Genomic DNA, 81,483 nt, shown 5'->3' with positions numbered 1-81,483 from the left:
CGCCCGCGCGCTGCGGCTCAGCGACGCCGAGCACGCCCACCTCACGCACCTGGCGAAGCCGAAACAGAAGAGGAAGCCGGCCGTCCGCACCCAGCGGGTGCGGGGCTCCCTGCGGACGCTGCTGGACACCATGGAAGGCGGCCCAGCGATCCTTGTGGGGCGGCGGGGCGACATCCTCGCCTGGAACCGGATGACCGCGGCGGTCTTCGGCGACTGGGCCGAGCTGCCCGAGCACGAGCGGAACTGGGCGCGGCTGGTGTTCCTGCGGCCCGAGTACAGCGACCTGTTCGTGGACTGGGAGCAGAAAGCGAACGACGTCGTCGCTCAGCTGCGCCTGGACGCCGGCTCCCATCCGGACGACCCCCGGCTGTCCGCGCTGGTGGGTGAACTCTCCGTGAAGAGCGAGGAGTTCCGGCGGCTGTGGGCCGCCCACGACGTCAAGGACAAGTGCCACGGCACCCTGCGCCTGCACCACCCGCTCGTAGGCGGACTCGATCTGCGCCTGGAATCGTTCCACCTGGCCGATGACCACGAACAGACGCTGGCGACGTACCACGCCGAACCCGGTTCCCCGTCCGTGGAGGCACTACGGCTGCTGGCCAGCTGGGGCACCGACGCGACAAGGGCGGGAGCCGGGATGCCGCCGGCACGTACGGCTTGATGAACAGTTGATCATCGGTGGTTGGCTGCGCGCCACGCCCAGCGTCCCGTCGCCCTTGCCGCCCCCGGAGCCGGCACGCGCCGTCTCGCCGGCCCCCGTCGAAGCGTCGGCATCCCGCGCCCCCTCGGAAGCGCCCGCTACCGCAGCACCCGCAGTTCCTCCGCCCGTCGCGCCGGCCTCGCGCGAACCACGGAAAACCGAAGTACGTGCGCAGATCCCGGTCTGACTGGCTGACTACGGCTTTGGCCAGCTGCCCAACGCGAGGTTCGCGACTTGCAGCAGCTCGGGGCGGGAACTACCACTCGCGGCCTGGACGGCGATCCCATTGGCGACTGTTCTCAGGTAGAGCGCGAGAAGATGCGGATCTGTGGAAGGCGGAAGGTCACCGGCGTCCACCGCCTGTTGGAACCGGCGCGTCAAGTGGGCTATCCCGTCCTCGCGCCATGCGATGAGTGCGTCTCGGACCGGGCGGCTCTCATCCCCGGTAGCCAAGGCACCCTGCACGCCAAGACAGCCCGTGGGCAGTCCCGGCATGGTTGCCGCCTCGACCGTCCCGTGGAGCACGGCAGTAGCCACGGCTTCACTGGTGGGCTCTGCCATGGCTCGGGCGAAGTAGGCGGTCAAGCCCTCGGTGTAGCGCTCCAGCGCCTTGTAGAAGAGGTCTTCTTTGCTGCCGAACGCCCTGTACAGGCTGGGGCGGCTGATACCCATCGCCTCGGTGAGGTCGTCAAGGCTGGCGCCCTCGAAACCCTTTGACCAGAACACCAGGACTGCACGATCGAGTGCCTCGTCGATGTCGAACGCGCGGGGTCTGCCGGGAGGGGCCGGTGTCGTCGAGGTCATTTCTTCATTCTACTCCTTCGGTACCGATCGGTACGGATGTGCTAGAGTACTTTCGTACCAATCGGTACGCTATGCAGAGGGGTGGCATCGTGTCACAGGCCGTACTCATCACTGGCGGAACCTCAGGCATCGGCTTGAGCCTCGCGCAATCCTTCATGGAGGCCGGGGCGTCCGTCGTCGTCTGCGGGCGTTCGCAGGCTGCGCTGGACCGATTCGCGCAGGCCCACCCGCAGGCGCTGGCCGTGCGGGCCGATGTGACGGACGCAGCCGATCGGGCCGCGCTGCTGCAGGCGGTCGCTGATCGCTTCGGGCGTCTAGACGTGCTGGTCAACAACGCCGGTACGTTCGAGGAGCGAGACTATGCGGCCGGCAAGAACCCCAATGCGACCCTCGATGCCGAGGTGGCGCTGAACCTCACCGCCCCCATCCACTTGACGGGCGAAGCGCTCGAGCGGTGGCCGGAGCCCGACGCGATCGTATTCATCACCTCGGGGTTCGCTCTGGTCTCGCCCACTCGCGCACCCACCCACGGCGCGGTGAAGGCCGGCCTGCACGGCTTTGCGGACGGCCTGCGCCGTCAACTCGCCCCGAAGGGCACCCATGTCCTGGAGGTCCTCCCGCCGTCCACGGACACGCCCATGAACGCCGCAGCCACCGGGAAGAAGCTGACTCCCGAGCAGGTGACGGCGGTCACGATGAAGGCTCTTCGGCGGCGGCGGAACATGGCATTCCCCGGTCAGACCAAAGTCATGCCCGCCATGCTGCGCATCGCGCCGGGCTTCCTGCGACGCACCGTCGCCGAGCTCTGAACCCCAGGGAAAACCCTTCCCCCGGCAACACCTCACCGAAGCGGACAAGGTCGAATTCCTGACCCGCCACCTTCTGAACAGCTGACCGGCCCGTTCCGGATTGAAAGGATTCTCCATGTCCACATTCCCCCTCCACCTGGTTCCTTCCCGCAGAGCGCTGACGACCGGGCGCTTCATCGTCGCGGCAACCCACTTGTTCACCCCGCGGCTGGCCGCGCGGTTTTTCCAGCTCACGGCTAGCGGTACCCCCGCGATCCCTTATTCGCGGATGTTCGCGATCCGCAACGCTGCTCTCGGGCTTGGGCTGCAACGGATGGACAGTTTCACCCGGCCCCAGCAGCAGCAGTTTCTTGCGGTGAACATCGTCATGGACTCGGTCGATGCCGCCGCTTTCCTGGCTGCGGGCCTGCGGCGCGACGTCAGCCGTACCTCGGCCATGCTGTCCGCCGCCGTGGCTCTTTCTGCGGTGGTAGCCGGTACCACGGCCCTCATCGAGGTCAAGCAAGCGGCCGCCCAAGAAACGGAGCCGGCAGCGACGGCGTCATCGGACAGCGACTGGAAGTGACCGCACCGGCGTGGCACCGCAGCTGATCCACTGCACCGCCTCCATTGGCTGGAGGCCGCCGAGGACGGGTTGGCGGTCTCTGTCGAGTTCAGCAGTCCCGCCGAGCGACCAAGGCAGTTCTCAGAGCATCCGGTTCGGGTGCGGTTGGGTCGGCAGCACTCGAACGGGGGAGGTGGGCTGTGACAGTGCACCGCGCAGTTGTCGGTTCTCCACGGTCAGTTGGTTAACAGCGCGGACCAGGTGATCGACGTCGGTCCGCAGCTGGGACAGCTCCTGTGCGTCCTTGGCTCGGAGCTCCTTGAGTTTGACGATCTGTTGGCGCAGGCGGATCTCGGAGTCCGGCGTCTGTCCGCGCGCCCTGACCTGCGCGTAGAAGTCGTTCTTGAGGTCCGGGTGACGCTGGGTGAGCGCGTTGCGCGGTAGGCCGGCTTCCTGGGCCAGGGCGACGATCGTCAGCGCGCCGTTGGAGTGCTGCGCGGTTCCTTGCAGGATGCGGTCCATGGCCGCGCGGATACGGTCGCGTTCGTCGGGTGCGGGGCTCATGCGGTGCCGTCCTGAAGGGTGGTGCGGGTGCGGTGGTGGGTGTCGGCGAGGTCGCGCAGCCGGGCAGCGTTGCTCTGTAGCCGTTCGCCCAGCGGGCCGGGAACGTGGCCTGCCTGCTGGTCAAGCGCGGTGGCGCGGAGGCGGAGGCCGGTGGCGTGCTGGTCGGTGCGGGCGATGTTCGCGCAGGTGGGGACGCACCGGTCGAGGCTGGGGGTGTCCTTGAGGCCGCGGTGGCACAGGGCCTTGTCGCGCTTGTAGACGCACATCAGCAGCGTGTGGGGATTGTCGTAGACGGCCAGGTGGGGGTTGGCGCGGATCTGTCGGGCCTGCCGTGCGGTGATGACGGTGCCGGTGTAGGGGTGCCGGTAAGAACACTGTCACCGATCCTGCTGGCTTATTCGGTCACGCGGTGAGGGAGAGGTCGAGGCGGGCAAGGTGGCTGACGCGGGTGCGGTCGAGCGGGTGGCCGTTCCACCAGGCATCGAGGCGAATGAGGTTGAGCGCAACAGCGGAGAAGACGTGCTCCAGGTGGGTCTTCTGGAGACCGAGGTAGCGGGCACGTCTCATCCCGGTGACCGCGACCGCCTGGTGGATGGTTCCCTCGATGCCCGCGCGGGTTCCGTACTTGGCTCGCCACTGCTCGTCGCCCTGCTGGAGGCGGGCTCGGTCGAGGACTTCTTGCAGCTCGCGGGGTTGCAGGGAGAGGGTCCGGCCGCCGGTCTTCGAGCGGGTGCACTGGTCGCGCACCGGGCAGGGGCGGCATGTCTCCTTGTCGAACTTGATGACGATGGCCTTGGTGCCGCGCAGGGTAGCGGGGCTCCACCAGGTGCTGGTGTCCCCACGTGGGCAGGTGACCTGCCGCTTGTCCCAGTCGATGGTGAACGCGATGCGGTCGAACCCGGCGCCGGCACGCGCCTGGGGTGAGCTGTTCATCAGGACCGGGGTGACCAGGGTGACCCCGAAGTTCTTCTTCATGTCCACGATCAACTCGGCGGAGGCGTAACCGGAATCGAGGAAGTGCTCGGCGGGCAGGAGGTCGCGGGCGGCAAGCATGTGATGGACCGGTTCGGTCATTTCCGCATCGGTCACCGTGGCGTCCGTGGTCGCAATGCTGGTGATCAAGCGCGGCGGCGGTCCGTCGGCTGTGGGGATCAGCGCCTGGCCGCCGACAGCCGGGTCCTGGGCATCGGTATCGTCGCAGGACTCACTGATGTGGATCTTGTAGCCGGTCCACCAGGAGCCCTGTTTGAGGCCATAGCGCGCGTCGGTGTCGTACGGAGAGGCCAGCCGAAGTCTGCCGGGCGGGAGGTCTTTGCTCTCCCGCCGTTTCACCTCCGCGTCGGCATCGGTCACAGTGCGGTGGTAGTTCTGCACCCACATCGTGCGCAGGATCTGCACTGCCGGGAGTTCGCGCAGCCAGGCCGGAGCGTCAGGGGCGTGCACCGCTTCCAGCAGCGCGAACCCGTCCCGGCCGTAGACCAGGGCCATCTCCTCGCGTTTGCTCGCAGAAGCTGGCGGATGCCAGGAGTGAATCCGCGGGCCGTAGCGTTCGGCCCATTCCCGAACGGGCACCGCCCCGGCCAGCCAGTCCGGGGCCGCGCAGGCCAGCGCCTCCAACGTGGCCCGCAGTGTCTCCCCGGCCAGCTCCAGCCTGTTCAGGTCACGTACTGCCGCCAGCACGCGGGTGGAGTCGGTGCGCTGCTTGCCTCCGGCCTTCACCAAGCCCCGGTCCTTGAGCGCGGTCAGCAGCAGGTCGAGCACCTTCTCCTCCATCCCGTGCTCGACCAACCGCGTGCGGAACTCGGACAGCACCGAGGCGTCGAACCCGGGATCATCCACTGACCGCCGCCGACAGCGACCGGCGGACGCTCGCGCGGCGGCTGGCCGATGTGCCCCGCCCCCTGGACCGGGTCGTGTCGCTGGTCGGCCTGGACGAGCGGCCGCACCCGGACCACTCCGTCGTGCCGGTCGGCACGGCCCTCACCCTCGCCCTCGTACAGGCCCTGGAGGATGCCGGCGTCGACGCCCCCCTGTGGTGCCTGACCGGCGGCGCGGTCTCCACCGGTGACGACGACCCGGTGACCGCCGTCGCCCAGAACCTGGTGTGGGGCCTGGGACGCGTCGCCGCACTGGAGTACCCGCGACGCTGGGGCGGACTCCTCGACCTGGCCGCGGGCTTCGACCCCGCCGCCCTGGCGACCGCGCTGGCCGGCGGCAGCGACGAGGACCAGCTCGCGCTGCGCCCCGGCGCCGCCTACGGGCGCAGGCTCGAACGCGCCCCGCTGCCCGACGGCCCCGCGCCCGAGCCCTGGCGGCCCCGCGGCACCGTCCTCATCACCGGCGGCACCGGCGCCGTCGGCGGACAGATCGCCGCCTGGCTGGCCCACAACGGGGCCGAGCACGTGGTGCTCCTCAGCCGGCAGGGCGGCGACGCCCCCGACGCCGCCCGACTGACCGCCGAACTCAAGTCCCTGGGCGCCCGCGTCACCGCCGCCGCCTGCGACGTGACCGACCGCGAGCAGCTGGCCGCCCTCGTCGCCGGCCTGGAGGCGCGGGGCGAGCGGATCCGGTCCGTCATGCACACCGCGGGCGCCGGCAGCCTCGTACCGCTGCCCGACACCGACCTCGCCGAGTTCGGCGACACCCTGCACGCCAAGGTGCTCGGCGCCGCCCACCTGGACGAGCTGATCGGCGAGGTGGACGCGTTCGTCCTGTTCTCGTCCATCTCCGCGGTCTGGGGCAGCGCCGACCACGGCGCCTACGCCGCCGCCAACGCCTACCTCGACGGCCTCGCCGAGAACCGGCGCGCCCGCGGACTCGGCGCCACCTCCGTGGTCTGGGGCATCTGGGCCCCGCAGGACGGCAAGGGCATGGCCGCCAACCTCGCCGAGCGGCAACTGCGCGGCCGCGGCATCCCCTTCATGCGTCCCGCGCTCGCCATCGAGGGCTTCCAGCAGGTCCTCGACCGGGACGAGACGGTCGTCGTGGTGGCCGCCGTCGACTGGGACCGCTTCGCCCCGGTGTTCACCTCGGCCCGGCCCAGCGCGCTCATCTCCGACCTGCCCGACGCCCGCGCCGCGCTCGCCGGCCGGGACGCGGACGCCGCGGACCAGGACGAGACGAGTTCGCCCCTGCTGGGCCGGCTGCGCGCCCTGCCCGCCGCCGAGCAGCGCGAGCTGCTGGCAGAGCTGGTGCGCGCCCAGGCGGCGGCCGTCCTCGGCCACGAGTCCGCCACCGAGATCGAGCCGGGACGCGCCTTCCGAGAGCTGGGCTTCGACTCGCTGACCGCCGTCGACCTGCGCGGCCGGCTGAACGCCGCGACGGGCCTCAGACTGCCGGTCACCGTCGTCTTCGACTACTCCTCGGCCACCGCGCTCGCGGATCATGTGCGCGACGAACTGCTCGGCACGGCGGCGGCACCGGCCGCCCCGGTCGCGGTCACCGTGCCCGCCGGGGACGACCCCGTCGTCATCGTCGCCGCCGGCTGCCGCTACCCGGGAGGCGTCCGCAGTCCCGAGGACCTGTGGCAGCTGCTCGCCGACGGGCGCGACGCGATATCCGAACTGCCCGGCGACCGCGGTTGGGACCTCGGCGAGGTCTACGACACCGACCCCGACCGGCCGGGCACCACCTACTCCCGGGCGGGCGGCTTCGTCTACGACGCCGGCCTGTTCGACCCGGAGTTCTTCGGCATCAGCCCGCGCGAGGCGCTCGCCATGGACCCGCAGCAGCGGCTCCTCCTGGAGACCTCCTGGGAGGCGCTGGAGCGGGCGGGCATCGACCCGACCACGCTACGCGGCACCCGGACCGGCGTCTTCGTCGGCGCCGGCTACCAGGGCTACGGCGGTGACGGCGCGCGGGTGCCCGAGGAGGCCGAGGGCCACCTCATCGCCGGCATCTCCAGCAGCGTGCTCTCCGGCCGCATCTCGTACTCGCTCGGCCTGGAAGGGCCTGCGCTGACCATCGACACCGCCTGCTCGTCCTCGCTCGTCGCCGTGCACCTCGCGGCGCAGGCCCTGCGGTCCGGCGAGTGCTCGCTGGCGCTGGCCGCCGGCGCCACCATCCTCGGCTCCACCCTGTCCTTCACCGGATTCAGCCGGCAGCGCGGTCTGGCGGCCGACGGCCGCTGCAAGCCCTTCGGCGCCGAGGCCGACGGGTTCGGCATCGCGGAAGGCGTCGGCACGCTCGTACTGGAGCGGCTCTCCGACGCCCGGCGCAACGGACACCCCGTGCTGGCCATCGTGCGCGGCAGCGCCGTCAACCAGGACGGTGCCTCCAACGGCCTGACCGCGCCGAACGGGCTCTCGCAGCAGCGCGTCATCCAGCAGGCGCTGGCCAACTCCGGTCTCGAACCCGCCGATGTGCGGGTGGTCGAGGCGCACGGCACCGGCACCAGGCTGGGTGACCCCATCGAGGCGCAGGCCCTGCTGGCCACCTACGGCCAGGACCGCACCGCACCGCTGCGGCTCGGGTCGCTGAAGTCCAACATCGGCCACACCCAGGCCGCCTCCGGCGTCGCCGGCATCATCAAGATGCTCCAGGCCATGGAGCACGGCGTGCTGCCCCGCACGCTGCACGCGGACGTGCCCTCGCCGTTCGTCGACTGGTCCGCGGGCAACATCGAGCTGCTGACCGAAGCGCGGCCGTGGGAGGGGCCGCGGCGGGCCGGCGTGTCGTCGTTCGGCATGAGCGGCACCAACGCGCACGTCATCATCGAGCAGGCCGACCCCGTCGAGGAGCCGGCCGCACGGGACGACGCCACCACGGCCGCGCCGGCCGTGGCCTGGACACTGTCGGGCCGTACCGAACAGGCCGTGCGCGAGCAGGCGCGCGCCCTGCTGGACCGACTCGACGCCGACCCCCTCGACGCCGGCCTCCTCGACATCGCCCACTCGCTGGCGGCCACCAGGACCGCCTTCGGGCGCCGGGCCGTCGTCGTCGGCGCGGCCCGGGAGCACCTGGCCGCCGGCCTACGGGCCGTGCGCGACGGCGAGGCGCCCGTGCACACCGCCGACGCCGGCCGCCGCACCGTGTTCGTCTTCCCCGGCCAGGGCACCCAGTGGACCGGTATGGCCCTGGAACTGCTGGACAGCGCCCCGGTGTTCGCCGAGCGCTTCGCCGAGTGCGAGCGTGCCCTGGCCCCGCACACCGACTGGTCGCTGACCGAGGTGCTGCGCAGCGGCGAGTACGAGCAGGTGGACCGCATCCAGCCGGTGCTGTTCTCCGTGATGGTCTCGCTGGCCGCGCTGTGGCGGTCCTGCGGCGTCGAGCCCGACGCGGTGGTCGGCCACAGCCAGGGCGAGATCGCCGCCGCCTGCGTGGCGGGCGCGCTCTCCCTGGAGGACGCGGCGATGGTCGTCGCGCTGCGCAGCAAGGCACTCGTCGTGCTCGCCGGACAGGGCGCCATGATGTTCGTCGCGATGGCCGCCGAGCCGCTGCGCGAGCGCGTCGCCGCCTGGGACGGCCGGATCGGCGTGGCCGCCGTCAACGGCCCCACCTCCGTCACGGTCTCCGGCGACCCCGAGGCGCTGGAGGAGCTGAGCGCCGCGCTGTCGGACGAGGGTGTCCTGCGCTGGCCGATCCCCGGCGCCGACTTCGCCGCCCACTCCGCCCAGGTGGAGCGCATCCACGACGAACTCATGCGCCTGCTGGCCGGCGTGACCCCGCGCGCGACGACCGCCGGGTTCTGGTCCACCACCGACAGCGCCTGGCTGGACGGCTCCGCCCTGGACGCCGGGTACTGGTACCGCAACCTGCGCCGGACCGTCGAGTTCGACCAGGCCGTCAACCAGCTGATCGCCGCGGGTTACGACGCCTTCGTCGAGGTCAGCCCCAACCCGGTGCTGGCGATCTGGGTGCAGCAGGCCCTGGAGGCCGCCGACGGCGGAGTCGTCGTCGGCACCCTGCACCGCGAGGCCGGCGGCCCGGACCGCTTCCTGACCTCGCTGGGCGAACTGCACGCGCGCGGTGGCGCGGTCGACTGGGCCGCCGTGCACCGCGGCGGCCGGCGGGTCGACCTTCCCACCTACGCGTTCCGGCGGGAGCACTACTGGCTCGTGCCGCTTCCCCTCGAATCGAAGGCCCTGCCCGCGGCCGAGGACGGCGACGCCTGGCAGTACCGCGTCGAGTGGCGCGTCCTGCACGACCTGCCGACCCGTCGGGCCACCGGGGAGTGGCTCGTCGTCACCCCCGACGGCGCCGACGTCGAGGGACACCTCGACGCCCTGCGCAGGCAGGGGCTCACCGCCCTCGTGGTGCCGTGGGAGGCGTCCGACGACCGCACCACCGGCGCGGCACGGCTGCGCGCGACGGCCGACGGACACTCGCCCGCCGGCGTGCTCTCCCTGCTCGGCCTCGACCACCGGCCCTGGGCGGACGGCACGGTGCTGCCCGCCGGGCTGCCCCCGACCGTGACCCTGATCGGGGCCCTGGGCGACGCGGGCATCGAGGCCCCGCTGTGGGCCGCGACCAGCGGTGCCGTCTCCGTCAGCCCCACCGACCCACTGGCCGGCCCCGCACAGGCCGCCCTGTGGGGCCTGGGCGGCGTGGCCGGAGTCGAGTACCCGGGACGCTGGGCCGGTCTGGTCGACCTGCCCGCCGCCTTCGACGACCGGGCCGCGCAGCGCCTGCTGGCGGTCCTCACCGGCGAATCCGGCGAGGACCAGGTGGCGATCCGCCCGTCCGGCGTCCACGGACGCCGCATCGTCCACGCCGGCCGCTCGGGCTCGGCCGGACGCTCGTGGCAGCCCAGTGGCACCGTCCTGGTCACGGGCGGCCTCGGCGCCCTCGGCGGGCACGTGGCCCGCTGGCTGGCCACGGCCGGCGCCGAACACCTGCTGCTGACCGGACGGCGCGGCGCGGCCACCCCCGGCGCGGACGAGCTCACCGCCGAACTCCGCGCGCTGGGCGCCCGCGTCACCGTCGCCGCCTGTGACGTGGCCGACCGGGACGCCGTCGCGGAGCTGCTGGCCGGCATCCCGGCCGGGACACCGCTGACCGCCGTCGTGCACGCGGCGGGCGTCCTCGACGACTGTGTGGTCGACTCCATCACCGCCGAGCGCGCGGCCGGAGTGGCCCGGCCCAAGGCTGACGCCGCACTGGTGCTGCACGAGCTGACCCGCGGGATGGACCTCTCCGCGTTCGTGCTGTTCTCCTCGGTGGCCTCCACCGTCGCCGGCACCGGACAGGGCAGCTACGCCGCGGCCAACGCCTACCTCGACGCGCTGGCCCTGCACCGCCGCGACCTCGGCCTGCCCGCCACCTCACTCTCGTGGGGGCTGTGGGCCGGCAAGAGCCTGACCGACGAGGCGGTGGCCGCCCGGCTGGTCCGCGACGGCATGCCCGCCATGGCCCCCGAGCGCGCTGTCGCCGCCTTGGGGCGCGCCGTCGGCTCGGGCGAACCGCACGTGATCGTCTCCGACTTCGCGTGGGACCGCTTCGTCGTGGCCTTCACCGCCCTGCGGCCCAGCCCGCTCATCGCCGACCTGCCGGAGGTGGCCGCGCTCACCGAGCGGACGGCCGCGCCCGAGCGGCCGGCCACCCAGGACCGGGCCGCACTCCTGGAGCTGGTGCGCACGGCCGCCGCCGAGGCCCTCGGCTACGAGGGTGCCGACGCGATCGGCCGCGACCGCGTCTTCAAGGACCTGGGCTGCGACTCGCTGACCGCGGTGGAACTGCGCAACAAGCTCTCCGCGGCGACCGGCCTGCGGCTCCCGGTCACCCTGGTCTTCGACTGCCCGACCCCGAACGCCGTCGTCGACCACCTGGCCGCGCAGCTGGGCGAGCCGGAGGTCCGCACCGGGACCACCGTGGTGCCGGCGGCCGGCGCCGTCACCGCAGTCACCGACGACGCCATCGCCATCGTGGCACTCGCCTGCCGTTTCCCCGGCGGGGTGCGCACCCCGGAGGACTTCTGGCGCCTCATCAGTGAGGGCGGCGACGCCATCACACCGTTCCCCACCGACCGTGGCTGGGACCTGGACGCCCTCTACGACCCGGACCCCGACCACCACGGCACCACGTACGCCCGCGAAGGCGGCTTCCTGCACGACCTGGCCGACTTCGACCCCGCCTTCTTCGGCATCTCCCCGCGCGAGGCGACCACCATCGACCCGCAGCAGCGGCTGCTCCTGGAGACCGGCTGGGAGGCGTTCGAGCGGGCCGGCCTGGACCCGCGATCGGTCAAGGGCAGCCGCGCCGGCGTGTTCGTAGGCTCCAGCTACCACGACTACGGCATGCGCGTGCGCAACGCCCCCGAGGAGATGGAGGGCTACCTCGGCATAGGCAGCGCGGGCAGCGTCGCCTCCGGTCGCATCTCCTACACCTTCGGCCTGGAGGGCCCGGCCGTCAGCGTGGACACCGCGTGCTCGTCCTCGCTGGTCGCCATCCACCTCGCCGCGCAGTCCCTGCGCTCGGGCGAGTGCACGATGGCCCTGGCCGGCGGTGCCGCCGCGATGGCCACCCCGACGTCGTTCGTCGAGTTCAGCCGGCAGCGCGGTCTCGCCGAGAACGGACGCTGCAAGCCCTTCGCGGCCGCCGCCGACGGCACCGCCTGGGCCGAGGGCGTGGGCCTGGTCCTGCTGGAGCGGCTCTCCGACGCCCGGCGCAACGGCCACCCCGTGCTCGCCCTCGTACGCGGCAGCGCAGTCAACCAGGACGGCGCCTCCAACGGTCTGACCGCCCCCAACGGCCCCTCCCAGCAGCGCGTCATCCGCGACGCCCTGGCCAGCGCCCGCCTGGCGCCCGCCGACCTCGACGTGGTCGAGGCGCACGGCACCGGCACCAGGCTGGGCGACCCCATCGAGGCGCAGGCGCTCCTCGCCACCTACGGCCAGGACCGCGCGCGGCCGCTGCTGCTCGGCTCGGTCAAGTCCAACATCGGCCACTCCCAGGCCGCCGCCGGCATCGCGGGCGTCATCAAGATGGTGCTCGCCATGCAGCACGGTACGGTGCCCGGCACTCTCCACGTGGACGAGCCGTCGCCGTTCATCGACTGGAGCGCCGGCCGCGTCGACCTGGTCACCGAGAACACCCCGTGGCCGGTCACCGGCCACCCGCGCCGGGCCGCCGTGTCCTCCTTCGGCGTCAGTGGCACCAACGCCCACACCATCCTGGAGCAGGCCCCCGACGACGAGCAGGCCCCCGACGACGAGCAGGCCCCCGCCGACGAGCCGGCCGCCGCCGGCGCGCGGGAGCCGCTGCCGGTGCCGCTGGTGCTCTCCGCCCGCAGCGCACAGGCGCTGCGCGAGCAGGCGGACCTGCTCGACCGGCACCTCGCCGAGAACCCGGACGTACGGACCGCCGACATCGGCTACACCCTGGCCACCGCGCGCGCCCACCTGGAGCACCGGCTCGTCGTGCCGGACGGCGACCGTGACGCGGTCCGTGCCGCCCTGCGGTCGGCGACCGGCACCGTGCCGCCCGCCGAGCCGCACGTGGCGTTCCTCTTCTCCGGCCAGGGCAGCCAGCGGCTGGGCATGGGGATGCGGCTGCACCGCGAGTTCCCGGTCTTCGCCGAGGCCTTCGACGCCGTCCGCGCCGCCCTCGACCCGCTGCTGGAACGGCCGCTGCACGAGGTGATCGTCGCCGCCGCCGGCTCCGCTGACGCCGAGCTGCTCGACCGTACGGCCTACACCCAGCCGGCCCTGTTCGCCGTCGAGGTCGCCCTGTTCCGGCTCGCCGAGCACTGGGGCCTGCGCCCCGGCCACCTCATCGGCCACTCGGTCGGCGAGCTGGCCGCCGCCCACGTCGCCGGGGTGCTGTCGCTGCCGGACGCCGCCCTGCTGGTGGCGGAGCGCGCCCGGCTGATGCAGGCCATGCGCGCCGACGGCGCCATGGTCTCCGTGATGGCGCCCGAGGAGACGGTGCTGCCCTACCTCGCCGCGTACGGGGACCGGGTGACCGTGGCCGCGGTCAACAGCACCGTGGCCACCGTTGTCGCCGGCGACGAGGACGCCGTGCTCGACGTCGCGGCCCGGCTCGCCGCCGACGGCCGCAGGACCAAGCGGCTGCGCGTCAGCCACGCCTTCCACTCCCCGCACATGGACGGGATGCTGGAGGAGTTCCGCCAGGTCGCGGCCCGGCTGGAATACCACCCCCCGCGCATCCCCGTCGTCTCCAACATCACCGGCGACCTCGCCGGCGCCGACGAGCTGTGCACCCCCGACTACTGGGTGCGCCACGTCCGTGGCGCGGTCCGGTTCCTCGACGGAGTACGCGCCCTGGAGCGGGCCGGCGTCACCGCGTTCGTCGAGATCGGCCCCGACAGCTCCCTCACCGCGCTCGCCCAGGACTGCCTGGAGGGCCGGGCCGAGCTGATCCCGCTGCTGCACCGCGACCGCGACGAGGCCGAATCGGTCACCGCCGCCCTGGGCCGCTTCCACGCCCAGGTCGCCGCCCCCGACTGGCAGCGGTTCTTCGCCGGCCGTGACGTGCGCCGCGTACCGCTGCCCACCTACGCGTTCCAGCGAGAGCGCTACTGGCTCGACGACACCGCGGGCGCCGGCGACGTGACGTCGGCGGGCCTGGTCGCCACCGGGCACCCGCTGATCGGCGCCGCCGTCGAACTGGCCGACGCCGACACGTACGTCTTCACCAGCAGGCTGTCGCTGCACAGCACGCCCTGGCTGGCCGACCACGGGGTCTTCGAGGAGGCCCTGTTCCCGGCGACCGCCTTCCTGGAACTGGCGGTCAGGGCGGCCGACGAGGTCGGCTGCGCCCGGGTGGACGAACTCTCCCTGGCGGCACCGCTGGCACTGCCCAAGGACGCCGCCGTCGTCCTGCAGATGCGCGTCGGCCCGCGGGGCGCGGACGGCACCCGTTCGCTGGAGGTGTTCTCCCGGCCGCAGGACGCGCCGGCCGACGAGGCCTGGACCCGGCACGCCGACGGTGTGCTGTCGCCCGGGGCCGCACCCGCCGCACCCGCCGCAGAAGCGCTCACCGAGTGGCCGCCGCCGGGCGCCGAGCCGATCGACGTGACCGGCCTGTACGACCGGTTCGCCGAGAGCGGCTTCGCCTACGGTCCCGCCTTCCAGGGGCTGACGGCGGTGTGGCGCCGCGGCGACGAGGTGTTCGCCGAGGCCGCCCTGCCCGCCGCCCAGCGGTCCGAGGCCGGCCGGTTCGGACTCCATCCGGCCCTCCTGGACAGCGTGCTGCACTCCCTCGCCTTCGGCGTGCTCAACGGCAGTGGCCAGGCCTGGCTGCCGTTCGCCTGGAGCGGTGTCACCCTGCACGCGGGCGGCGCGGCCGCCGTACGGCTGCGGATGGCCCCCACCGGGGACAGCTCGATGTCGGTCGCCCTCGCCGACGGCACCGGGGTGCCGGTCGCCACGGCCGAGTCGCTCGCCCTGCGGCCCGCGGCCCCCGCCCGGTCCGCGACGGGCGGCGGACGGACCCACCGCACCCTGTTCCGCCCCGAGTTCACCGAGGTGCCGCTGCCCACCGCCGGCACGGTTCCCGCGTTCGAGGTGCGAGGCTACGAACCGGGGCAGGACGCCGAGGCGGTGCGCCGTGCCACCCGGCGGGCACTGGCCGACATCCGCGACTGGCTCGGCGCGGACCGGGCGGGGGCGAAGCTCGTCTTCAGCACCCGTGGAGCGGTGCCGCTGACCGACGACGACGTGTCCGACCTCGCCGGCGCCGCCGTCTGGGGCCTGGTCCGCTCCGCGCAGACCGAGCACCCCGACCGGTTCGTCCTGGTCGACCACGACCACGACGACCAGGACGGGGCCACCGTCGCGGCCGCGCGCGCCGTCGCCAGCGGCGAACCGCAGCTCGCGGTACGCGACGGACGGGCGTACGTCCACCGCATCGCGCGCGTCCCGGTCGGCGCCGCGGACGCCACGCCGCAGTGGGAGCGTGGCGGCACCGTCCTGGTGACCGGCGGCACCGGCGCGATCGGCACCCACGTCTCCCGCCACCTGGTCACCGAGCACGGCGTCAAGCGGCTGCTGCTGACCAGCCGAAGCGGTATGGCGGGCCAGGGCGCCGCACGGCTGCACGAGGAGCTGACCGCGCTGGGTGCCGAGGTCGAGGTGGCATCCTGCGACATCGCCGACCGCGACGCGCTCGCCGCCCTGCTCGCCGCGGTTCCGTCCGAGCACCCGGTAACCGCCGTCGTCCACACCGCCGGTGTGGTCCAGGACGGCATCGTGGCGTCGATCACCGACGAGCAGCTGGACCTCGTCCTGCGGCCCAAGGTCGACGCGGTCCTCAACCTCCAGGAGTTCACCGCCGGTCTCGATCTGTCGGCCTTCGTGGTCTTCTCCTCCATCGCCGGCGTCTTCGGCGGCATGGGACAGGCCAACTACGCGGCGGCCAACGCCTTCCTGGACGCCCTGTCCCACCGCCGCCGGGCCCAGGGCCTGCCGGCCGCCTCGCTGGCCTGGGGCCTGTGGGCCAACGACGCCGGCATGAGCGGCCACCTCAACGAGAACGACTTCAAGCGCATCGCGCGCGGCGGCATCATCGCCTTCCCGCCCGCGGAGGGCCTGGAGCTGTTCGACACCGCGCTCGCCGAGGACCACGCGGTCCTGCTGCCGCTGCGCCTGGACACCAAGGCGGTCCAGGCACAGGGCGAGGTGCCCGCCGTGCTGCGGGGTCTGGTGCGCCCCACCGTACGGCGCGGCGCCACCGACAGCGCCGCAGGTGCCGCCGGGGCTGCGGGCCTGGCCCAGCGGCTGTCCGGAATGACGGACACCCAGCGCGACCGGGCCCTGCTCGACCTGGTCCGTGACCACACGGCCACCGTGCTGGGCTTCGCCGACGCGAGCTCCGTCGACGTCGACCGTGGCCTGCTGGAAGTGGGCTTCGACTCGCTGACCGCCGTCGAGCTGCGCAACCGGCTGGGCACGGCCGGCGGCCTCCGGCTGCCCGCCACCCTGCTCTTCGACTACCCGTCGTGCCGTGCCATCGCCGGCTATCTCGCCGCTGAGCTGGAGCCCGAACCGACGGCGGCGGGAGCGCCGCCGGGCCTCGCCGAACTGGAGCGGCTCACCACCCTCCTGGACGACGAGCGCTACCGCGAGGAGCTGACCGGCAGGCTGCACGACCTGCTTGCCAAGGCGCGCGCCGCCGGTGACGACTCCGTCGAGGAACGCCTCGACGCCGCCGACGACGACGAGATCTTCGACTTCATCGACAACGAACTGGGCATGTCGTGACCGCCCGGCAAGGCAGAGGGACAGGGACAGCAGTGAACGACGACAAGCTCCGTACCTACCTCAAGCGGGTCACGACCGATCTGCACCGCACACGTCAGCGGCTGACCAAGCTGGAGGCGAAGGACACCGAGCCCATCGCCATCGTGGGCATGGCCTGCCGCTACCCGGGCGGCGTGAACAGCCCCGAGGACCTGTGGCGCATGGTCGCCGCCGGCACGGACGCCGTCACCCCGTTTCCGGACGACCGTGGCTGGGACCTGGAGCGGCTGTACGACCCGCAGGGCGACCGGCCGGACAGCAGCTACGCCCGCGAGGGCGGCTTCCTCGACGAGATCTCCGGCTTCGAGCCGCAGTTCTTCGGAATCTCGCCGAACGAGGCGCTCGCGATGGACCCGCAGCAGCGGCTGTTCCTCGAGACCACCTGGGAGGCGTTCGAGCGGGCCGGGATCGACCCGCGGGCCCAGCGCGGCGCCCAGGTCGGCGTATTCGCCGGCGTGCAGTACCAGGACTACGGCTCCCGGCTGCGCCACGTGCCCGAGGAGGTCGAGGGCTTCCTCGCCGGGGGCAACTCCGACAGCGTCGCCTCCGGCCGCATCTCCTACACCTTCGGCTTCGAGGGCGCCGCGGTCAGCGTCGACACCGCCTGCTCGTCGTCGCTGGTCGCACTGCACCTGGCGGCCCAGGCCCTGCGCGCCGAGGAGTGCACGCTCGCCGTGGCCGGCGGCGCCATGGTGATGTCGACCCCCGTCGCGTTCACCGAGATGAGCCGGCAGCGCGGCCTGGCCGCGGACGGCCGCTGCAAGTCCTTCGCCGAGGGCGCCGACGGCACCGGCTGGGGCGAGGGCGTCGGCATGCTCCTGCTGGAGCGCCTCTCCGACGCCCGGCGCAACGGCCACCCCGTGCTCGCCCTGGTCCGGGGCACCGCCGTCAACCAGGACGGCGCCAGCTCCCGGCTCACCGCCCCCAACGGCCCCGCCCAGCAGCGGGTCATCCGCAAGGCGCTGACCAACGCCAAGCTGACCCCGGCCGACGTCGACGTCGTCGAGGCGCACGGCACCGGCACCCCGCTCGGCGACCCCATCGAAGCACAGGCGCTGCTTGCCACCTACGGCCGTGCGCACAGCCCCGAGCGGCCACTGCTCCTCGGCTCGCTGAAGTCGAACATCGGCCACACCCAGGCCGCCGCGGGCGTCGGCGGCATCATCAAGATGGTGCAGGCCATACGGCACGGCCAGGTGCCACCCACACTGCACGCGGACCGGCCCACGCCCCAGGTCGACTGGGCATCGGGCACGGTCCGGCTGGCCACAGAACTCCAGCCGTGGCCCGAGGTGGACCGGGTCCGCCGCGCCGCCGTCTCCTCCTTCGGAGTCAGCGGCACCAACAGCCACATCATCCTGGAGCAGGCACCGGCGCCCGAGGAGCCGGAGGAGGCCGCGCCCGCCCCCGAGGCCGGCACCGACGCCGACGCCGCGACCGCCGCGGTGACCGCCCCGGCCGTCGTGCCCTGGACGCTCTCCGCCCGCAGCCCGCAGGCGCTGCTCACCCGGGCGGCACAGCTGCGCGCCCTCACCGGTCCCGACCCGCTCGACGTCGGCCACTCCCTGGCCACCACCCGGGCCGCGCTGGAACACCGTGCCGTCGTGGTCACCGGCGGCGACGCCGACGCCGACGCCGCGCTGACCGCCCTGGCCAACGACGAGGAACACCCCTTCCTGGTGCGCGGCACCGTCCGCCCCACCCGCGACCTGGTCTTCGTCTTCCCCGGTCAGGGTTCGCAGTGGGCGGGTATGGCGGTGGAGTTGCTGGAGTCCTCGCCCGTCTTCGCCGCCCGGATCGACGAGTGCGCCGAGGTGCTTGCCCCGTACGTGGACTGGTCGTTGGAGGACGTGCTGCGCTCGGGTGACTTCGACCGGGTGGATGTGGTCCAGCCGGTGCTGTTCGCCGTGATGGTCTCCCTCGCGGCGCTGTGGCAGGCCGCCGGGGTCACACCGGACGCCGTCGTCGGCCACTCCCAGGGCGAGATCGCCGCCGCCGTGGTGGCCGGCGCGCTCTCGCTGGAGGACGGCGCGCGCGTCGTCGCCCTGCGCAGCAAGGCACTGAACGCCCTCGCCGGCCGCGGCGGCATGGCCTCCGTCGCCCTCCCGGCGGAGGAGGCCGTGCGCCGCATCGGACCCGGCCTGTCCGTCGCCGCCGTCAACGGCCCCTCGTCCGTCGTGGTGGCCGGCGACACCGCCGCCCTTGACGCCCTCGACACCTGGGACGACGTACGCGTCCGCCGCGTCCCCGTCGACTACGCCTCGCACTCGGCCCACGTGGAGGAGATCCGTGAGGAGCTGCTCACCACCCTCGCGGGCCTGGCCCCGCGCAGCGCCGGGATCCCCTTCTACTCCACGGTGACCGGCGGTCTGCTGGACACCGCGGCTCTGGACGCCGAGTACTGGTACCGCAACCTGCGGCAGACCGTGGAGCTGGAGACCACCGTCCGCGCGCTGGGCGCCGCGGGCCACGACGTGTTCGTCGAGGTCAGCCCGCACCCGGTGCTGACCTCGGCGATCGAGGAGACGGCCACCGGGACCGTGACCGGCACGCTGCGGCGGAACGACGGCGGCTGGGACCGGTTCCTGCTCTCCCTCGCCGAGCTCCACGTGGCCGGCGTCCCCGTCGACCTCACCGCGGTGCTCCCCGGCGGCGCCCGTATCGACCTGCCCACCTACCCCTTCCAGCGGGAGGCGTACTGGCTGGAGGACCACTCCGCCCAGCAGGGCGACATGACCGCGGCCGGCCTCGGCTCCGCCGACCACCCGCTGCTCGGCGCGGTCGTCGCGCTCGCGGACGCCGAGGGCGCCCTGCTCACCGGGCGCCTCTCCGTCCGCACCCACCCCTGGCTCGCCGACCACACGGTGCGCGGCGCGATCCTGCTGCCCGGGACGGCGTTCCTGGAACTGGCCGCCCGCGCCGGCGACCAGGTGGGCTGCGAACGGGTCGAGGAACTCCTGCTGGAAACCCCTCTCTTACTGCCGGAGCACGGCGCCGTCGCCATCCAGCTCGCGGTAGGCGCCCCCGACGGGGCAGGCCGCCGCACCGTCACCCTGCACGCCGCCCCCGACGGCACCGACGAGTGGACCCGCCACGCCGGCGGCATCCTGTCCACCACCCCCGCCGCCCCCGCCGCCGACCTCACCGTCTGGCCGCCGCGCGACACCACCCCGCTCGACGCCGCCGACATGTACGACCGCTACGCCGCGGCCGGCTTCGGTTACGGCCCCGCCTTCCAGGGCCTGCGCAGGGCCTGGCGCCGCGGCGACGAACTCTTCGCCGAGGTCGCCCTCCCCGACGACCAGCGGGACGCGGCCCGCCTCTTCGGCCTGCACCCCGCCCTGCTCGACGCGGCACTGCACGTCACCGGACTCGCCGACGCCGCCGAGGCCCGGCTGCCGTTCTCCTGGAACGGCATGTCCCTGCACGCCCGGGGCGCCACGGCGCTGCGCGTCCGGATCGCCCCCGTCGGGCAGGACGCCGTCTCCGTGCACGTCGCCGACCCCACCGGCCGGCCCGTCGCCTCGGTGGAGTCCCTCGCACTGCGCCCGCCCGCCGACGACGCCGTACGCGCCCCGGGAGCCGACGCCGTCTTCCGCCCTGCCTGGACGCCGGTGACCGCCGCGCCCGGCGCCGCGGGACCGGCCGGGACCGTACGCATCGAGCCCGGCGGCGACGTCCGGGCCGCGCTGCGCCACGCCCTCGCCGAGGTGCAGCGCTGGCTCGCCGACGACGAGCAGGGACAGCTCGCGTTCGTCACCACCGGAGCGGTCCCCGCCGCCCCGAAGGAGGACGTCACCGACCTGGCGGGCGCCGCCGTCTGGGGCCTGGTCAGGTCCGCCCAGTCCGAGCACCCCGGCCGCTTCGTGCTCGTGGACACCGACACCGAGGGCTCCGGGGCGCCGCTCGTCACCGGCGAGGACCAGCTCGCGGTGCGCGGCGCCCGCCTCCTCGCCCCCCGCCTGGAACGCGCCCGCTCCGACGGCCCCCCGGCCGCCCTCGACGGCACCGTACTGATCACCGGCGGCACCGGCATGCTCGGCTCCCACCTCGCCCGGCACCTCGTCACCCACTACGGCGTACGCCACCTCGTCCTGCTCAGCCGCACCGGGCACGCCCCGGAGCTGCACGCGGAACTGACCGGGCTCGGCGCCGAGCCCGACATCGTCGCCTGCGACGCCGCCGACCGCACCGCCCTGGCCGCCGTGATCGACGGGCTGCGCCGTCCGCTGCGCGCCGTCATCCACGCCGCCGGCGCGCTCGACGACGGCGTCGTCACCGCCCAGACCCCGCAACGTATCGACACCGTCCTGCGGTCCAAGGTGGACGCCGCGGTCAACCTGCACGAGCTGACGCGCGACCTCGACCTGGCCGCTTTCATCCTGTTCTCCTCCGCGTCCGGCGTCTTCGGCGGCCCCGGCCAGGCCAACTACGCCGCCGCCAACGCCTACCTCGACGCGCTGGCCCAGCACCGCCGCGGGGCAGGACTGCCCGCCCAGTCCCTCGCCTGGTCCCTGTGGGAGGAGGCCAGTGCGATGACCGGCCACCTCGACGAGGCCGACCTGCGCCGCATCGCCCGCTCGGGCATGCCGCCCCTCACCATCGACCAGGGGCTGGAACTGTTCGACCGGGCGCTGTGCGCCCCGGACCCGCTGCTCGTCCTGATGCGCCTGGACCTGCCGGTGCTGCGCGCCTCCGCCGACCCGGTCCCGCCGCTGCTGCGCGGCCTGGTCCGCACCCCGGCCCGCCGGGCCGTCGCCGTGCGGGACACCGCCGAGGACACCACCTCGCCGGCCGCGCGGCTCGCCGCCCTGCCCGCCGCCGACCGCCTCGGCGCCGTCGTCGACCTGGTCCGCACCCGAGTCGCCACGGTCCTCGGCCACGCCTCCGCCGACGTCATCGACGGCAGCAGGGCCTTCCGCGACCTCGGCTTCGACTCGCTCGCCTCGGTCCAACTGCGCAACCGCCTCGGCGCCGCCACCGGTCTGAAGCTCCCGGCGACGCTGGTCTTCGACTACCCGACTCCGATCGCGCTCGCCGAACACCTCCTCGCCGAGCTGGGCGAGGGACAGGACACAGCCACCACCGTCGTCCAGGCCGTCGCCGTGGACGAGCCGATCGCGATCGTCTCCATCGGCTGCCGCTTCCCCGGGGACGTCCGTACTCCCGAAGACCTGTGGAACCTGGTCGCCTCCGGCGGCGACGCCATCGCCGCCTTCCCCGGCGACCGCGGCTGGGACCTGGACGGCCTGTACGACCCCGAGGGCGCCCGCCGCGGCAGCTCGTACGCCCGCGAGGGCGGCTTCCTCGCCGAGGCCGCCGACTTCGACCCCGGCTTCTTCGGCATCAGCCCGCGCGAGGCGCTGGCCATGGACCCGCAGCAGCGGCTCCTACTGGAGACCAGCTGGGAGGCGTTCGAGCGCGCGGGCATCCGCCCGCAGGACCTCAAGGGCAGCGCCACCGGTGTCTTCGCCGGTGTGATGTACCAGGACTACGCGGCGCGCGTCACCGAGGTGCCCGAGGAGATCGAGGGCTTCCTCGGCACCGGTACCTCGCCCAGCGTGCTGTCCGGCCGTATCGCGTACACCTTCGGTCTCGAAGGGCCCGCGGTGAGTGTCGACACGGCGTGTTCGTCGTCGCTGGTGGCGATGCACCTGGCGAGCCAGGCGCTGCGCTCGGGCGAATGCTCGCTCGCCCTCGCCGGCGGTGTCACCATCATGTCCACGCCCGCCCTGTTCACCGAGTTCAGCCGGCAGCGCGGCCTGGCCGCCGACGGCCGCTGCAAGGCGTTCGCGGACGCCGCCGACGGCGCCGGCTTCGGCGAGGGCGTCGGCGTGGTCCTGCTGGAGCGGCTGTCGGACGCGCGGCGTAACGGTCATCCGGTGCTCGCGGTGATCCGCGGCAGCGCGATCAACCAGGACGGCGCGTCCAACGGTCTCTCCGCGCCCAACGGCCCCTCGCAGCAGCGGGTCATCCGGCAGGCACTGGCCAACTCGGGCCTGAAGCCGTCCGAGGTGGACGCGGTGGAGGCGCACGGTACGGGTACGACGCTGGGCGATCCGATCGAGGCGCAGGCCCTGCTGGCCACCTACGGCCAGGACCGCGAGGCGGACCGGCCGCTGTGGCTGGGCTCGCTGAAGTCCAACATCGGCCACACCCAGGCGGCGGCCGGTGTGGCCGGTGTGATCAAGATGGTCCAGGCGATGCGGCACGGTGTGCTGCCCAGGACGCTGCGCGTGGACGCGCCGTCGACCCACGTCGACTGGACCGCGGGCAAGGTCAGCCTGCTGACGGAGGAACGGCCCTGGGACGGTCCGCGTCGGGCTGGTGTGTCGTCGTTCGGTCTCAGCGGTACGAACGCCCACGTGATTCTGGAGGAGGCTCCGGTCGAGGTGTTGGTGGGTGGGGAGCCGGCTGGTGTGTTGGTGGCTTCTGGTGTGGTGCCGTGGGTGGTGTCGGGTCGTTCGGTGGTGGCGGTGCGTGCGTTGGCGGCGGGTTTGGTGCCGTTGGTGGGTGTGGGTGGTGTTGGGGTGGGTGCGGCGTTGGTGGGTCGTTCGGTGTTTGAGCATCGTGCGGTGGTGGTGGGTGGTTCTGCCGAGGAGTTTGCGGTGGGGCTGGGGGCGTTGGTGGATGGTGTGCCGTTGGCGGGTGTTGTTTCGGGTGTTGCCGCGGGTGTGGGCAGGACGGTGTTCGTCTTTCCGGGTCAGGGTTCGCAGTGGGTGGGTATGGCGGTGGAGTTGTTGGAGTCCTCGCCTGTCTTCGCCGCCCGGATCGCCGAGTGCGCCGAGGTGCTTGCCCCGTACGTGGACTGGTCGTTGGAGGACGTGCTGCGCTCGGGTGACTTCGACCGGGTGGATGTGGTCCAGCCGGTGCTGTTCGCCGTGATGGTCTCCCTCGCGGCCCTGTGGGAGTCCGTGGGCGTGCGTCCGGACGCCGTCGTTGGTCACTCGCAGGGTGAGATCGCCGCGGCCGTGGTGGCGGGTGCGCTCTCGCTGGAGGACGGTGCGCGGGTGGTGGTGTTGCGGAGCAGGGCGATTACGGCGTTGGCGGGTCGTGGTGGGATGGTGTCGGTGCCGTTGCCGGTGGACGAGGTGCGGTCGCTGCTGCCGGAGGGTGTGTCCGTTGCCGTGGTGAACGGTCCGTCCTCTGTGGTGGTTTCGGGTGATCCGGCTGGTCTGGAGACGGTTCTGGTCTCGGTGGAGCGGGCGAAGCGGGTGCCGGTGGATTACGCCTCGCACTCGGCCCATGTGGAGGGGATCCGTGAGGAGATTCTCCACGTGCTGGAGGGTGTGTCGCCGCGTGAGGTGGTGGTGCCGTTCTTCTCGACGGTGGATGTGGAGTGGGCGGACGGTACGGGGCTTGATGCCGGGTACTGGTATCGGAATCTGCGGCAGACGGTGGAGTTCGAGGCTGCCGTGCGTCAGTTGGCCGACGCGGGTTTCGGGGCCTTTGTTGAGGTGAGTGCTCACCCGGTTCTCACCGTGCCTATTGAGGAGACTGCTGGGGATGAGGTGGTGGTGGCGGGGACGTTGCGGCGGGGGGAGGGTGGTCTGCGTCGGTTCCTGCGGTCGGCGGGTGAGTTGTTTGTTCGGGGTGTCGTGGTGGATTTCGCACCGTTCTTCGGTGGTGCTCGTGCGTGCTGTGATGTGCCGACGTACCCCTTCCAGCGGCGGCGTTTCTGGTTGGAGGCGTCTGGGGCGAGTGGTGATGTGAGTGCTGCGGGTCTGCGTAGTGCGGGGCATCCGCTGTTGGGTGCGGCGTTGGCGTTGGCGGACGCGGAGGGGGATTTGTTCACGGGGCGGTTGTCGTTGCGGTCGCATCCGTGGCTTGCGGATCATGCGGTGAGTGGGTCGGTGTTGTTGCCGGGTACGGCGTTCCTGGAGTTGGCGCAGTATGCGGGGGAGCGGTTGGGTTGTGCCACGGTCGAGGAACTGACCCTGGAAACACCGATGGTCCTGCCCGACCGCGGCGGACTCGCGATCCAGCTGTCGGTGGGCGCACCCGACACGTCCGGGCGGCGCTCGCTCAACCTGTACACGCGGGAGGAGGACGCGCCCGCCGACCAGGAGTGGACCCGGCACGCCACAGGCGCGCTGGCCACCGGCGGTGCGACGGCGGACGCCCTGACCGGAACGTGGCCCCCGGCCGGGGCCGAACCCCTGGACACCACCGACCTGTACACCCGCTTCGCCGACCAGGGCTACCAGTACGGGCCCGGCTTCCAGGGGCTCCGGGCAGCCTGGCACCGCGGTGACGAGGTGTATGCCGAGGTCGCCCTGCCCGAATCGCAGCGTGACCATGCCCGGCGGTTCGGCCTGCACCCGGCGCTCCTGGACGCGGCGCTGCACGCGCTGTGGCTGGCGGCCGTCGAGGCCGGCCCGTCCGCGGGCAGGGCCGGCGGCGTCCGGCTGCCGTTCAGCTGGGGCGGGGCGCGCCTGTACGCGTCGGGCGCGACGACCCTGCGGGTGCGGCTGACGACGACGGGCACCGACGAGGTCGCGATCACCGTCGCCGACGCCACCGGAACCCCGGTCGCCGCGGTCGAGTCGCTGGTGATGCGCCCGCTCGCGGCGGGACAGCTGGAGTCCGCCCGGGTGCTGTCCCTCTACCGGGTCGACTGGCACCCGGCGACAGCCGACGGCACGGCCGTACCGCCGTACGAGGTGGCGGACTTCACTGGGTCCGACGACGACGTGCACGCCGTCGCGCACCGGGCGCTCGCCCGGGTCCAGGAGTGGCTGGCCGCGGAGCACGAGGACGACCGGCGGCTGGTGTTCGTCACCCGCGGCGCGGCCGGGCCCGACACCCGGGACGCGGTGCACGCGTCGGTGTGGGGCCTGGTCAGGGCGGCGCAGAGCGAGCACCCCGACCAGTTCGTCCTGGTGGACCTCGGCCCGGCCGACGACGTCACCCAGTGGCTGCCGGCCGCCGTCGCCAGCGGCGAACCCCAGGTCGCGGTCCGGGGCGGTGCGGTACTCGTCGCCCGTCTGGTGCGGGCCGCGCCGACCGGCGAGGAGCCGAAGTGGGACCCGAACGGCACGGTGCTCGTCACCGGCGCCGGCGGCGTCCTCGGCGGGTTGATCGCGCGGCACCTGGTGGACCGGCACGGAGTGCGTGACCTCGTCCTGGTCGGCCGCTCCGGTCCCGACCCGGAGCTGGTCGCGGAGTTGACGGCGGCGGGTGCCCGGGTGGTGGCCGCCCGCTGCGACGCCGCCGACCGGACCACGATGGCCGAGCTCATCGCCGGTGTCCCCGCCGACCGGCCGCTGACCGGGGTCGTGCACGCGGCCGGCGTGCTCGACGACGGCCCGGTCATGTCGCTGACGCCGGAACAGCTGGACCGCGTACTGCGGCCCAAGGCCGACGCGGCGCTGCTGCTCGACGAGCTGACGCGCGATCTGCGGCTCTCCGCTTTTGTGCTGTTCTCCTCGGCGTCGGCGACCTTCGGCGCGGCCGGCCAGGCCAACTACGCCGCGGCCAACGCCTTCCTCGACGCGCTGGCCGAGCGCCGGCGCGCGGACGGGCTGCCGGCCCAGTCGTTGGGATGGGGTTTCTGGGAGCAGCGCAGTGCCATGACCGGCGGGCTCGGCGACCGCGAGGTGGCCAAGCTGACCAGCGGCGGTGTACGGCCCATCGGCTCGGCCGACGGTCTCGCGCTGTTCGACGCCGCATCCGCCATGGACGACGCCGTACTGGTACCGATCCACCTGGACCTGTCGCCCCGCGGCGGGCAAGTCCCGCCGCTGCTGCGCCACCTGGTGCGGCCCGCCGTGCGGCGGACCCCGGCCGTGGCCGAGGCAACGGCGGACGCGACGACGTTCCGGCAGAGCCTGGAGGGGCTGCCGGAGGAGGGGCGGCGGGACAGCCTGCTGGGCCTGGTGCGGTCGACCGTGGCCGCGGTCGTCGCCTACGACGGGCCCGCCGCCGTGGACCCGGACGTGACGTTCGTGAGCCTCGGCTTCGACTCGCTGATGGCCGTCGAACTGCGCAACCGGCTCTCCGCCGCCGTCGGCACCCGGCTGACGCCGACCCTGGTGTTCGACTACCCGACCGCCTCGGGGCTGGCCGGCTACCTCTGCGACAAGCTGGGACTGGCTCCGGCGGCAGCGGCCGCCGCCGGTCCGGAGCCGGCCTGGGAGGCGGACGAGTCCGAGGTGCGCGAGGCCCTGGCGGCCGTCTCCGTGGAGCAACTGCGCGCGGCCGGAGTGCTCGACGTGATCCTGAGGCTGGCGGAGGAGGAGCGGCAGCGGACGACCGCCGACCGGATCGACCACATCCGGAGCATGGATGTAGATGATCTTGTGCGTTGGGCAAGTGCCCTCGGTAATGACGAATTCTGACCCGGATCGACGCGTGTGGAGCCCATGATGACTGCCCCTCAGGACCAGGTGATCGCCGCCCTGCGCAGCGCACTGGTGGACAACGAACGCCTCAGGCAGGCCAACCAGCGCCTGTCGCAGCGGACCGACGAGCCGATCGCCGTGGTGGCCATGGGCTGCCGCTACCCCGGCGGGGTCGCCTCGCCCGACGATCTGTGGACCCTGGTGAGCGAGGCGAGGGACGCCATCTCCCCGTTCCCCGAGGACCGCGGCTGGGACACCGGTGCTCTGTTCGGTGAGGGCGGCGGACCCGGCTCGCCGACGTCCCGCACCGGCGAGGGCGGCTTCCTCACCGGCGCCGGCGCCTTCGACCCGGGCTTCTTCGGGATCTCGCCGCGCGAGGCGCTCGCGATGGACCCGCAGCAGCGGCTGCTCCTGGAGACCACCTGGGAGACCCTCGAAGGGGCGGGCATCGACCCGGGCACCCTGCGCGGCAGCAGGACCGGTGTCTTCGTCGGCCTGATGGGCACCGGCTACGGCGGCCCCCTGCACCATGTCCCGGACGGTGTCGAGGCGTTCCTCGGCATGGGCACCCAGTCCAGTGTGGGCTCCGGCCGGATCTCGTACGCCTTCGGCCTGGAGGGGCCGTCCGTCACCGTCGACACCGCCTGCTCCTCCTCCCTGGTGGCGATTCACCTCGCCGCGCAGTCCCTGCGCGCGGGGGAGAGCACGCTGGCCCTGGCCGGCGGCGCGACCGTACTGGCGGGCCCCGGCCTGTTCGTGGGGCTGAGCCAGCAGGGCGGCGTCGCCGCCGACGGCCGCTGCAAGTCCTTCTCCGAGGGCGCCGACGGAGCCGGTTTCGGCGAGGGCGTCGGCACGGTGCTGCTGGAGCGGCTGTCGGACGCGCGGCGTAACGGTCATCCGGTGCTCGCGGTGATCCGCGGCAGTGCGGTGAACCAGGACGGCGCGTCCAACGGCCTGTCGGCGCCGAACGGCCCCTCGCAGCAGCGGGTGATCCGGCAGGCGCTGGCCGCCGCCGGGCTGAAGCCGTCCGAGGTGGACGTGGTGGAGGCGCACGGTACGGGTACGACGCTGGGCGATCCGATCGAGGCGCAGGCCCTGCTGGCCACCTACGGCCAGGACCGCGAGGCGGACCGGCCGCTGTGGCTGGGCTCGCTGAAGTCCAACATCGGCCACGCGCAGGCGGCGGCCGGTGTGGCCGGTGTGATCAAGATGGTGCTGGCGATGCGGCACGGCGTGCTGCCCGGCACCCTGCACATCACCCGGCCGTCGACGCACATCGACTGGTCGGAGGGTGACGTCCGGCTGCTCACCGAGGCCGTCGACTGGCCCGAGTACGGGCACCCCCGGCGCGCCGGCGTCTCCTCCTTCGGGGTGAGCGGTACCAACTCCCACCTTGTCCTCGAACAAGCCCCCGAGGCTGACGAAGAGCCCGCCCCGGCGGCGCCGGCGCCCGGCACGGCGGTTCCCTGGCTGCTGTCCGCGCGGACGGCCGACGCCCTGCGCGACCAGGCCGACCGGCTCCGGACCCACTTAGCGGCACGGCCCGGCCTCGCGCCGGCCGACATCGCGTTCTCGACCGCGACCGGCAGGGCCGCGCTGCCGCACCGAGCGGTCCTCGTCGGCGCCGACCACGACGCCCTCGGCCGCGAGCTGAAGCTGCTGTCCCGCGGCGAGTTCTCCGACCGCACCGTCTGCGGCACCACCGCCCCGGCCGGGAAGAAGGTCTTCGTCTTCCCCGGTCAGGGTTCGCAGTGGGCGGGTATGGCGGTGGAGTTGCTGGAGTCCTCGCCTGTCTTCGCCGCCCGGATCGACGAGTGCGCCGAGGTGCTTGCCCCGCACGTGGACTGGTCGTTGGAGGACGTGCTGCGCTCGGGTGACTTCGACCGGGTGGATGTGGTCCAGCCGGTGCTGTTCGCCGTGATGGTCTCCCTCGCGGCGCTGTGGCAGGCCGCCGGGGTCACACCGGACGCCGTTGTCGGCCACTCCCAGGGCGAGATCGCCGCCGCCGTGGTGGCGGGTGCGTTGTCGTTGGAGGACGGTGCGCGGGTGGTGGTGTTGCGGAGCAGGGCGATTACGGCGTTGGCGGGTCGTGGTGGGATGGTGTCGGTGCCGTTGCCGGTGGACGAGGTGCGGTCGCTGCTGCCGGAGGGTGTGTCCGTTGCCGCGGTGAACGGCCCTTCCTCCGTCGTGGTTTCGGGTGATCCGGCCGGTCTGGAGACCGTCCTGGCCTCCGTGGAGCGGGCCAAGCGGGTGCCGGTGGACTACGCCTCGCACTCGGCCCACGTGGAGGAGATCCGTGAGGAGCTGCTCACCACCCTCGCGGGCCTGGCCCCGCGCAGCGCCGGGATCCCCTTCTACTCCACGGTGACCGGCGGTCTGCTGGACACCGCGGCCCTGGACGCCGAGTACTGGTACCGCAACCTGCGGCAGACCGTGGAGCTGGAGACCACCGTCCGCGCGATGGGCGCCGCGGGCCACGACGTGTTCGTCGAGGTCAGCCCGCACCCGGTGCTGACCTCGGCGATCGAGGAGACGGCCACCGGGACCGTGACCGTGACCGGCACGCTGCGGCGGAACGACGGCGGCTGGGACCGGTTCCTGCTCTCCCTCGCCGGACTCCACGTGGCCGGCGTGCCCGTCGACTGGAGCGCGGCCCTGCCCACCGCCAGGCGGGTCGAACTGCCCACCTACGCCTTCCAGCACAAGCGGTACTGGCTGGACCCGGCCATCGAGCACCTCGGCGGTGCGGCCGACGGCCACCCGCTGATCGGCCGGCCGCAGCCCGTCGCCGACAGCGGCACCCTGCTGCACACCGGCCGCCTCTCGCTGCGCACCCACCCGTGGCTGGCCGACCACGCCGTCGGCGGCACCGTGGTGCTGCCCGGCGCGGCCCTGGTCGAGACCGTGCTGCACGCGGGCCGGGACCTCGGCTGCGGCCTGCTGGAAGAGCTGACGGTGCAGACCCCGCTCGTGCTCGACCCGGCCGCGCCGCTCACCGTCCAGCTGTCCGTGGAGGGTCCCGACATGGCGGGGCGGCGTCCGTTCGCCGTTCACTCCACGTCCGGCGAGGGAGCCTGGACCCGGCACACCACAGGATGGCTCGCGCCCGCCGGGGACGCGCCCGTAGAGCCGGACGGCACTCCATGGCCGCCGGCCGGCGCCGAACCGGTGGACATCGACGACCTCTACGGCACCTTCGCCGAGGGCGGCATCGAGTACGGCCCCGCATTCCGGGGGATGACCGCCGCCTGGCGCCTGGACGGCCGGATCTACGCCGAGGTGGCCCTGCCCGAGCAGCAGCGTTCCGGGCTACGGCGGTTCGGCGTCCATCCGGCGCTCCTCGACGCGGCGCTGCAGACGGTCGGCCTGACCCGCGACGGTGACGAGGGCGGGCCCGTCCTGCCCTTCTCCTTCGGCGGTGTCACCCTGCACGGCGAGCCCGGCGGCGACCTGCGGGTCGAGACCACGGTGCGCGGCGAGAACGAGGTGTCCGTGCGCGCGGCCGACCGCGACGGCCGGCCCGTGATCACGGTGGACTCCCTCGCCCTGCGCCGTCTCACCGGCCTGGCCCGCCACGACTCGCTGTACCAGGTGGCCTGGTCGACCCGCCCGCTGCCGCGGGCCGTGGAGCGCACCGACACCGTGGTCCGCGTCGATCCGGGAGAGCCGACCGCGGCCGCGGCCCACGAGACCACCCGTCGGATACTCACCCGGCTCCAGGAGTGGCTGGCCGCCGACCACCCCGACGGCGCCCGCCTGGTCGTCGTCACCCGTGGCGCCATCGCCACCGCGCCCGACGAGGACGTCACCGACCTGGCCGGCTCCCCGGTGTGGGGACTGCTCAGGTCAGCCCAGTCGGAGAACCCCGGTACCTTCGTCGTCGTCGACACCGACGAGGAGAGCGAGCACCTGCTGGACGCCGCGCTCTCCTGCGACGAACCCCAACTGGCGCTGCGCGGCGGCGAACTGCGTGTACCCCGGCTGCACCGGTCCGCCCGCGCAAGCACCGTGCGGGAACCCGACCGGGACGGCACCGTCCTGGTCACCGGCAGCGTTGACGGCCTGGCCGGCCTGGTGGTGCGCCACCTCGCCACCGAGCACGGCGTCCGCCGGATCGTCCTGGCAAGCCGGGGCGGCCCGCGACCCGAGGAGATCCAGCGGCTGGGCGCGGACCTCGGAGCCGAGATTGTCGGCGCCGCCTGCGACATGGCCGACCGGGACGCCCTGGCCGCGCTGCTGGCATCCGTACCGGAACACGCGCCGCTGACCGCGGTCGTGCACACCGCGGCCGTGCTCTCCGACGGCACCCTTGCCTCGCTCACCCCCGAGCAGATCGACACCGCACTACGGCCCAAGGTCGACGCGGCGCTCAACCTGCACGAGCTGACGCGCGGCCTCGGGCTCCGCGAGTTCGTCCTGTTCTCCTCGGTCGCCGGCGTCCTGGGCGCCCCCGGCCAGGGAAACTACGCGGCGGCCAACGCCTTCCTCGACGCCCTGGCGCACCACCGGCGCGCCCAGGGCTTGCCTGCCCAGTCCCTCGCCTGGGGCCTGTGGGAGCACAGCAGTGGCCTCACCCAGAACCTGGACGAGGCCGATGTGGCGCGGATCTGGCGCGGGGGAGTGGTGCCGTTCGACACCGGGCAAGGTCTGGCGATCATGGACCTCGCGCGGGGCACGGACGCGCCCGCGCTGGTCCCGGCGACCCTCGCGGCCGCCGTGCTCAAGGCCGCACCCGAGGACACCCCGCCCCTGCTCAGGGACCTCGTGCGGGCCCCGGTCCGGCGCTCCGGCGCGGCGCCCGAACGGCGGGGCGCCGACGAACTGCGCGGCAGCCTCGCCGGTCTGGACGAAGGTGCGGGCGAGGCCCTGCTCGGCGAGATCGTGCGCGGCCAACTCGCCACCGTCCTCGGCCATGCCTCGGCCGACGACATCGACGGGAGCGCCGCCTTCCTCGCCCTGGGCCTGGACTCGCTCACCGCCGTCGAGCTGCGCAACCGGCTGACCGCGAGCACCGGGCTGCGGCTGCGCCCCACCGTCGCCTTCGACTGCTCCACCCCCCGGGAGCTGGCGCGGTTCCTGCACGCCGAGCTGCTCGCCGCGCCCTCGGTGCCGCCGGTCTCCGCCCGCCGCGCCGGCCCGCTGGACGCCGCCGGTGAGCTGTTCCGGTACGCCGCGGAGCGGGGCCGGCTGAAGACCGGTGTGAAGATACTGCACCAGGCCGCCCAGCTGCGGCCCATGTTCACCGTGGAAGAGGGCCGCGAGGGCATCCCCGGTCCGCTGCGGCTGACCACCGGCGCCAAGCGGCCGAGGATCATCTGCCTCTCCGCCTTCGTTGCCCTGGGCGGCGCCCACCAGTTCGTCCGGTTCGCCTCGTTCTTCGGCGAGGAGTACGACGTAGCGGCGCTGGACGTGCCCGGCTTCCAGAACGACGAGCCGCTGGCCGCGGACGCGGAGGCGCTGGCCGATGTGTACGGTGAAATGATCAGCGAACTGATCGGCGACGACCCGTTCGTCCTGCTTGGCTCCTCCTCCGGAGGCGTGCTCGCACATGCGACCGGCGAGTGGATGAGCCGGCGCGGTGTCGCCCCGGCCGGTGTGGTGGTCATCGACGGCTACCCGATGACCAGCCCGCACATCAACCGGGTCCAGGACCAGCTCCTCAAGGGCATGTTCGAACGCGAGGAGCGCTTCGTCAGCCTGGACGGCACCCGCCTCACCGCCATGGGCTGGTACTGCGGGATGTACGAGTTCTGGGAGCCGCGGGCGGTGGACACGCCCACGCTGCTGCTGCGGGCCACCGTTCCCCTGGAGGGCATGACGGACGACCCGGCGAGCGAGGAGTGGCGCGCGGTGTGGCCCGCCACCAAGGTGCTGGACGTGCCCGGCGACCACTTCACCGTCATGGAGGACCACCTGGAGACGACCACGCGGGTCATCAAGGACTGGCTGGCCACCCTCTGACGTCGTGGGGCCCGCCGGGCCGGGCGGGCCCCACGCACCGTGATCCACCCTCGATGCCACCCCGGCGCCGCAGAGGCCCTGTTCCCCCTTTTGCTTTCGGACGGCATTGTTTGCGGACGGCCGGACGGCCGTGTCCGGCACATGACGTATGGAGGTTTCCATGGCGCTGGGTTACTTACTGGGCGGAGGCGTCGGCACCGAGCCGCACGGCATCGAGCTGCACCGCGCGTTCCCCGTGATGCGGCGGCTGTACGAGCGGATAGCCGACTGGACCGGCCTGAGCGTCGGCCAGATCCTGGAGGAGGACCTGCCGGAGGCCCAGGAGGAGCGGCAGAGCGTCGGCTCCATCCGGGAGACCGCGCTCGCCCTGTCCGTGCACGACATCCTCGCCGAGCAGGGTGTGCACCCCTCCGTGCTGGGCGGCCTGAGCCTGGGCGCCATGACCAGCAGCTGCCTGGCCGGCGCCCTCACCCGCCAGGAGCTGTTCGGGCTGCTCCGCAACACCCGCCTCTGCCCCGACCCGGACCCCTCGGACCCGGCGCACGTCCTCGCCATCGCGGCCGTCCCGGCAGGGCAGAGCGTCGAGACGCTCGTCGGAGGCTTCGAGGACGTGTACGTCGCCGGCGATATGGGCGACACCGCCGACGGCGCGCTGCGCGTCTACATGCTGGGCGGTCTGCAGGAGCCCATGGCCGCTCTGGCGGGCTCGCTGCCCGAGGGGCTGGTGACCCTGATGCCGGGCCGGGGCATCGCCCAGCACACCCCGCTGCGCGCCCCGTACCGGACGTTCATCGAGCCGCACATCGACGCCATCGGCTTCGGCACGCCCAAGCTGCCGGTGGTGTCCTGCCTGGACCGTAAGCAGCTGACCTCGGGCGACGACGTGCGGGACCTGTTCAAGCGCAATCCCACCACCCCGATCAGCCTGCCGTACGTCTACGAGGGCATGCACGAGCTGGACGTCCAGCTCGGTGTGGTGGTCGGCCCGGCGATCCCGGCCGGACTGCTGCGCATCTCCTTCCCCGTGGTCCACGTCGAGCAGCCGGAGCACATCGAGAAGGTCGTCTCCCACGTCTTCGAGCTCGGCATCGAGTACCCCGAGACGGGCCTCGCGGCGTGCTGAGCGCGGACCTGTCCCCTGCCGACTGCGACAAGCTCGTCGACGGCTGGCTGAGCACGGACCCGGATGCGTGGACCCGGCGCGTGATCCGCCGCCACTTCGACCCCGAGACAGGCAGCCCCTACTGGCTGGAGCGGGCGAAGACGCTGTCCTTCGACCCGCGCGACATCACGCGCCACGCGGAACTGACCGCGTTCGGGCCGTTCGACCTGGACCTGCTGCGCACGCGCGACCCGCGCGACTTCGTCCCGCTGGCCGTGGACCGCCCGCTCACCGGGCGGGTGTGGGACTCGGGCGGCACCACGGGCGCGCCGTGCCGCGTCTTCTGCACCCCGGAGATGATCGTTCAGCGCGGCGTGTGGCGCCGCTGGTCGTTCACGACCGAGGGCTTCGAGCCGTACCGCACCTGGCTCCAGGCGACGCCCACCGGGCCGCATCTGATCGGCAACGGCGTCTGGGAGGCCGGGGACCTGCACCAGGGGGTCGTGTACGCGATCGACATGGATCCCCGCTGGGTGAAGCGGCTGCTGCGCACCGCGCGCATGCCCGTCGCGCGGGACTACACCGAGCACCTGCTCGACCAGATCCTGGACGTGCTGGAGACCCGGGAAGTGGACTATGTCAACACCACCCCGGCGCTGATGGTGGCGCTGATCCGACGGGCCCCCGAGCGGGTCGCGGCGCTGCGCGGGGTCCGGCTGAGCGGTACCCACCTGATTCCCTCGGTCCACCGGCAGATCACCAAGGCGCTGGACGGCGGTATCTGCGGCCTGAGTTACGGCAACACCTTCGGCAACGCGGCCGGCCTGCCGGTGGAGCAGGACGGCGAGGTCATGCCGTACCTGCCCAACTTCCCGCAGGTGACGATGGCGGTCGTCGACAAGGCCGACCCGATGACCGTGGTGCCCTACGGCTCAACGGGACGGGTCCGGCTGACCGTGCTGCACAACGACCTGTTCCTGCCCAACGTGCTGGAGCGGGACGAGGCGGTGCGGTACGACACCGGCGACCGCTTCCCCACCGACGGTGTCGCCAACGTACGCCCGCTGGAGACGGCCGGCACCGCGGTCGAGGGGCTGTACTGAACTGCTGTCGCCCGCGTCTCCCGAAACGGGCGACAGCATTCGTCACACACCGTCTCGCAGGAAAGAGCCCTACCGCGCAGGAGGTGAGGGAACGGGCCCCTCGGAGCCGCCCTGCGGGCCCCTGTCTGTTTCGTCAGGCGTTCCGCATGTGCCGGGCCGAGGGTTCGGCGGCGCGTTTCTTCGCCGCGTAGTCACTCGGCGATGTCGACTCCGTAGCCGCGTGCGAGTGTGTCCAGGGCGTGGTCGTAGCCCTGGCCGACGGCGCGTAGGCGCCAGACCGGGCCTCTGCGGTAGATCTCGGCGAGCAGCATCGTGCGTTCGGTGGTGGCGGCGTCCAAGGTGGCCCGTGCGAGGGGCGGCCCGCTGTTGCTGGGGGCCGCGCTGATCTGTATCGCGCCGACTGTTTCGAACGTTCCGGTGCCGTCGATGGCTGCGGCTATGACGACTCTGCGGGTCGTCGGTGGCAGGGAGGCCAGGTCGACGGTGACCGTTTGCTCGGCTGGGCCACCGGTCAGCAGGCGTACGGATCCGGCGGGGCTCTCCGGAGCCCCGTAGAAGATGAAGTCCTCGTCGCAGGTGACTTGTTCGTCCTCGTCGAGGAGGAAGGCGACGACGTCGACCTCGAAGCCGGATTGCGGGGACCAGCCAGCGGTGAGGTGCCACACGGGGGAAGGGGTTCCGGGCGGCATGGGCAGGTCGATGACACCACCTCTGGGCAGCACCACGGGCTCTTGGGGACGAATGGTCGTTGGGGGCTGAGAGGTGGTTACCGAAGCGGTGAGCCAGTCAGGGCCGTGCGCGGGGAGCGCGAGGGCTCTGATGCGGGTCATACGCCGGTCGCGTTCTCCGCCAGGCAGGAGTACGACGTCGGTGACGCCCGCGGACAGGTTGATCGCGGCGGAACCGCCGAGAGCGACGACGCGGGTGCGGGCCGCCGCGGCGTCAGTATGGACGCCGCCCAGGACCAGGACTCTGTGTCCGGACAGCGGCCTGTCCGCCGGTGCGGCACCTGCGGCAGACTCCGCCCGACGTGTCTGGTGCACGGTTGTCTTCGAGGCAGCCGGGGTGCTCGAAGCCGCTGTCCGGCTGTTGGGTGCGGCGACCGCTGCGGGAGTGACCGGTTGCGTGGGGGTGGCTCGCCGAGTGTCGGACCCGGCGACCGTGACTGCCGCGGCGACCGGCGTCTCGAAGACTGTTCCCGGTTGTACGTCTGCGAGCAGCCGCAGAAAGGTGTGTTCGTCGATCACCGGTACGCCCTCGGTACGGGCGCGGTGTGCCTTGGCCGAGTCCGACGCGGGTTCGTTGGTGACCAGCACGCTGGTGTGCCGGCTGACGGAGGTCATCATGTTCAGTCCGGCGGCGACGGCTCGCCCGATCAGCTCCGCACGGGCGTGGGCGGTCTCGCCGGTGATCGCGATCTTCATGCCTTGCCGGAGCGGTCCGGCGGGAGTCATACGGCCGGGATTGCGGTAGACGCACGGAGTTTTGGGCGGCCTCGGCGTGAACTGTGATTCCGCCCGGGGCGGGCAGGTCACGAGGGGGAGAGGGAGATCGAGCCGGGCCGCCTCACGCAGGGAGGCCCGCAGGATCCCGGCCAGTACACGGGTGTCGTCCAGTGCGTCGTGAGCACGTTGTTGGGGGACGCCGTAATGGGCAGCGAGTGTCCCCAGCTTCAGGTCGCCGGTCGGCGGGTCGACCTGGCGGTTGAGGGCCAGGGTGCACAGCCGCTGCGAGACCGGAAGCCACATCCGCGCACGTGCGAACTCGTGGGCGAGGAAGTCGTAGTCGAACTGGGCATTGTGGGCCACCAGGACCCGGTCCTGAAGCATCGCCCCGATCTGCCCGGCGACCTGGGCGAAGGCCGGAGCGCCCCGCAGCCGCTCGGCGGTGAGCCCGTGCACCTCGACCGGCCCCGGGTCGCATCCCGGGTTGAGCAGTGTCGAGAACTCTCCGGTCTGTTCGCCTTCCGGGCTGATCGTCACCACCGCGACGGACAGCACTCGGTCCCGTCGGGGTATGAGTCCTGAGGTTTCTACATCGATCAGTGCCCAGTCGTAGGCGTAGTCACCGGCGGCGGGTATGTCCAAGCCGGCAGAGACGAGACTCATCGCGTGGGTTGCCCAATCAACTCGGTTACTTACGTACTCCGGTGTGTCCTACGGCGGCCCGGCTGCTGGTCATGGACAGGACTCGTCGAATTTGACCGCTTTGAGCGTGACCGGCTGTCCGTTGAGCGATGCGCCGGCGGCCGGCTCCTGCGTGCACACCTTCCCATTCGATTCGACCAGCACCCGGCGGTCGTTCGGCAGGGCGTCCGCCACCGTGAGGGAGACACCGGAGTCCAGGGCGGAACGCGCGGCCAGGCGAACTGCGGTTGTGCAGACGGCACTTGGCTGTACGACATGCGTCCCCCATGAATCAATTGGTGCCAGATGACCGTAAGGGGTGTGAAGTGCAGACGGCATGACTCTGAGAGGTGAGTGACGAAATCGTGATGAAATGGTGAAGGTCTTTTGAATCAGGCCGCGCATGTACCTCAACGCCGACTCGCGTGGCTCGGCCCGCTGGAAACGGTGCACGAGCCACTCGTACAGTCGCCTCTCACCAGGGCGGAGGAAGTTCACAAGGGTGTACCCGCGGCTGGGGCGGCTCTGGAGCACTACGGGCCCATGTGGACGTAACATGCCCAATTCAGGCGTGAGGCGTGGGTGGGGTCCTGGCGGAGTCGTTGGACGGCGTTGTGGAGAGCGCGGGCGCTGTAGCCCGTGCCCTGACCCGAGGTTTCCAGGGCGTGGTAGAACTCGCGCGTGATGTCGGGCGCCGGACCGTCGGCGAGTCTCCAGAGGGTGCCGACGACGTGCTGGAAGCCGGCGAGTTGGAAAGCGGCGGCGAGATGGATCGCCTCGTCGGCGAGGGCGCTGGTGCCACGGGCGGTGTGGCATGCGGAGAGGAAGGCGAGTTCCGCGCCGGAGAGGTCCTGTTCGGCGATGGCCGACACGGAGAGGGGGCCGTCGTGCAGGACCAGGTGACTATGGGCGGGGTCGTCCGGGTCGTGCATGCCGTGGCAGGCGAAGTGGACCCGTGGATGCGAGGGTAGAGCGGACAGAACGGCAGGCGTGACGGCCTGTTCCCCGGCCCGGAGGGTGAGCCTGTCGCCGAAGAGCTCACTGAGTATGGAGAGTTCGTTCCCGACGCCGGGCAGGCCGGCCATGTGCGCGGTGTCTTCGTCGTTCTCCGGTACGTCGGCCACCCCTACCGCAAGCAGTTGGGGCCGCCCGGGCGGGCGGTGCGATCTGGCTCTGATGAGTGAGCCCAGGGTGGGGGTGTAGGAGGAGATCACTCGGTCGATGACGCGCGGGCCGTTCCTGGGCCCGGCGGCGTGCAGGGGGAGGAGAGCCAGGGGTCCGGTGGGGCACCACCACAGGCGCGGAACCGCCGGACGCGGCTGATTGAGGCCCAGTGCGGCAAGGACGGGTTCGGCGATGTCCTCCCAGAGCCGGTGCAGCGTGTCGGTGACCCGGGTGCCCAGCGAGTGGGCTTCGACGGGGCCGAGAGCGAGCCCGGGCCTGTTCAGCCGGCCGATGGCGTCGAGGAAGTCGGCGGTGCTGAGCTCAATGTCCTTGGCGGTGACGCGGGGCAGTTTCACCAGTCTGATCGGGTCCTCGCCCGGGGTGGAGGTGAGCAGGAGGGCGTCACAGCGGTGGCTGCTGATGTTGATGATCGCGACCGGTCCTTCGTTGGCGGCACGGTGCAGCAGTTCGAAGGACGGCGGTTCGAGGAAGTCGGTGAATTCGGGTTGCCTGCGGATCCGAGCCAGGATGTCGTCGAACTGTTCGCTGAGTCCCCAGCGTCGCGAACCGTTCTCGGGTACCCCGGTGTGAGTGCTGTCCGGACCGGGCCAGTTGCCTTCCAGATCGGCGCAGATGGCGTCGAACTCCTCTGCCAGCAGGGGAAGCGCGGCATGCAGCGCGTTCCGGTCGGTGCGGGTCTGCAGTAGTTGGGACCAGATCACCGAGCGCCCCTGCTCCAGCAGCCGGACGGCACCGCGCAGGTCGCCGGCGGCGATCGAGGCCGCTGCGGCATCGCTGGCCAGTAAGGGCAGTTGCGCGATCTGGGCCAGCCGGGATGCCCGGGGGATGCCTCGGTCCGCCAGCCGGGGCAGCAGGTGTTCGATAGCCGTACGGTAGTCGGCGAGTGCGCCCCTGGTGTCGCCGGTCAGCATGCCCAGTTTGCCCGAGTAGAAGGCCGAGAACAGGCGGGTTCGCGTCGAGGCAGTAACGCTGGCTGTGGAGGCTCGGAAGGCCGTCAGGGCCTCGTACACATCGTCGCCCGTGCCGCCGCCCTTGAACCGCCGCCGCATGAGGGTCAATCCGAGCTCCGACTGCAGGTGAGCAAGGTTGGGGTCGCCGGGGCTGCGGGTGGCGAGCTCCCGGGCCGTCCGGCGGAGGATGACGGTGGAGGCGTCGAGGTCTTCCCGGTCGCCGCGGGCGCGAAGAGCCACCGCGAGTTTGAGCCGCATGACCGGGTAGTCGGCGTGGGTGGCCGGGGTGGCGGCGGTCGCCGTTCTGAGCGCGGTGATCGCACTGTCCAAGTCCTTCCGCTGCGCGAAGACGTCGTAGCGGGTGTGCAGGGCGGCGGCAAGGTGGGTCAGTACGCGACCGGTCTCTCCGCCGGGCGGCGCGGTGTCCACTGCCTTGTGGGCGGCCACGATGGCTCTGTCGATATCCGCTCGGTGGCGCAGAGTGACAAACCGGGCGAGCAGGAGGCCGCTGAGGATGGCCGGCGCCGTGTGCTCGGTGGCGCCTCGGCGGTCGGCAAGGCTGACAGCGGTCTCGGCCTTCTCGATCGCCGCGGTGAGGTCCTCCAGGTTACCCGCGGTCTCGAACCGGATACGCAGGACGGACGCGAGGGCGGCCAGACGGTCGACACGGGCGGGGTCGTCGTCGGGGGTGGCTGCGAGCGCGGCGGAGGCGGAGTCGAACGCTTCGGCCAGATCGGCCGGTTCGGCCATGAGGCGGAAGCGGTGGAACAGCGCGGCGGACTGTGCGGACAGGGCGGGGGCATGTCCGGGGATCGCGGCGAGCGCCTCCCGGGAAAGCCGCAGAGCTGCTTCCGCGTCCTCCGCGTCGCCGAGTCGGACGAACTGGCCGAGCAGACTCGTGGCGAGGGCGACAAGGACGTCCGGTTCCGGCGGCTCGTTGTCCAGCCCGGTGGACACAGGCTGGGGCCGGCCGCTCAGGGCCAGCGCGTAACGCTGCCGCAAGGCGTGCATGTTCTGGTGCAGCGCCGCCCGTTGCGGATCCTCCGGTGGCGCGAGCCGCTCGCCCTCGGCCGTGGCGGCCAGAGCGGCCTCCAGATGGTCCAGGTCGCCGGTGGTGGTGTAGCGGGCAAGCAGCATGTTCCCGAGGCTGCCCAGCACTCCGGGCAGGCTCGGGTGTGTGCCGGGCATGATCCTGGTCTCGCGAGCGGTCGCGTCGACTGCCTCGTTCAGGTATTTCCCGATGCGGGTGTGCTGGTACCGCTTCCACAGGAGGACTCCGAGCTGGAACCACCAACCGGGCTCGGGGAGAGTCTCGTTCACCAGCGCCCGACGGGCGCCGATCGCCTTGTCGAGGTCGGCGATGTCGTGGCTGTGGTCGAACAGCGCGTCCTGGACGTTCGCGAGGCTGTCCCGCATCCGCGGCCTTTCCGGATTGTCTCCGGCCGCGGCTGCCGCCTGCTCCATGTGGTGGGCGGCCACTTTGAGCCCGTCGGGTATGCCCAGAACCTCGGCCAGTTGCATCCAGGAACTGCCCAGGTTGAACCGGATTACGGGCTGCTCTTCCGCGGGAGCGGTCTGCAACGCGGCCTCGAACAAGGGGATGGCGGTGCCGGAGACCTCGGGCTCCTTGGTACGTCCGCATTCGTGGAGCAGGAGCATGCCCATCGCGCTCAGCAGGGTGTGCCGTTCCGGCACAGGGGGAGGTGCGTCGGCGAACGCTTCGGCGAGGCCCTCGGGAACGACCGCCGGAGCGATCGCGTGCAGAAGGCCGAAAACAGACAGCAGCGCATGATGGTCGAAGGAAGCCTGCTCCTCGTCGAGAGCCCGGAGACGAAGGGTGAGCAGGACACCGACCAGGTGTGTGAGTGCCACGTCGTCTTCGGTTACGGAATTCTCGTACAGCCGCTCGCTGATGTCATGGATCAGCGAGCCCGCGGCGCACAACGGCACGGCGGAGAGCGCGATATGGGGGTCGCTCGTGTCGAAGTATGCCTGGATGTAGTAGCGAAGCAGTCCGTCGGGCGCCACTGAATCCCCGTTCAGTGGACCCTCGCCGGGTTCTTCGTCTCTCTCCACCGGTGTCCCCATCTCGCGAGGCTGTGTCGTGCGGCTCAGGCTAGCCAGACGGCTGCGGGTGGAAGGCTTATTGTCGCAATTCCCTGCGACTGGAGACGGTTCGGTGGGAACCTGCTCCGGTGGGCGACGGGGAGGCTGGATTGTCAGGTAGGGACGCGGCGGCGCTGGCGTATGTGTGCGCCCATTTCGAGGAGTTGCGGGAGCTGCTCGGCGACGACGGCCTTGATCCGTCGACGCCACTCGCGCGGCTGCGTGCGGCTTGCGGTGCCGATACGACGCAGGCCGCACGGCTCCTGGGCGAGGTCGACGCGGCGCTCAGGGACGCGACCGACGACTTGGTGAGCATCCACGGCGCCGGTCAGGGCCGTGCCGGAGAGCTGAGCGGTCTGGAGCCGCTGGAGATCGTCTTCCGGTGTCCGCTGCGGCAGTGCACGGGGCGGCACGGCAGCGAGGTGGCTGTCGCCCGGCCGGTCTGCTCGATCGGCCGGCGGGAACTCATCCGGGAACGGCTGGTCTGAGGTGGGCGGGCTCTGGGGCGAGCTGGGCAAGAAGCTCGCCGATCGGTGGCTGTCACTGCTTGTCCTGCCCGGGGTGCTCTACCTTGCCGTTGCCGCTGCCGCGCACACCCTGGGGCAGCGGCACGCCCTGGATGCCGCAAGGCTGGTCCAGGAGGTGGCGACGGTCGCCGAGCAGCCGGCGGTCACCGGGGTCGGCGGGCAGATCGTGCTGGTGGGGACGGTTCTGGTCGCCTCGGCCGCGGCCGGGCTTGTCGCCGAGGCGGCTGGTGCGCTGGTCGAACGCCTGGTTCTGGCAGTCGGCTGGAAGGCGTGGCCGCTCGGACTGCCGGTTCTGGCCGACCGGTGGGTACGGCGCAAGCAGCGTCGCTGGGACGACGCCCACAGCGTCTACCTCCAGCAGCAGCGGCTCACCCTCGCGCCCGACCCCGCTGACCGGCCCGATCCCGCGGTGGGGCGCGCGGCTCTCGCAAGGCGCACCCGAATCGCCCAGGAACGGCCCGAGCGGCCGACCTGGAGCGGTGATCGCGTCCAGGCCGTCGCCCTGCGCCTGGACCGTGACCACAGCCTGGACCTCGCCACCCTGTGGCCCTACCTGGAACCCGTCCTTCCCGAGGCCCTGGGCACCCGGATCTCCGAGGCCCGAGCCGCGCTGGTCCGCGCCACGACCCTGGCCGGCTGGGCCGTGCTGTATGCGCCGCTCGCTTGTTGGTGGTGGCCGGCCGCCCCGGTGACCTTGGTCCTGGCGGCGGCGGCCAGACACCGCACCCGCAGTTGTGTGGACACCTACGCTCGTCTCCTCGACGTCGCGGCCCGCCTCCACATCCCTGCCCTGGCCGCTCAGCTCGGGTTCGACCACGCAGGCCCCCTCACTCCCGATCTCGGCGCCCGCCTCACCCACCACCTTCGGACCGGGCCTTTGCCCCCTCCTGTCTCGACCGACAGCTGACGAGAGCTGCCACGCCGGGACAGTCATGCGTTCGCCCTCGGCCCTTACCAGGAGCCAGGGCATGCGCCACCGGGTCTTCCCCGCACCGGTGCCGCTGTAGGTCTTCCAATGCATGTCGAGGGGCTGTGCTCCGAATGCCGTATTTCGTGCTGGTGTGCGATGGCTCATACCAGGGCGGGATGCTCTGTGGGGAAGTTCGTCAACTGCCCACCGCGAAGGAACGCTTGGCGACTACCGTGTGTGCTCGGTGATCAACGGAGGGCTGAAGCGGTACGCGCAGGCCTTGCCGCTGCGCCATTTCCGGAACACCAGCACGACGCCGCTCCCTGGGGCCCCACGTAGTACCGAGGACACTCATGTCTCACCTTCGCGCACCCGTCGCGCGGCCGGAACGCCGCGAGGGCGGGCGGCACGGCCGGCCGGGCTCGCGCTCGCTGTCGTCCCTCGTCAGGACCGAGCCGACGGCCCCGCCCGACACCCGCATACGCCCTCAGCTCATGCGTACCGCGGTGCTTCCCGCGATAGTCGCCGCACTGAGCGGCGCGACGGCCGTGGTGGTCGTCCTGCGCACCACTGCGGCGGAGCCGACCGCCGAGATCTGGACCGCCCTGTTCGGCACCGCGCTGCTCGCCCTCGCGGCCGTCGCCGCCGCGGCGCTCGGCGCGGAACGTACCGCCAAGTCCCTTCTCGGGCGCGGCGCCGCGCTGCGCCGTTCCCACGCGCGCGGACAGGCCGAGCTGCGCGCCGTGATGGAGCAGCTCCGGCGCGGCGAGCCGGTCACCGTGCGCCGGGCACCGCCCGCCGGGCCCGGGCCGGGGCCCGGCCCTGACTCCGGGGTCGGGGCCGGGGTCGGCGAGGAGGACGAGTTCGACCTCCTCGCACGGGAGATGGCCCGCTCCCAGGCCGTCGCCGTCGGCGCGGTGGTGCAGGCCTCCCGGCTGTCCAGCAGCGTCGGCAACGAGCAGAAGGTGGAGGTCTTCGTCAATCTGGCCCGCCGGCTCCAGTCGCTCGTCCACCGCGAGATCCAGCTGCTCGACGAGCTGGAGAACCAGGTCGAGGACCCCGAACTGCTCAAGGGGCTCTTCCACGTCGACCATCTGGCCACCCGGATCCGCCGCCACGCCGAGAACCTCGCCGTGCTCGGCGGCGCGGTCTCGCGGCGGCAGTGGAGCAGACCGGTCGCCATGACCGAGGTGCTCCGCTCGGCCATCGCCGAGGTCGAGCAGTATCCACGGATCAAGCTGGTGCCGCCGATCGACGGCACCCTGCGCGGCCACGCGGTCGCGGACGTCATCCACCTGCTGGCCGAACTCGTCGAGAACGCGACGCTGTTCTCGTCCCCGCACACCCAAGTCCTGCTCCGGGCCCAGCATGTGACGGCGGGGCTCGCCATCGAGGTGGAGGACCGCGGCCTCGGGATGCCGATCGACGAGCAGAAGCGGATGAACAGCCTGCTCACCGACCCCGACCAGGTCAATGTGGCCCATCTGCTCCAGGACGGGCGGATCGGGCTCTTCGTGGTGTCCGCGCTGGCGCGCAGGCACGGGATCGCGGTGCGCCTCCAGTCCAATATCTACGGCGGTGTCCAGGCCGTACTCGTCCTGCCGCAGACGCTTCTCGGCTCCGACCGCACCGAGCAGGGCGAACGCGGCGCCGGCCGTCCCGCCGCGCCCGCCGTCCCGCCGCCGCCCGCGACCGCGCCCCCGGTCCCGTCCGTACCGCCCGCGGTACCGCGGCGGTCCGCGCCGCCCCGGCCGTCGCCCCAGCTCCAGCCCCCGCCGGTGTCCCCGCCGATGTCCGCGTCGGCGTCCGCTTCCCGGCCCCCGCGGCAGGCGTCGGCCCCCGCACCGCTGCCCGTACGCGGCGAGCACGCCAGGGAAGGGGACGGGGACGGCACGATCGAGAGTGCCGGCAGCCGCCCCCGACTGCCCCGCCGCCGCGGTCAGGAGCACCTCGTCCCGCAGCTGCGGGACACCCCCGCGCCGCCGCCCGCCGGGGAACCCACGCTCCACGACCCGGGGCTGATGGCCGCCTTCCAGCGCGGTATCGGCCTCGCCGAGTCCCAGCCCGCGCCCGGCGCGGACACCCGCCACGAACACCCCGCGGGCTCCCTTCCGGAACCGCAGCGCCGCGACAACACCCCCACGACAAAGGAGTAGATGCACCATGGCGAGCGATGTTCCCACCGGCCATGCCTCGGACCTCGACTGGCTGCTGAGCGGTCTGGTCCAGCGCGTCCCCTTCACCCGCAGCGCCGTGCTGCTCTCCTCCGACGGTCTGGTGCGGTCCCTGCACGGCATGGACGCCGACAGCGCCGACCACATGGCCGCCCTCGCCTCCGGCCTCTACTCCCTGGGCCGCAGCGCCGGGGCGCGGTTCGGCGACGGCGGTGAGGTCCGCCAGGTCGTCGTCGAGCTGGACTCCACCCTGCTCTTCGTCTCGACCGCCGGCTCCGGCACCTGCCTCGCCGTGCTGGCGGGCCGGGACGCGGACGCGGCGGTGCTCGGCTACGAGATGGCGATGCTGGTCAAGAGCGTACGGCCGTATCTGGTCACCCCGCTCCGACAGGGCGCCGGTGCCGCACCGAGCGCCATGGGCCACTGACCGTGCCGCTCCCGACGGACGGGCCGTGGCTCGACGACGCGGCGGGCCGGCTCATCCGGCCGTACGCCGTGAGCGGGGGCAGGACCCGGCCGACGGCCGCGCTGGACCTGCTGACCCTGGTGATGTCCACGGGGTCGGTGCCCGCCACGCATCTCGGCCCCGAGCACGCCCAGGCCGTCGGTCTCTGTCAGGGGCCGACCTCGGTCGCGGAGATCGCCGCGCATCTGCGGCTGCCCGCCACGGTCACCAAGGTCCTGCTCTCCGATCTGGTGGACTGCGGAGCGATCGCCGCACGGCCACCGGACAGCTTCGACAACCCCACCGACCGTTTCCTGCTGGAGGCAGTGCTCGATGGCCTACGACGACAGCTCTGATCCGTCCCTCGCGCCGACCACACTCGCCGAGCCCTTCCCCACCGCGCTGAAAGTCCTGGTCGCGGGCGGCTTCGGGGTCGGCAAGACCACCTTTGTCGGAGCGGTCAGCGAGATCGCGCCGCTGAGTACGGAGGAGCTGCTGACCCAGGTCAGCGCCGCCACCGACGATCTGACGGGGGTGGAGACGAAGACCTCCACCACCGTAGCCATGGACTTCGGCCGGCTGACACTCGACGAGCGGCATGTGCTCTATCTCTTCGGCACCCCCGGCCAGGAACGGTTCTGGTTCATGTGGGACGAGCTGTCCCGGGGTGCCCTCGGCGCGGTCGTGCTCGCCGACACCCGGCGGCTCGAATACTCCTTCTCCGCCGTCGACTTCTTCGAACAGCGCGGCATCGGATTCGTCGTCGCGGTCAATGAGTTCGACGGCTCGTACCGCTACGAGCCGGAGGAGGTCCGGGCGGCGATAGACCTCAATCCCGAGGTGCCGATCGTGCTCTGCGACGCGCGGATCGCCAGCTCCGGTATCCAGACGCTGGTCACACTCGTTCAACATCTGATCACCGCCTCTCCGCCGCCCGCCCCCGCACCGGAGCCCGCCCCATGACCCGGATATCCCCGACCTCCCCGACCGACGGAGCCCGCGCATGACGTACGACCCGCTCGGCCGGCTGCTGCTCACGCCCGTCGACCAGGAGGCGCCGGACCGCGTCGTACGGCTGCGCGGGCTCGGCCTCGGGGAGCGCGCCGAGCCCGCCCTCGACGCGTTCGCCGGGCAGATGGCGCGGACGGCGGGTGCTCCGTACGCGATGGTCAACTTCATCGACGAGAACCGGCAGTTCTTCGCGGGGCTGCACGCGCCACCGGGCGACCCGGGCGACCGGTTCATGGCCCGGGACCACGGCTTCTGCCCCTATGTGGTGGTACGGCGCAAGGCGCTGGTCCTGGAGGACGTGAGGGACTTTCCCCGGTTCGCCGGGAACGCCCTGGTGGACGAGGTCGGCATCCGCTCGTACCTCGGCGCGCCGCTCATCGACCGGACCGGCATGGCGCTGGGCACGGTCTGCGTCGCCGATACCGAGCCGCGGCGGTGGGGGCGTACCGGACTCGACACGATCAAGACGTTCGCGGCGGAGCTGATGGCGCAGATCCGGCAGCGGGAGGAAGGCCTTCTCTGACGGTCCTCTCCGAGCCCTCACTCTCCACTCCCGCTCGATGGTGTGTCCCGAATATGGGATATCCTGTCGAATATGAGAGAGAGTGTTGACGCGTCTCCGCCCGATCCCCTCGACACGCTGCTGGCGGCCCGCCTCGCCGCGCTGCGCGGCGAGCACCACTGGTCGCTGGACGAGCTGGCGAGCCGCAGCGGAGTGAGCCGCTCCACGCTGTCGCGCGCCGAGCGCGGCGAGATCAGCCCGACGACGTCGCTGCTCGGCCGGCTGTGCGCGGTGTACGGGCGCCCCCTGTCGCAGCTGCTCAGCGAGGTCGAGGCGGAACCGGCCCAGCTGGTCAGGGCGGCCGACCAGACCGTGTGGACGGACCCGGCCGCCGGCTTCGTACGGCGTTCGGTCTCGCCGCCGCAGGCCGGGCTGCGGGCCGAAGTGGTCGAGGGCACCCTGCGGGCCGGCGCGGACGTACCGTACGAACGGCCCCCGGTCCCCGGCATGGAACAGCATGTGTGGGTGCTGGAGGGGACGCTCGAATTCACCGTGGGGCACGAGGCGCATCTGCTGAACGTGGGCGACTGCCTGCGCACACGGCTGTGGGGCCCGACCCGGCTGCGCTGTCCGGGGCCCGGCCCGGTCAGGTACGCGATCGTGGTGGTGCAGCCATGAGGCCCGGGACACGGCCCGAGGTGGTGGGGCTCTCCGCGGGGGAGCTTCTCGGCGCCGCCGAGGCGCTCGGTGAGCTGCTGGTCGACGCGGTCGCGGGCGGCGCCTCCGTCGGATTCCTGGACCCGCTGGACCGGGCGACCGCCGCGGACTGGTGGCGCGGCCGGGTCCCGGCCGTACGGGAGGGACAGCTGTCCGTGCGGGTCGCCAGGTGGGACGGCAGGGCCGCCGGGGATGCCGAGGACGCCGAGGACGCAGGGCGGATCGTGGGGGTTGTCATGGTGACGTACGCCGACAAGGCCAACGGCCGCCACCGTGCCGAGATAGGCAAGCTGCTCGTGCACCGCGACGCGCGGGGGCGGGGGACCGGGCGGGCCCTGCTGGCCGCCGCGGAGGAGGGGGCGGCCCGCGCCGGCGTGACGCTGCTTCTGCTCGACACCGAGACCGGCAGCCCGGCCGAGACGCTGTACCGTTCGGCCGGCTGGACGGCGGTCGGGGTGGTCCCGGGGCACGCGGCGGACCCGGGCGGGACGCTCAGGGCGACAACCTTCTTCTACAAGGACATCGGGGCGACGGCGCTTCCCTCAGACGTCACGGGCGTCACGGGCGTCACCGGCGTCACCGGCGTCACGGGCGCCACGGACATCATGGGCGCTCCAGCCAGCCCCTGATGAACGCGGCCTGTCCCGCGTGCTGGAGATCGTCGGCGATGACGCTCACCAGCCGCACGCCGAGGGTGACCGGCGGGCTCCACCCCTCGTCGACCACCCGTCCGAGGTCCGCGTCCTTCAGCGCGCCGAGATGCGCGACGGTCCGGTCGTGGACGGCGTCGTGGTACCCGCCGAGCAGTTCGGCGGTGAGACCGGCGGCGCCGAGCGCGGCCACGTCCTCGGTGGAGTGGCCGTATCCGTGGGCGAGCGGGGGGAACGGCAGCGCGAAGCGCTCCGACCACTTCTCCGCGATCCACACCTGGTCCGTACCGGTGGCGTCGGCGAGATGGTCGTCCTGGATCCGGGTGAGATGCCAGACGAGCCAGGCGATCGAATTCGCTCCGTCGTCGACGCGTACCGCCAGCTCATCGGGGGAGAGGCCGTCCACCGTGTCACGGACGGTCTCACGGATCCGGCCGAAGGCGTCGATGAGCAGATCGGTGCTCGCGGTCATGGCGCGCTCCCCTCGTGGTGTCGTCAGCCCTTCGGGCCGCTCTCATCCTCTCGCTTCACGGTGCCGCGCGCGAGGAACGCCGTGACGCGCTCCCGCAGCGACCTCGGGTCGAGCCCGTGCGCGGCCACGTGGTCGGCCAGTTCGCCGTACGCGCGCAGCTCACGGCGGGCGACCCCGAGCCCCAGTACCCGGTGCGGTGTGTCGGGGAGGGCGTCATTGGCGGCGGCCGTGGAGGTCCCGGCGAGATACGGCTCCACGAGCACGACATCCGCCGAGTCCCCGGTGCGCGCGGCGACGGCCCGGCGCAGCGCGTCGCCGTCGAAGGGCCGTACGGTCGTCGCGTACAGGACGGTCGTGTCCAGGCCCTCCGTCGCGGCCAGTACGTTGTCCAGCATCGGCCCGACGGCGATCACCACCCCGGCCCGCCCCTCGCGGACGGTGGCGAAGCCGGCCCCGCCGCCGGCCGGGACCACCGGCCTGGCGCGCGCGTTGCTCTGGAGCGACAGCCGTACGTAGTCCCGGCCGTCCCCGGCGGCGGCGTGCCGCAGCAGCGCCTCGGCCTCGTCCGGATGGCCCGGCACATGCACCGACCAGCCGTCGAGCGTGTCCATCAGCGCGACATCGCCCGGCGCCATATGGGTGAAGCCCCCGGCCGGCCAGTCGTACGAACCGCCGGCGCTGACCAGCACACCGCCCACGCCCTGATGGCCGAAGTCCAGCTTCACCTGCTCGAAGGGGCGCTCGACCAGGAAGGAGGCGAAGGTGTGCACGATCGGGCGCACCCCGGCGAGCGCGAGTCCGCCGCCGACGCCGATCAGCAGTTGCTCGCGGATGCCGACGTTGATCAGCCGGTCGGGATGGCGCCGCGCGGCGTCGGCGAATCCGTCCCGGCTGATCTCGGCGAGGACGACCGCGAGCCGGGGGTCCTCGTCCAGCAGACGGGTGGCGGTGGAGATGAAGCGGTCACGCATGGTGTCCATGGGGTGTGTCTCTCGGGTCGGTGGGCTGGGACTGGCTAGGACCAGCTAGGACTTGGGCTCGACCCGGGCGACCACGGCCCGGGGCCGGCCGGGGTGGGGCGCGGTGAAGGCCGCGTACATCGCTTCGTGGTCCCGGCCGTCCACGGTCTCGACCGACCAGCCGGCCGCCTCGAAACGGGAGGCGATGCCGCCGGGCCGGCCGTAGGTCGCGGAGGCGTTGTCGATCACCAGGGTGTGCAGCTGGTCGAGTGCGGCGGGGCCCGCGTAGGCGATCGCCTCGTGATTGCTGCCCTCGTCCAGCTCGGCGTCCCCGATCAGCACCCACACCCGGGGCCCGGGGAGCCCCCGCGCGCGCAGCCCCAGCACGCTGCCCACGGCGAGCGGCAGCCCGTGCCCGAGCGAACCGCTGCCGATCTCCACGCCGGGCACCAGCGTCCGGTCGGGATGGTGGCCGAGCGGCGAACCGTACGAGCCGAACCCGGGCAGCAGCTCCTCGGCGAAGAACCCCTTGGCGGCGAGGACCGCGTAGTAGGCCATCGGCCCGTGCCCCTTGGACAGCAGGAACCTGTCCCGCCCCGGCGCGTCGGCCTCGGCCGGCGAGACCCGCAACACCCGGTCGTACAGCACCCAGAGCGCGTCCAGGGTCGAGGTCGCGGCGGGTCCGTGCTTCTCGTCCCCCGTCATCAGGGCCATCAGCCGCTCCAGCTCCCGGCGGCCGGCCGCACCGCCGGCCTCGGACGGAGCGGAGCGCGTCGGATGTGTCGTCATGTCTGGCGTCATGCGTGTCACCTTGCAACCTCAATCACGCTTGAGGTCAAACCGCACCGCCGCCCGGAAAGCGGTTCGTGATCACCGGCCGGAGTGCGGTATTGTTCTCATGCGCGTTCAGGCCGGGGAAACCGCAGGTCAGACGGGCACCGGGACGTGGCGCAGCTTGGTAGCGCACTTGACTGGGGGTCAAGGGGTCGCAGGTTCAAATCCTGTCGTCCCGACTTGTGTTTTCGCAGGTCGCAGGCGGTATCGGAGAAATCCGGTACCGCCTTTCCGTGTTTCCGGGGGACCACCTGTCCGCCCCGGGGGCCGCGCCAGGTAACGAGTCGATTTCCCGGGTTAATTTCCGCACACAAGGGGTTGGCGGGAGGGTGTCGGCTGGCTATCGTTCACGCACTTCACCCAATCGTTCAGCTGAACGAATCAATGCGAAGGGCGTCCGGTACATGTCCGACACAGACCGACGAACGGACCCCGGGCCGGCCGGCCCGCCGCGGCGCGCGCTGCTCACCGCCGCCGCGGCCGGCGGTGCGGCGCTCGGCGCCTCCTGGCTGCTCACCGGCTGCTCGGGCGGCGCCGGATCCGGCGCCGCGGCGGGTGTCCTGCCCGGTGCCGCGCCCTCCGGCCGGCCCGACCGCGGCGGCACCCTGCGCATCGCCAGGCCGCCCGCCTCCGAGGCGGAGACCCTGGACCCGGCGAGCGCGCTCTCCGCGTACGAGTACCTGGGCGCCCTCTACAACCGGCTCGTCAGGGTCGGCCCCGACGGTCTGCTCGCCCCCGACCTGGCCGAGTCCTGGGAACCCGACGACCAGGCCCGTACCTGGACCTTCCGGCTCCGCCGCGGCCTCACCTTCCACGACGGCCGCGCCTTCACCTCAGCCGACGCCGCCTACACCCTCCGCCACATCCTCGACGCCGCGACCGCCTCGCCGCAGGCCGCCGTACTCGCCCCGCTCGTCGACCCGAAGGCGCTGCGCACCCCCGACGCGCACACCCTCGTCGTCCCGCTGAAGACCCCGAACGCCGAGTTCCCCAGCCTGCTGACGCACTACAACTGCTATGTCATCCCCGACGGCAGCGCCCGCTCCATCGGCCGCACCGGCATCGGCACAGGCCCCTTCAGGCTGACGTCCTTCACCGCCGCCGGTCCCGGCCGCGTCACCGCGTACGAGGAGCACTGGGCCGGCCGGCCCGTCCTCGACGCGATCGACTTCTACTCCGTCGCCGACATGCAGGCCCGCTCGGGCGCTCTGCTCGCCGGGCAGGTCGATCTGCTCTCCCAGACCAATCTGGACTTCGCCACAGCCCGGGTCGTCGCCGCCTCCGACCGCGCCACGATCGCCCGCGTCAAGGACGCCCAGTGGTACGTCATGCCGATGCTCACCACGGAGAAGCCCTTCACCGACGTCCGGGTGCGGCAGGCGATGAAGCTCGCCTACGACCCCGAGCACGTCCTCAAGGTCGCCCTCCAGGGCGCCGGCACCCTCGGCTGGGACAACCCCGTACCGCCCAGCGACCCCAACCACCTCGCCGCCCACCCCGTCCACGACCCCGAGAAGGCCCGGTATCTCCTCAAGCGGGCGGGCCAGGAGCGGCTGGCGGTCGACCTCTACACCTCGTCCTACGACCCGATCTTCACGCCCATGGCCCTCGCCTATCAGGAGTCGGCCCGGCGCGCCGGCATCCGGATCAGGGTCAAGACCGCCTCGGCGGACTCGTACTACACCCAGGTCTGGATGAAGAAGCCGCTCATGGCCACCTACTGGTTCACCGGCCGCCCCGTCGACCAGCTCCTCAACCAGGTCTTCCGCGGCGGCTCCAGCTACAACGAGACCGCATGGTCGGACAAGGCGTTCGACGCGCTGCTCGACCGGGCCAGGCGCGAGACCGACGACACGCGCAGACGCGAACTGTACGGCCAGGCCCAGACCTTCGTCATCGAGAAGGGCGGGGCGATGACCCCGATGTTCGCGGACCGGCTCGTCGGCATCTCCCGGAAGGTGCGCGGCTACGCCGAGCACGGATTCGAGTTCGACTACCTCGGCATCGGCCTGAAGGGAGCCTGAGACCACCGTGTTCACCTTCCTGGCCCGCCGCGTCGTCACCGCGCTCGGCACCCTCCTGCTCTCCTCCGTCCTCGTCTTCCTCGCCGTCCAGGCGCTGCCCGGCGATGTCGCCACCCAGGTACTCGGCAAGGACGCCACCCCCTCCGCCGTCGCCGCGCTCCGCGACAAACTCCATCTCGACCAGCCCGCCTGGGAGCGCTACTTCCAGTGGGTCAAGGGCGCCGTGCAGGGAGACTTCGGCAGCTCGCTGGTCTCCGGCAAGGCCGTCGGCGGAGAGGTCGGGCAGTACCTCGGCAACTCCCTGCTGATCGCCGGCGTCACCGTCCTCTTCGCCGTCACCGGCTCCCTCGTCCTCGGCATCGTCGCCGGGTACTACCGCGACCGCTGGCCCGACCACCTCATCTCCACGGTCAGCCTGGTCGGGATGAGCGTCCCCGAGTTCGTCGTGGCGACCGTCCTCGTCCTCGCCTTCTCCGTCACCCTCCCGCTCTTCCCCGCCGTCGTGCTCTACGGACCGGGCGCCACCGTCGGACAGCTGCTGCCCGCCATCTGGCTGCCCGCCGCCTCGCTCGCCATCGTGATGGCCGCGTACATCGTCCGCATGGCCCGTACCTCGGTGATCGACGTGCTGGCGAGCGAGTACGTCACCACCGCCCGCCTCAAGGGCCTCTCCTCCTGGCGCGTGGTCACCCGGCACGCCCTGCCCAGCGCCCTGCTGCCCACGCTCCATGTGATCGCGCTCAACGTGGCCTGGCTGATCGGCGGCGTCGCCGTCGTCGAGAACGTCTTCAACTACCCGGGCATCGGCAAGCTGATGCTCTCCTCCGTGCAGAACCGCGACCTGCCCGTCATCCAGGCGATCGCCCTGATCAGCGCGGTCGTGTACGTCCTGTGCAACCTCGCCGCCGATCTCGGCGCGATGGCCCTGAACCCCAAGCTCCGTATCCGCGGCGGGAGGGCCCGATGAGTGAGGACCCGATGAGTTCCGTGAGTTCCGCGCAGCAGCCCGCGGCGCCGTCCGCACAGCCCTCCGAGCCGCCCGTACGACCGGGCCCCGTGGCCCGCGCCTGGCGCACCGTACGTTCCTCCCGCACCGCCACCATCGGCCTCGCCGTCGTCGCCGTCCATGTGGTCGTCGCCCTGATCGCCCCGCTCCTCACCTCGTACGCGCCCACCGCGGGCGACTCCTCGCACGCCCTGCTCGGTCCGGGCCCCGACCACTGGGCCGGCACCGACCAGTACGGGCGCGACGTCCTCACCCGTGTGCTGTACGGCGGGCGGTACGCGCTCGGCGTGTCCGCCGCCGCGACCCTGCTGACCGTCGCCCTCGGCACCGTCCTCGGCTGCGCCACCGCCCTGCGCGGCGGCCGGCTGGACGACGCGCTGATGCGGGTGCTCGACGCGGTGCTCTCCGTCCCCTCGATCCTCGCCCTGCTCGTCATCGTCACCGCCCTCGGCTCGGGTCCCGCCGTCATCGTGCTGGCCGTCGCCGTCGTCTACGTACCCCAGGTGGTACGGGTGGTGCGCGGCGCGGCCCTCGCCGTCGTCCCCGCGGACTACGTCACGGCGGCGCGCGCCCGCGGCGAGTCGACCTGGTCGATCCTGCGCCGCGAGGTGCTGCCCAACATCACCGACGTGGTGTGCGTCGAGTTCGCGATGCGCGCCTCCTGGGTGGTGCTGCTGATCAGCTCCCTCTCCTTCCTCGGCTTCGGCGCCAACCCGCCCACCCCCGACTGGGGGCTGATGGTCGCGGAGAACCGCACCGCCATCACCGTCGTACCGATGGCCAGCCTCGCGCCGATCATCGCCCTGGCCACCCTCGTGGTCGGGCTCAACCTCGCCGCCGACGGCCTGTCCAAGGCGTGGGGCGTCGACCGGATACGGGAGGGTTCCTGATGACCACGCACGCGACCGGCGACTCCGCTGCCCCCACGACCGCCCCGCGGGAGACCGCGCTGGTCTCGGTGGCCGGCCTCCATGTCGCCTACCGCTCCGGCGGCGGCGCCGACGTACCCGTCGTCCAGGACGTCACCCTCGACGTGCTGCCCGGCCGGACCCTGGCCCTGGTCGGCGAGTCCGGCAGTGGCAAGTCCACCGTCGCCGCCACCCTCCTGGGCCATCTACGGCACGGCTCCCGGATCACCGCGGGCACCGTACGCGTCGACGGACAGGACGTCTTCGCGCTCCCGGCCCGCGAACTGCGGCGGCTGCGCGGCGGTACGGTCGCGATGGTCGCCCAGAACGCGGGGCACGCGCTCACCCCCTCCATGCGCGTCGGCCGGCAGATAGCCGAGGCGCTGCGCGACGAGGCCACCGCTCAGCACTCCGTGGTGGACCTCCTCGAACAGGTCCGGCTGCCGCGCCCCGCCGACCTCGCCCGCCGCTATCCGCACGAACTCTCCGGCGGCCAGCAGCAGCGCGTCGCCATCGCCATGGCCATCGCCGCCCGGCCCCGCGTCCTCGTTCTCGACGAGCCGACGACCGGCCTGGACGTCGTCACCCAGCGCGGTGTCCTCGACCTGATCGGCGCGCTGCGCGACGAACTCGGCCTCGCCGCCGTCCTGGTCAGCCACGACCTCGGCGTCGTCGCGCACATGGCCGACCACGTCACCGTGCTGCGCGCGGGCCGCGTCGTGGAGAGCGCGCCCACGCACCGGCTCTTCGGCGCGCCCGCCGAGCCGTACACGCGCCGGCTCCTCGCCGGTGTGCCGCGCCTCGCGGACGACGGCCTCGCGCTGGTCGCCGAGGACGGCACCCGCGAGATCCGGCCCCGGCCCGTGCTGCCCGCCGACGCCCCCGAGGCCGTCGCCGTAAGGGACGTCACCATCGACTACGGGGACACCCGCGCCGTCCACGGCGTCTCGTTCCGGGTACGGCGCGGCGAGATCCTGGCGCTCGTCGGGGAGTCGGGCAGCGGCAAGTCCACGCTCGCGTGGTCACTGGCGGGACTGCACGCCCCGTCCGGCGGCACGATGACGGCCACCGCGGACGCCTCGGACGGCGGTTCCGACGGTGGCTCGCCCAGCGGCGGATCCGGGGCCGGTGACCTCACCGCGCCCGCCCGCAAGCGCCCCCGCGCCCTGCGCCGCAAGGTCCAGCTCGTCTTCCAGAACGCCGACACCTCGCTCAACCCCCGCCGCTCGGTGGGCGACGCGGTACGCCGCCCGCTGCGCGTCTTCGGTACGGCGGCCTCCCGCGCGGACGCCGCGGTACGGGCCCGCCGCCTCATCGCCGACGTACACCTCCCCCCGGAGTTCGCCGACCGGCTGCCCGCCCAGCTCTCCGGCGGCCAGCGCCAGCGGATCGGCATCGCCCGGGCCCTGGCGGGCGAGCCCGACGTGCTCATCGCGGACGAGATCACCACCGCGCTCGACGTCTCCGTCCAGGCCGAGGTCCTGCGGCTGCTGGACGACCTGCGCCGGGAACGCCGGCTGGCCTGCCTCTTCATCAGCCACGACCTGGCGGTGGTGCGCGGGATCGCGGACCGGGTCCTGGTGCTGCGGCACGGCGTGGTGGTCGAGGAGGGCCCCACGAACGCGGTGTTCACGGCGCCGGCCCACCCGTACACGCGCCTGCTCATGGCCGCCGCGCTGGAGCCCGACCCCGAGGCGGAGCGGGCGGCCCTGCCGGAGGAGGAGTGGCAGGACGCGGCGTCCGGCGACGACGTATGGACCGAGATCACCAGCAGCCACCGCGTCCGCCGCTGGCGCCCGGCGACCACCTGACCCGCCGGGCCCGCCCCGACCGCACCCATCAGCTCAGGCGCGAGGAGACTTCCCCCATGCGGTACCGCGAGACGTACGACCGCCGGATCCGGACCGACGACGTCTGGATCCCCACCCGGGACGGCACCCGGCTGCACGCCCGGATCTGGCGGCCCGTCGACGCGGCGGCCGACCCCGTCCCCGCCCTGCTGGAGTACCTGCCGTACCGCAAGAGCGACTGGACCGCGCCCCGGGACGCCCAGCGCCACCCCTGGTACGCCGGGCACGGCTACGCGTCCGTACGCGTCGATCTGCGCGGCAGCGGTGACTCCGAGGGCGTGATGCTCGACGAGTACACCGGGACCGAGCTGGCCGACGGCGTCGATGTCGTCAACTGGCTCGCGGCACAGGACTGGTGCACCGGCAAGGTCGGCATGTTCGGGATCTCCTGGGGCGGCTTCAACGCCCTCCAGATCGCCGCCCTGCGCCCCGAGCCGCTCAAGGCGATCGTCACCGTCTGCTCCACCGACGACCGCTACGACAACGACGTCCACTACATGGGCGGCGCCGTCCTCGGGATCGACATGCTCGCCTGGGCCGGCACGATGCTCGCCTTCACGGCCCGGCCGCCGGACCCCGCGCACGTCGGCGCGGACCGCTGGCTGCCCCAGTGGCGCGAACGCCTCGACGCGATCACCCCGTACCTGCACACCTGGCTGGCCCACCAGGAACGGGACGACTACTGGCGCCACGGCAGCGTCTGCGAGGACTACTCCGCCATCGACGCCGCCGTCCTCGCCGTCGGCGGCTGGGCCGATCCGTACCGGGACACCGTGCTGCGGCTGGTCGAACGGCTGGACGCGCCGGTACGCGGGCTGATCGGCCCCTGGTCGCACCAGTACCCCGACCGGGGCCTGCCGCCGGGCCCGGCGATCGGCTTCCTCCAGGAGACGCTGCGCTGGTGGGACCAGCACCTCAAGGGGACCGACACGGGCGTCATGGCCGAGCCCGCCCTGCGCGCCTGGATCAACGACCCGGTCCCGCCCGCCACTTCGTACACGACGATGCCGGGCCGCTGGGTCGGCGCCGACACCTGGCCGTCGCCCGCCGTCACCTGGGACGAACGCACGCTCGGCGAGGCAGGGGCGGGCCCCGTGACCGTACGCTCGCCGCACCACACCGGGCTCGACGCGGGCCGGTTCTTCCCCTTCGGCAACCCCACCGACCTCCCGCCCGACCAGCGCGAGGAGGACGGCCGCTCCGTCTGCTTCGACTCCCCGCCGCTGACCGCGCGGACCGAGATCCTCGGCCGGCCCCGGGTCCGGCTGCGGCTCGACAGCGCCACCCCGCGCGCCCATGTCATCGCCCGGGTCTGCGACGTCGCGCCCGACGGCTCGTCCACCCTCGTCACCCGCGGCGTGCTCAACCTGCTCTCCCGCCACGGCAGGGAGCGGGCGGACCCGTGGGTGCCCGGCACCTTCGAGGACGTCGAGTTCGAACTGAACGCCACCGGCTACGCCTTCCCGCCGGGCCACCGCGTCCGCGTCGCCGTCTCCGACACGTACTGGCCGTGGGTCTGGCCGCACGGCGAGCGCGGCGCGCTGACCGTACTCCCCGGCGAGAGCGCCGTACTGCTGCCCGTACGGGATCCGGCGTACGACGAGGGGCGCCCCCCGATCCGCTTCGAGGAGCCGGAACAGGCCGTGCCGCTCGCGATAACCGTGGACGCCCCGGACCCGGCCGCCCCGCCGCGCCCCGAGCGGGTCGTACGGCACGACGTCGCCACCGGCGAATGGACCCTGGAGGTCGACCCCAACTACGGCGGCTCCCGGACCTATCCGGACGGCCTGCGGTACGAGGAGAGCGCCCGCGAGGTCTACCGTATCCGCGGGAACGATCCGCTGTCGGCCGTGGCGCGCTCCGACTGGACGATCCGGCTGCGCCGCCCGGACGGCTGGGACGCGCACATCACGACCAGTACCGAACTGCGCTCCACGGCAGCGGAGTTCATCATGGACAGCACCCTGGTAGCACGGGCGAACGGAGAGACAGTGGCCGAGCGGTCATGGCACAGCACCACCCCCAGGACATCCGGATGACGGCCAGGACGCCACGGCGTGCCGTCGCCGCCGCCAGCCGGACCCGCCAGCCCACCGAGGTGCGCCGCCGTCTGATCGCGGAGGCGGCGGTGCCGCTCATCGCGGAGCGCGGCTCGGCGGCCGTCGGGGTACGGGACGTCGCGGCGGCGGCCGGGGTGTCGGTCGGCACGGTGACGTACCACTTCGAGAGCGTCCAGGAGGTGCTCTCCGAGGCGATGGTGCTGCACATCGAGCGCTACTACGCCGCGCTCAGCGCCTCCGCCGACCGGGCCACCCGGGCGGCGGAGGGCCTGCGGCTGCTGATCGACGCGCTGTTCACCGACGACACCGACCGGCACTGGCGGATGTGGTTCGACTACTGGAACGCGGGCGACCGGGACCAGGCGTTCGCGCGCGGCCAGGCGGCACGGTACGAGCACTGGCACGGCGAGATCGGCGCGCTCGTCGAACGCGGCCGGGAGGAGGGCGACTTCACCTGCGAGGACCCGGCCGACTTCGCCGTCCGCTTCGCCGCACTGGCGGACGGACTCGCGCTCCAGCGACTGCGCCAGGCCCCGCCGCTCACCACGCAGGACGCGCGCCGCCACCTCCGCCGGCTGATCGAGGTGGAGCTGGAGCGGCGGGTCTGACAGCGCGGACCGGCGGAGCGCCGTCAGCCGTCAGAAGGTGCTCAGCGGAGGGTGCCGAGCAGCAGATTCGCGGCCACCGCCGCTCCGTCGGTGCGGAGCTCGGTGCCCAGGGCCTTCGCCCGCGCCCGGGTCGCGGGTGCCAGGGCCGTCTTGAACGCGATGTTCAGGGACTCGACGCTCGGATCCGCACTGTCGAGCGCCGCACCGATGTCCAGGTCCGCCACCCGGCCGGCCCAGTACGAGTTGTCCGCCAGCTGGAGAGCCACCACCACTTGCGGCACGCCCGCCCGGGCGGCGGTCAGCGTCGTACCCGCGCCGCCGTGGTGCACCACGGCGGCGACCCTGCCGAAGAGTGACTGGTGGCTGACCTCGCCGATGGCGAAGCAGTCGGCCCGGCCGTCGACCAGGTCCAGCTCCGCCCAGCCACGGGAGACCAGTACGCGGTGGCCCTGTGCGCGGATCGCCTCGACGGCCCTGCGGGCGGTGTCCGGCGAGGGGTGCAAGCTGCCGAAGCCCACGTAGACCGGCGGTGTGCCCGCGTCGAGGAACGCCAACAGATCGGCCGGCAGCGGGCGTTCGTCCGGCAGGGTCCACGCACCCGTCTGGACCACGTCGAGGCCGGGGGTCTCCCGCCACGGCCCCAGGACCGGGTCCGCCGCCAGCCACGGCCGGTCGGTGTAGACATGGTCGCGGACGTCGTCCACCGGCGGCAGGCCGAGCGACGCCCGGTGGCCGTTGAGTACCTCGCGGAACTGCGCGTTCACCTGGTGGGCGTCCCACTCCCACCGCGTCGGGTTGTCGTCAGCCTCCGGCTCCGGCCAGCCAGGCCGCGGCGGCGGCGCGTGGTGCGGCGACGGCAGGTTGACCGCCGAATAGCTCGCGTAGACGTAGCGGATGCCCGCGGCCTCGGCCACGGACCGCGCGCCGATCTGCGCCAGACCGGCCGCCACCAGCACGTCACAGCCGTCGACCGCCGCGGGGAAGACGGCGAACTGCGTGTCGAGCATCTCGGTCCGGTACCGGGACAGCTCCGCCGCCGACGGCAGTCCCGTCCCGCGCATCATCGTCCGCACCGGGGGCCCGACCGGCACCAGCTGTATCCCGAGACCTGCCAGCCGCCGCGCGAATTCCTCGTCCGGTGGGGCGCACATCCGCACCTCCGCGCCGAGCGCCCGCAGCCGCACCGCGAGTGCCACCAGCGGTTCGACATCGCCGCGCGTCCCGTACGTGGAGAGCAGTACCCGCATTCCGCGTCCTCTTTCGCTCTGTCCTGCCTGCGTTTCGGCCGTGCGCGGCAGCAGTGTACGTCGCGTGGTGCTGAACGCACGGCGGTGGCACCGGAAGTGACGAGGGGTCAGGTACGCCGTGTCCCTGCCCGCGGGCTCGTAGATCAACAGGCCCTCTCGCGCGGAGCCGTCCTCCGTGACTACGGTGAGGCCCGCATGCCTTCCGGGCCGACAGCGCGATGTCGGCCCGGAGCGGCCCGTATCCGGCGAGGCGCAAGGTTCCCGATCGTCAACACAACCTGAGAGCGACTCCATGCATAGTTCGCCGTCCGTGCCCCTTCCCGATGTCTCGGTCATCCTTCCCTGCGCCGGATTCGGAACGCGCTTCGGGGCTCCCTACTCGAAGGAGCTGCACTCGCTGGCTCCCGGGGTCACTGTGCTGGACCGTAGCCTGGAATCCGTCGTCGAACTGGCCAAGAGCGGACTCAGCGTGCGCCTGGTCGTCGTATTCGCGACACACAAGCTGGACACGGTGAGGTATCTCGCGCGCTACGCCGAGATCTTCCAACTGGTCTTTGTCTACCAGGAGGAGTCGTTCGAGCCGGGGCTCGACGGAGCGATACGGTCCGCCCTGCCGATGACACGAGGGCCGGTGGCCCTTGTCCTTCCTGACATCGTTATCACCGGTGTGGGCAGTGTCGGCAGCCTTCATACCGCATTGCGGCAAACGGACGTGTCGGGGTGGAGTGTGGTGGCCGCCGAGGAGCGGGATCCCGGCACACTGCGGCAGATGGGCGCGCTGGCCCTGGTCGAGGGGGACGGCGTCGTGACGGTCGGGGCGGCCGTCGACAAACCGGCGGATCCTTCGGGCTTCAACGCGTTCTGGGGCATGGTGGCGGTCGCCGAGAAGGAGGCGCACCGGCTGCCCGATGTGGTGAGCGAAGGGGCGGACAGCCCACTGGCCGGCGCGGTCGCCGTCATGGTGGAGAGCGTCGTCAACTACAACACCGCCGCGGGCTGACCGACTCCGCGGGCATCGGGGGAACGAACACGTCGGGGAACGAACACGTCGACGTCGGGCGGGACTCCGCCATTCGGTGGCCAATCGGCGCAAGAAAGCGCCTTCCGGTCCAATTCCCCTGCTCCGCAAGGTCTCTTGTCGTCGAATTGCCGATCTTCCATATCCAGATCGCCCGCGGTGTGGTTAATGTTCGAACAGAGCCAACTCGCCGGTAACCCCAGCGACGGCTCGCGTTCGGCTGTGTCCCCCACCACCCATGCCGAATCGTCACCCCCCCACCGCTTCGACGGCGAAGCGCATCGACCGCCGCTCCGCCATGCCCGGACGCGGTGCACGAAAGGCATTTCCTTGCGTACTTCTCGTGATGTCAGACGAAAGCTCATATCCCTCACCGCGGTGTCCGCGACACTGCTCTCCGGCACCGTCGCCGTCTCCCTGGCGCTGACCGGCCCGGCCGCCGCGGAGCCGGCCGCCGGGAGCCCCGCGCCGGCCGCCGCTCCCTCGGCCCCCGCCGCCGAGCGGCTGATCGTCGGCTACCGGACCGGCGCCACCGAGGCCAGGTCGAACGCCGCTGCCGCCGCCGACGCCGAGGCCAAGGGCGTCGGGAGCGATGCCGGCCAGGGCTTCCAGCGCCGGCTGGGTACCGGTGCAGCGCTGGTCGACCTGGGGGAGGGCGTCAGCAAGGGCGAGGCCGCCGAGGTCATCGACCGGTACCGGGCGGACCCGCGGGTCGCGTATGTCGTGCCGGACCGGCTGAACACACCGCAGGCGGACCCCAATGACACCGAGTACGCCAAGCAGTGGGACCTCTTCGAGGCGGCTGCCGGGATGAACGTCCCCGGCGCCTGGGACATCACCGCGGGCAGCGGTGTGACCGTCGCCGTTCTCGACACCGGCTATGTCGCCCACTCCGACCTGGCCGCCAATATCGTCGCGGGCTACGACTTCATCTCCGACACCGCCGTCGCGGTGGACGGCAACGGACGCGACAGCGACCCGTCCGACCCGGGCGACTGGGCCCGGGCCGGTGAGTGCTACTCGGGCAGTCCGGCGTCCAACTCCTCCTGGCACGGCACCCATGTGGCGGGCACCATCGCCGCCGTCGCCAACAACGGCAAGGGCATCGCGGGCATCGCGCACCAGGCGAAGATCTCGCCGGTCCGGGTCCTCGGCAAGTGCGGCGGTTACGACTCCGACATCATCGACGCCATCACCTGGGCCTCCGGCGGTACGGTCTCGGGCGTACCGGCCAACGCGAATGTCGCGAAGGTCATCAACATGAGCCTCGGCGGCGCCGGTTCGTGCTCCACCGCGACGCAGAGCGCGATCACCGCGGCCGTGAACCGCGGCACCACGGTTGTCGTCGCGGCGGGCAACTCCAATGCCAACGCGGCCAATTACTCTCCCGCCAGCTGCAACAACGTGATCAGCGTCGCCGCGCTGAGCCGCACCGGATCCCGGGCCACGTACTCCAACTACGGCACGTCCGTGGACATCGCGGCCCCCGGCGGCCAGACCAGCACCGGCACCGCCAACGGCATCCTGTCCACACTGAACTCCGGGACCACCACCCCGGGCACCGAGTCGTACGCGTACTACCAGGGCACCAGCATGGCGGCGCCGCACATCGCGGGCCTCGCCGCCCTGATGAAGGCCGCGAACCCCTCGCTCACCCCCGCCCAGATCGAGTCCGCGATCAAGGCCAACGCCCGCGCGATCCCCGGCACCTGCTCGGGCGGCTGCGGCGCGGGTCTGGCGGACGCGGCCAAGACCGTCCAGGCGGTGGCGGCCACGGGCTGACCGTCGTCGGACGGCGGAACCGGACAGCTGACGCGGGGGCCTGCCCCGGTGCGTACACCACACGCACCGGGGCAGGCCCCCGGCACGTTCCGGGCGGCGGCGCGGCGCTGGAGAGGCGGGGTCGTACTGACCGGGTGTAAGCAGGAACCATGCGAGCGCTGCGTGGTTCCCGGAGCCCGGGCCGGTTCCTCAGAGCGAGCCGGGTGCCGGCCGCCGTGCTGGCGGCCGTGCTCGTCGCGGTGACGATCGCGCCGGCCGGCGGGGCGGAGGGGCCGGGCGGCTGCCGGCGGACGCTGCTGGGTGTGGCGCATCCGGACGACGACCTGTTCTTCTTCAATCCGGAGATCGAGCGGACCCTGCGCGCCGGATGCGCTGTCAGCACCGTCTATCTCACGGCCGGGGACGGCGGGGAACGCGATCCGCGAAGAGCCCGGAACTATGTGGAGAACCGGGAGAACGGGGTCCGCAAGGCGTACGCGAAAATGGCGGGCGCCGAGAACCGCTGGAGCCGGGACCCGGTACGGGTGAAGGGCCACGGCATCAGATCGTTCAGGCTCACCGATTCCCCGGTGGAGGTGCGGCTGACCTTTCTGCGGCTGCACGACGGGATGCCCCGGGGCCGGCAGGCGCAGAGCATGCTGCGGCTCTTCGACGGTGACAAGAAGGAGATCGTCCCCTTCCAGGGCACCGACCGGTACAGCGAGGCGCGGCTGCTGGAGGTGCTGACCTCGCTGGTCCGGCGGAGCGGGGCGGAGCGCGTCCTCACCCAGGACCACGACAACGCGTCGTTCGCCTTCGGGGTCGACGGGCGCGTGGACCACAGCGACCACGGCATCGGGGCGCGCTACCTGCGGAAAGCCGCCTATCACGCCGGAATTCCGGTGAAGTCCTATCTCGGATACACCATGACACCGCTGAAGAGGAATCTGACACCGCGGCAGGCCGCCGCGAAGGAGCGAACCGTCAGGTGGTACGACGCGCAGCGGAAATGTCCCCGTACCAGAGTCTGCGGGGAGCGCCCCCTCTACCGGGGAATCCTGACGGCCAATTACCGGAAATGGCTCGTCCGGCAGTATCCGCAGCGGCACCGGGGCCCCGCGTCCGGCGAGATCATGGGGGACATCGGACGCACCACGGAGTCCGGGGGGAGGGCGCCCGAACGGTGTCTCGACGTCAAGGACTCCGCGCTGGGAGCCGGGGTGGTCCGGATCTTCGACTGCAACGGCACCACCGCCCAGAAGTGGGACATCGGGAGCGACGGCACCATCCGGACGCGCCTGGGCGCGGGGCACTGCCTCACCCGGGCGGGCGGTGACCTCCGGGTCCTGACATGCCGGGGCGCGGCCGAGGGGCAGAAGTGGCGGCGCGTGCCGTGGGAGAGCCCGCGGTGGCGGCGCGAGGCGTGGCGCATCGCCGGGGACGACGGCCGGTGCCTGTACCAGCACGACCGGACGTTCCCCCGGAAGGGCGAGCCGGACGCACGGAATCCGCGGCTGGGTCTGGCACGCTGCGACGGCCCGCGGGAGCCCGAGCTGTACTGGCGGTGGCGGTCCTGATGGCGGTCCTGAGACCGCGCCGGCGCAGTCAGGATGTGTTCAGGTAGCGGCTGCCACCCTGCCGCCATGACGATCAACAAGCATGTGGCCACGGACAGGGCCAAGGACAGGACCGGGGACAGGGCCGGCGTCCGCGCGTGGGGGAACAAGGTCCCCGAGATCACCCTCTACTTCTGGGTCATCAAGATCCTCTGCACCACCGTGGGGGAGACCGCGGCGGATCTGCTGAACACGAATCTGGGGCTGGGGCTCACCGCCACCTCGTACGTGATGGGAGCCCTGCTGGCCGTCGCGCTGTTCTTCCAGTTCCGGGCGCGCGCCTACCGCCCCGGGGTGTACTGGCTGTGCGTCGTACTGATCAGCGTCGTCGGGACGCTGGTCAGCGACAATCTCACGGACAACCTCGGTGTTCCGCTGACGACGACCACCTGGATGTTCGCCCTGGCCCTCGCCCTGACGTTCGCCGCCTGGTACGCGAGCGAGCGGACGCTGTCCGTCCACGCCATCCGTACCCGCCGCAGGGAAGCCTTCTACTGGCTGGCGATCCTCTTCACGTTCGCGCTGGGCACCTCGGCGGGCGACCTCACGGCGGAGCGGCTCAAGCTGGGCTACTGGGTGTCGGCCCTGCTGTTCGCCCTGCTGATCGCCGCGGTCGCGGTCGCCAGGTTCACCCTCGACCTGAACACCGTCTGGTCGTTCTGGATCGCGTACGTCCTGACCCGCCCCCTCGGCGCCTCACTGGGCGACTACCTCTCCCAGGCCCGCGCGGACGGCGGTCTCGGGCTGGGGACGGTCGTCACGAGCGGACTCTTCCTCGCCGTCATCCTCGGGCTCGTCGTCCATCTGACCCGTACCCGCGCCGATGTGGTGCCGTCCGGCGCCGGTGGGGTCATCCTGCCGGAAGACGCACGGTGAACCGGGCGCCGGGCGCGGTGCCCAGGGTGATGTCGCCGCCGGCCGCGCGGGCGAGCCGGCGGGCCAGGGCCAGACCGAGCCCCGCGCCGTCGTGCCCGTCGTCCGGCGCGGCGCGACGGCCGGGCTCGAAGAGGTACGGGACGAACGCCGCCGGCACACCGGGGCCGTCGTCGACGACGGAGACCTCTACCGCCCCCGGCACCGCCGCGCACTCGATCACGATCGAACTCACCGCGTAGCGCCGGGCGTTGTCCAGGAGCGGCATCAGGATACGTTCCGCGACGGCCGCCGAGACCCCGGCCGTGACCTCGTCCCCGAGGACCCGCACGGCGGGCGAGCCGGGGTGGTCAGCCCCGATCCGCTCCGCCAGGGACCGGGCCAGCTCGGCCGGGCGGCAGCGGCCGGGGGACCGGTCGCCGCGGGTACGGGCCTCGGACAGCAGGCTGTCGCAGATCTGCCGCATGGTGGCGGCGGCGCTCGCGATCGCCTCGTGCGAGGCCCGCTGCTCGGCGGGCCCGCGCGGGCGCGCGGCCAGCCACTCGGCCTCCGCGGTGATCCGGGCGAGCGGGGTGCGCAGCTCGTGCGAGAGCTCGGCGGCCTGCTGCTGCTCGTGGCGCAGCACCGCCGCGAGCCGGTCCAGCAGCTCGTCGAGGTTCGCGGCCAGCGAGGCGAGTTCGGCGGGGCGCCCCGCGCCGCCGAAGCGCCGCGCCGCACCCTCCTCGCTCCACTGCGCCGCCTGCGCGCTCATCAGCCCGACCGGCCGCAGCGCGCGCCGGACGACCAGCCGGGTCAGCAGATAGACGGTGGCCAGCAGGAGCAGCGCGAGAACGACCGACGCGGTCAGGGCCGAGTCCGCCGTACTGCGGTACGGGTCCAGCGCGACCGAGGTGACCACCGTGCCCACCTGGCGGCCCCCGGCGTCCCGCACGGGCAGGGCGAAGAGCCGGGTGGCGCCCGGGCCGCCGACGTCCGTGAACGCCTCGGCCCGTCCGGCGAGCCGGTCGGCCCCCCGCTGGAGGGCGGCCGGCGCCCCGGGCGGCTTGTCGACCGCGCGGTCCCCCTCGTAGATCCACACACCGGTGTCCAGCGCCCGGTCCCGCGACGGCTCGTGGACGACGAGCCCGCCGCCGGGGCGCGGTTCCACCGTGGTGGCCACGGCCTCGGCCCGGGTCCGCAGCACGTCGTCGGCCTGCGCGCGCAGCCTGTTGTCCAGGGCCAGATTGAACGCCGTGGTCAGCACGGCGACCCACAGCGTGCCGGTCACCAGCGCCGTCAGCGCCAGCCGCCCGCGCAGCGTACGCGGCGTACCCATCGGCCGGCCGGACGGAGAGCCGGACCGGAACAGGCCCGGCCACCTCATGGCGGGGTGGGGCCGAAGCGGTAGCCGATGCCCCGGACCGTGGTGAGCGCGTGCGAGGCGCCGGCCGCGCGCAGCTTGCGCCGCAGCCGGGTCAGATACTGGTCGAGCGTGTTGTCGCTGACGTGCGCGCCCTCGGGCCAGCCCGCCCGCAGCAGCGCCCGCCGCCGTACGGCGGTGCCGGGTGCCGCCATCAGGCAGGCCAGCAGCCGGAACTCGGTGGGTGTCAGCGGTACGGCGGTGTCGCGCGCGGTCAGCTCGTGCCGTACGGGATCGAGCCGCAGCCCGCCCGTGTCGATGGCGCTGTCCCGCCCGGCCCGGCGCAGGGCGGCGCGGACCCGGGCCGCCAGTTCGGCCAGATGGAACGGTTTGGCGAGATAGTCGTCCCCGCCGGAGGAGAAGCCCGCCAGCCGGTCGGTCAGGGTGTCGTGCGCGGTCAGGAAGACGACCGGGGCGGTGATCCCGGCGGCGCGCATGGCCTGGCAGACGTCCCGGCCGTCCGAGTCGGGCAGCCCGATGTCCAGCACCACGGCGTCCACCCGGGCATCGACACCGCGCAGCGCCCCGGCGCCGTCCGACGCGGTGACGACATCGAAGTCCTCGTCGCGCAGCCCGCGCGCGAGGACGTCGCGCAGGCCGTGGTCGTCCTCGACGATCAGCACACGGTGGGTGGTCACCCGGCCAGTATGGCCCCGGCCGGTCCGCGTGACCCCGGCCGATCCGCCGGGTGCCGCGCTCCGATGGCCGGGCCGGGGCCGCGGCGGCAGCGTGGTGCGCATGGCGGAGACCTCGGCCGCGGTGTCGGGACCGCGACGGACGGAGCCCGGGGCCGTGAGCGGCCGGCCGGCGGACGGCGGTGGCGGCGCGGGCGGGCGCGGTTCCTGGCCGCTCGTCGCGGTGGCGGCGGCGTACACCCTCGTGCAGCTGGCGCTGCTGGTGGCCGGTGCGGGGCTCGGCTGGGACGAGACCGTGTACGTGAGCCAGGTCAGCCCGGGGGCCGACGCCGCGTTCTTCAGCGCGCCGCGCGCCCGGGGCATCACCTACCTCGTCGCGCCGCTGACCGCGCTCACCCCGTCCGTCGAGGCGCTCCGGGTGTATCTGGCGCTGCTGTCGGGCGCCGGGCTGTTCGCGGCGTTCGCGGTCTGGCGCCGGCTGCTCCCCGTACCCCTGCTCGCCCTGGCCGCCGGGCTGTTCGCCGGGCTGTGGATCACCGTGCTCTACGGACCGCAGGCCATGCCCAATCTCTGGGTCGCCCTCGGCTGCCTCTTCGCGGTCGGCTGCTTCCTGCGGGCCGCGCGGGACCGAGCCGACCGCGCCGCGCTCGCCGGGCTCTGCGCGGGGGTGGCGTTCGTCGCGCTGATGCGGCCCACGGACGCGTTCTGGCTCGCCCTGCCGCTCGCCGCCTGTGCGCTCCTGGTCGGGGCCTGGCGGCGGCCCCTGCTGCTGGCGGGGCTGGCCGCGGGGGCGGCGCTGGGGTGCGCGCCGTGGGTCGTCGAGGCGTATCTGAGCTACGGCGGGCTCGCGGCGCGGCTGCACCGGGCCAGCGAGATCCAGGGCCGGCTGGGCTGGCACCTCGCCTTCTACGACCAGGTGCGGGCGCTGGACGGGCGGTTGCTCTGCCGGCCCTGCGACATGGCGTGGCGGCGGCCGGCCACCGCGGTGTGGTGGTTCGCCCTGCCGCCGCTCGTCGCGGGCGGGGTGGTGGCCGCGGTGCGCTCCCGGCGGCCGGCCGCCGTGCTGGTGCCGACGCTGGCCGGCCTGTCGCTCGCCGTGCCGTATCTGCTGCTGATCGGCTACGCGGCGCCGCGCTTCCTGCTGCCCGCCTACGCGCTCCTCGCGCTGCCGGTGGCGCGCTGCCTGCGCTGGGCCGGCCGGGCCGTGCGGCCCCGGGCGGTGGCCGCGGCCGGGCTCTGCGCGCTGCTGGGCGCCCATCTCGCCGTCCAGTACACGGTCCTCGACGGCGCGGCGGCGCGCGGGCGCGCCAACCGGGTCGCCTTCGGCCGGGCGGCGGCCGAACTGGCCAGGCAGGGCGTACGGCCGCCCTGCGTGGTCAGCGGCGAGGAGGCCGTACGGATCGCCTTCCGCGCCCGCTGCGCCTCGCGCCAGACCGGCGGCCACGACGGCTCCATCACCCCGGCGGAACTGGCCGCCGCCGCCCGCGAACGGCCGGTGGCCCTGGTGCTGACGGGCACGCGGCGGCCCCCGGCGTACGCGCGCGCCTGGCGCGTCGTACCCCTGCCGGAGCTGCCGGGCGGGCGTGACTGGCGCGCCTATGTCTCCCCGTCCGCCGCGCCGGGGACGTAACGGAGCGCACGAACGCCTCGGGGCCGAACGCCTCGGGGGCCGAACGCCTCGGGGCCGCCGCCGGACACCCGGCGACGGCCCCGACGAACCCGTTCGGCTAACGCGCCGTCAGCGCGGGCAGCGACGACATGGTGTGGTGCCCGGTGTGCTGACCGCTCTGGAACGACTGGTCGGGCCGGGCCAGACCCGTCGGACCCGCCGGGAGGCACGCCTTGAGCGCGGTCAGCAGCCGCTGGACGTCGTCGTGCGGCCGGACCACCAGCCGGACGAACTGGCTGCTGCTGCCGAGCTTGTTCCCGCACTCGCGGATGAAGATCCCGTACTGGGTGAGCAGCCGGTCGCGCAGCGCCACGCCGTCCACCCCGTCGGGCAGCTTCACCAGCAGGAAGTTCCCCTGCGAGAGGAAGACGATCAGATCGGGCACCGCGGCCAGCGCCTGCGACATGTTGGCCCGGTCGCGGGCCAGCAGCGCCAGGCTCTGGTGGTACTCGACGCCGTACTCCTTGATCATGAAGACGACGCTCTCCGCGAAGGAGTTCAGATTCCACTTCGGCAGGCTCTTGCGGACCTTCGCCGCGAGCGCCGGGTTGGCCACGAGGTAGCCGAATCTGATGCCGTGCAGTCCGAAGTTCTTGCCGAGGCTCTTCAGGACGATCACATTCGACCGGATGGCGGCCTCATCGGCGACGGACGGCGACTTCTCCGCGTCGACGAAGTCGATGAACGACTCGTCGACCACCACGAGATCGAGGTCCGACAGCTCATCGAGGAGCCACAGCACCTGATGGCGGCGGAGATAGCCGCCGTCGGGGTTGTTCGGGTTGCAGATGACGGCGACCTTGGATCCGCGCTGCCGGATGAAGCGCACGTACTCCCGCAGATCGAGGGTGAAGTCCTGGTCCTCCTGGAGCGGGAACATGTCGACGCGCTTGCCGGTCTCCAGCGGCTGGTCCGTCCACCGGCCGAAGGTGGGGATCGGGATCGCCAGGCTCTCCTTCACCAGCAGATGGTCGATCCAGGTGATCAGCTCGGTGGAGCCGTTGCCCATGGCCACGGTCTGCGGGTTGAGCCCGAGCACCGTGCACAGCTCGGAGGTGACCGTGTCGGCGTCGCTCGGGTAGTACTTGAGGATCGACTCCAGGGACCCGCGCATCCTGTTGAACATGTCCGGCGTCGGGAAGTACGGGTTGCACGGAATGCAGAAGTCGACCCGCTCCTGCACCGGTTCCGCCCTGCCGTACGGGGTGACGCGCCCGCTCTGCTCGGGGGAGGCCTCCGCGGAGTCCGTCGGTGACAGCCGGGACAGCATGGCCCAGGACGGACTGTGCGCGGTGGTGTGCAGGAGGCCCGTTTCGGCGGACGGTGACATGGAGGAGGTCTCCTTTTGCGGTCGGTGCTGAGCGGCGGGTGAGGAGGGGAGTGGGCCTTGGGGGAGGCCCTTCGGGAAGGCTCTGGGGGAGGCTTTGGGGGACGCGGTCAGCCGGCGGAGTGCCGGCGGCGCAGCAGGAACACCGCGATTCCCGCGACGATCGCCAGGACCCCGGCGGCCACCGGCGCGTAGTCGTTCTGCGAGCCGACGGGCTGGGCGTCGGTCAGCGGCGCGTCGGACGGGGGCCCGGCCGGGGTGTCCGAGGGGAGCGGCGCCCCGGTGGCGGACTGCGCGGCGGTCTCCGCGGTGCTCGGGGTGGCGGACGGGAGCGCGAGGGACGCCGTGGGGAGCGGCGCCGAGGGCGTCTGCTGGTGGGCGGGGTACGTCACCGACTGCTGGGGCTCCGAGGGGGCGGTCTGTTCGCCGGCCTGCTGCCCCGTACCGTCGTCCGCGTCGTTGTCCGTCTCTCCGGCGGCGTCACCGCCGCCACCGGGGAAGACGACGTCCGAGCAGGAGTAGTACGTGTCGGGGGTGCTGGTGTTCCGCCAGATCGTGTAGAGCACGTGCCGGCCCGTACGGTTGGACGGCAGCGTGCCCGAGATCCGGTACGCGCCGCCCTCCAACTGCGGGTCGGTCGCCGAGATGAACGGCGTCGGAGCCAGATCGTCCCAGGTCAGGGGCGAGTCGGGGGAGTAGCCCTCGCGGGTGAGATAGAGACTGAACGTCCCCTCGTGCGGAATGGTCGACTTGTACGTCAGCGTGAACGCGGCCCCGGGGCTCAGCTCGGTGGCGGGCCAGTCGGCGCGGGCGATGTCGAGCCCCTTGTACGCGTCGAGCCCGCCGCTGCACAACCGGCCGTCGGGGACCGACTCGCGGTCCCGTCCGTCCACCCCCGCGAGCCGCAGGTTGTCCCACTCGTCGAAGGACCGGCCGTCGTTGGCGGCCACGGCCGCCCGGCAGGCGTCCGTGGAGGCCGCCGCGCCGCCCTCGGGACCGCAGGCCGCGACCCGGCTCACGGGATCCGTCGGCGCGCCGTGCGCGTACGCCGGCCCCGCCGTCAGCCCCGTCAGCGCCGCGGTGCCCGCGAGCAGAAGGGGAACAGTGCCCGCGAAGGCGGCCAGGGCGCGCCTCGGGGCGTGCCCTGGAGCGGCGGTGCGATGGCGGAACATCGGTGACAGACCTCCTCGGAGGGCCCGCCAACCCCGGGGACCCATCAGCCTGTTGTCTATTACGGCCGGTACTCGCCGGGCGTTCAGCACTTCTTCCGCGATCTTTGGACGAGTCTTCGGAGGGGGCTTCGGAGGGGGCTTCGGCCGGTGCTCGGCCGTCCGCGGGTTCAGCCGTCCGTGGGCTCGGCGGGGATCTCGTACGCGAGGCGGAAGCGCTCGCCGGGCACCACGAGATCGGCCGTCTCCAGAGGGCGTTCGTCCGCGTAATAGGTGCGCTCGATGGCGGCCACGGGGGCGCCGGGCACCAGATCGAGGGCGTCGGCCTCCTGGCGGGTGGCCGTGCGGGCGGTGACGGTCTCGGTGGAGCGGGTGATCCGGAGTCCGATGTAGGACATCCGGGCCACCACGCTGCTGCCCGCGAGGGGGCCCGCGCCGGGGAGCGATACGGCGGTCCCGCCCGTGACGGTGAGCGGCTCCCAGCTGACGCAGTGCATGGCCGGCCTCCCGTCCCGGGTGAGCAGGTACTCGCTGCGGATCACGGGCGCGGCGGCGGGCACGCCGAGGCGCAGGGCGATCTCCGCCGGGGCCTCGCCGGTCGTGGAGCGGGGCGTACCGCGGACCGTACGGCCGTCGTCGTCCGTGCCGCCCGGCGGGCCGCCGCTCCGGAGGGCGAGCCGGCCCTGGAGGCGCTCGTGCGTCCACGACCTGGCCATCGTCCCGGAGGAGGGCCGCTCCCGTACGAACACGCCCCGGCCGGCCCGGCCCCTGACCAGGCCCTCGGCGGTCAGGGCCCGTACGGCGGCGGCGGCGACGTTCGGGCCGACGCCGTACGTCCGGGCGAGCGCGGCACGGGACGGCAGCGGATCGCCCGGGGCGAACTCGCCCGTGCCGATCCGGCGCCGGAGATCCTCCGCCACCGCCCGATAGGCCGCGACCGCCGCCATCCTGTCTCACCTTCCGGACATTGTTTCAGTATGTGAGAAGTTTCCTGGTGGATCGGGCCGGTCCCGGGCGCTCAGGAACGGATCCCGCGGCGGAGCCGCCGGGTACCTGATGCATCAGGCAAGGCCGAAAATCCACTATCCCGGGCAGTCTGCCACGCGGGCCCCCGCACCTGTTGCATCAGGTTCCGGATACCCGCCCCTCCCGGACCGCCCCGACGCCCGGCCGAACAGCCCTGTTCCGACGGGGTGAGGCCTTTGCGCCCGCCGCGGTACGGGGCTACTTTCAGCTCCTGTCCGGCGGTCGCGTCTTACCGGCCGGACAGGGACGGACAGCCGCGACGGGTGAGGAGGACCAGGAATGAGCCACGACACGGGCACCGTGCGGGGCCCCGGGCACCGCCCAGGGCCTGACGAGCACACCGCCGCCGCCCGCCGCGTCCTGCTCACCCCGGACGACCCCGGCACCCTCCCCGTCGAACTGCGGATCACCGCGGCGGCCCGCGCGGCCGAACGTACGGGACAGCACCGGCTCGCCGCCCGCTACCGGGCCATGGCGCCCGCCGCCGTGCCGGCACCCGCATCCGCACCCGTATCCGCCGCCGTACCGGCCGCACTGGCCGCCGCTGTCGTGGACTTCACCGACCGCGTCACCCTCGACCCCGCCGGTACCGGACCGACCACACTGCGGGACGTGACCGTCCACGGACTGGACGCGCCGGCCGTCGTCGCCCTCGCGCAGATCTGCGCCTTCGTCGCGTACGAGGCCCGCGTCGCCTCCGGGCTCGCCCTGCTGGCCGGCGGTCCCGCGGCCGAGCCGGAGCCCGAGCCCGTACGGGAGCCCGCCGCCGGGTCCGCACCCCAGACCGCTCCGCTTCCGGCCGCGCCGCACGCGCCGGAGGCGGGGCGCTTCACCCTGAACCGGCTGACCTGGCGGCCCCGTGTCCCCGCCGTCGACGCCGACGCGCTCACCGAAGCGCAGCGGGCCGTCATCGACGCCCACCCCACGCTCTCGGCCGCGTCCCCGTACTACCGCACGCTCCTGCACGACCCGGCCGCGCTCGACCACCGGACGTACGTCTACGACGCGATCATGTACGGGCGCGGCGGACTGCCGCGCGCCGAACGCGAGCTGGCGACGCTGCTGGTCTCGCGCGTCAACGGCTGCGTCTACTGCGCCTCCGTGCACGGCAGGAAGTACGCGCAGCTCGTCCGCGACGAGGCGGCGGCGCTCCGCGTCCTCGACCGGGGCGGCGAGGCGCTCGCCGGGGACGTCCGCGGCACGGCGCTCGCCCGCTTCACGGAGGCCCAGACCCGCACCCCGCCCGCGGCCACGGGACAGGACGTGGCGGCCCTGCGCGCGGCCGGTTTCGACGACGCCGAACTGACCGGCCTCGTCCACGCCGTGGCCCTCTTCGGCTGGGCGAACCGCCTGATGCTCGTCCTCGGCGACGCACACGACGACACACAAGCCGACGTAGACGTACACGACGACACGCAGGCCGCCGCCCACGCACACGCGCACGAGGGTCACGAGGGTGACGCCCCCGCCGCCATGCCCCACCCCGCCAGGACGCTCGACGCCGGCATTCCGCGCACCGACGCACGGGAGTCCTGTAGCAGGACGTCGGTCCCGGCCCCACGGACGGACGGCGCGTAGCCGTCGTCCACCGTGGTCGCGGGCCCGGCGTCGCCCCCGCCGCTCCGCCGCGCGCCCGTACCCGCTTCGGACCCGCGTCCCCCGATCCTTCCGATCCCGTTCGACCGGAGACCGTCATGCCCGCTCTGCGCCCCGTTCTCACCGCCACCGCGGTCCTCGCCAGTACCGCCCTGCTCGCGACGGCCTGCTCCTCCAGCGCCACCACGTCCGCCGGCTCCTCCGGCGACGCGGGCGGCAAGCAGACCGTCACCTTCATGGGGTTCTACGGCACCTTCCAGGACGCCTTCACCAAGACGGTGATCAAGCCCTTCGAGAAGGCCAACCCGGACATCAAGGTCACCTACGTACCGATCCAGAACTCCGCCGAGGTGCTCGCCAAGCTGCGCGCCAGCAGCAAGCGCCCGGTGGCCGACGTCGCCCTCATGGACAGCTCCGTGGCGCCGACGGCCAACAAGGAGAAGCTCTTCGCACCGATCGACGCGTCGAAGGTCACCAACGTCGCGAACCTCGTGGACACCGCGAAGAGCAAGGACGGCTACGGCCCGGCCGTCACCTTCGACAGCCTCTCGATCCTCTACAACTCCAAGAACGTCAAGAAGGCGCCCACCAGCTGGAACGACCTCTGGGACGCGGAGTACAAGGGCAAGCTGGCGATGCCCATCGCCGACACCCGGGGCGTCGCCCTGATCGTCGCCCTGGAGAAGATCCTCGGCGCGGACTACCAGAAGGACATCGACCCGGCGATCGACAAGCTCAAGACCCTCTCGCCGGCCGTCCAGACCTGGCAGCCCTCGCCCGACGTCTACACCGCCATCCAGTCGGGCGACGTGGACGTGGCCGTCGGCTGGAACGCCCGCGGCCAGTACTACAAGGACTCCTCGAAGGGCGTCGTCCAGCCGGTCCTTCCCAAGGAGGGCACGGTCACCCAGGTCAACACCATCAACCTGGTGAACAACTCCCAGCACACCGCCGCCGCGCAGAAGTTCATCAACTACGCCATCGGCGCCGAGGCCCAGAAGGCGTTCGACGACGAGGCCTTCTACGCGCCGGTCAACAAGGACGTCCAGCTCGCCGCCGCCACCAAGGAGCGCACCCAGGCCTCCGACGAGCAGCGGAAGAACCAGATCCCCGTCGACTGGTCCTGGATGACCTCCCGCTACACCGCGTGGGTCGACCGCATCAAGCAGGAGGTCATCGGTGGGTGACGCCGCTCCGGTACGGCACGACGCCGCGCGCGCCGGGCACCTCGTCCTCGACGGTCTTGCCAAGACCTACCCCGGCAAGGACGGCGCCGCCGTGCGCGGTGTCGACCTCGCCGTGGAGCGCGGCCGGCTGCTCGCCGTCCTCGGCCCCTCGGGCTGCGGGAAGTCGACCACGCTGCGCATGATCGCCGGGCTGGTGCCGCCCACCGCCGGGCGGATCAGCGTCGACGGCCGGGACATCACCGACACCCCCGTCCACCGGCGGGACATGGGCGTGGTCTTCCAGTCGTACGCCCTCTTCCCGCATCTGGACGTCGCCCGCAACGTGGCCTTCGGCCTGGAGATGCGGAAGACCCCGAAGGCGGAGCTGAAGCGGCGCGTCGGCGAGGCGCTCGACCTCGTACGGCTCGGACCGCTGGCCGGCCGCCGGGTCGCCCAGCTCTCCGGCGGGCAGCAGCAGCGCGTGGCGCTCGCCCGCGCGCTGGTGGTCGGACCGGCCGTGCTCCTCCTCGACGAACCGCTGTCGAACCTCGACGCGCAACTGCGCGCCGCGATGCGCGACGAGATCGTCCGGATCCAGCGCGAGACCGGCGTCACCACCGTCTTCGTCACGCACGACCAGCAGGAGGCCCTGTCCATGGCCGACAGCGTCGCCGTCATGAACCAGGGCCGGATAGAGCAGGTGGGCACCCCCGAGGACGTCTACGAGCGCCCCGAACGCCCGTTCGTGGCGCGGTTCGTGGGCCGTGCCAACCTGCTCGACGGTACGGTCACCGGCCGCACCGGGGACACGACCGAGGTCGCCCTCCCCGGCCTCGGCACGGTCGCCGCCGCGGGCGACCGGGGAACGGCCGGCCGGGCCGCGACGGGCCGCACCGCGACCGTCATGCTGCGCCCGCACCGGATCGCCCTGGCCGCCGCCGCTCCCGGCACCGGCACGGGGAACGGCGGGGCGCGCGGCACGGTCCTCTCCGCCGGGTACGCGGGCGAGACCGTCGCCTACCGGGTGCGCGTAGGCGACGCCGGTCCCGTACTGGACGTCGAACAGCCCACCGGGACACGGGAGTCGTACGGTCCCGGCACCGAGGTGGAGCTGTCGTGGGACCCGGCCGCGCCCCGGCTGGTCGCCGCCGAGGAGGGTACGGAGTGACGGCGGCCCCCGCGGCGCCGGCAGCGGCGGTGAAGGCCGCGCGCCGGCGCGGTCCGGCCCGGCAGGCTCTCGTCCTGCTCGTGCCGGGCCTCCTCGCCCTGCTGCTGACGTACGCGCTGCCGCTGGTCTGGGTGGTGCGGATGTCGCTCAACGAGTCCGGCGAGGGCGGCCTCATCCGGCAGACGGTCTCCCTCGCCACCTTCGGCGAGGTGCTCGGCAGCTCCCACTACTGGAACGTGCTCGGGCAGACCGTCGAACTCGGCGTCCTCGTCACCTTCTTCACCCTCGTCGTCTCCTACCCGGTCGCCCTCTTCCTGACGCGTACCGCCAGCCGCTGGCGCAGCCTGCTGATGGCGCTCGCCATCGCGCCGCTGCTCATCTCCTCCGTGGCACGCACCTTCGGCTGGATGGCGATCCTCGGCCGCCAGGGAGTCGTCAACAAGACACTGGACGCGCTCGGAGTGATCGACAGCCCGCTCCAGCTGGCCAACAACCTCACCGGGGTGGTCATCGCCTCCACCGAGATCTACATGCCGTTCGCGATCCTCGCCATGATCAGCGGGTTCGGCCGGCTCGACCCGGCGCTGGAACAGGCCGCCGCGTCACTGGGCGCCCCGCGCCGTACGGTGTTCCGCCGTGTCGTCCTGCCGCTCACCCTGCCGGGTGTGCTCACTGCCGGGCTGCTGGTGTTCGTCCTCAGCCTCAGCGGCTATGTCACGCCCCGGCTCATCGGCGGCGGCCGGGTCTTCGTCCTGGCCACCGAGATCTACGACGAGGCGATCACCAGCCTCGACTGGCCGGTGGCGGCGGTCCTCTCGATGCTGCTGCTCGCGGTCTTCGGTGTGGTGATCGTGGTCTACCTGTGGGCACAACGGGCCCTCGAAGCCCGCTTCACCGGCGGACGGGAGGCCCGCTCATGACCACGCGCCGGCTGACGAGAGCGGTGTGGGCCCTCGTTCTCACCGTCCTCTACCTCTTCCTGCTCGCACCCATCCTGATCGTGCTCGTGGAGTCCTTCGACACCTCGACCTATCTGCGCTTCCCGCCCGAGGGCTTCAGCCTCGACGCGTACCGGCAGGTCTTCGCGAACGACGCCTTCCGCGAGGGCTTCAAGGTCAGCGGCATCACCGCCGCGGTCACCGCGCTGCTGGCGCTGGTGACGGGCGTACCGGCGGCGCTCGCGCTGAGCCGGCTGCGGTTCCGGGGGCGGTCGGCGATCGAGGCGGTCTTCCTGTCGCCCCTGCTCGTCCCGCACATCGTGCTCGGGCTCGCGCTGCTGCTGATCATGGCGCCGATCCCGCTCACCGACACCTACTGGGGGCTGATCCTGGCCCATCTCGGGGTGACCGTCCCCTATGTCGTACGGACGGTCTCCGCGGCCCTGGTCTCGGCCGACCCGAGGGCCGAGGAGGCGGCGCGCACGCTCGGCGCGAACGGGTTCCTGACGTTCTGGCGGATCACCCTGCCCACCATCAGGTCCGGACTGCTCTCGGGCGGGGTCATCGCGTTCCTGCTGTCGTTCGACGAGACCGTGATCTCGCTGTTCGTGTCGGGGCAGCACACCGTGCCGCTGCCGGTCGCCGTGCTCCAGTACGTCGAGTACCGCAGCGATCCGTCCGTGGCCTCCCTCTCCGTCCTGCTGGTGCTGCTCTCCGTGGTCGTGGTCGTGCTGGTGGAGCGCGGTCTCGGGCTGCGCCGCACACTGCGCTCCTGAGCACACCGCACCCCCCCCACACCGTCCGTACCGTTCCAAGGAGTTACCCGTGCCCGACACCCCGGCGCAGCCCCTCGACCACGCCGCCCTGCACCGCGACAGCGTCGTCTTCAACGCCCTCGACTGCACCCCGCTCGCCTGGGCGGACGAGACGTACCTCGGCAAGCTCGCCGCCTCCGGGGTCACCGCGATCAACCACGCGGTCTCCATCTCCCAGGACTACGACGCGGCGGCGGCCTCCCTCGTCGGCTGGCAGCGGCGGCTGGCGGAGACGGACGGGCGGGTCTTCCAGGCGTACGGACTCGATGACGTCGCGCGCGCCAAGGAGACCGGGACGGTCGCCTGGTTCGCCGGGTTCGAGGACAGCAAGCCGGTGGGGGAGGACCTGTGGCGGCTCGCGGCCCTGCACCAGCTGGGCCTGCGCTTCATGGGACTCACCTACCAGAACCGGAACTACGCGGCCGACGGCAGCGGCGAGAGCGCCAACGGCGGGCTGAGCCGCTTCGGTCGCGCCCTCGTCGCGGAGTGCAACCGGCTGGGCATCGCGCTCGACCTCTCGCACACCGGCGAACGCTCCACCCTGGAGACCATCGAGACCTCGGAGAAGCCGGTACTCGTCACCCACGCCGGGCTGACCCACTTCGTCGACAGCCCCCGCAACAAGAGCGACCTGGTCGTCAGGGAACTCGCCGCGCGCGGCGGTGTGTTCGGCCTCGCGGCCAAGTCCGGCTTCCTCACCCCCGACGGGCTGACCCGGCGGCCGGGAGCCGAGGTCTTCGCCGACAACATCGACCACCTGGTCGAGCTGGCCGGCATCGACCACGTCATCGTCGGCACGGACGTCGGAGACGAGCGCAAGTACTCCCGCGAGGGCATGGCGCGGGTGCGCCGGCTCTACCCGGAGATCCCCATCGTCGGCGCCGACCTGGACCTCGACCGGATCCACCCCGAGGGCATGGGCACCCCCGCCGACCTGCCCCGTATCACCGAGCTGCTGGCCGGGCGCGGTTACAGTGGCGAGGACATCGGCAAGGTGCTCGGCGGAAATCTCCAGCGGGTCCTGGCGGAGATCTGGGACTCGGGTTCGGGAGAGTGACTGTGGCGCGTCGTACGGTGAGTGTGGCGATCGTGGGCGCGGGACCGCGCGGTACGGCCGTACTGGAGCGCCTCATAGCCAACCTCGGGCCGGCCGGGCCCTGGGCCGACACCCCGGCCGAGCTGCATGTCGTCGAGCCGCACACGCCCGGCGCCGGCCGGGTCTGGGACCCGGCGCAGCCCGCGCACCTGCTGATGAACACGGTCGCGGGACACGCGACCGCGTTCCCCGACGACACGGTACGGATGGCCGGCCCGTCGGCGACCGGTCCCACGCTCATGGAGTGGGCGCGCGAGCACGCGCCGGGCCTCGCGCCGTGGGAGCACCCCAACCGCGCGCTGATGGGCCGCTATCTCGCCTGGGCATACGGGCGGATCGCCGCGTCCGCCGCCCCCGGCACCCGGATCGTGTTCCATCCGACGCGCGCCGTCGGCCTCGATCCCGACGCCGCCCCCGGCGGCCGGTCGCGGCTGCGGCTCGCGGACGGGACCGAGCTGCTCGCCGACGCGGTGGTCCTCGCCACCGGCCACACCGACCGGCGGCCCCCGCCCGAGCAGCGCGCGCTCGCCGACGCGGCCGGCCGGCACGGGCTGCTGTACCTGCCGCCGGGACACCCCCGGGAGGCCAGGCTCGATCTGCTGCCGCCCGGGGAGCCCGTCCTCGTACGCGGTCTCGCCCTCAACTTCTTCGACCAGCTGGCGCTGCTCACCGCCGGACGCGGCGGACGCTTCGAACCGGCCGGCCCCGGGGGCCCGCTGCGCTATGTGCCGTCCGGGCGGGAGCCGCTGGTCCTGGCGGGGTCGGGGCGCGGGGTCCCGTATCTCGCGCGGAACCAGGTGCCGGGCGAGATGCCGGCCGGCCACACCCTGGTCCACTTCGACGAGGCGGCGCTCGGCCGGCTGACCGCGCGGGAGCCCGGGACGGTCGACTTCGCGACGGAGGTCCTGCCGCTGATCGAGCGGGAGGCGGCGGCGGCCTGGGACCGTACGGGCGTCCGTACCGCGGGCTCCTTCGACATGGCGGCGCTCGACCGGCCGCTGACCGGCCGGACGTTCACCGGCCGCGAGCAGTTCGGCGGCCTGCTGCGGGAGTGGCTGCGCGCCGACATGGCGGCGGCCCGCGCGCCGGGACGCAGCCCGCTCAAGGCCGCGGCCGGAGCGGTCACGGCGGTGAAGGGACAGGTACGGCGGCTGGTCGCGGCCGGAGTGCTGAGCGGCGCCTCGTACCGCGAGCTGGAGTGGTTCCGCTCCTTCGGGGCGCATCTGTCCAGCGGCCCGCCCGCGAGCCGGATCGCCGAGCTGATCGCCCTCAGCGAGGCGGGCGTCGTCGAGTTCACCGGGGCGCGGCCCACCGTGACCGTGGACGAGGAGGCCGGCCGTTACGTCATGACGTCCCCGACCACCGGCGGCGCTCCGGCGACGGCCCGCGCCCTGCTGGACGCCTGGCTGCCCGGCCAGGACCTGGCGGAGACCGCCGACCCGCTGCTCGCCGGGCTGGTTGCCGACGGACTGGCCCGCCCGCACCGGGCGGGCACCGGAGCCGGTACGGAGCCGACGGGCGCCCTCGACGTCGGCGCCGCCGATCTGCGCGTCCGCGCGGCCGACGGCCGGCCGCACCCGCATCTCTTCGCGGTCGGCATCCCGGTCGAGGGCGTGCACTGGAACACCCCGATCGGCGCGAAGGCGCGCGCGAACGCCGAGATGTTCCGGCAGGCCGACACGATCGCCAGGGCCGCCCTGGAGTGGGCGGCCCGTACCTAGGGCCTGTGTGGGGTTGTGATCTGGGCTCGCGGGGCGTGGCACGCACGCTCGCGGCGTTGCCGAAATGCCCTAGTAGCTCCGCTACGAGGG

Annotated in this window: 47 protein-coding genes, 1 tRNA gene and 4 pseudogenes; 36 read left to right on the top strand and 16 right to left on the bottom strand. The window is 72.7% G+C overall.

Annotation, left to right across the window (positions count from 1 at the left end; all coding sequences use genetic code 11):
- A partial coding sequence (locus AB0389_RS29040) for a transcriptional regulator (protein WP_366398469.1) occupies positions 1-661 on the top strand: 661 nt, incomplete at its 5' end.
- Positions 662-895: 234 nt separating this feature from the next.
- Here the strand turns inward: AB0389_RS29040 and AB0389_RS29035 are convergent.
- Entirely contained in the window at positions 896-1,504 is a 609-nt protein-coding gene (locus tag AB0389_RS29035; RefSeq protein WP_366398468.1) for a TetR/AcrR family transcriptional regulator, read from the bottom strand.
- An 89-nt stretch (positions 1,505-1,593) separates the two neighbouring features.
- Between AB0389_RS29035 and AB0389_RS29030 the strand changes: the two genes are divergently transcribed.
- Positions 1,594-2,313 carry an SDR family NAD(P)-dependent oxidoreductase gene (locus AB0389_RS29030; RefSeq protein ID WP_366398467.1) on the top strand — a complete coding sequence of 240 codons (720 nt, stop codon included), beginning with the start codon at positions 1,594-1,596 and terminating at the stop codon, positions 2,311-2,313.
- Positions 2,314-2,428: 115 nt separating this feature from the next.
- Positions 2,429-2,878 (top strand): hypothetical protein, encoded by a 450-nt coding sequence (locus AB0389_RS29025; protein ID WP_366398466.1) that lies wholly within the window; start codon positions 2,429-2,431, stop codon positions 2,876-2,878.
- Between the two features lie 120 nt (positions 2,879-2,998).
- Here AB0389_RS29025 and AB0389_RS29020 read toward each other — a convergent pair whose 3' ends face one another.
- From AB0389_RS29020 to AB0389_RS29010, 3 genes are all read right to left on the bottom strand, one after another.
- Positions 2,999-3,421, bottom strand: a complete 423-nt coding sequence (locus tag AB0389_RS29020; protein ID WP_093911856.1) for a hypothetical protein — start codon at positions 3,419-3,421, stop codon at positions 2,999-3,001.
- Complete coding sequence (locus tag AB0389_RS29015; RefSeq protein ID WP_366398465.1) at positions 3,418-3,687, bottom strand: hypothetical protein; 270 nt, start codon at positions 3,685-3,687, stop codon at positions 3,418-3,420. The genes AB0389_RS29020 and AB0389_RS29015 overlap by 4 nt, the downstream gene beginning before the upstream one ends.
- A gap of 136 nt (positions 3,688-3,823) precedes the next feature.
- A complete protein-coding gene (locus tag AB0389_RS29010) occupies positions 3,824-5,260 on the bottom strand; it encodes a transposase (protein ID WP_366398464.1) in 1,437 nt (478 codons plus the stop codon).
- Between AB0389_RS29010 and AB0389_RS29005 the strand changes: the two are divergent.
- The 5 genes and pseudogenes from AB0389_RS29005 to AB0389_RS28985 form a co-directional block, all read left to right on the top strand.
- A pseudogene (locus AB0389_RS29005) lies at positions 5,260-16,581 on the top strand (SDR family NAD(P)-dependent oxidoreductase); the annotation flags it as partial. The gene AB0389_RS29010 and the pseudogene AB0389_RS29005 sit on opposite strands and share 1 nt — an antisense overlap.
- A 32-nt stretch (positions 16,582-16,613) precedes the next feature.
- Positions 16,614-26,960 carry an SDR family NAD(P)-dependent oxidoreductase gene (locus tag AB0389_RS29000; RefSeq protein WP_366398463.1) on the top strand — a complete coding sequence of 3,449 codons (10,347 nt, stop codon included), beginning with the start codon at positions 16,614-16,616 and terminating at the stop codon, positions 26,958-26,960.
- Positions 26,961-26,987: 27 nt separating this feature from the next.
- A complete protein-coding gene (locus tag AB0389_RS28995; protein ID WP_366398462.1) occupies positions 26,988-32,924 on the top strand; it encodes a type I polyketide synthase in 5,937 nt (1,978 codons plus the stop codon).
- Between the two features lie 160 nt (positions 32,925-33,084).
- Positions 33,085-34,047: an ACP S-malonyltransferase gene (locus AB0389_RS28990; protein WP_366398461.1), complete on the top strand. Its 963-nt coding sequence runs from the start codon at positions 33,085-33,087 to the stop codon at positions 34,045-34,047.
- Complete coding sequence (locus tag AB0389_RS28985; RefSeq protein ID WP_366398460.1) at positions 34,041-35,129, top strand: arylcarboxylate reductase; 1,089 nt, start codon at positions 34,041-34,043, stop codon at positions 35,127-35,129. The genes AB0389_RS28990 and AB0389_RS28985 overlap by 7 nt, the downstream gene beginning before the upstream one ends.
- Before the next feature lie 191 nt (positions 35,130-35,320).
- Here the strand turns inward: AB0389_RS28985 and AB0389_RS28980 are convergent, their stop codons facing one another.
- The 3 genes and pseudogenes from AB0389_RS28980 to AB0389_RS28970 all read right to left on the bottom strand — a co-directional run bounded on the left by AB0389_RS28980 (position 35,321) and on the right by AB0389_RS28970 (position 41,418).
- Positions 35,321-37,237, bottom strand: coding sequence for a TerD family protein (locus AB0389_RS28980; protein WP_366398459.1), 1,917 nt, complete (start codon positions 37,235-37,237; stop codon positions 35,321-35,323).
- Positions 37,238-37,306: 69 nt separating this feature from the next.
- A pseudogene (locus AB0389_RS28975) lies at positions 37,307-37,489 on the bottom strand (hypothetical protein); the annotation flags it as partial.
- A 299-nt stretch (positions 37,490-37,788) separates the two neighbouring features.
- On the bottom strand, positions 37,789-41,418 hold the full coding sequence (locus AB0389_RS28970) for a CHAT domain-containing protein (protein ID WP_366398458.1): 3,630 nt from the start codon (positions 41,416-41,418) through the stop codon (positions 37,789-37,791).
- 188 nt (positions 41,419-41,606) lie between these two features.
- On the opposite strand from AB0389_RS28970, the gene AB0389_RS28965 reads away from it, so the two are divergent.
- The 9 genes from AB0389_RS28965 to AB0389_RS28925 all read left to right on the top strand — a co-directional run bounded on the left by AB0389_RS28965 (position 41,607) and on the right by AB0389_RS28925 (position 48,411).
- A complete protein-coding gene (locus AB0389_RS28965) occupies positions 41,607-41,984 on the top strand; it encodes a hypothetical protein (protein WP_366398457.1) in 378 nt (125 codons plus the stop codon).
- A gap of 1 nt (position 41,985) precedes the next feature.
- The gene (locus AB0389_RS28960; protein ID WP_366398456.1) at positions 41,986-42,930 is read left to right on the top strand and encodes a hypothetical protein; all 945 of its coding nucleotides are present in this window, start codon (positions 41,986-41,988) and stop codon (positions 42,928-42,930) included.
- 356 nt (positions 42,931-43,286) lie between these two features.
- Positions 43,287-45,089 carry an ATP-binding protein gene (locus AB0389_RS28955; RefSeq protein WP_366398455.1) on the top strand — a complete coding sequence of 601 codons (1,803 nt, stop codon included), beginning with the start codon at positions 43,287-43,289 and terminating at the stop codon, positions 45,087-45,089.
- Positions 45,090-45,096: 7 nt separating this feature from the next.
- Positions 45,097-45,534, top strand: a complete 438-nt coding sequence (locus tag AB0389_RS28950; RefSeq protein WP_366398454.1) for a roadblock/LC7 domain-containing protein — start codon at positions 45,097-45,099, stop codon at positions 45,532-45,534.
- A 2-nt stretch (positions 45,535-45,536) separates the two neighbouring features.
- On the top strand, positions 45,537-45,908 hold the full coding sequence (locus AB0389_RS28945) for a DUF742 domain-containing protein (protein WP_114663952.1): 372 nt from the start codon (positions 45,537-45,539) through the stop codon (positions 45,906-45,908).
- Positions 45,886-46,515, top strand: a complete 630-nt coding sequence (locus AB0389_RS28940) for an ATP/GTP-binding protein (RefSeq protein ID WP_366398453.1) — start codon at positions 45,886-45,888, stop codon at positions 46,513-46,515. The genes AB0389_RS28945 and AB0389_RS28940 overlap by 23 nt, the downstream gene beginning before the upstream one ends.
- 40 nt (positions 46,516-46,555) lie before the next feature.
- Positions 46,556-47,086 (top strand): GAF domain-containing protein, encoded by a 531-nt coding sequence (locus AB0389_RS28935; protein ID WP_366398452.1) that lies wholly within the window; start codon positions 46,556-46,558, stop codon positions 47,084-47,086.
- 72 nt (positions 47,087-47,158) lie between these two features.
- Entirely contained in the window at positions 47,159-47,743 is a 585-nt protein-coding gene (locus AB0389_RS28930) for an XRE family transcriptional regulator (RefSeq protein WP_366398451.1), read from the top strand.
- Positions 47,740-48,411 (top strand): GNAT family N-acetyltransferase, encoded by a 672-nt coding sequence (locus AB0389_RS28925; RefSeq protein ID WP_366398450.1) that lies wholly within the window; start codon positions 47,740-47,742, stop codon positions 48,409-48,411. The genes AB0389_RS28930 and AB0389_RS28925 overlap by 4 nt, the downstream gene beginning before the upstream one ends.
- On the opposite strand, the gene AB0389_RS28920 is transcribed toward AB0389_RS28925, so the two are convergent.
- From AB0389_RS28920 to AB0389_RS28910, 3 genes are read right to left on the bottom strand one after another with little or no spacing between them, the layout of a single operon-like run.
- Positions 48,386-48,904: a DUF664 domain-containing protein gene (locus AB0389_RS28920; protein ID WP_366398449.1), complete on the bottom strand. Its 519-nt coding sequence runs from the start codon at positions 48,902-48,904 to the stop codon at positions 48,386-48,388. The genes AB0389_RS28925 and AB0389_RS28920 overlap by 26 nt on opposite strands.
- A 23-nt stretch (positions 48,905-48,927) precedes the next feature.
- Positions 48,928-49,884 (bottom strand): transketolase, encoded by a 957-nt coding sequence (locus AB0389_RS28915; RefSeq protein WP_366398448.1) that lies wholly within the window; start codon positions 49,882-49,884, stop codon positions 48,928-48,930.
- Between the two features lie 45 nt (positions 49,885-49,929).
- Positions 49,930-50,652, bottom strand: a complete 723-nt coding sequence (locus AB0389_RS28910) for a transketolase (protein ID WP_366398471.1) — start codon at positions 50,650-50,652, stop codon at positions 49,930-49,932.
- A gap of 150 nt (positions 50,653-50,802) precedes the next feature.
- Here AB0389_RS28910 and AB0389_RS28905 point away from each other — a divergent pair.
- From AB0389_RS28905 to AB0389_RS28875, 7 genes are all read left to right on the top strand, one after another.
- A tRNA-Pro gene (locus AB0389_RS28905) sits at positions 50,803-50,876 on the top strand.
- Between the two features lie 225 nt (positions 50,877-51,101).
- Complete coding sequence (locus AB0389_RS28900) at positions 51,102-52,721, top strand: ABC transporter substrate-binding protein (protein WP_366398447.1); 1,620 nt, start codon at positions 51,102-51,104, stop codon at positions 52,719-52,721.
- 7 nt (positions 52,722-52,728) lie between these two features.
- Entirely contained in the window at positions 52,729-53,688 is a 960-nt protein-coding gene (locus tag AB0389_RS28895) for an ABC transporter permease (protein WP_366398446.1), read from the top strand.
- An 11-nt stretch (positions 53,689-53,699) separates the two neighbouring features.
- Complete coding sequence (locus AB0389_RS28890) at positions 53,700-54,617, top strand: ABC transporter permease (RefSeq protein ID WP_366398470.1); 918 nt, start codon at positions 53,700-53,702, stop codon at positions 54,615-54,617.
- Complete coding sequence (locus AB0389_RS28885) at positions 54,617-56,446, top strand: ABC transporter ATP-binding protein (RefSeq protein ID WP_366398445.1); 1,830 nt, start codon at positions 54,617-54,619, stop codon at positions 56,444-56,446. Before AB0389_RS28890 ends, AB0389_RS28885 begins: the two co-directional genes overlap by 1 nt.
- 56 nt (positions 56,447-56,502) lie before the next feature.
- Positions 56,503-58,524 (top strand): CocE/NonD family hydrolase, encoded by a 2,022-nt coding sequence (locus tag AB0389_RS28880; protein ID WP_366398444.1) that lies wholly within the window; start codon positions 56,503-56,505, stop codon positions 58,522-58,524.
- Positions 58,521-59,153 carry a TetR family transcriptional regulator C-terminal domain-containing protein gene (locus AB0389_RS28875; protein ID WP_366398443.1) on the top strand — a complete coding sequence of 211 codons (633 nt, stop codon included), beginning with the start codon at positions 58,521-58,523 and terminating at the stop codon, positions 59,151-59,153. The genes AB0389_RS28880 and AB0389_RS28875 overlap by 4 nt, the downstream gene beginning before the upstream one ends.
- 41 nt (positions 59,154-59,194) lie before the next feature.
- On the opposite strand, the gene AB0389_RS28870 is transcribed toward AB0389_RS28875, so the two are convergent.
- On the bottom strand, positions 59,195-60,400 hold the full coding sequence (locus AB0389_RS28870) for a glycosyltransferase (protein ID WP_366398442.1): 1,206 nt from the start codon (positions 60,398-60,400) through the stop codon (positions 59,195-59,197).
- Positions 60,401-60,710: 310 nt separating this feature from the next.
- Here AB0389_RS28870 and AB0389_RS28865 point away from each other — a divergent pair, with 310 nt between their 5' ends.
- The 4 genes and pseudogenes from AB0389_RS28865 (at position 60,711) to AB0389_RS28850 (ending at position 65,671) form a co-directional block, all read left to right on the top strand.
- Positions 60,711-61,400: a hypothetical protein gene (locus tag AB0389_RS28865; protein WP_366398441.1), complete on the top strand. Its 690-nt coding sequence runs from the start codon at positions 60,711-60,713 to the stop codon at positions 61,398-61,400.
- Positions 61,401-61,748: 348 nt separating this feature from the next.
- Positions 61,749-63,188 (top strand): annotated as a pseudogene (locus AB0389_RS28860) (S8 family peptidase); the annotation flags it as partial.
- 161 nt (positions 63,189-63,349) lie between these two features.
- Positions 63,350-64,756 (top strand): PIG-L family deacetylase, encoded by a 1,407-nt coding sequence (locus AB0389_RS28855; protein ID WP_366398440.1) that lies wholly within the window; start codon positions 63,350-63,352, stop codon positions 64,754-64,756.
- A gap of 66 nt (positions 64,757-64,822) precedes the next feature.
- A complete protein-coding gene (locus AB0389_RS28850) occupies positions 64,823-65,671 on the top strand; it encodes a hypothetical protein (RefSeq protein ID WP_366398439.1) in 849 nt (282 codons plus the stop codon).
- Here the strand turns inward: AB0389_RS28850 and AB0389_RS28845 are convergent.
- Positions 65,646-66,983 carry a HAMP domain-containing sensor histidine kinase gene (locus AB0389_RS28845; RefSeq protein WP_366398438.1) on the bottom strand — a complete coding sequence of 446 codons (1,338 nt, stop codon included), beginning with the start codon at positions 66,981-66,983 and terminating at the stop codon, positions 65,646-65,648. The genes AB0389_RS28850 and AB0389_RS28845 overlap by 26 nt on opposite strands.
- 44 nt (positions 66,984-67,027) lie before the next feature.
- Positions 67,028-67,705: a response regulator transcription factor gene (locus AB0389_RS28840; RefSeq protein WP_366398437.1), complete on the bottom strand. Its 678-nt coding sequence runs from the start codon at positions 67,703-67,705 to the stop codon at positions 67,028-67,030.
- A gap of 154 nt (positions 67,706-67,859) precedes the next feature.
- Between AB0389_RS28840 and AB0389_RS28835 the strand changes: the two genes are divergently transcribed.
- Positions 67,860-69,332 carry a hypothetical protein gene (locus tag AB0389_RS28835; RefSeq protein ID WP_366398436.1) on the top strand — a complete coding sequence of 491 codons (1,473 nt, stop codon included), beginning with the start codon at positions 67,860-67,862 and terminating at the stop codon, positions 69,330-69,332.
- Between the two features lie 211 nt (positions 69,333-69,543).
- On the opposite strand, the pseudogene AB0389_RS28830 reads toward AB0389_RS28835, so the two are convergent.
- The 3 genes and pseudogenes from AB0389_RS28830 to AB0389_RS28820 form a co-directional block, all read right to left on the bottom strand.
- Positions 69,544-70,570 (bottom strand): annotated as a pseudogene (locus AB0389_RS28830) (histidinol-phosphate transaminase); the annotation flags it as partial.
- Positions 70,571-70,808: 238 nt separating this feature from the next.
- The gene (locus tag AB0389_RS28825; protein ID WP_366398435.1) at positions 70,809-71,870 is read right to left on the bottom strand and encodes a lytic polysaccharide monooxygenase; all 1,062 of its coding nucleotides are present in this window, start codon (positions 71,868-71,870) and stop codon (positions 70,809-70,811) included.
- 167 nt (positions 71,871-72,037) lie between these two features.
- Entirely contained in the window at positions 72,038-72,814 is a 777-nt protein-coding gene (locus AB0389_RS28820) for a GntR family transcriptional regulator (protein ID WP_366398434.1), read from the bottom strand.
- A 358-nt stretch (positions 72,815-73,172) separates the two neighbouring features.
- On the opposite strand from AB0389_RS28820, the gene AB0389_RS28815 reads away from it, so the two are divergent.
- The 7 genes from AB0389_RS28815 (at position 73,173) to AB0389_RS28785 (ending at position 81,393) form a co-directional block, all read left to right on the top strand.
- Positions 73,173-74,471, top strand: coding sequence for a peroxidase-related enzyme (locus AB0389_RS28815; protein WP_366398433.1), 1,299 nt, complete (start codon positions 73,173-73,175; stop codon positions 74,469-74,471).
- Positions 74,472-74,587: 116 nt separating this feature from the next.
- On the top strand, positions 74,588-75,676 hold the full coding sequence (locus tag AB0389_RS28810; protein ID WP_366398432.1) for an ABC transporter substrate-binding protein: 1,089 nt from the start codon (positions 74,588-74,590) through the stop codon (positions 75,674-75,676).
- Entirely contained in the window at positions 75,669-76,823 is a 1,155-nt protein-coding gene (locus tag AB0389_RS28805; protein WP_366398431.1) for an ABC transporter ATP-binding protein, read from the top strand. Before AB0389_RS28810 ends, AB0389_RS28805 begins: the two co-directional genes overlap by 8 nt.
- Positions 76,820-77,743 carry an ABC transporter permease gene (locus AB0389_RS28800; RefSeq protein WP_366398430.1) on the top strand — a complete coding sequence of 308 codons (924 nt, stop codon included), beginning with the start codon at positions 76,820-76,822 and terminating at the stop codon, positions 77,741-77,743. The genes AB0389_RS28805 and AB0389_RS28800 overlap by 4 nt, the downstream gene beginning before the upstream one ends.
- A complete protein-coding gene (locus tag AB0389_RS28795) occupies positions 77,740-78,537 on the top strand; it encodes an ABC transporter permease (RefSeq protein ID WP_366398429.1) in 798 nt (265 codons plus the stop codon). Before AB0389_RS28800 ends, AB0389_RS28795 begins: the two co-directional genes overlap by 4 nt.
- Before the next feature lie 49 nt (positions 78,538-78,586).
- Positions 78,587-79,633, top strand: a complete 1,047-nt coding sequence (locus AB0389_RS28790; RefSeq protein WP_366398428.1) for a membrane dipeptidase — start codon at positions 78,587-78,589, stop codon at positions 79,631-79,633.
- 2 nt (positions 79,634-79,635) lie between these two features.
- Positions 79,636-81,393 carry an FAD/NAD(P)-binding protein gene (locus tag AB0389_RS28785; RefSeq protein WP_366398427.1) on the top strand — a complete coding sequence of 586 codons (1,758 nt, stop codon included), beginning with the start codon at positions 79,636-79,638 and terminating at the stop codon, positions 81,391-81,393.
- Positions 81,394-81,483: the final 90 nt, after the last annotated feature.

The sequence above is a fragment of the Streptomyces sp. NPDC093109 genome, assembly GCF_040701725.1.
GTDB lineage: Bacteria > Actinomycetota > Actinomycetes > Streptomycetales > Streptomycetaceae > Streptomyces.
Note: the sequence above shows the minus strand (reverse complement) of the source record. Positions and strands in the feature narration are given on the sequence as shown.

Coding starts and splice junctions, on each gene's coding strand:
- AB0389_RS29035 (WP_366398468.1), bottom strand. CDS start 1,504: ATGACCTCGACGACACCGGCCCCTCCCGGCAGACCCCGCGCGTTCGAC.
- AB0389_RS29025 (WP_366398466.1), top strand. CDS start 2,429: ATGTCCACATTCCCCCTCCACCTGGTTCCTTCCCGCAGAGCGCTGACG.
- AB0389_RS29020 (WP_093911856.1), bottom strand. CDS start 3,421: ATGAGCCCCGCACCCGACGAACGCGACCGTATCCGCGCGGCCATGGAC.
- AB0389_RS29015 (WP_366398465.1), bottom strand. CDS start 3,687: ATGTGCGTCTACAAGCGCGACAAGGCCCTGTGCCACCGCGGCCTCAAG.
- AB0389_RS28995 (WP_366398462.1), top strand. CDS start 26,988: ATGACTGCCCCTCAGGACCAGGTGATCGCCGCCCTGCGCAGCGCACTG.
- AB0389_RS28990 (WP_366398461.1), top strand. CDS start 33,085: ATGGCGCTGGGTTACTTACTGGGCGGAGGCGTCGGCACCGAGCCGCAC.
- AB0389_RS28980 (WP_366398459.1), bottom strand. CDS start 37,237: ATGAGTCTCGTCTCTGCCGGCTTGGACATACCCGCCGCCGGTGACTAC.
- AB0389_RS28955 (WP_366398455.1), top strand. CDS start 43,287: ATGTCTCACCTTCGCGCACCCGTCGCGCGGCCGGAACGCCGCGAGGGC.
- AB0389_RS28950 (WP_366398454.1), top strand. CDS start 45,097: ATGGCGAGCGATGTTCCCACCGGCCATGCCTCGGACCTCGACTGGCTG.
- AB0389_RS28940 (WP_366398453.1), top strand. CDS start 45,886: ATGGCCTACGACGACAGCTCTGATCCGTCCCTCGCGCCGACCACACTC.
- AB0389_RS28935 (WP_366398452.1), top strand. CDS start 46,556: ATGACGTACGACCCGCTCGGCCGGCTGCTGCTCACGCCCGTCGACCAG.
- AB0389_RS28930 (WP_366398451.1), top strand. CDS start 47,159: ATGAGAGAGAGTGTTGACGCGTCTCCGCCCGATCCCCTCGACACGCTG.
- AB0389_RS28925 (WP_366398450.1), top strand. CDS start 47,740: ATGAGGCCCGGGACACGGCCCGAGGTGGTGGGGCTCTCCGCGGGGGAG.
- AB0389_RS28920 (WP_366398449.1), bottom strand. CDS start 48,904: ATGACCGCGAGCACCGATCTGCTCATCGACGCCTTCGGCCGGATCCGT.
- AB0389_RS28915 (WP_366398448.1), bottom strand. CDS start 49,884: ATGGACACCATGCGTGACCGCTTCATCTCCACCGCCACCCGTCTGCTG.
- AB0389_RS28910 (WP_366398471.1), bottom strand. CDS start 50,652: ATGACGACACATCCGACGCGCTCCGCTCCGTCCGAGGCCGGCGGTGCG.
- AB0389_RS28900 (WP_366398447.1), top strand. CDS start 51,102: ATGTCCGACACAGACCGACGAACGGACCCCGGGCCGGCCGGCCCGCCG.
- AB0389_RS28890 (WP_366398470.1), top strand. CDS start 53,700: ATGAGTTCCGTGAGTTCCGCGCAGCAGCCCGCGGCGCCGTCCGCACAG.
- AB0389_RS28885 (WP_366398445.1), top strand. CDS start 54,617: ATGACCACGCACGCGACCGGCGACTCCGCTGCCCCCACGACCGCCCCG.
- AB0389_RS28880 (WP_366398444.1), top strand. CDS start 56,503: ATGCGGTACCGCGAGACGTACGACCGCCGGATCCGGACCGACGACGTC.
- AB0389_RS28875 (WP_366398443.1), top strand. CDS start 58,521: ATGACGGCCAGGACGCCACGGCGTGCCGTCGCCGCCGCCAGCCGGACC.
- AB0389_RS28870 (WP_366398442.1), bottom strand. CDS start 60,400: ATGCGGGTACTGCTCTCCACGTACGGGACGCGCGGCGATGTCGAACCG.
- AB0389_RS28855 (WP_366398440.1), top strand. CDS start 63,350: ATGCGAGCGCTGCGTGGTTCCCGGAGCCCGGGCCGGTTCCTCAGAGCG.
- AB0389_RS28850 (WP_366398439.1), top strand. CDS start 64,823: ATGACGATCAACAAGCATGTGGCCACGGACAGGGCCAAGGACAGGACC.
- AB0389_RS28845 (WP_366398438.1), bottom strand. CDS start 66,983: ATGGGTACGCCGCGTACGCTGCGCGGGCGGCTGGCGCTGACGGCGCTG.
- AB0389_RS28825 (WP_366398435.1), bottom strand. CDS start 71,870: ATGTTCCGCCATCGCACCGCCGCTCCAGGGCACGCCCCGAGGCGCGCC.
- AB0389_RS28820 (WP_366398434.1), bottom strand. CDS start 72,814: ATGGCGGCGGTCGCGGCCTATCGGGCGGTGGCGGAGGATCTCCGGCGC.
- AB0389_RS28815 (WP_366398433.1), top strand. CDS start 73,173: ATGAGCCACGACACGGGCACCGTGCGGGGCCCCGGGCACCGCCCAGGG.
- AB0389_RS28810 (WP_366398432.1), top strand. CDS start 74,588: ATGCCCGCTCTGCGCCCCGTTCTCACCGCCACCGCGGTCCTCGCCAGT.
- AB0389_RS28795 (WP_366398429.1), top strand. CDS start 77,740: ATGACCACGCGCCGGCTGACGAGAGCGGTGTGGGCCCTCGTTCTCACC.